We start from the raw sequence: 115343 nt of genomic DNA, 5'->3' as shown, positions 1-115343 counted from the left end.
GCATCGTCGACCTCGCCACCATGCGTGACGCCGTCAAGGAGCTTGGCGGAGATCCGGAGGTCATCAACCCGCAGGTCCAGTCCGACATGGTCATCGACCATTCCGTGCAGATCGACAAGTACGGCGTGGCCGACGCGGTCGAACAGAACATGGACATCGAATACCAGCGCAACGGCGAACGCTACCAGTTCCTGCGTTGGGGCCAGCAGGCCTTCCGCAACTTCCGCGTGGTGCCGCCGGGAACCGGCATCATCCACCAAGTCAACATCGAATACCTCGCCAAAGTCGTCATGACCAAGGCAGGGGAGCGCGGTCGCGACCTCGCCTACCTCGACTCCTGCGTGGGCACCGACTCGCACACCACCACCGTCAACGGTCTGGGCGTGCTCGGCTGGGGCGTCGGCGGCATCGAAGCCGAAGCCGCCATGCTCGGCCAGCCGATCTCCATGCTCGTGCCGCGCGTCGTCGGCTTCAAGCTCACCGGTTCCATTCCGGAAGGCGTCACCGCCACCGACGTGGTCCTCACCATCACCGACATGCTCCGCCAGCACGGTGTGGTCGGCAAATTCGTGGAATTCTACGGCGAAGGCATCGCTTCCGTGCCGCTGGCTAACCGCGCCACCATCGGCAACATGGGACCGGAATTCGGCTCCACCTGCGGCATCTTCCCGATCGACAACGTCACCCTCGACTATCTGCGTCTGACCGGTCGTTCCGAAGAACAGATCGCTCTCGTCGAAGCCTACGCGAAAGCCAACAAGCTCTGGGGCGACGCCACCGATCCGGACTACGTAGAACCGCAGTACTCCGAATACCTGGAACTCGACCTCGGCACCGTCGTGCCTTCCATCGCGGGACCGAAGCGTCCGCAGGACCGCATCAGGCTGTCCGAATCGAAAGAGAAGTTCGAAGCCACGCTGCCGGCGTACGAAACCGACAAGACCGTGCAGGATCCGATCGCGGTATCCACTGACTTCCGTGGCGACTTCGATATCAAGAACGGCGACGTGGCGATCGCGTCCATCACGTCGTGCACCAACACCTCCAACCCGTCCGTCATGATCGCCGCCGGCCTGATCGCCCGCAACGCGCATGCCAAGGGACTGAAGCCCAAGCCGTGGGTCAAGACGTCTCTCGCCCCGGGCTCCCAGGTCGTCGCCGACTATCTGAAGGCCGCCGGCCTGCAGGATGATCTCGACGCGCTCGGCTACCAGCTGGTCGGCTTCGGCTGCGCCACCTGCATCGGCAACTCCGGCCCGCTGCTGCCGGAAATCTCCGAGGCCATCAACGCCAACGATTTGACCGTCACCTCCGTGCTGTCCGGCAACCGTAACTTCGAAGGCCGCATCAGCCCGGACGTCAAGATGAACTACCTCGCGTCCCCGCCGCTCGTCATCGCCTACGCGCTCGCCGGCACCATGGATTTCGATTTCGAAACCCAGCCGCTCGGCAAGGACCAGGACGGCAACGACGTGTACCTGAAGGACATCTGGCCTACCAATGAGGAAGTCGCCGCAGTGGTGGATGGCACCGTCAGCCGCGAGATGTTCCTCAAGGATTACGCCTCCGTGTTCGAAGGCGACCGCCGTTGGAAGGGCCTTGACGTGCCGGAAGGCGAACTGTTCGCATGGGATGAGAACTCCACCTACGTGCGCAAGCAGACCTTCTTCGACGGCATGAAGGCCACCCCGGATCCGGTCAAGGACATCCACGGCGCCCGCGTGCTCGCGCTGCTCGGCGACTCCGTGACCACCGACCACATCTCCCCGGCAGGCGCGTTCAAGGCCTCCAGCCCGGCAGGCAAATACCTGACCGACCGTGGCGTCGAACCGAAGAACTTCAACTCCTACGGTTCCCGTCGAGGCAACCATGAGGTCATGGTCCGCGGCACGTTTGGCAACATCCGCCTGCGCAACCAGTTGCTCGCCTCCGTCGGCGAGGAAATCACCCCTGGTGGCTACACCTACGACTTCCTCGACAAGAAGCCGACCACGATCTTCGAAGCGTCTCGCGACTATATCGATCATGATGTGCCGCTCGTCGTGCTCGCAGGCAAGGAATACGGTACCGGCTCCTCCCGTGACTGGGCCGCCAAGGGCACCGTCATGCTGGGCGTCAAAGCCGTCATCACCGAAAGCTTCGAACGCATCCACCGTTCCAACCTCATCGGCATGGGCGTGCTGCCATTGCAGTTCCCCGAAGGCGAATCGTATGAGAGCCTCGGCCTGAACGGCACCGAAACCTACGACATCTCCGGTGTCGAGGAGCTCAACAAGGGCGTCACCCCGAAGACGGTCCACGTCACCGCCACCCACGCGGACGGTTCCACGACCGAATTCGATGCCGTCGTTCGCATCGATACGCCAGGCGAAGCGGACTACTACCGCAACGGAGGTATTCTCCAGTACGTCCTGCGCAACCTGATGCGCTAGGCGTCGGACGGGGCTGATACGCGGGCATGGCGAAAGTGACATTGCGGGACGTGGCCGAAGCGGCTGGTGTCTCCATCGCAACCGCCTCATGGGCGGTGAACGACAACCGGGACGTGCAGATCACGGAATCCACACGCCGCAAGGTGCGCAGGGCCGCTGACGAACTCGGCTACCATCACAACGCGCTCGCCCGCGGATTGGCCCGAGGCTGCTCCGACATCATCGGCTTCATCAGCGACGGAGTGGCCACATCGCCCTTCGCCGGCCAGGTGATCCAAGGCGCGCAGGACGAAGCCTGGCGCAATGGGAAAATTCTGCTGGTGGTGGATACCGACGGCAGAAAAGACGTGGAACGCAGAACCTTCTCGTTCATGTTCGAACACCAGGTCGAGGGCATCATCTACTCGAAATGGGTACACGGTTCAATCACTCCGCCGGACGAGCTTGGCAGAATGCCGTCCGTGCTGGTCAACTGCTATGACGAGCGCGGACGGTTCCCCGCGGTGGTGCCGGACGAAGTGCAGGGTGGCGCCACCGCCACACGGCTGTTGTTGGAAGCCGGACACCGGCGTATCGCATTCGTCAACGATGCCGCGCCGTCATCCGCTTCGGTTGGCCGTCTTGCGGGATACAAGGCCGCGCTTGCGCGGTTCGACGTCGATTTCGACCCTTCGCTGGTGCTGTCCGTGACCGCCGATCAGGAAGGCGGTTACGGAACGGCAGCACAGGTGTTGGCGACGGGTGCGACCGGAGTGTTCTGTCATAACGACCGCACCGCGCTCGGCCTGTACGACGCGTTGCGGGAATCGGGGAAACGCATGCCGGACGATATTTCCGTGGTCGGTTTCGACAACCAGGAAGTGATTTCGGCCCACATGCATCCCGCTTTGACCACTGTTGGCCTTCCTCAGTACGATCTCGGCGTGATGGGCGTGCGTACCCTGTTGCGTCGTTGCGGAGCCGACAATGACGAATCGGAGATAGTCTCCGAACGGTTCGAGCCGGTTCATGTCCAATGCCCGGCAGTGCCTCGGGATTCAGTGCGGACGTTGTAGACACGTCAATCGTTTGACATTCCGTTTTTCAATGCTATATCTCGTTTAAGCGTTTAAATCATTTAAGCGCTTAAACGAAGCAATACGAAGCGAAATAGCGTCATTGCGATGACGGTCATGGGTGACTGCCTTCCAAAGGCGCCACACAAGGAAAGGCAAGGCCAATGAAGCTTTACTACCAGTTCCCCGGCACGTGGTTCGGTGATTGCATGCCGTTCGGCAAGGGCGACGAGTTCTTCCTGTTCCACCAGAGGGGCAACCGCAACCCTGAACCGTTCGGCGAGCCGTTCGGCTGGGACCTCGCCACCACCAAGGGCTTCGTCGACTACCGTGACTGCGGCGTGGCGGTCCCGCGCGGCGGCGACGACGAGCAGGACCAGTTCACGTCATGAACATCGGCCTGGAACGGCCCATCGGCCTCGAGGCGGGGCATACGTACCACATCCGTCTCGTCGTCGACGACACCATCGGCACGTTGCACGTGGATGGGGTGGCGTTGAATGTGCGCATGTACGAGCGTCCGGGCGAGTCGTTGGGCGTCTTCGCCACCGACGGCACGGTCGAGGTGCGCAACGCCTCCATCGCCCGCGGACTGAAGAGGAAGTGAACGTGTCCTTTCCGGCTTGATGTGACGCAATCGGCTGCGTGTCCTTATGCGTGACGGCGTGGGGCATGCAGCCGATTGTTTTTATTCCTCGGATTTCCGCTTGGTATGCGTGGTTCGGTACGTGATGGGGGTGACGCCCATGAACCGGTGGAAGGTGCGGGAGAAGAAACTGGCGGATGAGAAACCGGTCTGTTTGGCGACCGTGGCGATAGGCAGCGAGCTCGTTACCAGCAGGTTGGCTGCGGCGCGCACGCGCACGTCGTTGACGAATTCGATTGGCGACTGGTTGAGCGATTCGCGGAATATCGATGCGCAAGTGGTGCGTCCCACCGATCCGGCCGATGCGATTTGCTTCAAGGTGATCGGACGCACGTAATATCTCTGCACGTAATCGATCATCTTGCGTAGCGTCACGATGCGGGGGTGCGGCGCTGTGGAAGTCGCGCAATGACTGCCGGCGATCGCCAGTATGTCGCGGACGACCGCATAGAAACAGCTGAGCACCGTCAACGCCTCGGTATCGTCGGTTAGCGTCATATCGTCGGCGGGCAACGGTTCGGCTGACCGCTCTGACCGCTCCAGCGGACCGAATTTCGCCGCATGAAGCTGTCGGATGGTGGCGAGCAGCCGCCGACCGGGGGCCGTGTCGTCGGTGATGACGGCATATGGCATCGTGTTCTCCGCCATCAACGGCGCGATGAAACGGTCGTACACTTCGAATGAGGCGCACATTTTAGCCGGATTGAGCAACGTGCAGGAGAATTCGCAATCGGAACCGTCCTTGGTGAAACCGTAATGCAGCTGACGTGAGTTGACGAAAATCGCCTGCCCCTCATCGAGCCGGACTGTTTCTCCGTTGACGAAATACCACATATGCCCATGGATGATGTAGGTGAGTTCAAGGTCGACATGCCAATGGCATTCCGCACGCATATGGGGGTACTGGTGGAGCAGCGAATGCTCGGTGAAGGAGAAGAACATCGGCGCGTCATACTGCACTATCTCCGAACCATCGGGTCGGCGACCCCAATTGGTGATGGGCATCACCTCACGGGAGGCCCATTCGTCCCGTTCCATCTGTGCGTCTTCATCGGCAGTGTTCATGACTACTCTAATAAACGGTAGATAATGCAAAGAACAAGGATGATTCTACAACATTGCGAGTGCTGCCGTCGATGTTGGTGGTGTTGAATGGTGTCAAAGGACGTCAAACGATTGACAAACAGATTCACAAGGAGCTTTCAATGGCGGAGAATGAAGGTGCGGCCGTTGCCGTGGATAATGCGGCGGTGCCTACGAACGAGTGGGAACGCATGCTTTCCGGCGAATTGTATATTTGCGGTGATATGCAGCGTGAAGCGAACATGCGTAAACGCCGCTTGGTGCACGCCATCAACACGTCCGCATACGACGCGTTCGAGGAACGTAACAGGCTGTTCCGCGAACTGTTCGGTTCACTCGGCAAAGGCGCGTTCCTTGAACCGCCATTCAACTGCGATTACGGCTGCAACACGTATATCGGCGACAACTTCTATGCCAATATGGACTGCATCTTCCTCGACGTGGCGAGAATCACCATCGGCGACCGTGTCTTCTTCGGCCCGCGCGTCGGCCTGTACACGCCATACCATCCAATCGATGCGGCCGTACGCGCTTCCGGTCCGGAAGGGGCCCGTCCGATCACCATCGGCAATGACGTGTGGTTCGGCGGCAGCGTGGTGGTCTGTCCGGGCGTTACCATCGGCGATGATGTGGTGATCGGTGCAGGCTCCGTGGTGACCAAGGATATCCCATCCCATTCGGTGGCCGTGGGCAACCCGTGCCATGTGATTCGCAAGATCACTGATGCGGACCGTGAATACTGGGAGGGCAAGGCCGCCGAATACCGCGCATGGAAGGATTCGCTGTAAAACCTCGCCCAATATTCGGCCCAACGTCGGGATAAGGCTGGTCGGCCTGCATATCCCGGCGTTTTCGTTTGTCCGTCGTCTGAAACGGGCTTGTATTCCAATGGAGACTATCGTGCGCACCATCATGCCGGACCGGGAATTCCTCGGCCATGTATTCAAATTGGCTTTGCCTATCGCTTTCCAACAGCTCATGCTGTCGTTGTCGTCCTGCGCCGACACGCTGATGTTGTCGGGGGTAGGGCAAAACGAGTTGGCCGCCGTCTCGCTCGCCACGCAGTTCCAGTTCCTGTTCAGCCTGTTCACTGCGGCCCTGACCCTGGGTATGAGCATTCTCGTGGCGCAGTATTGGGGTGCCGGCAACCGTGACGCGGTGGAACGCGTGCTGGGATTCGTCATGCTGTATGCCGGAATGCTGTCGACGGCGTTCTTCCTGGCGGCACTGCTCGTGCCGGAACAGTTGATGTCCATCATGACCAATGACGGCACGCTGATCATGCTTGGCGCGCGATATCTGCGGATTTCGTCATTGTCGTACTTGTTCATCGGCCTGTCCCAGATGTACCTGTGTCTGATGAAGAACACCGGTTCCGCGGTGATGGGCATGACGGTCAGCACGGTTGGCGTGATCGTGCACGTCGTGTTGAACGCGGCGCTGATTTACGGTATCGGCAGTCTCGGCATTCCCGCGCTTGGCATTTTCGGCGCGGCTATATCCACGGTGATTTCGCGTGCGATTGAGCTGGCATGGTCGGTCGTGGCGACCCGTCGTGGCCCCCACCTGCGACTTGGCCATGTGCTGCATCCCGATGGGCCGTTGCAGAAGGATTTCTGGAAATACAGCCTGCCGGTGCTTGGCAATGAATTGGTGTGGGGATGTGGTTTCACCATGTACACCGTGATCATGGGACATTTGGGTGCGGACGCCGTCGCCGCCAATTCCATCGCCAATATCGTCAAGGATCTGCTGGTGTGCCTGTCCCTTGGTCTGGGCAATGCCGGCGGCATTTTGGTCGGCAATCTGCTGGGACGTGGAGATTTCCGACAGGCGAAGGCGATGGGCGACAGGATGTGCGTGCTGGTGGCCGTGGTCGGTACCGCGACGGGACTGTTGATTGTCGCGGCGCGTCCGCTGGCTTTGCAATGGGCGAACCTTACGCCCGAAGCCACACGGTACCTGTCGGTCATGCTGTTCGTCTGCGCATATTACGCGGCATGCGGATGCATGACGAATCTGACGATCGCCGGCATTTTTCCAGCCGGCGGCGATGCGAAGTTCGGTCTCATGTGCGATGCCATCGTCATGTGGCTGATTGTGGTGCCGGTCGGGCTGTTGGCCGCGTTCGTGTTCAAACTGCCCGTGTTGGTGGTGTATGCGCTGCTCAACACCGACGAATGCATCAAAATGGTTCCCGCGTTGTTGCACTACCGCAAGTACCGTTGGCTGCGCAATGTCACCCGATGACTTTTTGCGATTCGGCGGCCGATTTCATGATTGGCTTGTGTGCGACCAGTCTGTGACAGCTTCGATGTTATTGCCGTCGGGGTCGAGCACGAAGGCCGCGTAATACCCGGAATGGTAGGCACGTGGTCCGGGTCTGCCGTTATCCATTCCGCCTGCCGTGATCGCGGCTTCATAAAAGTCGCGTACCGCTTGTTCGTTCGTTGCATGGAAGGCGATATGCGTGGGAATCGGCTGTTGCGTCGGATCGTCCATCGGGGAGATGTAGAAATCCGAACGGGGCGTGCCGTCATCCACGCCGAAACCGATGGTCGGTTCGTGATGGGCTTTTGGAATGTATCCGAGCGGAGACAGAGCTTTCGTATAGAATGCGATGCTGCGTTCCGCGTTCGAAACATGAAGTGTAATGTGGTCGATCATGCTTTCAGCCTAGTCCGATTTCGTCCGGTTCCATCCGATTTGATTGAGAGCCTACGGCAAAGGCGGATGTTCCGTTCCATCGGGACTCGGCCGATGGAACGGAACACTTGGTGATTTACTTGGCCAACTGCGTGGTGGTGGGGGAGGCCAAGGACGGGCGTGTGCGACGGATACGCCCCAATGCCAGACCAAGGCAGATGAACGCCACTGCAAACAATGCCACCAAGCCGACCGACGATGCCCAAGAACCATAATCCACACCGGTTGCGGCCGCCGTGCCAAGCCCGAACACGTTGTCGATGGACACGCACAGCCACCATCCCGGCAGCAGCTTGCCGATCATGATCATCGGTTCGGGCATCATATCGATGGGGAATGCCATACCCGACGTGAACATGCACAGCAGACCGAATACGTTGGCGAACGCATTGACCGCCATTTCCGAGAAACCAACCGACCCCAGAAGGAAACCGCAGGCGATTGCCATCAACGTGTACGCCAGCAGCGACACGAACGTCAAAGCCACATTCGTGGATGTAATCCCGTCGAACGGCACTCCTGCGGCCACCATCAAGACCAATGTCGCCGCCGTGTAACCCACGCACACCACCAAGCCGAAGGTGGCGCAGGTGAGCATCTCCTGCATCTGCAACGACACCAGACGCGTCGGCGACGAATACAGGCGGCGACGAATCTCACTGTCATTGAAGGTGCCAATCACCAGGAACGTGCAGATCGGCATGACCAGCAGCAACGGATAGAGTCCCGTTTTGATGGTGCCGGCGAATGCGGATGCCGCCGGCTTGGTATTATCAGTATCTGCGGATGGCGATTGCACCACCGCTATTTTCGACGTCTTGGCATCTGCTTTCGCGGTATCCAACGCCGTCCGCATGGCCGTTTCCATCGACTGTTGCTTCCCGGCTTGACCCAAGTACGCGGTGCGTGTCAATGACAGGAATTCGTTGACTTCCAGCTGCGAAAGGGAGCCTGCTCCGGAAGTGTAGCTGACAACGGTTTCGACAGTCGGTTGGTCATTTGACGAACCATCCAGATATTTCTGATAATCCGAAGCGAAGCCGTGCGGCACAATTGCGATCAAATCGACATAGTTCGAAGCGACGGCCTGCTGCAACGCCTCGGAATCGTCGGCAAGGTCCACCATCTCGCCATCCAACGCAAGATAGGAACGCAGCGCGGATGAAATACCATCGGCATCGCCATCACGGTCGATCACCGCCACACGTGCCGTATCGGGATGGAACACCTCATCGCCACCCGTCATCGAGCCACGCATGATCTGCCAGCTGATGGCGAACATCATGATGCCGATGAACCCCAAATAGATGACCAGGTACATCTTGCGCGATTTGAGAATTCTCAGCGCCGTCTTACAGGTATTCATAGCGTTGCCTCCTCAACAGAACGGTCGCCGCAGCAAGGCAGACCAGGCTCATCGCGGCAAGGATGCCGGCGGTGGTGAAGAACGGTTTGAAATTGTCGTAATAGAGGATGTCGTAGAACAGGTTCGTGATCTGCTGCGCCGGATTGAGCAGACTCAGCACCGGTGTGCGCTGGGCGATCAAGTCGCTCAACTGCATGGCGAACGAACCGTACAGTCCGGAGAACAATGACAACGTGCAGGCGATCGCCGTGCACAGCCCCTGCTTGGCGCCGGTTGGAATCTTCGGCAGCGCGCCAAGCAACGTGCCGAATGCGCTCGCCGCGAACGAAGCCATGAGACATGCTCCCACACCAGCCCATTCACGTCCGCCCAACGAAATATGACAGACGAACCGGATATACAGCATGGCCACGGTCAGACTCAGGAACGAACACAGCCAACTGGACAGGAATCCAGCCAGCAGTTGCTGCGATTTCGGAAGCGGCGAAACGGAACGGCGGACACCCAAAGCCGAAAGATTCGCCTGCGTCATCGTCACTACGTTGATGGCGAAGCTCATGGCCATCAACGCGGCCAATCCCAGCAGTGCATAGTAATATCGTGCCGTACCGCTCGGTTTAAAATTCGTCAGCTGGATTTCCTTTGTATAGCCATTCGCCGAACCGATGCTGCCGGTCACCTTGCCATTCATCAGAGCTTCGGGGTTGTGCTTCGCAATGTCCACCACCACATCGGTGTTGCGGTTGTACAGGTCCACGATGTTGCCCAGCACCGTCAGCGAAATATCCAAGCCGCTGCTCGACGCCATCACATCGGACGCGGACGATTGCGTCGACTGTGAGACGGAGAATCGCAATCTGCCGTCATCGATTCGCAGCATGCCTTGCGCGGTGCCGTCGGCCAGCAGCTGTTCCGCCTGCGCAATCGATTCCACCTTGGTCGTGTTGATGAGTCCCGTTCCATTCTTGCCATCGGCACTCACTTTCACGTGATTGTCCGATAATGCAGACGATTCGGATGAAATGCCTTCGATCAGCGTCTGCGCCCCATAGGACGTCTTCCACGCGTTATCCTCGACCACGGCCACGTCAAGCGTGTGCAGCTCGAAACTTTCCGCGATGTTGCCGAACATGCCGTTGAACATGGTGGCCAGGATGATGGGGAAGGCGAACAGCCAGAACAGTTGCGTTTTCTCCCGCAAATGCAGTTTGAGATTGATCAGTAACGTCTGCCACATGATGTCACATGCCTTTCGATTTGCCACAAGCCTTGCAAGCCAAGTCAGTCGCGTAACGCGGTGCCGGTCAGTTCCAGGAACACATCATTGAGCGTCGGCTGGCGACTGGAGAGATGCCCGATATTCGTGCCCTCGTGCTCCAACAGCTGCAGTACGTCGATGAGATTGTGATCGCCCTGGCGGCAGTTCACCGTCAGCTCATGGCCGTCATAGTCGGCGTTGGTCACGAACGGCAATGCGCGCAATCGCGCAAGCGTCGTATCGGCCGAATCTGAGCGCCCTCCCAGATCATCGGTTTCGATGCTGATGCGTTCGCCGGTGCTGATCATCGCCTTAAGTTCCTCCGCGGTGCCAAGAGCCAGATGCCGGCCATGATCCATGATGAGGATGCGGTCGCAGATCTGCTCGACCTCCTCCATGTAATGGCTGGTGTAGATCACCGTCGCGCCTTCGCGGTTAAGTCGTTGGATACCTTCGAGAATCGCATTGCGGCTTTGTGGATCGACGGCCACGGTCGGCTCGTCGAAAAAGATCAGATCCGGCTTGTGGGCGATGCCGCAGGCGATATTAAGACGACGCAGCAGACCGCCGGACAGTTTCGCCGGACGATAGGTACGGTAATCGCGCAATCCTACGAAATCCAACGCCTCGTCCACGAGCATGCGACGTTTTGCCTTGTCGGAAACATACAGCGAGCAGAAATAATCGATGTTCTCCTCAACGGTCAATTCGTTGAACACGGCCACGTTCTGCGGCACAATGCCGATACGCCGCTTCAACGCATAGCTGGTAGGGCTGATCGGCTCGCCGAACACGCGCACAGTGCCCTCATCGAACGTGAGCAACGCAAGTATGCAGTTGATCGCCGTGGTCTTGCCTGAGCCGTTAGGCCCCAGCAGGCCGAAGATTTCCCCCTGATGCACGTCGAGATCGAAATAGTCGAGCGCCAGCATGTCTCCGTAACGTTTCACCAGTTTCGAGACCTTGACCGCGCTGACCGCATCGGCAGCGTCATTCATGCGTCCACCCATGACGAGCTCCTTTCTCGTGCTCCATGCCTTTGATTCCATTGTCGTGCCGCCGGATGCCCCCGACATGGTGCGCGTAGTCACAATTGCCGGAATGATGTCACTTTCGAACATGACAAATGTCACCTTCGTTGATGCCGCCGGCTGTGCCATGCGCCATGTGCATTACTCTGGAAGCAAGCGAACCAATCAGACACGAATCGGCGGACGGGAGGCGGCATGAAACGGTTGTTGTTCCAAGCCGTGTTCCTGGCCATGGGCATGATCATGGGCGTATACGCATCCGGAGATGTCGGCCTTGACCTGATGTGCGGCGCGCTTGTGGCGGTGTGTTGTGCCGCGGTGGGGAATACGCGTCGGGTTCGTGGCTTGCGATGGCGTTGATTGTCATGCTTGACTGCGGCGCATGCCTGGTGCCGGCGTGGTATCTGATGCTTCCCATCGCAGCATTCAACGCGGCATCATCGTCCGCTGGTGTCGATGGCAGCCGCTTCTTGCAAGCGTTGGTGCCGCGATGGCTGTGGCTTCTTCCCATGACGATAGTGATTTTCCGTTCGATTGACTCGCACGTTCCCTCCGACTTGTCCATCGTCATATTGATGGTGCTCCAAACGGTTCTGGGATTCGCTGCCGGCCTGCTTTGCGCGCGCTGCGCGAACCTCGCCCGCGAAGTGCGGCGATTGCAGGATTCCCGCCGCGACCAGATTCGCCGCCTGCGCTCGCAGATCGCCGAAAACGACGAGGATCGTGCGTTGGCCGTACGCACGGCGACGCTTGCCGAACGCACACGCATCGCACGTGAGATCCATGACAATGTCGGCCACATGCTGACCCGAGCCATCATGCAGACCGAGGCGGCGCACGTGGTGGCCCAGGTTGCCGGACAGGAACAATCGGCCCAACGTTTCTGTGAAATTCATGACACGGTGAGCGAGGCTATGACTTTGGTGCGCAAAGCCGTGCATGATTTGAAAGACGAAGGTACGGATTTCGCTTCGCAGATTGAGACGGCCGCGCACGGCATGGACGGCGCCGGCCCCTTGCGGGTGAGGCTGGTCAACGGCATCGATTCAGCGCCGGCGGCCGTGTCCCGCTGCTTCGCCACTGCGATTCGCGAGGCGTTGAACAATACGGTCAAACACAGTCAGGCAAGGAACGTTTCAATCACCCTGCGCGATTTCCCCGCATTGTGGCAGCTGTGCGTGCAGGATGATGGAACCGTGAGAAGATCGTCTGCTGAAGCCGTCGCCATGCAGTTCATTCGACCGAACGATTCCACAGGCATCGGCATTTCGGACATTGAGGAACGGGCTCGTGCGTTGGGAGGCTCCGCGATTTGCGGGCCGTATCACGAGGGTTGGCGCGTGTTCGTATCCATCCCCAAGCCGGCGAGTGGCTCGGAAACGACGCAACCGGAGAAAGGAGCGCATTAATGCATGTCGCGATCGCAGACGATGATCCAATCGTCTGCTCGTCATTATCCACGATTCTCGAAGCCACCGGCACCGCCGATGTGGCATGGACCGCCAACACCGGCACGGATGCGGTGACCCAATATGAGATGGATGCCCCCGATGTGTTGCTGGTCGACGTGCAGATGCCGGGAATGGACGGATTGCAAGCGTCGGAGGCGATTCTTGACGCGCATCCGAACGCGCGAATCCTTATCCTCACCACATTCGCCGACGAGTCATACATCGCCAAAGCGTTGGAAATAGGCACGAAAGGCTACTTGATCAAACAGGACGTTTCGTCCGTCATACCCGCGGTGCAAGCCGTCATGGCCGGACAAGTGGTCATGGGCGCCGAAGTGTTGAGCAAGCTGCGGGTCAGTCCGCAATCCACGACATCAGACGAATCCTCATCAGTCGATCGCGTTGTGTCGCATGATGATGCGCAGGCAGTTCAAGGATCTCGGAACCCCGATTCCAGCGGACCATCCGAACGTTTCGCCGGCCTTACCGAACGCGAATTGGACGTGCTGGAACTTGTGGCCGAGGGATTGGACAATCGTGAGATCGCGTCACGGCTGTTTCTCAGCGAAGGCACGGTCCGCAACCGCATCAGCGACATACTTGCCAAAACCAACATCTCCAATCGCACCAAACTCGCCGTCGAATGGCTGGCCTGGCATTGACCGGCTGAATCCGGTTGATTGAATCCGGCTGGTTGAGACTGACCATCTGGTCGTTCGGCGTCCTCAGTGCTTGCGCAGACGATACGCCTTCCAAACGTCACTCAGTTTCTGGCCATTCGACGTGCGTTTCCACACGGTAAGACCCGCTGATGAGCCGCCAACGGCACGCGCCGCGGCAGTAGGCGTGGCATACTCCCTGCCGTCATCCATGCGCAGCTTGCCTTCGGAAGTGACGGTCGCTACCCAACGTTCGCCCTTGCGGGGACGCTCCCATACCAAGGTCTCTCCGGCGATAAGCAGCCCGGCTTCCAGCACTTGGGCAATGCTGACGCGTTTGGACGTGGGAGAGGAGGCCGTAGCTTTCACATTGAGCGTCTCCTCGTTCAACGTCGACAAATCCGTATCGTCGGCATCGTAACGAATATTCCAATGGTCGGCGATGAGCCGAACCATCTCATCCTGCCGGTATTGCAGCGTCTGCGGCGTGCATTCGGCGATATTGGCGAGTTCGGCTGTCAGCGGAAAACGTCTGGAGCTTGCCGACAACAGCATGCGGTCGCGCCGCTGCGCATACGTGGCGAGTGGCGCGACTTGGGTTTCGTTGGCCTGACTAAGCACCAAATTGCCGATGCGGTTTGCCCAATGGTCACGCACCGACTCCGGCCAGGCGGCGAAATCGGATTTCGCGCTGACCTGTTCGGGCATGATCGGCAACGCTTTGAGACTGCGCGGTCGGGTGATGCGGTAGCCGGCCTTCTGCTCGTTGGCGCGGATGAGCAGAAGTTTCTTCATGGCGGGACTGGTCTGCAACTCGCCACGTAGATGCGCGAGTGCGGAACGTCGGTCCTCGTCGGTGATGAGGAATCCGCGGATCTGTTGGAGGGTATGGCCTTTGTTGAGGTCTCGGATGGCGCTTGCGGCGCGTGTGCGTCGGGCGAGTGGGCTTTGCCGGTTGAGGCTGTCGACGCCGGTGACGCGTTCGAGTGCGGCGAGAACGTCGTGGAGTCTGTCGATGTCGTGTAATTGGAGGCGTTCGTCGTGCGCGTTCGTGGTTCCGTTCCCGATATTTCCGGGTGTGGAGAACACTTGTGCGTTGGCGCTGCCGAGGTTGCGGATGGAGTTGACGAGCGCCCACATGGCCACGGGTTTCCAGTCGGTGGTCTGGTAGTCGGCGAGTGAGACGAGCATGGCCACGATGTCGTCTGGCAGGTTGGCGTCGGTCGGACGGTTGAGGATGAGCCACGCGTTGGCATAAGGGGCGAGCAGATCGTCGATGAAGGAGATGACGTTCTGTTTCTTCACGTATGGTTTGAGCACGTCTTTGCGGAATTCCTCAAGCAGCTGTGTGCAGACGGCCTTGTGCGAGACGATCAGGTGCAGGTCGGAGAAGAACTCTTCGAGCGTGTGCGAGTCATCGCCGAGCGGGTCCATGATGTCGTCCCATCGTGTGGCGTAGGCGTTACGCGCGGCGGGGGATATTTCCGCGATGGTTTTCGCTTTGAACACGTCGGATGCGGTCAGTGGCACGCCGCGCATGTTCATCACGTCGAAGATGCGGTGCGCGCCGGCGAGGTCGTCGGTGGTGACGATGACGAGGGTGACGCCGTTGACCAGGTATGAGGCGAATCGGCGGCGGTCTTTGGCGTCCATGGCGGCGAGCAGGTCGAATGTGCGGCGGGTGTTGACGGCGATATTGCGTTGCGCGTGCGAGGCGATGTCGTTGTCCCTCAGATCGAACAGGCCTTCCAAATCGCCTTCCTGCACGTACATGCGGAAGAAGTCGGTGTCGCGTTCTCGCAGGGTGAGTCGTGGCTCGGCTTTGATGCCGCGGAGTTTGTCGCCTGGTTCCAAAATGAGGTCGTTGAGGCTGTCGATGAGGTCGGGGTCGTCTTCCAGTTCGCGCAGCACGGAGACGATGATTGACAGGGAGATGAGGCGCTGTTGGCCGTCGATGACCTGGTATTGGGTGGGGCCGTCCTTGACGAGGATGAGCGAGCCGAGGAAGTAAGGCGTGTCCGGGTCGGCGCAGGCGTCCTGAAGGTCGTTGACGAGCTGTTCGATGTTCTCCGCCTGCCACGTGTACGCGCGTTGGAACGAAGGGATGGTGAGTTGGTAATCGGAAGTGAACACTTTGCCCAGGGGTTTTTCCGTCGCGCTGATCGCCATATCGACCGCCATCCCTCATTGATAACGTTTGCACCGCAGGTGCGGCATACTGTTTTCTAGTTTATGGGAGGGGGTGCACCGGCGTTTCATGGACGTAACGGAGTCTCCACTGCCGTAGAATCCTTCGCCTCATAATTGGTCCGGCAGATCCGCACGTTCAACCAAACGCGCCATCTGTACCCGGCCCATGCATAATCTGTCTCCCGCGGATGAGATGTGCGCCTTGACGGTGCGTTCCGAAATGAACATACGTTTCGCGATTTCGGCATTGGTGTACCCGTCGGCGGCAAGAACCACCGCCTCGCGCTCCCGTTTGGGCAGAGCGTCAAGCATGGCGCGCGCCTCATCGCGGCGCGATTGCGGCTGCTGAGTATTGAGATCGTTGATGAGCTGTCGCTGGCTGGCCGGATTGAACTGGGGCAGGCCCACGCACACGTCGGTGATGCGGCGGATGATTTCCTCTGGCGCGTCGGTTTTGGAGACGAACCCTTCTGCGCCCGCCTCAATGGCCCGTTCCACGGTTCCGCTCGGACTCAACGACGTCAGTATCAGCACATGCGGTGGACGGGGGAGTGCGCGCAGCCTCCTGGTCGTCTCAATGCCGTCCATGCCGGGCATGGCGATATCCATCAACGCCACGTCCGGATGATGTCCGGTGGTTTCGTCAATCGCCTGGCTTCCGTCGGTGCAGGTGAAAACAACATTGAGCCTGCCTGCGGAATAGTCTTCGAGGATCAGCCGCATGGCCTGGCAGATCATCGGATCGTCATCGATCACGCCAACTGTTATCGGTCTGTCGTTGCTGTTCTCGTTGCTGCTCACTCAACCCATGGTAGCTGCACGTCCATGTGGAACGTGTGTTGCGGGTCAAAACCGAATCGGCATGTTCCGCCGGACTGGCGGACGCGTTCCGCCAGTCCGGGCAATCCGGCGCCAGTCCGAGACATGTCTTTTGCATTCGTGTCGAGATGCGTACCGTTGGCTGGAATGGTCGGATTGGACACATGCGCGTGCACGCCTGCGGTGGGATTGGCGGTGAGTTCCAACGATACCGGGGATCCCGGCGCATGGCGGCTCGCGTTGGTCAGTCCCTCCTGAAGGGACCGATAGGCGATTTTGCCGGTTTCCCTGTTGAGCTGGCCCAATTGCTGGATGTCGATCCACGTGTTGAGCCGCATGCCGGCGGCACGTGCGTCTCCGATAAGCGCATCCAGCGATTCACGGGTCAGGGACGTTTCGTCGGATGGCGCCAGTTGCTCACGCGCCTGCTCCGGATGGCGCAGCATGTCGATGACGCTGTGCGCCTCGTCCAAAGCGCCCGCCGCCTGTTTTCTGATTTCCTCGGTTTTCTCCGCGATCCGGCCGGTCTGTTCGGCCAGCTGATGGGCGTCCATGCTTTCCGCTTCGGCCACGAGCCGTTTTGACTCGGCTTGCAGCGCGCTCGCATTCAACGCCAGCAGGGATAGCGAATGGGCGAGCGTGTCATGCGCTTCGGCCGCGATTGCGTCGGCCAGCTGCTGACTGTCGATCGCGGTTTTGAGTTGAGCCACCTGCGCATCCGCCGCGTCCGCCTTGGCCGTTGCCAGCGATGCCAAGGCGCGGGATCGGATATGCAATCCCGCCAAAGTCGCGATGGCCAGTTCCAGTAATGCCGCCACTACGGCGGTGACGACGATGGTGCGTTCATCGGCGAGCATGACCAGGTCGGTGCCGTATTGGCTGCCGGTATCCGGTTTGGCGAACACCATATGCCAGATGGACGCCTCCGGCGGGCGCAACGTATCACGCACCTGCGCCACAAGTGTGACGAAGCCGCCCGCCGCGATCGCACGAACCGTCGTCCTCGTGTCATTGCGACGAGCCAACAGCGCGGTCAACGCCATCAACGCGATGGTGGAATCGTACGGGAAAACCAGCACGGCCACGCATGCGGCGACGAATGTGGCATGTGGATAACGGGAACGGGCGAGCGGCAGCAGACCGACCACGAACGACAGCAGCACGCAGAACACCATCCAAACGTATGCGGCGGAATCCTGGTCGAAACGTTGCGAGGCGAACGCGGTCTGCGCCATGCACATGAAATCCGCGCAAACCACCATCACCACACTTTGCCAGATCCTGGTGCGTACTGGCACTTCGATGGGGGCTGGGGAATTCGTCGTCTCGCTCATAGCTACCATTATTGGGCCCGTTCCCGAAAGACGCCATTGTTCTTCCGTGCGTTTCGCGCGCCTCAAAGGGCAGACAGGAATGGCCTTTCGTCCAATACCGTCCACGCGCTCGGCTCCGTACTCTCGAAAGTGTCTCAACCGATTCGAGAAGAAGGAACGATCATGAGTGGTTACATCGCCCCGCAGCAGCCCATCCAACCCCAACCCCCGCTGCAGCCGGTCTATCAGGAAGAGAAGGGACTGACTGTGTGCGGCATTGTCGGCGTGGTGTTCGGCGCGCTTGGCTTCGTGCTGAGCTTCATTCCGATTATCAACAACATTGCTGCGATTTTCGGTTTCATTGGCGTGATTCTTGCGATTGTGGCATTGGTCGGCACGTTCCGCGGTAAAAAGCGCGGCAAGGCATTGGCGATTGTCGCTGCGGTGCTGTCGGTGTTGGCCATCGTCATTACTCTGGCCATGCAGTCCGCAGCAAGCAAGGCCATAGACGAGGCCACCGGCGTGTCAAGCTCACAATCATCCGCAAAAGGCTCCGCAAAAAATCAGCCGAAGGGCGATCAGGATATGGAAGGCGATTTGAAGACCATGCATGTGAAAATCGTCTCCGCGGTACGTAGCAACAACGACTATAACAATCAGCCCACGGTGTTGGTCACATTCGAATGGACCAACAACACGGATAAAAACAATTCGTTTGCGGTCCTCGCCAGCCCGCAAGTGTTCCAAGATGGACAAGCTCTCGACACCGCCATTTACAGCGAGAACCCTGCCGGATACGATTCCAATTCTGATTTCGCCGAAGTCCAGCCCGGAGCCACCGGAACCGTGACGATTGGATATACCTTGAAAGACGATTCCGAAGTGACGGTCGACGTCACTGATTTGTTCGACCTGAACGATAGCGCGAAAGTGGTGCACAAGTTCACGGTCTGATTGCGCATTGGATATACGGTGCCGGTAGTTTCAGCTCGGCACCGTAAGACGTGGGCTCTCATGAAATAGTCAGAAAAGTACCGTACTGTGATGCGTAATCGAGTTAAGGAGCGATTATGACATTCGGTCAGCAGCCCCAAGGCAACAACGCCAATGGATTCAACGGCCAGCCGTATGGGCAGAACCAATACAATCCGAACCAGAATTCGTACGGGCAGTACAGCCAGAATCCGTACGGTCAGAACCAATACCAGTACGCGCCGCAGAACATGTATGCGCAGGGCGCTCCGGCGGCCACCATTCCGGCTCAGGCGACATACTCCTATGAGCGTGCCGAACATGCTTCCGTCACCCGTGCCTACGGTGAGATGACCATCGGCCTGCTCGTCACCGCGGCTGTGGCCATCCTCACCCAAGCCACCGGTGCCTACATCGCGCTCATCCAGTCGCTTGGCGTCATTGGCGCTTGGGCGCCGTTCGTCGTCGAAATCGTGATCGCCATCTATCTTGGCGCCCGCATTGAAAAGATCAAGCCGAGCACCGCACGCGTCATGTTCTACGTGTATGCCGCGATCATGGGCTTCTCGCTAAGCACCATTTTCATGGCGTATGATCTTGGCACCATCGGCATCTCCCTGGCGTTGTGCGCCGGCTTCTTCTTCGCGCTCACCATGCTGGGCATGACCACCAAGGTCAACATGCTCAAAGCCGGTCCGATTCTGCTGGTCGGCCTCATCGTGCTGATCGTCGCCGAAGTGCTGCTTATGATCTTCGCTCCCGGACAGACCATGCTGATGGTTATCTCCGCCATCGGCCTCGTGCTGTTCGCCGGCATGACCGTCTACGACGCCCAAGCTACTCGCGCGCTGTTCGCCCAGTACGCAGGCCATGGTGAGGACATGGTCAAGAAGGTCTCCATCATCTGCGCGCTGAACCTGTATCTGGACTTCATCAACATGTTCCTGTATATTCTCCAGCTCTTCGGCGATCGCGACTGAAAAATCCCGCGACGTCCTCTGCACTGAACCCTCAAACAAAAGCCTGACCAGAATATGGTCAGGCTTTTCTGTCGGCGAAAAACGTGCCATAGGGTAGTGGCTCATGCAGAGGAAAGAGATTGGCGGCATGGCCTGCCTTGTTCTGACGGCCATGATCTGGGGCTTCGCATTCGTATCCCAAGTGCAGGGCATGGCCTCCATGAGCCCCCTGTTCTTCGGGGCCACACGATTCACATTGGGCGCGCTGTCATTAATACCGTTGCTGTGGTTCCGCCGTCGAGGCATCGCCGAACAGGAACGCCGACGCCGTGAATCGAATGAGTGTCCAACCGTCACGCTTGGCAACGGTATAACCGTGGCCATGCCGAAATGCCTGGGCAATCCCGTGGTCGTCAGCGTCATCTGCGGCATCGTATTGTTCACCGCCAGCACCGTCCAACAATACGGCATCCTCTATTCCGGTTCCGCAGGCCGTTCCGGCTTCATCACGGCGCTCTACATCGTCATGACGCCGCTGCTCGCCTTCCTTATTCTGCGCCGCCGCGTGACCATGAACGTCATCGTCAGCGTTGCCATCGCCGTGGTCGGCTTCTATCTGCTGTGCATCACCGACGGATTCGGCTCGATCACCCTTGCCGACGTGGTGCTGTTGTCCACTGCGGTTCTATTCGCAGGCCATATTCTCGTCATCGACACGTTCGGACAGAAGATGGATCCGATTCTGCTGTCCTTCGGACAAATTTCCACCACCGCGCTGCTGAGCTGGATCGGCTCCCTATGCGAAGGCTCCATCGACTGGGCCGGCGCCATGCAAAGCTGGTTTCCCATCGTGTACGCCGGCATCGGCTCGGCCGGCGTGGCATACACGTTGCAGGTGGTCGGACAGCAGCTGGTGCCGCCGTCGCGCGCGGCCGTGATCATGTCGCTCGAATCGTTCTTCTCCGCGGTGGGCGGCGCGTTGCTGCTCGGCGAAGTCATGACCACACGAGCCTACATCGGCTGCGCGCTGATTTTCATCGGCACCGTGCTCGCACAGGTTCCGGTGAAAATACCACGATTGCTGCGTAAGCGCGAATAACGTTCGATATCGTCGAAAAATGGCGATTGACAGGCAATGATTTGTCCGTCAATCGCCATTTTCCGAAAACATCAGTCCGCCTGCGGCGCCTCACCCACACGCGGGGCGCTGTTGATGTCGCGATGGATGTTCTGCATCTGCGTCTCGATGTTCTGCAGGCTGCGCGCGCAATCCAACAGCGTCTGCGAATGCTCGGCAAGCTTCGCGTCCGGCAGATCCGTCTTATACCGCAGCGCATGCTCCAGGCTCGCCCAATAATCCATGGCGATGGTGCGTAGCTGAACCTCTACCGGCGTGTAGTGCGGTCCGGATGACAGGAACACCGGCACCGCGTAGATGACATGCAGCGAACGGTAACCGTTCTGCTTCGGGTTCTTGATGTAATCCTTGACACGCAGCACTTGGATGTCGCTTTGCGCGGACAGATAATTCGCCACGGAATACACGTCGTCGCGGTAGTTGCAGATCACGCGTACGCCCGCCACGTCGAACAGGTTGTCCTTGATGGCGTCGACGGTCAACGGCAGGTTGCGGCGCTGCAGCTTGCCGAGGATCGAGTTAAGCGATTTGAGACGGCGTTCCATATGGTGAATTGGATTATGGGAGAAGCGCACCTGGAATTCCGAGTCAAGAATCTCCAATTTGGTGCTGATCTCGTACATCGCACCCTCATACACCTGCATCTGGTCGATGAACTCGGTGATCTGTTCGGGGGAAAGGGATCCCTCGCCGACGTCGACGTTCTTCAGACGCATCTGCAATTCGGTGGTGTTAATTCGATTTTGCCTGTCAAGTATCACGGAAGAACAGTGTACCGCCTCGCTTTCCGCAAAACTGAACGTATGCTGTGTATCGAAGAGGGTCAATGCCCTGCGATTGCGCCGAGAACGGGGCGTTCCCGCGTTCCGAAACGCCTGTGCCGCCCTGCCGATAGCATGGTGCGTTATGAACGAAGACATGATGACCGAGGCGGAGCGCGCCTCGAAACTGGCCGAACCGGCGGCGAACGATACCCCCACGCGCGGCAAGGGCGTGTTCTACGTGCATACGCTCGGATGCCAGATGAATGTGCATGATTCCGAACGCATCGCCGGCGTGCTTGAGGCCGACGGCTACGTGCCCGCCACCGAGGAACAGTATCTCAACCATGACATCGACCTGATCGTCATGAACACCTGCGCGGTGCGCGAAAACGCCGCCGAACGCATGTACGGCACCATCGGACTGTGGGCCGAATTGAAGAGGGAACGCCCGAACCTGCAGATCGCGGTCGGCGGCTGCATGGCGCAGCTCGACCGTGAGAAGATCGCGAAAAAAGCCCCGTGGGTCGACGCCGTGTTCGGTACCAAGAACATCGGATCCCTGCCTCAGCTGCTCGACCAGGCCCGCATCGAAGGCCACGCGCAGGTGAAGGTGCAGGAGGAACTCAACTACTTCCCAAGCCAACTGCCAACCGACCGTGCGTCGAAGGTGTCGAGCTGGGTGGCCATCTCCGTAGGCTGCAACAACACCTGCACCTTCTGCATCGTGCCGACCACGCGCGGCAAGGAACATGACCGCCGTCCCGGAGACATCCTCGCCGAAATCCGCCAATGCGTGGACGAAGGCGCCAAGGAAGTCACGTTGCTGGGCCAGAATGTGAACTCCTTCGGCTACGGCATCGGCGACCGGTTTGCCTTCTCCAAGCTGCTGCGCGCGTGCGGCGAGATTGACGGTTTGGAACGCGTACGATTCACCTCGCCGCATCCCGCGGCCTTCACCGACGACGTGATCGCAGCAATGGCCGAGACGCCGAACGTCATGCACCAGCTGCATTTCCCGTTGCAGTCGGGTTCCGACAGGATTCTTCGTGCGATGCGCCGCTCCTACCGTTCCGCCAAGTTCCTCGACATTCTGCGCAAGATTCGCGAGGCCATGCCGGACGCGCAGATCTCCACCGACATCATCGTCGGCTTCCCCGGCGAAACGGAGGAGGACTTCCAGGAAACCCTGCGCGTGGTGGAGGAGGCGCGATTCGCTTCCGCGTTCACGTTCATCTACTCGCCGCGTCCCGGCACGCCGGCGGCTGAGATGGAGCAGGTTCCGCATGACGTGGTGCAGGACAGGTTCGAACGTCTTGTGGCGCTGCAGGAACGCATCACCGAAGAGAATCTCAAGACTTTCGAAGGCCGTGACGTCGAGGTGATGGTCACCGGCGCATCCGGCAAGAAGGATGCCGCCACCCATCGTGTTACCGGACGTGAGAAAACCGGCGTGCTCGTGCATGTCGGCGTGCCGGAAGGCGAGCCGATGCCGCAGATGGGTGATTTCGTGACCGCCACCGTCACCCATGCGGGACGCCACAATCTCATCGCCGATCCGAATCCGGAAGCGGGGCAAACCTATGCCGTCCGCCACTGAAAGCAAGCCCGAAACCCGTAAGGTCGTGTCCATCGTCGGTCCCACTGCGTCCGGCAAGACGGGGCTTGGCATCGCCATTGCCAAGGCGTTGGAGGCCAAGGGCGAGCAGGCGGAAATCGTCAACGCCGATGCCTACCAGATGTACAAGGGCATGGATATCGGCACCGCCAAGGCGAGTCCTGAGGAACAGGCCGAGGTCAGGCACCACCTGATTGACATCATCGAACCGGACGACGCCATGTCCGTGGCACGTTTCCAGGAGATCGCCCGCGCCAAAATCGCCGAACTGCAGGCCAGGGGAGTGCGCCCTATCCTCGTGGGCGGTTCCGGTCTGTACGCCCGTGCCGCCATCGACGACATTTCCTTTCCTGGCACTGACCCAGAGGTGCGCAAACGCCTCGAGGAACGTGAAAAGGTCGAAGGCGCCGGTGCGCTGTTCGACGAGCTCAAGACAAAGGATCCTGAAGCCGCGGCCCGCATGGATCCGCACAATCCTCGACGCACCATCCGCGCGCTTGAGGTCATCGAAGTGACGGGCCGGCCGTATTCGGCGAGCCTGCCGCATTACCGGTATGTGATTCCCACCGTGCAGATCGGCCTTGATTTGCCGCGCGAGGAACTTGACCGCCGCATCGACATCCGTACCAAGCAGATGCTGGAGAACGGTTTCGTCGAGGAAGTGGAGCGTATCCGTCCCCGGCTTGGCATCACCGCAGGCAAGGCTCTTGGATACCAGCAGGTTGTCGACTATTTGGATGGCCTGTGCGATTTAAATGACACGTTCATGAGCATCGCGCAGAAGACGAAGCGTCTGGCACGCAAACAGATGGGATGGTTTGGCCGCGATCCGCGTATCCACTGGCTGCAGGCTCTCAACCCCGCGCTGCTGGGCAATGCCATGGCCATCATCGAGCATGCCGACGCCGGCGATTACGACGCGATCGACGCGCAGGCGGATGCGTACACGCAGCATCATCTTGGCGATATCGTCTAGCCGAAGCGCCTGACGGCGTGAACGGCAAAAACTTTCGATAAGTATCGGATGTCGTCGTGCCATGGCGGTGCCCATGGGTAAAATCGAGTTCTGTTATGGCACGAACAGCATCTTCCAACCCGAAATCAGGCGGCAAGGGTTCCGCAGGCAAATCGCGTTCCGGCGATACCAAAGTCATGGACGAGGTCGATTCCTCTCCGATCGCCGGCATACTGCGTAAATATCGCCGCGACATCGCATGTTTCATCATGGCCATTCTCGCGGTGCTGTTCTGCGCATCCGAATGGTTCCGTGTCCAGGGCGCTTTCGGACAGGTCCTACATGCCATGGCCTCCGGACTGTTCGGATTGACCAGCGTGATTCTGCCGGTATTCCTGGCGCTTGTGGTGTTCAGTCTGATGCGCAAGACGCAAAACAAGGATGAGAACCTCCATATGGCCCTCGGATGGTTCATGATCCTCTGGTCCGTCTGCTCTATTCTTGACGCGGCGATTGCCTCCGACTCCCAGAAGTTCGATATGTCTTTGCTGCAGCGGGCAGGCGGCCTGCTTGGCTATGTGCTTGGCTGTCCGTTGGCGTGGGGGCTTTCCAAAGGCTTTTCCATTGCGATTTTCGTAGTCGTCATCCTGTTTTCGTTGCTGTTGATCACCCATACCCGGGTCACGCAGATACCGGACAAGGCGAAGGCTCTGGCGGCCAAGTTTGTTGGAACGCCTAAAAACCGTGATGACATTGACGATGAGGCCGAACAGTTTCCGAACGAAGTACGCGTTGGGGACACGACACTCGCCTTCGCCGAAGGCGTTCCCGCCCACGACGGCACCGATGCGGATAGAGAAAACGACGATAGGCCGGGCTTCCTTACGCGTATGAAGCAACGCTTCGCATCCCATAAGAGCAAGAACGTCGATGATGGCGACCTTGACCATTACGCCGGCGACGAAGCGTTTCTTAATGCCGCCGAACGGCACGGACAGACCGCGGAAACCATCGTCGACGAGCCGTACCAACAGGTCGATTCGCCACGCAGCATTTCTTCGGACGATTATCGTGCCGATGATTATGATTCAGATGATTATTCCGCCGCTGCACCGTCCGGCACCATGGCCATGCCGCAGAACGGTCGCGGACGCTCCTTCTCGTCCGCGCCGATCGGCACCGCGAGCGGCACCATGCCCAGCGTCGCCGAGCCGGTGCCGTCCAGCGAAATCAAGCCGGTTGGCGTCGCTCCAAGCGACCCATGGGCCGTCATCGACGAGGACGGCACCTCCAACGGCAAGGAAGTCATGGTGGATGCCGCGACCGGCGAGGTCCTTGACGATATGCCGGCTGCTGCCGTTGACGGGGAAGCGGCGGATGACATTCCCGAGGGACCGTATCATCTGCCTGACCTCAACATTCTGAAGAAGGGCGCGCCGCACGCCGCGCACACTCCGGAGAACGATCGTGTGATCCGCGCGCTGACCGGTACCTTCCAACAGTTCAACGTCGATGCGAAGGTCATCGGCTTCCTGCGCGGACCATCCGTCACCATGTATGAGGTGGAGCTTGGCCCTGGCGTCAAGGTCGAGAAGGTCACCAACCTGCAGAAGAACATCGCCTACGCGGTGGCCAGCTCCGACGTGCGCATCCTGTCGGTGATCGAAGGCAAATCCGCCATCGGCATCGAAATTCCGAACTCCGATCGCGAAACCGTGGTGCTGGGCGACGTGCTGCGCTCCGACAAGGCCCGGAACGATCCGAATCCGATGCTCACCGGCGTCGGCAAGGATGTGGAAGGCCATTTCGTGACCGCCGACCTGACCAAGATGCCCCACCTGTTGGTGGCTGGCGCCACCGGCTCCGGCAAGTCGAGCTTCATCAACTCCATGCTCACCTCCGTGATCATGCGCGCCACGCCTGACCAGGTCCGCATGATCATGGTCGATCCTAAACGAGTCGAACTGTCCGCCTATGCGGGCATTCCACATTTGCTCACCCCGATCATCACCGATCCGAAGAAGGCCGCGCAGGCTTTGGAATGGGTGGTCAAGGAGATGGACGCACGATACAGCGACCTCGAATTCTTCGGATTCCGCCACATCAAGGACTTCAACGCTGCCGTGCGCGCTGGCAAGGTGCATGCGCCCGCAGGCTCCAAACGCAAGGTCGCACCATACCCGTATATCCTCGTGGTCGTCGATGAAATGGCCGACCTTATGATGGTGGCCAAGAACGACGTGGAGAGCTCCATCCAGCGCATCACGCAGCTCGCGCGAGCCGCCGGCGTGCATCTGGTGCTCGCCACGCAGCGCCCGTCCGTTGACGTGGTCACGGGCTTGATCAAGGCCAACATCCCGTCCCGACTTGCTTTTGCCACCTCATCCGCCACCGATTCGCGAGTCATCCTCGACGCCACCGGTGCGGAAACGCTGATCGGCCAAGGTGACGCGTTGTTCCTGCCGATGGGTCAGGCCAAGCCGATCCGCGTGCAGGGCGCATGGGTCGACGAGTCCGAAATCCGTCGCGCGGTGGAGTTCGTGCGAACCCAGCGCAAGCCGCATTATCGCGAGGATATCGAGGAGATGGCCAAGGAGGCCGAAAAGAAGGCCATCGAGCCGGATGAGGACATCGGCAACGACATGGACGTGCTGTTGCAGGCGGCGGAACTGGTGGTCAGCACGCAGTTCGGCTCAACCTCCATGCTGCAGCGCAAACTGCGTGTCGGATTCGCCAAAGCCGGCCGACTCATGGATCTGCTTGAATCGCGTGGTGTGGTCGGTCCGTCCGAAGGCTCCAAAGCTCGCGAAGTGCTCGTCCAACCGCAGGATCTGCCGCAGGTGCTCGCCTTCATCAAGGGCGAAACCTCATCGCTTACCGCAGGTTCTACCCAGCCGGCCGACGCTGCGGACACGCGATGATGGAACGCGACAATCGCACGCATTGCGCCAAGTAGTGGTATCGGGGTAACGTGAACGGTATGGAAAAGCAAGAAGAACGCAAATCGTCCCTGCTTGACGGGTGGAACGCCCCGCCGAACATCGTCACTTTCTCTCGTATCGTCCTGGTCGTCATCTTCCTGGCGTTGTACGTCATGGCAGGCGCATGGGGTACCAAAAACACGACTATGCGCTGGGTGGCGGCGATTATCTTCATCATCGCCGCCTGCACCGATAAGCTCGACGGTTGGATGGCCCGCAAATATAACCAGGTCACCGAACTGGGCAAGCTCATGGACCCAATCGCAGATAAGCTGCTCACCTGCGGCACGCTGATCGTCGCCGCCATCTTCAACGAATTCGGCAACGCAGTGCTCGGCTGGGTCGTGACCGCGCTGTTCCTCATCCGTGAGATCGGCATCACCATCATGCGTTTCTTCGTCATCGACACCGGCGGCAAGGTCATCGCCGCATCCCAAGCCGGCAAGTACAAGACCCTGTGCCAGTGCATCGGCCTTGCCATGCTCATGCTGCCGATGTGGAGCCTCGCTGATGGCATGAACGCCACTCCGCTGTGGATGACCGTTTATTACACGATCACGTACGCCCTGATTTACCTGGCGTTGATTCTATGCCTGTATTCGGGCGGCGAATACCTCGTCAACACGTTCGGCGGACGTAAGAAGACCGCAAAATCCGAAAAGGAAACCAAGTAAATCCCGATGAGCGAATCCGAAAATTCGTCGACCGCGGCCAGCCAATCGCAATGCGATGAGCTGGCCGCAGCCGTTTTACGCTATTGCGAAGCCAACCATTTCAAAATCGCCGCCGCCGAATCACTGACGGGAGGTCTACTCGCCGACGCCTTCGTACGCATACCAGGCGCATCGAAAGTGTTCCTCGGCTCGGCGGTGACCTACGACATTCGCGCCAAAGCGAAGATTCTCGGCGTGAATGCCGACCTGCTGGCCCGAGAAGGGGCGGTCCACCCCGAAGTGGCGCGGCAGATGGCTGCGGGAACCGCGCAACTATACCGACAGACCGAGGATGGAGACTGTGTCATCGGCTTGGCCACTACCGGTGTTGCAGGGCCAGGACCGGATGGTGACAAACCTGCCGGCCTGGTGTACATCGGCTGCTCCCTGCCCTGTGGCTTCAATGGCATTCGTGCGCGTCAAACAGCTGCTTATGAGCTGCGTCTGAAGGGTGATCGGGAAGCTGTGCGGCACGAAACCGTGCAATGTATTCTGGAAAAACTGAGGACTCTTTCAGCACTTTCACAGGAATAATCCACGAATATGGGTGTTGACCATAGTGGACGTACGTATGAAAAGCGAAAGGGGCTGGCGGCATGGACACGATGACACTCACCAAGGAACAGATGGAACTCAAGGCGATGGTTCCCACGGTGCAAAGCGGCAACGCCCGCGTCAGGGAACTCACCCCAGCCCAGCGCCGCGCGGTGATGTTCGCCCAGCAGCAGGTGCTGCGTGCCCGCGCGGCCAAAAAGGCCAAAGACGAGCGCCAGGCCGCATTGACCCGCATATGGCGGGAGGAAGACGCGGAACGCGTTTCCGCACGATCCATGTCGGCAGCCACGGAAACCACCGACGGACCCAGAGAGGTATCGCTTCGCGAGGCCATCGGCCATGTACTGCGCGATCTGCGCACCCATGACCACAAAACGTTGCGTGAGGTGAGCGAAAAGGCCGGAGTGTCGTTGGGCTACCTCTCCGAAGTGGAGCGTGGCCAAAAAGAGGCCAGCTCCGAGCTGCTGAGCTCGATTGCGCAATCGTTGGGCGTCTCCACGGCGCAGATGCTGCGCATGGTCGCCGATTATCTCGATTCCGTCGCAATCTGATTCCTGTTGGACGTCTAACGCCCGGCGGCTTGTTCCGTCGGGCGTTTTCTTTTGGTTGCGCTTGCTGTGTACACTTGAGCGCGTGCAGGAACGTGAATTTTGGCAGTTGCTTGAAGAGGTACTCGGCCGTAGCTATGGCCGCGCGCTCGCACGCGACCAAGTGCTTGATCGATTGAACGGTCTGACAGCCGTCGAAGCGCTTGAAATGGGGGAGGAGCCCCGCGTGGTATGGAACGTTCTGTGCGACCAGATGAACATTCCTGACTCCAAACGTTGGGGAAAGGACCATAACGCGCCACCAATGCCGGTGCGTTAGGCGGAGTTCGGCTATCGCAAAACACCGATTTCGAACAGATGTTCGGATAATGGGGTATAGTTATCCACAGAAGCACGGATTGGGCAGGTCGTCAACGGCTCGCCGCGAAGTTTCAGAATGCTGGAATTTCAAGGGAAAGCGGTCTTCGGCGTGTCGAAATGCATGTTCTTCGACCACAATGGCCGATTGAACTTGCGCAGATGGATGATGCGGTTTTACGGTGAATCCATTCATTCGTCTCGGTCAACAACAAGGAGTAGTCATGGCACAGACGAGCGTGGCAAAGAACGCCGCACAGAACAAGTCCGCGAATGGAATCGATCCGCGCCGTCAGGCCGCGCTCGACACAGCGCTCGCGCAGGTCGAGAAAAGCTTCGGCAAGGGATCGGCCATGAGACTTGGCGACCGCCCGGAACAGGATGTCGAGGTCATTCCGACCGGATCCTTGGCTTTGGATATGGCATTAGGCATCGGCGGCCTGCCTAAAGGCCGTATTGTGGAGATTTACGGACCGGAATCCTCTGGTAAGACCACATTGGCGCTGCATGTGGTGGCCAATGCCCAGAAGGCCGGCGGTGTGGCCGCATTCATCGATGCCGAGCATGCGCTCGATCCGGTCTATGCCCGTAAGCTGGGCGTCGACACCGATTCGTTGATCGTCTCTCAGCCGGACAATGGCGAGCAGGCATTGGAAATCGCCGACATGCTGATTCGTTCCGGCGCGCTTGACGTGATTGTCATCGATTCCGTCGCGGCCTTGGTGCCGAAAGCGGAAATCGAAGGCGAGATGGGAGACAGCCATGTCGGCCTGCAGGCGCGCCTGATGAGTCAGGCGTTGCGTAAGATGACCGGTGCGCTGGCGCAAGCCGGTACCACCGCCATCTTCATCAACCAGTTGCGTGAGAAAATTGGCGTGTTCTTCGGTAATCCGGAGACCACCACCGGCGGCAAGGCATTGAAGTTCTACGCGTCCGTACGTATGGACATCCGCCGTATCCAGACCATTAAGAACGGTGATGAGGCTGTCGGCAACCGTACCAAGGTCAAGGTTGTTAAGAACAAGATGGCTCCGCCGTTCAAGACCGCCGAATTCGATGTGCTGTACGGCGAGGGCATCTCCAAGGAAGGTTCCGTGCTTGATATGGCGTTGCAGGCCAACGTCGTCAAAAAGTCTGGCTCGTGGTTCACCTATGAGGGCGACCAGCTGGGGCAAGGACGCGAAAACGTGCGTCAGTTCCTCAAGGACAATCCGGAACTCACAGAGGAAATCGAGAACAAGGTCAAGGCGGCATTCGGTCTGATCAAACCTACCGACCAGTTCGCCGAGGACGATGGGGCGGAGGACGCCGCGGGCGCGCCGGATGATGGTAAGACGTCCAAAACTTCAAAAGCCGCCAAAGCCTGACATATGATCAGCGCCGAACGTTTCCTTAAGGAACAGGGCCTTCAGCCGGCGTCGGCCGATACTGGGGGCCTTGCCCTTTCTTCAGAGGATCCAGAACGCACGAACGTTCAGAGGTGGAACCGTCGAACGAAACCTGACCGTTCCAGTTTGTTCGCTGGAAGCGCAAATGCGACGAAAACGCCACGACACGCGCGACACGCTGGGCGTGTCGGGAACGGCGATTCTACTGCCGCAAAGGATCCAAATGATCTTGACGCATGCAGGGAAGCCGCATTGCGATTGCTGGACGCTGCGCCTCGACCTTCCGGCGCACTGCGTGAGCGCCTGATTGGTAAGGGCTATACCTCTGAAGTGGTTGACGACGTCATCGAAAGACTGACAAGGGTTCAACTGATTGACGATGAAGCCTACGCGCAATCCGCGGTGCGCTACTGTGCGACCCGTCTTATGGGATGTAGGGGCGCGGTCGCTGAGCTTACACGGAAAGGCGTCGACCGTAGGCTGGCCCAACAGGTTTGTGATGAGGCGGAATCCTACGGCGTGTTTACTGAAGCCGCATGGGAATTAGGCCGTAGAACCGCGAGAAAAACCGCCGGTCTGGAACGCGATGCACGTAGGCGCCGCTTCTGGAGCGCGGGCGGCAGAAAAGGCCATAATCCTGAGATTCTGCGCCAAATCGCACAGGAACTGTTTGATTGACGGCGACCGTTGACCAAGGGCGTGACGTCAGTTTCATAAAGAGGCTGGTGTAAAGAAATCCTCAAAACATAAAGAGTGGAGAGTGAGACCTCTTATACCCCGGGTTCTGTCGTGCCAACGGCACGGATGGCCATCCATCTCGACCTGGCGTTGCCGTCAGGCTCTAGCAGCCTACCCGAAGGCTTCGGACGAGCAGTCCTCGAACGCCTTCTGCTTGGCCTTGCTCCCGATGAGGCTTGCCATGCGGCCAACTGTCACCAGCGGCCCGGTGGTCTCTTACACCGCCGTTTCACCCTTACCCACCGGCCGAAACCGGTAAGGCGGTCTATTCTCTGCTGCGCTATCTCTCAGGTCGCCCTGGGCGGACGTTATCCGCCATCGTGCTCTATGGAGCCCGGAAGTTCCTCAACCGACGGATCGGTCGCGGCCATCAAGAGGTCTCAAATGCACTATGATAGCAAGAAAACGGACGAAAGGAAAATCAAAAAAACTTTATTTTTCTTGCGTCAACTTTTCAGTGAAATCACAATGTTGCGGCTACAATGTTGACTACCGAACAGCGAAGCAGCTGTTTGGTCCGTATATAGCGGGTAACACCGCTTGAGTCTAGGGAGGTCCACATGGAAATCGTCGTTACCGGACGTCATACGCAGATCAAGCAAAGGTTCCGTGACGTTGTCGAAAGCAAGATGAATCGTGTGACCGCTATCGCCCCGGATGCGCAGCGTGTCCAGATTGTGCTGTCCCACGAGGGCAATCCGCGTCAGGCCGACACCGCCAAGCGCGTTGAGATCACCGTCATCGCAGGTCGTACCGTGGTGCGTGCCGAAGCCTCCAGCGCCGACGAGTTCAGCGCGCTCGATTTGGCTCTCGACAAGCTGACGCTTCGTCTGCGCCGTACCCGCGACCGCCGCAAGGACCATCGTCGTGGCTACACCGATCCGGTCCCGGTCGATCTGGGCCCGGTCGAGCCGGTCGTCGTCGAGGAGCCGGAGCCGGAAGCGCCGAACAATAGCCCGGCCGACGCCGTTTCCGCTGATCTCGGCCCTGGCGAATCCGTCGAGGTCCAGGTCGGCGACACCCCAATCGTCATCCGCCGCAAGCTGCACATCGCCGAGCCGATGACCATTGACGAGGCCCTGTACGAGATGGAGCTGATCGGTCACGACTTCTTCCTGTTCGTCAACAAGGAAACCGGTCGTCCGTCCGTCGTCTACCACCGTCACGGTTGGAGCTACGGCGTCTTCGAAATCGACACTCCGGAGAATGTGGCCAAGAAGTAATGGCTGATGGCTGAAAACTGAACGATAAGAGGCTCGCATGTCATACATGCGGGCCTCTTTTCTTATGCGAAAAACAAGATACGTCAAAACTTACGTAAAATGGACGGAGCTTTTCGGAAATCGCGAGAAAGCGACTATCCTCAATCGAGGAAAGTCACCATACACAAAGGGAGTGATTGTGGTAGATATCGTTGACAAAGCCCTACGCATGGGTGAAGGCCGACAGATCAAGAAGCTTGAGAACGTGGCCAAAGCGACGAACGCCTTGGAGGACGAGATCGCGGCGCTTGACGACGAGGAGCTCAAGGGCCAGACCGCCAAGTTCAAGCAGCGTATCGAAAACGGCGAGTCCCTTGACAAGCTCATGCCGGAAGCTTTTGCCACCGTGCGTGAGGCGTCCAAGCGAACCTTGGGCCTGCGCCACTTCGACGTGCAGCTCATGGGCGGCGCCGCATTGCACTGGGGCAACATCGCCGAAATGAAGACCGGTGAAGGCAAGACCCTCGTGGCCACGCTACCCGCATACTTGAACGCACTTGACGGCAAGGGCGTCCATGTCGTCACCGTCAACGACTATCTGGCCAGCTACCAGGCCGAGCTGATGGGCCGTGTCTACCGCTTCCTCGGCATGAGCACCGGCTGCATCATCACCAACCAGAAGCCGCCGGAGCGTCGCAAGCAGTACAATGCAGACATCACCTACGGCACCAACAACGAATTCGGTTTTGATTACCTGCGCGACAACATGGCGTGGGAGAAGTCCGATCTCGTACAGCGTGGCCACCACTACGCCATCGTCGATGAGGTCGACTCCATTCTTATCGATGAGGCTCGTACCCCGTTGATCATCTCCGGTCCGGCCGAGGGCGACGTGACCCGCTGGTACCGCCAGTTCGCGCGCCTGGTTCTGAAGCTCAACCGTGACGAGGACTATGAGGTCGACGAGAAGAAGAAGGTCGTCGGCATCCTTGATCCGGGCATCACCAAGGTCGAGGACTATCTCGGCATCGACAACCTGTACGAACCGAACAACACCGCATTGATCGGCTATCTGAACAACGCCATCAAGGCCAAGGAGCTGTTCCTGCGTGACCGCGACTACGTCGTGACCGGCGGCGAAGTGCTCATCGTCGACGAGCACACCGGACGTATCCTGCCGGGCCGCCGTTACAACGAGGGTCTGCACCAAGCCATCGAAGCCAAGGAAGGCGTGGAGGTCAAGGCCGAAAACCAGACCTTCGCCACCATCACCCTGCAGAACTACTTCCGCATGTACGACAAGCTGGCAGGCATGACCGGTACCGCAGAGACCGAAGCCGCCGAATTCATGGGCACCTACAAGCTGGGCGTGCTGCCGATTCCGACCAACAAGCCGATGATCCGCGAGGATAAGGACGATCTGATCTTCCGTACCAAGAAGGAAAAGCTCGCCGCCATCGTCCGTGATGTGGCCAAGCGCCACAAGAAGGGCCAGCCGGTCCTGCTGGGTACCGCATCCGTGGAATCCTCCGAAGTCGTGTCCTCTCTGCTTGACGTGGCCAAGATTCCTCACCAGGTGCTGAACGCGAAGCAGCATGACAAGGAAGCCGCCGTTGTGGCCGTCGCAGGCCGTAAGGGCGCCGTCACCGTGGCCACCAACATGGCAGGCCGTGGTACCGATATCATGCTCGGCGGCAACGTCGAGTTCCTCGCCGATGCGAAGCTCAAGTCCGAAGGCTATTCTCCGGATGACACTCCGGACGAGTACGAGAAGCGTTGGCCGGGCACTTTGGCCGAAATCAAGGACCAGGTCAAGGACGAGCATGAGGAAGTCGTCAAGCTCGGCGGTCTGTACGTGCTCGGCACCGAGCGCCACGAATCCCGCCGTATCGACAACCAGCTGCGCGGCCGTTCCGGCCGTCAGGGAGATCCGGGTGAATCCCGTTTCTACCTGTCCCTCGAGGACGATCTGATGCGTCTGTTCAACACCCAGCTGGTGGCGCGTGTCATGGCCAAGGGCATGCCGGAAGGCGAGCCGATCGAAGCCAAGAGCGTTTCCAAGGGCGTGCGCACCGCACAGAAGGCCGTCGAATCGCGTAACTTCGAAATCCGTAAGAACGTGCTGAAGTACGATGACGTGATGAACAAGCAGCGCACCGTCATCTATGCGGAGCGTCAGGCTGTGCTGAAGGGCGCGGATATCCACGAGGACATCCTCAAGTTCATCGACGACACCGTGCTGAGCTACATCAAGGGCGCCAACAACGGTTCCGACAAGCCGGCCGATTGGGATTGGGACGGTCTGTTCAAGGCCATCTCCTCCGTGTACCCGATCGCCGTGGAGCAGGAAGCGGCCAAGGACGCCGTCGACAAGCTCAAGGGCGACAAGGCCGTTGAGGCCCTGAAGGAGCTCATCGTCTCCGACGCCAAGGACCAGTACTCCGATTTCGAAGACAAGCTCGGCAGCGAAGGCCTGCGCCAGCTCGAGCGCCGCGTGGTGCTCGCCGTGCTCGACCGCAAGTGGCGTGAACACCTCTACGAGATGGACTACCTCAAGGACGGCATCGGCCTGCGCGGTATGGGCCAGCGCGACCCGCTGGTCGAATACCAGCGTGAAGGCTACCAGATGTACAACTCCATGATCGAAGCCATCAAGGAGGAAACCATCCAGCTGCTGTTCCACGTGGACATCGAACGCGTGGCCATGACCGAGGACGAGGAGACCGAATCCGATGAGGATGAGGCCGTGAACGCCGCCGAGGCCGTAATGGGTCTGGACGGCGAAGCCGCCGCGACCGGCGAATCCGCTCCTGCAGAGCCGGAGACCGATGACGAGGCCGAAAAGACCACCATCGATGAACTGGCTGACGAGCAGAAGAACGAGAAGGGCATCGTCGGCATGCAGCCGATCAGCCATGCCGAAGGCAAGGTCCCGGCCAACAAGCGTCCGAAGAGCGAGGAACTCCACTCTCCGTGGGCGGATGGCCGCACTTTCCCGGGAACCGGCAAGAACGCCCAGTGCCCATGCGGTTCTGGCCGTAAGTACAAGATGTGCCACGGCCAGAACGAGCAGTGATTCGCTGAGTCGCTGACTTGCTCATGACATAACCTCCCCCGACCGTAATCGGGGGAGGTTTTCTTTTTTGAAGAATCTTCGATGGGCCGTTTCGTGATATGGACGTGCGGACGTGGGGAAACGTCCAATCGTTACAATTGGCGGCATCAGAACAACAATAAAGGCGTGCGACAGCGCCAAGGAGGGCATCATGGCCGAAATCACATGGAAGTCGATCCTCACCAAGCTGGTCGGAGGGGACCACTTGAGCGCCGAGGAATCCGAGTGGTTCGTCGATGACCTCATGAACGGCAATGCCGATCCGGCGGCCGTTGGCGCGGTACTCGCCACCCAGCAGCAGTTGGGGCTGACCCCCGACGAAGTGCGTGGCGCGGCGAAGGCCATGGTGGCCCATGCCATTCCGCTGTACATCGACGGTGAAACCACCGACATCGTCGGCACCGGTGGCGACGGAGCCTCCACCGTGAACCTGTCATCCATGGGGGCCGTCGTAGCCGCGGCCGCAGGCATAAAAGTCGTCAAGCACGGCAATCGTGCGGCCTCATCCAAGTGCGGCACTGCTGACTGCTTCGAAGCGCTCGGCCTGCCCATGGATTTGACTCCGGAACAAGTGAGCGAAGTCGGCAACGAATGCGGCATCGCATTCGCTTTCGCACGCACCTTCCACCCCGCCATGCGTTTTGTCGGTCCGATTCGCGCCGCGCTCGGCGTGCCATGCGTGTTCAACGTGCTTGGTCCGCTGACCAACCCGGCAAGCCCGAAGCATATGGCCGTCGGCTGCGCTAATCGCAAGATGAGCCCGATCATGGCCGCCGTATATGCGGCGAACGGCCAGATCGGCATGGTCTACACTTCCCATGAGGGCCTTGACGAGATGGCACCGACCGGTCCGGTCTCCATTTGGGAATTCAAGGACGGCAAGGTTACCGAAAACAAATTCGATCCGACCGTCGAACTCGGCCTCGCCAAAGTCACCATCGCAGATCTGAAGGGTGGCGAACCGACGCTCAACGCGCAGCTGGCACGAGACTTCTTCGCAGGCAAGGATGTGTCGTTCCGTACCACCGCGCTGCTGAACGCCGCTTCCGCAATCGTCGCCGACGGTCATTTGGTGCCGGGCGACGCAAGCTTGGCTGACCGGTTCAAAGCCGCCTACGCCATCGCGGAGCAGACCGTCGACTCCGGCAAGGCCACGGCGCTGCTTGACAAGTGGATCGCCATCGCCCAAGCTGCGAAGAAAGCCTGAAAACGCTGACAACGTATGTGTATGTGAAGGCCCCGGCGTAAATATGAACCGCACCCCGATTGTTGGACTGAAGAAATTCAGATTCGATGATCGGAGGTGCGGTTCTTTCGTATGCGTGAGGATCGAAGGAGACGTTACGACGACGGGTTCCGGCGCGAGGCGCTGGAGCTCATCAAGTCCGGAGCCGGCAAGGACACGCTCGCCAGAAGGCTTGCCATACCGGTGTATACCGCGAGAAACTGGATCAGGCTGTACAGGTCCAACGGCGAGGAGGCGGTCATGGGAGGCGGCGGCAGCAGACGCTACGACTGGGAGACGAAGGTCGCCGCGGCGCGCGACCACGTCGAGAACGGTCTGACCAAGACGGAGGCCATGGCCAGGCACGGGATCGCGAGCATCGCGTACCTGAAGGCGAAGGTCGCGTACCTGGAAAAACTCCGGGCCCTGCGGGCGTCCAAGTCACGCGGCGCGAGCGAAGCGCCGTCGTCCGACTGCTCGCAGGGCGGGGACACCGGCTCGACCACCTCCTGAGGATAGCCGGGGTGCCGAAATCCACGTACTACCACCACCTGTCGCGCCCGGCGCACGTGTCCAGGCCGGACGTGGAGCCGATGGTACGGGAGATATGGGAGCGCACCCCGAACGGGTGCGGCCACCGGCAGGCGCGCATGTGCCTGGTCCACGAGTTCGGCACGCGCATATCCGCCAAGACCGTGCTCAGGGTCATGCGCCGTATGGGCTGAGATGCGCCATCCGCTCCAGGAACCCGTGGAGACGCTACAGCTCGTACAGGGGCGAGACGGGCGACCGCGTGCATAACCTGCCCGAACGCGACTTCGACGCGGCCCGTCCGTTCTCCAGGCTCGGCACCGACGTCACCGAGTTCAAGGTCGCCGGCTCCAAGGCGTACCTCGCTCCCGTGTACGACATGGCCAGCAAGGAGATCGTGGCTTGGGACGTGAGCCGCAGTCCGGACCTCGGGCAGCAGAGGCGCCTGCCCGCCATGCTCGCGGAGCGCCTGCCCGCCGGCACGGAGCCGATCCTGCACTCGGACATGGGATGGCAGTACCAGCACCAATGGTGGAGGAAGGAGCTCGAACGCCCCGGCATCCGCCGGTCCATGAGCCGCAAGGGCAACTGCCTGGACAACGCGGCGGCCGAGCAGGTCTTCGGCCACTTGAAGGACGAGTTCTACCGCGGCCGTGTGTTCGACTCGTACGAACAGTTCAAACGCGAGCTGGACGCCTACATCATCCATTGGAACACCAGACGACGCCAGATACGACTCGAGGGACGCACCCCGGAGGAGTTCCTGAGCATGTCCCTCGCGGTCTGACCCTGTATCCCAATTAACAACGTCCAACAAACGGGGCACAGTTCAATAACCGCCGGGGCCTTCACATAGATGGATGTATTCAGTTTGTCGCCAAAGAATCGTCAGACGCGTGCTCCATCATCGAATTCGTCGGTACGCGTTTCACGATGCCCTTTATGCTGCACGATGAGGCCAGCGGCGCCGACCAGCGCACACAAACCGAAAATCGAACCAAGAATCGAAGCCAACGCCGGAACGAACACGGAAGCGATAATGCCGATGACGCCGGCCACCAGCAATATCCAGAACACCAGTTTTGACAGTTTCACATGGCCGATTTCAGGATTCGGCGGCACGAAGTCGTCACCGTAACGGTCCATGACCCGATCCGTGTCAAGCCAGCTCGAACCAGTGAAATCGCGCGGCCCACGACCATTCGCCGGCGCATCATTGGTGAACGTGCCCTGATCCAAGTCATCGATGGACAGCAAAGCCTCTTTTTCCCGACGTTGCGCATGCTTCTCGAAACGTTTCGCACTACGCGAACGTTCCACGGCCTTCAAATCGTCAGCATGCGAATCCGCAAACTCGGCCCAAGCCGCATCCAAGTCGTCCATTGGAGAGCCGCCACCATGCGACGCGTCATTTGGGCGTTCTTCATCGTCATTGCTATTGTTGAGGTCAGTCATACTTATACTCTAATCGGGCGGAGGCCAATCCGCCGGGAGGATCGTGAAGAATGCTCTATTGGTTTTTCGTAAAAGGCTTGGGACCAATCGCCATCCACCGTTTGGGACCGACCGCGCAAGGACTTGAGAACATTCCGCACGAAGGTGGCGCCATCATCGCAGCCAACCATCTTGCCGTCATCGACGATGCGTTGCTGCCGTTGACCTGCCCGCGCATGATTCATTTCATGGGCAAGGCCGAATATTTCGAAGGCAAAGGCATCAAAGGCAAATTCAAGAAATGGTGGTTCACGTCAGTCGGCGTGTTCCCCGTGGACCGTTCCGGCGGTTCCAAATCACTTGGCGCACTGAACCACGCCCGTGAGATCATCGAGGACGGACATCTGTTCGGCATTCACATCGAAGGTACTCGCAGCCCTGATGGACGTCTTTACAAAGGACACACCGGCGCGGCGCGTCTGGCATTCGAAACCGGTTGCCCCATTATTCCGGCCGCCATCATCGGTTCGCGTGAACTGCAGAAGCCAGGACAGGTCATTCCGAACAAAGGCAAGTCCAAGGTGATTTACGGCAAGCCGATTGAAGTCGAGAAGAAATCCGCCGACCAGATTACCCACGATGATTTGCGTTCGCTTACCGACCGCGTGACCCGTGAGATCCAGAAGATGAGCGGACAGGAATACGTCGACGAATACGCGCAGAAGGTCAAGGCCGAGCTCAAAGCCCAGCAGGAGGCCGAAGCGCAGGCACAAGCCGAATCCGCTGCCAAGAAGGCATAAGTTTTCAGCGAGGTTCATTCCAAACCAATCAGGGGTGTCTGTTCCGAAGAATGTTTTCGGAACAGACACCCCTGATTTCTATTTTGTAATCAGGATAATCAGTCGAACAGCGACGAATACATTTTCAAGGTGACGGTATTCGGCGTGCCATCCTCCTGACGCAGTCGCACCTCGGTGCCTCCTACCGGATCCTGCGAAGCGACCTTCTTGTCTTGACTGGAGTCAAGTGTCAGTTGCGAGCTGATCTTCACACTGAATCCCAGCTTCTCCAATGCGGCTTTGGCAGCGGCGGCTTTCTGTCCGACATAATTCGGCAGCGTTACGGTTTCCGGTCCCTTCGACACCACCGCATTGACGCTATCGCCCCAGTGCAACTCGTCTCCGGTCTTCGCGGAAGCGGAAATCACCTGTCCTTGCGGAATCTTGTCATCGAATTGCTCGGTCCAGTTGACGGTGAGCTTGAGCGCATCAAGCGTCTGCTGCGCCTCATCCTTCGATTTGCCCACGACGCCCGGCATGGTAACCGGTTTCGGTCCTTGGGACAGCGTGACGGTAATCTTCGCGTTATGGGGCAGAGTCGCGCCGGGATCCACGCTTAAATCAAGCAACGCGCCCTGAGGTACGTCCATGGAATACGCGTCATCATTGGCCGGAGTCTGTTCGATGTTGTCGAAGCCGGCACGCTTCAACGCGTTGATCGGATCCTTGCCGTTCGCACTGGTGGCATCGAGAATGTCTGTGGGAACAGTGCCCTGCTTAATACCCTTGGACACTACCACCTTGACCTTCTGATGATGACGTTTGCTCACATGCGAACCGACATTCTCCGGGTCGGTGGAGATGACATTGCCAGCCTTGACGGAATCACTGAACGCCTCGGTTTCTTCGTACTCGATGTTGGAGAATTTCAGCAGTTCCTCATAGGCGTTCCATTTGATGTTGGAAATACGGCAGGGCTCCGAATCGGAACATGTGAGATCTGCCGGCTGAGGCATGGTCCAGTAGCTGCCCGGTCCTCGGAAATACCACCAGGCATAGCCTCCACCGCCTGCGCAGGCAAGCACGATGGCTGCTACGACGGCGATGATGACAGGTGCACGCTTGCCACTGCGTTTCGGCTGTCCACCACTGACCGGACCGTTCGAGGGGGAAGCTGGAACGTTGTTGGCGGGGACGTCGTTCTTTTCCAAAGCCAAGCGGGTGGTTGCCTCCGGATCTGCCTGCTGCGCCGGCATGACGGTGGTTTTGTTCGGGTTTTCCGGATTGAACTGTCGTGTACGATCGTCGTTCTGACGCACAGGCGGTGCTGGGGGAGCGGGCGGTAGCGGCATCTGCCGGGTGCCATCGCCGGGCATGGTGTCGGCGGCATCGTTTGCGGCCGGGGAAACGGCTGACAGACGGTATTGCCAGTCGTCGATGGTGAGGTTCGATTGCAACTGCTGCAATTCGTCGAATGCCACGGACGCATCCTGGGGACGGTCCTCGACCGCGCGCGCCGTAAGACGGGCGAGGAATGCGGCCACGCCTGCATTGATGCCCGGACAAGCGGTCGTGATATCCGGCACATCCTCATGCACGTGCTTGAACACCAGCGTCACCGGATTGTCCGCGGTGAACGGCACCTTGCCGGCCAGCATCTCCCAAGCCATGATGCCTACGGAATACAGGTCTCCCTGCGGCGTTGCCTGATTGTGCTGAATCATTTCTGGCGCCAGATAGGCGGCCGTGCCCAGCAGCATGCCGGTGGAGGACAGCGTGGCCTGCGACACCGCCTTGGCCAGGCCGAAATCGGTGATCTGCACATGTCCTCGGTCATTGAGCAGAATATTCTCCGGTTTGATATCGCGGTGCACCACGCCTGCGCGATGCGCCGAAGCCAAGCCGTCCAACGTCTCACCGACTATGCGTAGCGTCTCACGAACGCTGAACGTGACTTGCTGGTTCATTTCGTACCGCAGGTTCACGCCATGCACGTACTCCATGACAAGAAAATCCAGTCCATCGAACTCACCGGTGTCATACACCTGCACGATATGGGGATTGGCTATTGCTGCTGCGGAACGGGCCTCGCGATGGAAACGTTCCACGAACTGGTCGCGTTGTGGGCCCTGTGCCAGCTGCGTGTGCATGATCTTAATGGCGACGGTGCGTCCCAGACGCTCGTCAACAGCTTGATACACCGTGGCCATGCCGCCATCGGCGATTCTGCTGACGACTCGGTACCGGCCTTCGATGACCTGGCCTTCGGGGGCATGCTGGGCTTCACTCATGGCTAATCGGTACGATTCCTTCTTCAAAAAACGTTTCGCGACAAAGATGTGTTCACTTGTAGTCTACAAGGAATGGTTTGCGGAAGATGCGATGAACACGGGTCTTTCACAGTGCGGCGGCATCAGCCCTGTTCCCGCACAATCGGTACGAAACGTGCGCATGCTTCGGTAAGCATGTCTTTGCGATCCTGCGATAGTTCAAGCGTCTCGATGGCGGCCTTCGACTCGAGCCACAGACCGGCGATCCGTTCCTTGGAACGTGCGATGGCACCAGTGGACTCGAACAATGCGATGGCACGCCTAACATGTGCCTCGTCACGTGATTCGGCTTCCCACATGTCGATGAGTTCACGTCGTTCGACATCGCCGGCAGCCTCAATCGCATCGGCCAGCAACACCGTGCGTTTGCCTTCACGGATATCACCGCCCACCGGTTTGCCGGTATTGCGGCTCGACCCGATGACGTCCAGAAGATCATCCGCGAGCTGGAACGCCAAACCAAGAGGCAATCCAATCGCCAGTGCGAGCCTGCGCGCGTCCGCAGGGGCGAGGCCGGCGGCAAGCATACCGAATTCCAAAGGTGCGATAGTGGTATAACTGGCGGTCTTCCAACGGAAGACATTCAAAGAGGCCGACGCCAGCTCTTCAGGATCGTCTAACGTATTGAGTTCCACGGCCAAATCGAGTACTTGGCCGATTTCCACTTCACGGTGCATATTCAGGAAGGCCGACACCACGGAAGACCCGGAGCCAAGCCGGCAAGCCGCTTTATTGGCGATATCCACGCTCGCGGTGGCCAGCATATCACCCAACATGATGCCCAAACCATGGCCGATGGCATCACTATGGGTATCCGTGGCAAGCGCACGATGAGCGGACGGCTTGCCACGGCGCAGATCGGAATCGTCGATGATGTCGTCATGCACCAACGCGCCGGTCTGAAACACTTCGATCGCGCATGCCAGATCCAACACCGCATCCATATCACGTTCCGCCACATCCTGCGGCGCGAACGCACGGAACGCATCCAACGTCAGCAACGCCCGCAGACGTTTGCCGCCCTCACTTGACGTGACCGCCTGCTGCGCCACCGCATCAGCGACGGCTTTGCAGGAATTCGCCACCGGATCGTCCGCATGCAGGAACGAAAAATCCCTTACCAGCGAGAGCGTGCGCGTTTCAATCTGTTCCAAATCGGAAGAGCTAGTCATGGGTCAAGGTTATCCACACACATTCGACAAGAGGAAAACATAATGATTGCAGCGGGTGAGACGGTGCCGGACGTTTCGTGACACGCCGAGCTTCACGTTCTCCGACCACAGGGGTCCCGAAACGCCTCATTGCATTGCCGGATGATGCATAGTTCCAACAAAGCGGCCTGCATCAAGCGACCGCTCCGATACGCCAAGGAGGACGAGACATGAAGACGATCGACGAGCCCATGCCGATATGCGAAGCCGAGATGGAACGGCTTGAAGACCAATTGGTGGAGGATTGCAAATCGCTGGGCATGGCGGAGAGCATACGCGATTTCCTGCAGGAGCCATTCTCGGAATGGATGGATGAGCTGGCCGATGAATCGTCGGGAGATGACGATTCATCGCCAGAATGCAGACTGTCCAGAAACGGTGCGGGAGCACTTGCCATCGCCATGCAGCAGACCATGGCGGTGCGTGACGCGCTGCTGGTCTCCATCATCGTGGATGAACGACGTTCGTCACGTGACTTTCTCATGGGATTCATGGCCAATCCGACACTTCCCGGCAACACGCGTCATCTGGAGGAATCCCTCAACGGATCGTTCCGTGACGCATCAAGAAAACCCGACACGAAACGTTGCGACAACGGCGTCAACATGATGTTCGACATCATCGGGATGGTCCCCGAACGGTATCATGTGCAGCCATTGGCCATCATCAGTTATGTGCTGTGGTGGATGGGCGATGAGCGCGCCATGCTGTGCGCGATGCGTGCGCTCGCGTTGGATGAGAATTGTTCGCTCGCGGCGATCATCTGCTCCGCGGCGCATCGTCATATCGGACCGGCATGGGCCGAAGAGACATAGAGCAACACGCCGAAAGGAAGCGGTACTTGCGCATGGTGAGCTCAACACGCGGGAATAATCGTCCTCGCAAGATGGTTAACTCACATAGTTGACGATTTGCCCTTGCCAGAAGTGGGTCCATATGGTATACGCTTCCGGCGGGATCAATAGGAGGATAAGTTTGGCCACCAAGGAAACGACGGTAAATACGGAACAGACTGATCTGACCGAAAAGACCACCTCCGGAAAAAAGGCCTCCACGCGCAAGCCTGCTGCCAAGAAGAGCGAGTCCTCAAAGACCGCTACGAAGACGTCGCGCAAGACGGCCGCGAAGAAGACCTCCGCCGCCAAGAAAAGCAAGAAAGCGGAAGAAGAAGAGAACCTGATCGAGCAGGACGCTCCTGAAGACGATCCCGTCGAGGATGCCGATCTTGATGATTTCGACGATGACCTTGATGACGTGGACGACGAAGGGGAGGATGACGACCTCGACGAGGACAATATCGACGAGGATGACGATTCCGAACTGGAAGACGATGACGAAGACAAGCGCAAAAAGCCGGAAGAGCCCAAGGAAAAAGGCGCTTTCGTGGTGCGTGACGATGATGACGACGACAATCTGACGCCGTCCGGCAATCCGAAGCGTCGTGTGATCGCAGCCGGCGCCACCGCAGATCCGGTCAAGGATTACCTGAAGCAGATCGGCCGAGTGAACCTGCTGAACGCCGAACAGGAAGTCGACCTGTCCGAACGCATCGAGGCCGGTCTGTACGCCCAACATCTGCTGGACACGGAATCCGACAAGATGGATTTCAAGCGCCGGCGTGAACTGAAGTGGGCCGCGAACGACGGCAAGCGCGCCAAGGACCATCTGCTGGAAGCCAACCTTCGACTCGTGGTCTCTCTTGCCAAGCGCTATACGGGCCGTGGCATGCTGTTCCTCGATTTGATTCAGGAAGGCAATCTTGGTCTGATTCGTGCCGTAGAGAAGTTCGACTGGAAGAAGGGCTTCAAGTTCTCCACGTACGCCACATGGTGGATCCGCCAGGCCATCACCCGTGCCATGGCTGATCAGGCCCGCACCATTCGTGTGCCTGTGCATATGGTGGAAGTCATCAACAAGCTGTCCCGCGTGCAGCGCCAGATGCTTCAGGACCTCGGCCGCGAACCTACGCCGGACGAACTGGCCCGCGAGCTCGACATGCCGGTCGAGAAGGTGCAGGAAGTGCAGAAGTACGGGCGTGAGCCGATTTCCCTGCACACGCCGCTGGGCGAGGATGGCGATTCCGAGTTCGGTGATCTGATCGAAGACACCGACGCCATCGCACCGTCCGATGCCGTCGCCTTCTCGCTGTTGCAGGAGCAGTTCAAGCAGGTGCTTGAAACGCTGTCTCCGCGTGAGGCTGGCGTCATCAAGATGCGCTACGGTTTGGAGGACGGCCAGCCGAAGACGCTGGATGATATCGGACGTGTGTATGGCGTGACGCGCGAACGTATCCGCCAAATCGAATCGAAGACCATGTCCAAGCTGCGCCATCCGTCCCGTTCGCAGACGCTGCGCGACTTCCTGGACCAGTGATAGTAATCAGACGCGAGTAAATGAAGTCGAGAAACCGGCATGAACGCAGGGTTTCTCGACTTCATGTCTTGTAAGGCGACAATTGAAAGGGAACATGGCTAAGGATAATTACGGTGCTGAGAGTCTTACCGTGCTCGAAGGCTTGGATGCGGTGCGCAAACGTCCGGGCATGTACATCGGCACGACCGACAGCCAGGGCCTGATGCACTGCCTGTGGGAGATCATCGACAATGCCGTCGATGAGGCTCTTGCGGGAGCCTGCAACCACATCATCGTGACCTTGCATGACGATGGTTCCGTTGAAGTGGCGGACAATGGCCGAGGCATTCCGGTGGACGTGGAGCCGAAAACCAAGCTCACCGGCGTGGAAGTGGTGCTGACCAAGCTGCATGCCGGCGCCAAATTCGGCAATTCCTCGTATGGCGCTTCCGGCGGTCTGCATGGTGTCGGCTCATCCGTGGTGAACGCATTGAGCTCCCGTCTCGACGTGGAAGTGGATCGTGACGGCAAAACCCACCACATGGCTTTCCATCAGGGCCACCCCGGAGTGTATTCCGACGTTGATCCGGAACACCCGTCTCCCGATTCGCCATTCAAGAAGACGCGCAAGAATCGTCCCACCGAACTTGAGATCATCGGCAAAGTCAGTCCGAAGACCACGGGTACCCGCATCCGCTATTGGGCGGATCCGGAGATTTTCAACGACACCGCTGAATTCAGCTATGACCAGCTCATCGACCGTGTACGGCAGACCAGTTTCCTGGTGCCAGGACTGAAAATCACCGTCATCGACGAGAACATTCCCGAAACCGGCGACGAGTCCATTGACGAAATGCTGGAAGTCGATGACAATGTCATCGAACAGGTGACGGAAGAGAACACGTCCGCTGAAACGGATGATATCGGAACCTCTGCCGACATACTGCAGGAGGATTCAGCCGAAGCTGATGAATCAGCCGAATCGCAAGAAAACGATGCTGCCACGCAATCGCAGGAAACCGTTTCCCAACCCGTGCAGCCGAAATATCCGCATGCGCGCGTCGAAGAATTCTGCCATACCGGAGGCGTGAAGGATTTCGTCGACTTCCTGTCCAAAGGCGAAGCGGTCTCCGATATTTGGCGCATCGCCGGCGAGGACACGTATGTTGAAGAAACGCAGGCGGTCGGAGACGATGGTGAACTGCATGCGCAGAAGGTGACGCGTGATTGCGCAGTCGATATCGCCATGCGATGGACCAACGGCTACGACACCACCATGCGCAGCTTCGTCAACGTGGTGGAGACGCCCGGCGGCGGCATGCACGTGGACGGCTTCCTCCAAGGCATCACCAAGCAGGTGCGCAAGGCCATCGAGGACAACGCGCGCAAACTCAAGGTGAATCTCAAGGATTCCCATATGAAGGTGGAACGTGACGACATTCTCGCCGGTCTGGTGGCCGTCGTCACCGTCCGCATCGCCGAACCGCAGTTCCAAGGCCAGACCAAGGACGTGCTCGGCACCGCGCAAGTCAAGCCGATCGTCTCCAGAATGACCGATAAGCAGTTCGGTGAGATGATTACCGGCTCCAAACGCGGTTACAAGGAACAGTCCGGCCGCGTGCTGGAGAAAATCGTCGGCGAAATGCATGCCCGCGTGCAGGCGCGCAAGACCAAGGAAGTCACACGCCGTAAGAACGCGCTTGAATCCGCGTCCATGCCGCCGAAACTGTCCGACTGCCAGCCCGGCAATGACGATGTGGCCGAACTGTTCATCGTCGAGGGTGATTCCGCATTGGGCACAGCCAAGGCCGCCCGTAATTCCGGTTTCCAAGCGTTGCTGCCGATTCGAGGCAAAATCCTCAACGTGCAGAAGGCATCGCTCGCGCAGATGCTGTCCAACAAGGAATGCGCAGCCATCATCCAGGTGGTCGGCGCAGGCTCCGGCGCAAGCTTCGACATCGAACAGGCCCGATACAACAAGATCATCATGATGACCGATGCCGATGTCGACGGCGCGCACATCCGCATCCTGCTGCTGACGCTGTTCTACCGGTACATGCGGCCGCTTATCGAATACGGTCATGTGTATGCCGCCGTGCCGCCGCTGCATCGTATCGCGTTGACGGGTACGCATAAGGGCGAGTACATCTACACGTATTCCGATGATGAGTTGGCAGGCAAACTCGCCGAGCTTGATAAAAAGCACATCGGCTACAACGAGGACATCCAGCGTTACAAGGGTTTGGGTGAGATGGACGCCGACCAGCTGGCCGATACCACCATGGATCCGCGCACCCGTATGCTGCGCCGTATCCGCATGGAGGACGCCGAACAGGCCAGCCACATCTTCAGCCTGCTCATGGGTGATGACGTGCCGCCGCGCAAGGCGTTCATCGTGGAGAACGCCGACGATTTCGACCGTTCCAAGATCGACACCTGATCTTGATTGCATGGGAGGTAGGTTCCGTTCCGTCGAAACCCGCCTTCCGCATTTTTTGCCGGAACCAACGCCTGCTCGCTTCTTGGAACAGGACCGAAAACAAGACCGAATCATGCTTCGACCGGAATCAGACGTTGAATCGGTACCGCAAATCGCTAGTTACCGTTTGGTAGGTAACTGCGGGTAAACTGTATGACGAATTCGGACCATCGCGTCCATGGAACCATCAAAGGAGCTGATTCATGGCTAATCTGCTGCTTGCCGTGATTTATGTGGCTTTCATCAGTCTGGGCTTGCCGGATGCCGTGCTCGGGGCCGCCTGGCCGACGATGGGCACCGATTTGAATGCGCCTGTTTCCTGGGAGGGTGGCATTTCCATGACCATTTCGGCGGGCACCATTGTGTCCGCGTTGCTGTCCGATCGAATGACTTTGCGATTCGGCGCGGGCAAGGTCACTGTGGTATCCGTGGCATTGACGGCGTTCGCTTTGTTCGGTTTCTCGATCGCGCCGAATTACTGGATGCTGCTGTTGTTCGCGATTCCTTATGGATTGGGAGCAGGCGGCGTCGACGCCGCGTTGAACAACTATGTCGCGATCCACTATGAAAGCCGTCACATGAGCTGGCTGCACGCCATGTGGGGATTGGGCACGCTGCTTGGCCCGTACATCATGGCGTATGCATTGGGCGCGGGTCAAGGCTGGTCGTGGGGATACCGGTACATCTCCATCCTGCAGATAGCGCTTACCGCGGTACTGGTTTTCAGCCTGCCACTGTGGAAGACACGCACCGCACAAGACACCGAAGAGACAACTGAGGGTGACGGACCGCGTAAGCCGCTCGGTATCCGTGGCGTGCTCGCGATTCGTGGCGCACGCGAGATCCTCGTCATGTTCTTCTGCTATTGCGCGCTTGAATCCACCGCCATGCTGTGGGCCAGCAGCTATATGGTGCTCGGCAAGGGCATCGATAAGACCACGGCCGCCATGTGGGGAAGCCTGTTCTGTATCGGCATCACCGTCGGGCGTCTCGCAAGCGGATTCCTCACCATGAGATTGAGCGATCCGTCTATGATCCGCCTCGGTCAGGCCCTGGTATTGACGGGTGTCATCATCATGCTGCTGCCGCTGCCGCATCACATCGGCACCATCGCGGGACTGATGGTCATCGGCCTGGGATGCGCGCCGATCTATCCATGCGTCATCCACTCCACGCCGACCTATTTCGGCAAGGACAAGTCCCAGGCCATCGTCGGCATGCAGATGGCCTGCGCCTATGTGGGATCGATGTGCATGCCGCCGCTGTTCGGGCTGATCGCGCAACATGTTTCGGTCAACCTGTTCCCGTTCTATCTGGTGGTGTTCCTGGCGCTGATGGTCGCCATGCATGAGACCTTGCGCCGCAAGTGCGGCGACCGTGCGGCCGCCTGACGACGCCATATGTGAGACGCTCGAATGCGTCAGCCGGGCGGTGTGCTCGAATGGGTCGACGACGAATGACGGGGTTTCTGCCGGTTGTGGATGATGTCTGAAGACGATGCCATAATCGAACGTATGTACGAATGCATGGACTTGTTCTCGGAGGCTACCAATGCCTGGTTCAAGCATGCGTTCAATGCTCCGACGGAGGCGCAACGTCTGGCATGGCCGGCCATCCGCTCCGGCGAGAACGTGTTGGTGGTGGCGCCCACCGGCTCCGGCAAGACATTGTGCGCCTTCCTTTCCGCAATCGACCGTCTGATGACGGGGAAGGACGATGGCTTATTGCGGACGTCCGGCGGTGGGGACGGCACGGCTGAATCCGATTGCAATGCCAAGAAACGCAAACCCGTCCGCGGCGTCAGGATCCTGTATATTTCGCCATTGAAGGCTCTGGGCGTGGATGTGGCCAAGAACCTCCAAGCGCCATTGGCCGGCATCGCCGGACAGTGCGAGGCGATGGGATTGCCATCGCCGAAAGTCAGCGTGGGCATACGAAGCGGCGACACCACGCCGCAGGAACGGCGCAGAATCGTCAGCCATCCGCCGGATATCCTCGTAACCACGCCCGAATCGCTGTTCCTGCTGCTCACCTCCAAGGCGCGACGGATACTTTCCGCCGTTGATACCGTTATCGTGGATGAAGTGCACGCCATCGCGGGCTCCAAACGTGGCGCGCACCTGGCGCTGAGCTTGGAACGATTGGAAAGCCTTGCCGGCCGGTCTGTCCAACGCATCGGGCTTTCCGCCACTGTGGAACCGCCGGCCGAAGCCGCACGTTTCCTTGGCGGCACGCGGCCGGTACGCGTCATCAGACCCGAATCGCACCCCGACATGGATCTGAAAGTGGTGGAACCGCTTTCGGCCATGCGCGATCCCGTCTCCGACGACGCAGGGCGGAGGGCAGGCGCCGTGAAACTTCCGAACCGCCATACCACGCATATTTCCGGGGTGAGTCCTGCCATGGAAGCATTGGCGGAACGTAAAGGACTGACTTCGGTCGGGGGAGACGAACATACCTCACGGGTTTCAACCGGAGGTTCGGTATGGCCGGCCATCGAACGCAGCGTGCTTGACGAAGTGCTGAAACACCACACCACCCTCGTGTTCGTCAACTCCCGTGGCCTTGCGGAAAAACTCACCGCACGGCTCAACGACCTGTATGCGCAATTGCGCACATCCCGGAAAACTGGGTCTGAAACCGCCGTCAAAGCGGACGCAGGGTGGGATGCGCTGTCCGACCGTAGGCTTGGCCGAACGGCCTTGAGTGTGTCGGACAACGCATCCCAGCCGGAGTCCACAGCCAGTGATTCCACCCAGCCGTATCCGGATCTGGGCTCCCCGGAAGGCCGTGAAGGCTTCGCCAAACACTACGATTCCGTGGTCGGCTCCACCACCATGCTGGTCTCCTCGCATGCGGACGCCGACGCGATCGCCATGGCGCATCATGGTTCCGTTTCCAAAGACCGGCGCAAACAGATCGAAGAGCAGCTCAAACGCGGCCAATTGCGTTGCGTGGTCGCCACATCAAGCCTTGAACTCGGCATCGACATGGGGTCGGTGGATCTGGTCATCCAGATCGCACCGCCATTGTCCGTGTCCTCGGGATTGCAGCGGGTGGGGCGCGCCGACCACAAGGTCGGGGGAGTCTCGCATGCACTGTTCTACCCGATTACACGAGAGCAAATCATCGGCACGGCCGCAAGCATCGAATGCATGCGCTCCGGAGACATCGAAACACTGACCATTCCATGCAACCCCTTGGACGTGCTTGCCCAGCAAACCGTCGCCGCCGCGGCGATGGATGATCTGAAACCAGACGACTGGTACGTGACCGTGCGCAAGGCCGCGCCATTCGAAGATCTCGACAGAACCATGTTCGATGCTGTGATGGGCATGATGACCGGCGCCTACAACGGCGAGGATTTCTCCGCCTTCCGGCCACCACTGCAATACAACGAAGAGGCGGGTCTCATCTCCGCGCGCCCTGGCGCTCAACGACTGGCCGTGACCAGCGGAGGCACCATACCCGACCGAGGAACCTACACCGTGGTGCTTCCCGAAGAAGGCTCCGGACCGGGCCCACGCAAAGTGGGGGAGCTGGACGAGGAAATGGTGTACGAATCCCGGGTCGGAGACGTCATCACCCTCGGCACATCGACCTGGCAGATCCAGGAAATCACCCGGGACCGTGTGGTGGTGGTTCCTGCTCCAGGACGTACCGCCCGACTGCCGTTCTGGCATGGCGAAGGCGACGGGCGGGACGCGGCATTCGGACGGTCCCAAGGCCGATTCATACGCGATATGGCGCAAGGACTACGCGCGGAAGTCTCGGACGGCATCGCAGGAGACAAGACCAGCCGATTCGACACGACAACAATCGCACGTCTACGTCGTGACGGATTGGACGACAACGCCATCGGCAATCTTGCCGACCTGCTTGCCGAACAGCGCGCCGCCACGGGAACGATTCCCAACGACCGTGAGCTGGTCGTCGAACGCTGCCAGGATGAAGAAGGCGATTGGCGTGTGATCGTCCACTCGCCATACGGCAGACGCGTGCACGAACCATGGGCCATGGCCATCACCACACGTATCAAACAACGATACGGGTTCGATGGGCAGGTATACGCGGCCGACGACGGCATCATCATCCGCCTCCCGGACGGCGACGGCAACCTGCCGATCCGCGAGCTGCTGCTGTTCGACACGGAAGAGCTGCAACGCATCATCGAAACACAAGTCGGCGAAAGCGTGCTGTATGCCGCACGATTCCGAGAATGCGCGGCGCGATCGCTGTTCCTGCCACGCGCCAACCCCGGCAGACGCGTCCCCTTATGGCAGCAGCGGCTGCGCGCGGCGCAACTGCTCAACGCCGCCCGAACTCGGAAGAACTTCCCGTTGCTGTTGGAAACCGCACGCGAATGCCTACAGGACGTGTACGATCTGCCCGCGCTGAAACATGTGATGTCCGGATTACGCTCCGGCGTCATCTCTTTGAGCGAGACCGTCACGGAAACGCCGTCGCCGTTCGCGGAAAACATGCTGTTCGGATACGTGGGCGCGGTCATGTACCAATACGACGTGCCGCAAGCCGAACGCAGCACGCAACTGCTGTCCATGGACCCGGAAGTGCTGGAACGTCTTCTGGGCGCCACTGACATGGCTTCGCTGTTGGATGCCGACGTCATCGCGCAGGTTGGGAAGGAGCTTGCCGGACGGACGTTCTGGAACGATTTGGACGAGACCGACATTGCCGGCCGTGTGGCGCGATATGCCAAAACGCATGGCCCATTCACCGCGGATCAGATGATCGCCGAACTGGGATTGGACGCTGTCCAAGGCGTACGCATGTTGGATGAATTACATGCCAAAGGCGAACTGCTGAAAGGCCATTTCGTCGATGATGCGGCCGGAGCGGACGCCAATGGTTCCGATGATTCAGCATCGGAACGGTCACCTCGGCAAACGCCCCAGCAATGGCTCCACAAAGACGTGTTTCGGCGTATCCGCGCGCTTTCGCTTGCCAAGGCACGCAAAGCCATCAAGCCGGTGGAACCGGCCGTCTATCAGGCGTTCCTGTTGGACAGACAAGGCGTCGGACCTGTGGGTGGCGCCCGATATGAAGGCGTCGACGGGCTGATGCGTGTGATCGAACAGCTTGAAGGCATATACCTCAACGACTCCGTTTGGGAATCCTCGGTCTTCCCCGCACGCGTTCGCGACTACCAACCGAGTATGTTGGACGAATTGCTCGCATCCGGAGACGTGGTATGGGTCGGCTCCAAAATCAATGGTTCCAACGCCAAGGAAGCCGGCGGCATCGCATTCCATCCAGCTGATTCACGGCTGCTGGTGAAACCCGGCGAACAATCGCAGAACAATGCCTATAGTGCCGGAACCATGACCGTGCCGGAGACGATACTTGCCGCATTATCGAATGGGGGAGCCTTCCATGCGCGGCAGCTTTCCACGGCCGCCAAAGCCATCTGGCAGGAACATGCGGAAGTCAACGTGAATCCTGAAACAGGGGAAATCATCCTTCCCGCATGGGGCGAAAGCCAGTTCGAGGAAGCCTTGTGGTCCTTGGTATGGCAAGGCAAAGTGACGAACAGTTCATTCGCTCCCGTTCGGGCCTTGGCTCAAGGCACGGTTTCAGTGCGCGCGCCACGCACTGCCGCACGCAGACGCGTGCGGATCCACGTCTCGACACCGGCGACGCTCGGTGGATTATGGTCCGCGGTCGACTCGTCCCGGACCAGTCCAATGGCGATACCGGACCAAACGGACGATACCGCCGGCAAACCAACAGCCGGCATCGAGGAATACGACATCGCATTGATCGAATCGCTGCTCGACCGATATGGCGTGATCGCAGCTCCGCTAATCGACAAGGAGCAGGTCGCAGGCGGATTCTCCGGACTATACCCGGTACTCAAACGCATGGAGGAACACGGCAATCTGGTCAGAGGCATGTTCGTCAAAGGATTCGGAGCGGCCCAATTCGCCGGACGTGACACAGTGGACGCCTTGCGCGGCGACGACGAGGCGCGCAGCCAATCCTGCGTGGCGCTCGACGTGACCGACCCGGCCAACCTGACAGGCTCCGCGATCACATGGCCCGAACAACACCATATGAAACCGGCGCGCAGAGCGGAATCGGTCATCGTGCTCGACCACGGCATGCCGGTGCTGTTTGCCGTGCCGAAAAGCCACAGAATCGTCAGCTTCACCGATGACGAGCGAATATTGCAGCCGGCATGTACGGAACTTGCCTATGCATTGCAGCATCAGTCCAAGGGCAGCGTCAGCTTCGCCGAAATGAACGGTGAATCATTGAAGGAACGCAACGAATACAGACGTTTGCTGCATGCTGCCGGGTTCGTGGACAGCCCACAAGGCATGAAGCTATATGGCTGAACCAAGCCGGAGGCACTTTCACCCAGCCTGCTCATTCAACCTGGCGGCCCAAGTGCGCAAAACGGGAAGGCCCTGAACCGGAAGAAGAACCAGTCCAGAGCCCCGCCAATCGATTTCGTCGAATCAGCCGACCACCGCAATCGGCGCCGACAGATCCGTACCGGAACCATCGCGTCGCATATCAGGCTTCGGCAATTCCACAGGAGCGCCACTTTGCGTGGAAGCATGCAACGGATACGCGCCCACGAACGCGAGAATCAACGTATCCTGCCCCTTGAGGAATCGCTGCGAACGCACGCCACCCGTACCACGGCCCTTCGTCGGATACATCTCCAACGGCGTGACCTTCGCGGCACCGTTTTCAGTGCCAGGCAACGCTTCGGAATCGCCGGCAACCGTCAACACCACGGCTCCGGAAGCAGAGAACAGTCCATTCTCGCCTTCTTCGTAATTCCATGTCACCTTGCCATCAGGCACCACCGCGAACGCGGCCACCGAACACCCCTCAGCCAGACGAATGCCCGCCATGCCGCCAGCGGTACGGCCCTGCGGACGCACATTCTTCGCTTCGAACGTCAACAACGAGGAATCGGTGGACACAAACACCAGACGATCCTCATCACGGGCTTCGGCAGCGGCAAGCACTTCGTCATCATCCTTCAAATCGATGACGCTCCACGAATCCATTGTGGTCGGAGATTCACGGTTCCAACGCTTGACCACGCCGTTGCGGGTGCCCAACGCCAAAGGAACAAGCTGACCGCCGTCATCCGTGGAAGGCATATCAATCGCAGCAATCACCCGTTCGCCGCGGATCGGATCGGTGTTCTCCGTCATGCCCAGCAGTTCCTCGGCCTTCACACCACCCGTGACACTGAGCGGCCCATCCGCGGAAACCTTCGGCAATTCGACCACATGGGCCAGCACCAGACGACCCGCTGAAGTAACCAAGCCGTATGAGGAACGTGTGGACGTGCGGAACATCGAAACGATCTGATCATCCTTGGCGCGTCCGTCGGAAGCCGAACGATTCTCCCAACGTTCCACCGCATCCTCGGAAGTGCGTGCGATCAGGCCCGTGGCGGACAGCATCACCGCGCACGGCTCGTCATCAATCTGCAGAGCCGATGCGGTGGCATTCTCATCGCCGGCCTTCTTTGCGGCCTTTGCGGCTGCGGCGACATCGGCTGCTGCGGAGGATACGGTCGCGGCGGCGCGCGCGGCAGCCATCGCGTTTGCAGAGACGCCATCATCGCCATGCGCCACAACAGGCGTCAAATTGCCTTCCTCATCCTCATCCAGCAGCACCGTGCGCCGGGGAGTGCCGTATTTGGCCACGGCGTCATCCATTTCGTCAATGACCACGCCGTCAAGCGCCTCATCGGAAGCAAGAATGCGTTCAAGCTCTTCGATACGCCGCTTCAGATCGTCGCGTTCCGCCTCAAGCTCGATACGACTCATCTTGGTCAGACGGCGCAGCCGCAAGTCAAGAATGTACTGTGCCTGAATCTCGTCCAGATCGAATACGGCGATAAGCTTTGTTTTCGCGGCCTCGGCATCATCAGAAGAGCGAATCACCTGAATGACTTCATCGATGTCCACCATGGCGAGCAGCAAGCCCTCCACCAAGTGCAGCCGCTCAAGCGCCTTCTTCCTGCGGAATTCACTGCGTCGGCGGATCACCACACGACGATGGTCCACCCACACCTGAAGCATTTCCTTCAATCCCATGGTGTGCGGACGGCCATTGACCAACGCCACATTGTTGATGGTGAAATTGTCCTGCAACGGCGTGTGCTTGAACAGCTGCGCCAACACCGCGTTCGGATCGAACCCGGTTTTGATTTCGATGACGAGGCGCGTGCCGTTATGCCGGTCAGTCAAATCGATGGCACCGGAAATGCCGTCCAGCTTACGGTTCTTCACACCTTCGGAAATACGTTCCAACACACGTTCCGGACCCACCATGAACGGCAGTTCCGTCACGACGATGGCCTTTTTGCGAGCCGTCACGTTTTCGATATGCGTCACGGAACGCGTGGTCAACGCGCCACGACCCGTCTCGTACGCCTCGCGGATGCCCTTGCGGCCCACAATCACGCCGCCGCCCGGCCAATCCGGACCCGGCACGTAGCGCATCAACTCCTCTAACGTCGCGTCGGGATGGCGCATAAGATGCTTGGCCGCAGCCACCACCTCGCCAAGATTGTGCGTGGCCATATTCGTGGCCATGCCGACGGCAATGCCGGAACCACCATTGACCAGCAGGTTCGGAATCGCGGCAGGCAGCACAGTCGGCTCCTGAAGCTTGTTATCGTAATTCGGCGTGAAATCGACGGTATTTTCGGCGATATCGGCATTCATGCCCAACGCGGCCGGCGCCATACGAGCCTCGGTATAACGAGAAGCAGCAGGACCGTCATCGAGAGAACCGAAATTGCCGTGACCGTCCACCAATGGCAGCCGCATCGCGAACGGCTGCGCCAAACGTACCATCGCCTCGTAAATCGCGGAATCGCCATGCGGATGGAGCTTGCCCATCACTTCGCCAACCACACGCGCCGACTTCATATACGGCCGGTCCGGATTGAGGCTCATCTGACCCATCTGATAGATGATGCGTCGTTGCACCGGCTTGAGACCGTCCCTGGCATCAGGCAGCGCTCGGGCGTAAATCACCGAATACGCGTATTCGAGGAACGACTTGCTCATTTCCTCGTTCAACGGCGTTTCGACGATGTTCTCCTTGACCGTACGCGGGTCAAAGGCTGGTTTTGCCGGTTTGCGGTGCGACACCATGCGGTGGTTCTCCTCACGGAAAGGTTATGGTAATCAACCTAGCAATATTACCAGCTGGTACTGCCGCGGTGCTTGAATGGGAACCATGAGTGTTGAAGTGCCCGAAATCGACCAGCTGCTAGCCATGACCAGTCCGGCACGATATGGCGACGAACTGCCGGATGAGGGCGGCCGCGGCGGTGCTCTCCACCTATCCTCGGTACTTCCCGCCATTTCCAGCGCCATCGGGCATCCGATTCCAACGGCCATCCATGCCGATCCGAAACGACTCCAAGAGGCACTTGGCCTGCCGGACGCGCGTTCGGCAGTCGTGGTCCTGGTGGACGGTCTCGGATATTGGAACATCAATATGAGATTGGGGCATTCACCCTATCTACGGTCGCTGATGGCGGATGGCGTTAACCAGCGGCCAATCGCCACATGCATGCCCAGCACCACCGTGGCCGCAATGTCCACGTTCGGCACCGGCACATGCCCCGGATTAACCGGCATGACGGGATATACGCAGCTCAATCCCGACAATGGCGAAATCTGCCAGCTCATCTCTTTCAAAAACGCGCCCGCACCGCTGAAACTGCAACAGCAGCCGACCATATTCGAACGATTGGCGGAACAGGACGTTCGCGTCACCAGTTCGGGACTGCCGAAATTCGCGTTCTCCGCGTTGACTCAGGCGGCGTTACGTGGCAGCGACTACATCTCCAATGACGATCCACGCCGACGTATCATGACCGCGGCGAAAGCGGCGAACACGCCCGGACTGACATACGTGTACCTGCGCGACGCGGACAAGATCGGACACAATTACGGCTGGGACTCCGACAAGTGGATCGGCACATATGAGCGTATCGACGCCCAGTTGTCTTTGCTGCGTCGAAGTGTGCCGAAGAACACGCTGATCGTCATCGTGGCGGATCATGGCATGATAACCGCCGACCCGGAAGCCTGCATCGACATAGCGTCCGAACCCCAGCTGATGTGGGGCGTCGCGAATGTCGGCGGCGAACCACGCTGTGTCATGCTTTATGGCGAGGATGGCGAGAATCCGGAGGACATCGCCGCTCGTTGGCGTGACGTGCTGGGGGAGCGCGCCCAGGTGCGCACCCGCCGGCAGGCAATCGAGGAAGGCGTCTACGGACCAGTCGATGAACGCGTCAAGTCGATGATCGGCGATGTGGTCGTCTCCGCTGCGGGCTCTACCACCATTGTCGATTCCCGCACACAGGCGGAGAAGGCGATGCATCTGCCCAGCGTGCACGGGTCGCTGACCTACATGGAATCTGATATTCCATGCCTGATTGACGTGGCTTGATCGAATGATCCGAACGTCTGAACGGATGTTGCCGTGGGATGTTAGGGAACGTTAATCAGTCACCGAACAGAATTTCATCCCAACTCGGCACTGCGGAGCGTCCTGCACGGCGCTTCGATTTGGTGGTGCTCTGACTATGAGGATCGGATGATGCCATCTTGGACTTATCGGACTGCTGCTCGCCGGCGGATTGCGTGTTTTGCGAGTTTTGGGCAGGTTCCGTCGTTGAAGGGGCGGGGTGCTGCGTCGTCGCGATTTCCGGACGGTTCGGCAGCGGAACGGTCGCCGATGGCTGAGTCTCAACGGTGGTCTTGATATTCGTGGCTTGCGGTGCAACCGGTTCCGGAGCATTCCAAGCGGACACCGTCTGTTCGATACGTGCGGAGCGTGCGGAATCGCCCGGCAAATTCAATGATGCGAGAAAATTCTGGTCGACCTGCTTCTCGGCGTGTCCTTCCGTCGGCGTGTCTTGTTCGCCGATGAGCTTGCGTGCCGTTGCGTTCAGACAGTTGACCGCGTTGTCATGCATGTTCCAAGACCATTCCGCACGGGCGGCATGACCTGCGGAATCGAACTCCGCGGTAATCTTCCACGGTTCCAAACCGCGTCTGGTGGCCTTCCACCGCACATCCTCCAACCGTACGTGGGCTGCGGCGAACGTGCGTTCGATCAGTTCGGAAAGCGTGCGCACACGGCTTTCCTTCGGCGCGGGAACCGCCAGGAACTGTTCGATCGCATATTGCTTTTCGGTTTCCACCGCCGCCGAGAAACGCCGAACAAGCGCTTCGCTCAACGAATATCGCTCCGCCACGCGGGTCGGATTGGCTCCGGCTCGAATCAAGGATTGGATTTGGGAGATCGGCAGCGTGGAAGGCGCTTGCTGCTGACGCTCCTCTTGGGTTTCGGTGCGAATCTGCTTTGCCTCCAAAATGGCTCTTTCAAGCGCTTCATCGACCTTGACGGCGAATTTGCCGGCACCTGAAACAAAGACGAGCTCACCGGTTTCACTCACATGATCGAACCGTGCATCTTCGAGCGCATTCTCAGGCACAACACACCACTTTCCCTTAGATTTTCCTATTAATTCTATTGTGCCCCACGTGTCGGATTTTACGAGTATTTCAATTCGTGTATCCTAGCGGGGGAAAAGTCATGTATTCTATGGCGCATAAGCACCATAGATGACGAAAGGAATCTCGATGGCACAGGATTATGATTCCCCGCGCAACAAAGACGAGGACGAGGAGTCGCTCCAGGCTTTGAGCAAGGGTTCTCAGAACAATTCCAACGATATGGACGATGACGAGAACGCCATTGCCGAAGACTACGAGCTGCCGGGCGCCGATTTGAGCAATGAGGACGCTTCGGTGACCGTCATTCCGATGCAGGGCGACGAGTTCATCTGCTCCGAATGCTTCCTGGTGAAGCATCGCAGCCAGCTTGCCTACACTACCGACGACGGACAGCCGGTATGCAAGGAGTGTGCGGCCTGATGGCGTTCGACGAGGCATACAACGAGCCGGAAAACGTCGAGGTTCTGGTAAAGTCGCTGGATCCCGGGCAGCCGGCTCAGCTGCATTACGCCCATGCCGGAGACGCCGGTGCCGATTTGCGCACCACCGAAGAAGTGACGTTGAAGCCGTTCCAGCGGGCGCTGGTGCCCACGGGAGTGGCAATCGCATTGCCTGCCGGCTATGTGGCGCTGGTGCATCCACGTTCGGGACTCGCCGTCAAGCAGGGCGTCACGGTGCTTAACGCGCCGGGAACCATCGACGCTGGATACCGTGGCGAAATCAAGGTGCCGTTGATCAACCTCGATCCGGAACGCGCCGTGACGTTCCATCCGGGCGACCGCATCGCACAGCTGGTCATCCAACGCTACGTCGAGGCAAAATTCATCGAGGCGCAGACCCTGCCCGGATCCGACCGCGCGGAACGTGGCTTCGGATCAACCGGCGTTGCGTCCTGACGGGACTGCAATACACAAAGACCGAGGATGTATCCGGCCGTGCAACACGCGGCCGGATACATCCGTCATATGGTGATGCGCGGGTACTATAGGGTACATTCCAAGCGAGGAGGAGCGAAATGAGCGACATGGATCATGAGGTTCGTTCGGCCAGAATGTTGGGCTGCGAGATCAGCACGAATCCGCTTGACCCGCTTGAACCAATCCTCAAGATGTGCGAATACCACCATCCCGACGAGGACATGAGCATTCTCGCGAGAGCCTACCGGCGCGCCGTCACCCAGCATTCGTCGCAACGGCGTAAATCCGGCGAGCCGTACATCATCCATCCGCTTGCAGTGGCGCAGATCCTCGCCGATCTTGGCATGGGGCCGCTGGTTGTGGCAGCGGGCCTTCTGCACGACACGGTGGAGGACACCGACTACACGCTCGACGAATGCCGCGCCGAATTCGGCGACACGGTGACCGGCCTGGTGGACGGCGTCACGAAGCTTTCCAAAATGGAATACGGCGATTCCGCCCAGGCCGAGACCATCCGCAAAATGGTGGTGGCGATGAGCCGCGACGTGCGCGTATTGGTGGTCAAGCTCGCCGACCGTGTGCACAACGCCCGCACATGGCGTTACGTCAAGCAGTCGAACGCGCAGAAAAAGGCACGTGAAACGCTGGATGTGTATGCGCCGCTCGCCAACCGTCTTGGCATGAACGCCATCAAAACCGAGTTGGAAGAACTCAGCTTCAAGGTTCTGTATCCGAAGATCTACAACGAGATTGTGGTATTAGTGGCCCGTCGCGCCGGACAACGCGACGTGTACCTGAAGCAGATTCTCGCCGAAATCAATGAGGATCTCGACGAACAGCACATCAAAGCCTATGTGACGGGCCGCCCGAAGGACTACTTCTCCATTTACCAGAAGATGATCGTGCGCGGGCACGATTTCGCCAACATTTATGATTTGGTGGGCGTGCGTATCATCGTCGACACGATTCAGGACTGCTATGCGGCGTTGGGTGCCGTGCATGCGCGGTGGAACCCTGTTCCCGGCCGTTTCAAAGACTATATCGCCATGCCGAAGCTCAACATGTACCAGAGCCTGCACACCACGGTGGTCGGCCCCGGCGGCAAGCCGGTGGAGATTCAGATCCGCACGTGGGACATGCACCGCCGCGCGGAATTCGGCATCGCTGCGCATTGGAAGTACAAGGAGAACGGCCAAGCCGGACGCGCGTTGAGCTCGCCTGACAAGTCCGACCGCAAGCGTGGCGAAAACCAGGAGCTGAGCGAGGCCGACAACCTCAAATGGATTCAGCAACTTGCCGACTGGACGAGCGAAACGCCGGATTCCGACGAATTCCTTGGCTCCCTCAAAGAGGATTTGGGCGCGGCAGAGGTCTACGTGTTCACGCCGAAAGGCAAGATCGTCTCGCTTCCCGCCGAAGCCACTCCGATTGATTTCGCTTATGCGGTGCACACCGAAGTCGGTCACCGTACCATGGGTGCGCGCGTGAACGGACGATTGGTGCCGCTTGATACCAAGCTCGAGAATGGCGATACCGTTGAAATATTGACATCCAAGTCCGAATCCGCAGGTCCGTCGCGTGATTGGCTGAGCTTCGCCAAGAGCCCGAAGGCACGCAACAAGATTCGTCAATGGTTCAGCAAGGAACGCCGTACCGAAGCCGTCGAGGAAGGCCGTGACGAGCTGACGCGCGCCATGCGCAAGCGCAACCTGCCAATCACCACGCTGCTGACTCCGGAAGCATTGGTGGGTGTCGCCGACGAGTTGAACCTTGCCAACGCGGAAGCCGTGTTCGTGGCGATTGGTGATGGCCAGATCTCCACGCAGAACGTCATCTCGCATCTGGTCCGTGACGCGGGCAGCGACGAGGTGGATGAGGAAGTCGAGCAGGAGGCGTTGCCGCTCAAGCAGGTGGAGCGTACCAAGAAGACCACCAGCTCGTTGGGTATCTCCGTCAAGGGCGTGGGGGACATCTGGGTCAAGCTGGCCCGATGCTGCATGCCGGTTCCTGGAGACAAGATCATCGGCTTCATCACCCGCAACCAAGGCGTGTCCGTGCATCGCGTGGACTGCCAGAACATGCTCGAACTGGAGAAACGCCAGCCCGAACGTGTGGTGGATGTGCAGTGGACCAGCACCAAGGGCGTGTTCATGGTCAAGATCCAGGTCGAGGCACTTGACCGTCCGCATCTGCTGAGCGATGTGACACGCGTGCTGTCCGACCACGGCGTGAACATTATCTCCGGCTCGATTTCCACCGGCACCGACCGCGTGGCCACCAGCCAATTCAGCTTCGAAATGGCCGATCCGCAGCATCTGAACACTCTGCTCGCCGCCGTGCGTAAAATCGAAGGCGTGTTCGACGTGTACCGTATCACCGGCGCGAAGGATTCCGCGGAGCCGCGACTGCGCAAAATGTGATGTTGACGAATCACATAAGCCGGTGATTGCAAGCAAACGCCTCTATAAATAAAATGAAGAAAGCCCCTCAATCGGGGGGCTTTCCTATATTGTACGGCTGTGCGGGAAACGCTTACTTGAGCACTTCCACGGACACGATGCCGACCGGCTCGGTCGGACGGTCCATGCGATCGGTGTTCACGGCTTCGAGCTTGTCGACCACTGCCTTGGAATCGTCATCCGCAACCTCGCCGAAGATGGTGTGGTGGCCGTTGAGCCACGGGGTCGGCACGGTGGTGATGAAGAACTGGGAACCGTTGGTGCCGTGGATCTTGCCGTCCATGCCACGACGCAGGCCGGCGTTCGCCATGGCCAGCAGGTACGGGTGGTCGAACTTCAGATCAGGAACGATCTCATCGTCGAAGTCGTAGCCCGGGCCGCCGGTGCCGTTGCCCAGCGGGCAGCCACCCTGAATCATGAAATCCTTGATGATGCGGTGGAAGGTTAGACCGTTGTAGAACGGCTCATGGGAAGGCTGGCCGGTCATCGGATCGATCCATTCCTTCTCGCCGGTGGCAAGGCCGAGGAAATTGGCCACGGTTTCCGGGGTTTCGTCATCGAACAGGTTGATTTTGATGTCACCTTCGGAGGTGCGCATGATAACTGTAGTCATGGCTCCAAGTGTCTCATGGGCTTGAGACCGGACGGTGGGTGCATGAGCTATGCTCCTTGTGGGACCTGCCCGGTTGTGAGGACTACTCTCGGGAGAGACATGATGTTCGGAGCGGTTATTTCCAGTTGAATGTGTAGCTTTGGTCCGGCTGTTCCTCGCCATGGGTGGTGACGGTCGGGATGTTGCCGTGCCAGGTGACGGTGAAGTTGCCCGAGCCTAATGATTTGCCGTCGTTGTGCAGATCCGTTTTGATTTCCGTGACGTTCTCGGAACCGATAACACCAGGATCGGTGTCCCAAGAGACTTTGACCGTGATGCTGCTTGGGCCGAAGAATATGGGCGAGCCGAGTTCGCTGATGGTCACTTCGCAGGTGCCGTCAGCGGATTTCGCGTTCACGATGCGATGCGACATATCCGTTTGCATCCATATGAGAGTGCAGCCTCCAGCCCAGATCAGCGCGATTGCGAGAATGATATGCTCAACGATGTGTGCCGCTTTATGCGAGTATCCTTCGGTCATAAATGTCCCCACGCTCGTGTCATCATGCCATAGCCTTCAACCGGAGCCTTTTCATCGGTCGTCGAAAAGATGGTTGGCGATATCGCCCCGACCGCCGAAGCCGGACGGCACGTCACCCAAAGAGTTCTTAGCGAAGTCGAACAATCCCATGGTCATGCCTCTTTACCTTTGGGAAACCAATATGCCTACCGTATCAGTTGTCGGCGTCATCGCCGAGGCTTGCGATTTGCGGAAGTGGCCCATATCCATGCATCGCGTCATGAAACGGTACGTCGTCTCGCGCGTAATTCGTGCCTGTAGAATCTTTAAAGACCAAGTTTGGAGGGAGCGGAATCATGCCACGCAAGCTGATCATGTGCGGGGACCATCCGGTCCTTGCGTTCGAATACGATCCCGAGTCCGGTCGCGCGTGCTCCTCTGGCGAGGTCCTTGACCATGATCGTCTGCCCCTGGAGTCCACCACGCACGGCAAGAGCGCGCTGTATGCCAAGAGGATCGACGAATGGTGGAGGTCCCGCGCCATCCCCTCCACCCGCGACGGCATCCGCCGCGTGCTCGAATCGCTTGGCGCGGCATCGACCGGGGAGCTGCTCGACCGGACCTACGGTTTGAGCCTGTCGGACCAGTACTGGGTCAGACGCGAGGACGACCCGGCTGAATAGAAGGACGTCAACTTCTTCGACAATCCCTTCGACGAGGCGCTGGGCGAGATCCTGCTCACCTCGTACTCGTCGTCCCATGACATCAGCCTCAACGCCCCCGACGTGTCCACTGGCGGCGATCTTCCCAAACGCTGGACAATCGACAGGGCCACCGGCAGGAGACTGCTCGTCAAGTCGGGCCGTACTGGCCAGGAGCCCATGAACGAGGTCATCGCCTCGAGGCTCTGCATGCGATTGGGCGTTCCGGCCGTCCGGTATTCCTTGGCGCGCAACGGCAACCGTCTGATGTCCACATGCGCGGACATGCTCTCCAATCATGAGGAGCTGGTCTCCGCCTGGCAGGTGCTCCAATCCGTCAAGGCCGTCAACGGCCTCAACTCGCATGACCAGTGGATCCGCGCCGCCGTCGGCTTCGGCGCAGACGAACGGGCGGTTCGTGACGCCACGGACGATTGGCTCGTGGTCGACTACCTCATGCGCAATACAGATAGGCATTACAACAACTTCGGTCTGATCCGGAACATCGAGACCCTTGCGGTCCGTCCGGCTCCGATCTACGACACCGGCGCGAGCCTGTGGAGCGGCGAGCTCGATGTGGACGGCCGAGACTGGTTCGCCAAGCCGTTCTATTCGGCGACCGGCCGCCCCTCGGCCTTGCGGCAGCTCAAACTGGTGGAGGATTGGGGCCGGTTCAATCTGGATGCTCTGTCGGACTGGCCCGACGAGGTGGCGCATGAGTTGTCGCGCATGCGCATGTTCGCGCCCGAACGCCTCGATGCCATCCGGGTACAGTTGGTAAAGCGTATCGGGATGCTCCGCAGGATCAGGGAAGGTGAGGTCCTTCGTGTTTCTTGCCCGATCCGCAATAAAACGGATTTGATGGACAGGTTCGGCGAGACGTTGCGGAAGAACCTTGGACAACGGGACGGGGATGCCAGAAGCGTCGGAACCGGACCGGATGCGTTGAGCCGTCATCTGAACCGCTAGCGCAACGAATCACTACTGGAATAATGGACTTTGCAACCGGAACACGAAAAGAGGAGCATGATGGCCAATCCCGAGCTGTCGCGGCACATCCAGGCCCTTCCCGACGAGCTGAACGCCCTTGAAGGGGGACGGGAGATTTCCGAACGCCTGCGGAGGGTCGACGCGCTGAAGGACCGGGCCCGCTCGCTGGAGCCGTTGGACGGTGTCGAGGACATGGCGTTGGCGGATTACAACCGCGACTGGCTGGTGCGTTACACCTACAATTCGAACGCTATCGAGGGATCCACGCTGACCCTGGAGGACACGTCGCTGGTGTTGGAGGGCGAGTTCGTCCCATCGGACTCGCCGGCCAGATACGTGTTTGCAGCGCGAGGGGTCGCTGACGGCATGGCCTACGTGCGCGAATATGCCAAGGAGGGGCGGAAGCTGAACGAGGAGCTGATCCGTCGTCTACACGAGGTGACCGCATTGGATCTCCAGCCGTTCGCCCGCGGTACGTTCCGTCCCTATGGCTATTTGGCGCGGATCGCCGCCACCCGAGTCAAGACCGCGGACCCGCTGGAGATTCGTGACGACCTGCAAGTCCTGGTCGACGTGCTGAACGGGAGCGGCGCGCATCCGCTGCTCAAGGCGGCCGGATTCCATGCGATGTTCGAGAACATCCATTCGTTCATGGACGGCAACGGGCGGACCGGCCGCCAGTTGCTCAACTTCATGCTGCTGCGGAACGGATACCGTCCCGTGGCCATCGAATACGATGCGGGTCGGGCATACGCGCGCGGCCTGGAGGCATGGCAAGTGGATGGCAAGCCGGATTCGTTCTGCTCCATTTTCCTAGACTGCGTGGAACAGGAGGAACAGACGCTCGTCGATCTGGTCGAGCGGCTTCGCCATCTGAGATAGGTCGCAGGAACACTCGCATGCTTCTTTCGTGTGCGTCGGTAAGCCGCTGATATGCACAGAAGAATGAGATTATTCTTGGGTGCCTGTAGGTGCCTCGTGGAAAACGAGCGTAACCGGCAGGTTTCCCAAGGACAGAAAACCTTGGAATAAAGCCAAAAACAGTTGGCCACGGTTATCATCAGAGGTGCGCATGATGATGGTAGTCATAGCTCCAAGTGTCTCATGGGCTTGAGACCGGGCGGAAACGCTGACGCCATTATCACTCGTCGTTGCATTCTCCAAGTTAAGGAATTGACAATGTGGCAGTGTCTGAAAAGTTTTTATGCACTTTGGACTATATGGCCGTCTGTGGTGTGTAATGCATCAGCGTAAGTATGCTAATTGACGGGATATGACATGTTGCTGTTGACTGTCGTAGTTAGCAACTTCTAGGTCAATAGCATGTCTGAATTCGTCAACGGCACGTACAAGATTGAACTTGTTTGACAACGTAATGCTCCGGAATCCGGCCTACCTGGAGTCACGACGATGCTCCGCGGTGGGCCTCGTGATAGGACTCAAAGCGACTGCGTCTGCCGTTGGGTTGCCGGATGCCGGAGTAGACCGAAATTATGTATTACATAAATATCGTGTGGGCTGAGTGCTGCATTCCCCCTAATTTGATGGGAGATCATGGAACCATGGCAAGGGGCACGCACGCCGGAGTCCAAGACGAGGGCCGTCAGGCTGCCAGCGGGATTGCGTTCCTCGTATTGTCGGAGATGAACGCGATGGCCGCGTTGATGAAGGACCCGGGGGCGGCGCAGGAGGCGCTGCGGCGCTGGCGCAACCGGTCGGACGCGGCGGTTGTGGAGGAGTCAAAACAGTCGGCCAGAGACACGATGGCCGAACTCAAACAGCTGCGGGCGGAGAACGCGGAACTGCGCCGGGTGAACGAGATTCCGGCGACGGCTTCGGCTTTTTCGCGGTACGGATACATCAGGATGCACCCAGCTGATTGCGCAGGGCTGGGATTCCCAGAAGGCCGACCGCGACCAGGTGATGCGAATCATGCGCGGACTCGGCATACGAGACATCAAGAGTGGCAGGATGCCCGTCACCACCAAGTCAGCCCAGGGAACCGGCGGTAGGCCGATTTTGGTGGGGTGCAGGTTCGAGGCCGTGGCTCCAATCTGCTTCCCGTGGCCGACACTACCTACGTGTGTATAGTCAGCGGCTCGTTCGGCTACGCGGCGTTTGCCGCCACATCGTCGTCTGGGCGTGCGCCACCACCATGAACACGGAGGAACTGCCGTTGCAGGCGCTGGATCAGCGATATCGTGGGCCGCGTCGCATGATGGACGGACGGTCTCGTGCACCACAGCGACCACGGGACGCAATACACCGGCACGGTATACATCACCAGGGTTGGGGAACATGGCATGCTTCCCTCGACCGGCATGGTCGGCGACTCGTACGACAACGCCACGGCCGAAAGCGTCAACGGCGCGTACAAGACCGAGCTGGTGTGGCGGCTCAGGCCGTTTGCGGATCTGAAGGAGCTGGAACTGGCGACGTTCCGGTGGGTCTCGTGGTGGAACTCGAAGCGCCTCTACCAATCACTGGGCTACAAGATGCCGGAAGCGGTGGAAACCGAGTATTATGCAAATCAAGAGATGCAAGTCGTCTCACTATGAAAGCGGAAAAAATCAGGTCACATCACTTTGGCTTAATGCGAAGGAATAGACATGAACGAGATACTGTCCCTGAATGATTTGCTCCATCTTAACGATGAGGAGCTGAAGCACACCAAGATTAGATTCTGCATCCCTCCTAGAGGGAGCGATGATAATCCGATTGAAGTGTTCAAGAGGAATCCGGAAGAAATTCTTAACTGGTTGTTTAATCGGCGTAAAAATGGTTTTTTTAGTGTTGGTGATAATGCAATCTGTCTCGTGAGGTTAAAGAACGACCCTGATCTTTGGTTGTTTGCAGCTATGCAGAAAGTCGTTAAAGATTTAGATGTGTGGGACGGTCGTGCCTATGAGGGCAAGGATTTTGATCGGTACAAGCCGCTGTGCGGTCGTGTCATCATCAGATTCCACAAGGGGCAGTATTCGCTCCTGAAAGCTGATACAGTCATGGATGATGGTCATATAGCCATGGATGAGTTTGAAGTGGTTCAGGTCTTGTCTGACGTGTTTGACGACAATCCATTTCCCGGTTATGACCAGATCAGCCTTCCATGGCGTGAAATTGAGCGCATTATTGTTAGGAATCTTATGGACTGGCGTAATGCTCTGGAGCACCAAAAGGGCGTGTATGTGATTACCGATCGTGCGACTGGAAAACTGTATGTCGGGTCAGCTACGAGCGATAAGGGTATGTTGTTGAAGCGTTGGTCAGACTACGTGCGCGACGGCCATGGTGGCGATGTCGAGCTCAGGAAAGTAGTGGAGGAAAAGGGTTTCGACTACGTGAAGAACAATTTCACCTACACGCTTCTTGAAAATTGGAATGAACGTACTGACGACCAGCGTATCCTTGAGCGCGAATCATGGTGGAAGAACGCGTTGGATAGCCGTCAGCATGGATATAACGATAACTAAATTTTCGAGATTCAGCATTTCGGCCATCTCTGCGGTAGGGGATGGCCATTTATGTATTTAGAATGAAAATGTTTGTTGCCGTGGGTGTGATGCCTGGAACGTGGGGATGCGGGAAGACCTGTGGAGATGTGAGTCTTCAGCGGGGACGGGAGAGCACTCCCGGATTATTTTTTGGGTGCCTGCAGGTGCCTCGTGGAAAACGAGGGTAATCGGCAGGCCTCCCCAAAATTGAAAACCTTGGAATAAAGCCAAAAACGACCGTATGCGATCATCATGCGAGGTGCGCATGATGATGGTAGTCATGGTCCCCAGTGTCTCATGGGCTTGAGACCGGGTGGGAATGCTGTGGCTCTTGCTTATCGTGCGTATGAGCCGCAAGCGCTATGCCAACACTTGCGGCTCACATTATAGATAAAACTAGTCCGGCTTTACCAGACAGATTTGGTTATCTAATTATTGTTATTACTCTTTATGGGAGGATAGCCGTAATATACGGAATCGTGATGCGGTGAAGAAGTATTGTACATTAACAATGTATATGATTCTGCCTCACCAACTTTTGTAATACTTTTTGCTAGACTGGCTGGTGTATTGATGGATCCAGCGTCAACTTTACTGCTGCCACTAGCAATTGAATTCCAAATTTTTGAAGCGAAAGTAGAACAGTTGGTAAGATAACCCCATTTATCGTTATTCTTAATATTAGTATTCACTGTATCTAAATCAATTTGTCTTAGGGGTAATTGAATGGAAACATTCTGAAGATTAATACCGTTGGAATTAAGCTTCGAATCAAGATTGAGTCATAGACCCTTATGTTCTCTACTGACATCTACGGATTCATCCCAAGTGCTTGCTGTTATAGATTTACCATCAGCAACGTTAATCCCAGCAATGTTTACCGTAGAACCAGACAGGTGTGATCATAAGCCAAGAATGGCCGAGATTCGTGAAACTAGATGATGAGCCGGATCCTGTAGTGGAATAAATCCGTAATAAAGCTACAGCCTCTGCAGCACGCGTTTTGTAATTAGCGCCCCGAGAAGGAGATGAGATAATTCTCAGATCTTCGTTATCTGAGGTTTTCTCAAAATCTTTCAGAGAAGCATTAGACGGAAAGCTAGATAGGGTAGGACTCCTATAGGGAGTTTCCATAGATTCTGCTGCCGACGCATTTACTGTTACAGTTCCAGCCAATATTACAGATACTAGAGCAGTGACAATTTGTTTGAGTTTCTTTATTTATTTCTCCTTTTTATCAGGAATAAAATAGTTTCGACAGCACCAGCAGCGATAAGGAAGGGGACTGCTCGTAAAAAATAAAGGTATGAAGGAAAGCTAGACACGTATTCCGGATGCAGGTAGTCAAAAATAAAGCCGCTTACTGTGCGTAAGAGTCCGGTACCCACTAGGAGACCTGCAAGAATGTGGCAAATTCGGCGCATATTGACTCGATTCTCGAACTGCGGAGGAATGAGTCCTATTGTAGTAGGGCTTGTTGGAGAGGCCAAGCTCAGTTCAAGGAACAGAAAAAGTGATATGAACTGATTTTTGTTCCGCATTCCCCTAACTCGATGGGAGATGATGGGATCATGGCAAAGGGCACTTGATGCGCGGGCGAGTTTAAGGTGAAGGCCGTTCGGTTGCGCGGGCCACGTATCGTTCTGTCTGCTGTCCGCCATGGAGGCGTGCTGCCGGGAATGCTTTTGGGCATCGCACATGTGGAACATCATGAAACCACAGGGGGATTGTCTTTTTCCACGCCGGTCGGCGAAGACGTTGAGCGCCGGCAGGGCGGTGGAATGTTCCCGGATTATTCTTGGGTGCCTGTAGGTGCCTTACGGAAAACGAGGCTGATTGGCAGGTTTCCCAAGATCGGAAAACCTTGGAATAGAGCCAAAAATGACCACATGTGATTATCATCAGAGGTGCGCATGATAACTGTAGTCATGGCTCCAAGTGTCTCATGGGCTTGAGACCGGCGTGGATGCCGACGGCACGGATACAGGACGGCGGATTGGTAGACGCGTAGTATTAAGACGGTGTTCGAACGGTCAAGAAAAGAGGAACGAACATGTCGATGAAGGACACGCTGAAGAAAGCCAAGATCGCGGCGATGAAAGCCAAGGACAAGGCCAAGCTCAACCCGATCAACCTGACGTTGGCGGACATCCAGAACCTGGAGATCGCCAACGGTCACGAAGCGACCGACGAGGAAGTGCTCAAGGTCATCCAGAAGGGCGTCAAGACCCGTCGTGAGACCGCCAAACTGTACGAAGACAAGGGACTGGCGGACAAGGCCGCTCCCGAAACCGCCGAGGCCGATTTCCTGGAAACCTTCCTGCCGGCGGCCGCCAGCGACGAGGACTACGCCAAAGCCGTCGCCGACGCCGTGGCAGAAGTGAACCCGGCCGGCCCCAAGGACATGGGTCGCGTCGTCAAAGCCGCTCGTGCCGCGCTTGCCGGCAAAACCATCGATGGCGGCAAGCTGGCCGGTCTGGTCAAGGCCGAGCTCAACAAGTAATCGTCTACGAGCAGCGTCTCTTTCCGCGTACGAAAAGCGGGTCCAAACAACAAACGTTTGGACCCGCTTTTCGTAAGGAACGCGAATGTGCTGGCTCAACGCTCGTGATGGTCGATATGGTCGGACACCACGTCGCCGATGGTCTGCACGATCTGCACGAGAATGACGCACAGGATCACGGCAACGGTCATCACGTCGTACTGGTAACGCTGGTAGCCGTAACGGATGGCGATATCGCCCAGGCCGCCCGCGCCGACGGTACCGGCCATGGCGGAGAAGCCGAACAGGGTGATGAACGTCAGTGCCGCACCGCGCACCAGCGATGGCAGGCTTTCGAACAGCAGCACCTTGAACACGATCTGCAGGTTGCTGGCACCGAAGCTTTGCGCGGCCTCCACCAGACTGCCGTCCACTTCGGCGAGCGACTGTTCCACCACGCGCGCCACGAACGGAGCCGCGGTGATGACCAGCGGCACGATGGCGCCCGGCACGCCGAGCGAGGTGCCGACAATCAGTCGGGTCAGCGGGATGATGGCCACCAGCAGAATGATGAACGGCACGGAACGCACGATGTTCACGATCCAGCCGAGCACGGTGTTGAGCGGTGCGTTCGGACGGATGCCCTTTTTCGCGGACGTGATGAGCAGCACGCCGACCGGCAGGCCGATCACATATGCCAGCAGCGTCGCCACAGCAGTCATGATGATCGTGTCACGCACGCCTTCGACCAGCAGTTCGCCATAATCGGCGATGAATTGCGAAACCACCTGTCCCATCTCACTTCACCTCTTTCTGGGCGGAATCATCGGCCGCCCCATTCTTCGCGCCATCCGCCGTTTCGTGCGTATGCCGATGGTTCGTCACCTTCGCGTCGGCGATCAAAGTCTTCAGAATGTCACTGTGCGGATCGGCGAACAACGCTTCCGTATCGCCCATTTCCACAATGCGGCCTCCGTCTATCATGGCCACACGGTCGCAGATGTTGCGTGCCACGGACAGCGAATGCGTGATGACGACCAGCGTCACATTAAGTTCACGGTTGATGCGACGCAGCAGGTCGAGGATCTGCGCCGTCGTGGTGGAGTCGAGCGCGCTGGTGGCCTCATCGCACAGCATGATGGACGGATTGTTGGCCAACGCCCTTGCGATGGCCACGCGCTGCTGCTGGCCGCCGGACAGCTGGCTGGGGTAGCGGTCGGCCAGATCAGCCAGACCGACCAGATCGAGCAGATACCGCGCACGTTCCTCACGCTTGGCTTTCGGCGTGTGGTTGAGTTCCAGCGGGAAGGTCACGTTGCGCAGCACGGTGCGCTGTTGAAACAGGCTGAAGTTCTGGAAGATCATGCCGATTCCGGCGCGCACGTCCGCCAGCTCCTTGCCTTTCACGCCGGTGATGTCTCGTCCGTCGATGAGCACCTTGCCGGAAGTGGGGCGTTCCAACAGGTTGATGCAACGCACCAATGTCGATTTGCCCGCGCCGGACGAGCCGAGAATGCCGAAGACCTCACCCGAATCGATGGTCAGGTTAATGTCGTGCAGCACCTCATGCGCTTCGGCGCCACTGCCGTAGCTTTTGTGCAGATGGTCGATCTGAATCGTCATAATGTCCTGTTCCTAATCGTGTTCCATAACAAGAATGCCGCAGGGTAGTATACCTGCGGCATTGAACTCCTACTGCCGAAACGGGTCTTAGAAGACCGGAACGACAGCGCCCTTGTAGTTCTTGTTGATGTAGTCACGCACCTCGTCGGACTTCAAAGCCTTCTTGAGCTCCTTGGTCTTGGCGGTGTTCTCATTGCCTTCCTTCACCACGAGGATGTTCTGGTAGGTCTTCGCGGCCAGACCGCCGGCCTTCTCGGTGGCTAGCGTGTCCTTGGTCGGGTCGAAGCCGGCCTGGATGGCGTAGTTGCCGTTCAGGGCCGCGATGTCGACATCCTTGATGACGGTCGGCACGACGGCGGCCTCAAGCTCCTTGAACTTCAGGTTCTTCGGATTGGAGGTGATGTCCTTCGGCGTGGCGTTGATGTCCTTCGGATCCTTCAGCTTGATCAGGCCGGCATCCTGCAGCAGCAGAAGCGCGCGGGCCTCGTTGGTGGCATCATTCGGTACGGCCACGGTGGCGCCGTCCTGAAGATCCTTCAGCTCCTTGGTCTTGCCCGGGTACAGGCCGAACGGCTCGAAATGGATGCCCTCCACGGACACCAGATGCGTGCCCTTCTCCTTGTTGAAGTTGTCGAGGTACGGCTTGTGCTGGAAGTAGTTGGCGTCAACCTCGCCATCCTCGGTGGCGGTGTTCGGCTGCACGTAGTCGGTGAACTCCTTGACGACCAGCTTGTAGCCGTCCTTCTCGACGAGCGGTTTGACCGCCTTGTTCAGAATCTCCGCGTGCGGGGTCGGGGAGGCGGCCACGGTGATGGTCTTGTCGTCCTCCTTGGAGGCGGCACCGTTGGAACCGGAATTGCCGCAGCCTGCCAGGCCGAAGGTCGCGAGCGTGGTGACGGCGAGCAGTGCGCCGAGAATCTTCTTGTTACGCATGGTTGAGTTCCTCTCTCTCAATTTCGCTACACGGCCCGGATGCTTACTGCGGTTGCGGGCCAACGATTGACCAATATAGAGGAACCTGTGACGGCAACACGTCGCGCGCTTATCGGAATTATTTATAAAGGGCGCGAAAACCGCAGGAATATGCGAAAAACAGACTTGTGAATCGTAAATAATCTTGCGGAAACACCGTCATATAATGTCGAAATGCTTAAGCGCGTTGGCTATGCCGGCGTCGTCGACGCTGTCGGTGACGTAATCGGCCGCCGCTTTCGGCTCGTCGGTGGCGTTGCCCATTGCCACGCCGATTCCCGCGAATCGTAGCATGTCCACATCGTTGCCGCCGTCGCCGAATGCGATCGCATTGTCTTTCGTCCAACCGAAATGCTCCAGCATCACCTGCATACCAACCGCCTTGCCTCCATCGGCGGGAATCAGATCGGTGAAAGCGGGATGCCATCTGACGCCGCGCACGTTGCTGCACATGCTGGCGATTTCGGCTTCCATCGTCTCGTCCACATACGGGCTGATTTGGAACGTGGAATGGTTTGCGATGCGTTCGCGCGGATCATGCATGTCGATTTTCGGCGCGGTCTTGCCGAGACTGTTCCACGTGCGTTCCAATGCGGCGTTCGTGCGATTGAAATACCCGTAGTCGCTTTCCGCATAGTTGGCGACCACGTCGGCATGCGTTTCAAGCCAGTCGGTGATCAGCTTCACGTCGGCCTGGTCGATCGGATGCCGGTAGTCGAGACCGTCGCGCGTGGTGCAATACTGGCCGTTAAGTCCCACGATGCCGTCGAACGTGACGGGAATGGTATCAAGCACCACGCCCATGTAGGAGGGTGCGCGGCCCGAACAGATGAACACCTTCACGCCATTGCGCTGCAATGCATGCAACGCGTCGACGGTGGACTGCGGCACCACATGCGTGACGAAACTCGTCAACGTGCCGTCGATGTCGAAAAACGCCGTCTTGATGTCCTGAGCCATGCTGCCTCCATGAAAAACCATGTCAAACCCGGTATCCAGCTTACGAGGATATGTGCGAAAACGTCGTGCACGGCACGGAACACGACCACGAAAATAGGAAAAACGGCCGGATGTGCCTACAATCGTCAACCATGAGCGAACATATCGAAATCACGCCGGAGATCATCGAAATCAGGCACTATCTGCATGCGCACCCCGAACGCAGCTTCAAGGAATACGAGACCAGCGCCTACATTGAGAAGCTGCTGCGCGCACACGACATCGAAGTGCTCAACAATCCGCTCGAAACCGGCGTGGTCGGACTGATCCGCGGCGACCAGCCGGGACCACGCATCGCATTGCGCGCCGACATCGATGGTCTGCCCATCCAGGAAGACACCGGTCTGCCGTTCTCATCCGTCAACGACGGCGTGATGCACGGCTGCGGCCACGACCTGCACATGTCGTACATGCTCGGTGCCGCGTTCTGGCTCGCCAAGCGCCGCAAACACATCAAGGGCTCCATCAAACTGCTGTTCCAGCCCGCCGAGGAACTTGGCCTCGGCGCGAAGGCCATGGTCGACGCGGGACTGCTCGCCGACGTATCAGCCGCCATCGGCGCGCACAACAACCCGAACTACGCGCCCGGACAGATCGCCGTCGGCCCCGAACCGATGATGGCCGGCTGCGTGAAATTCCATGTAACCCTGCACGCCACCGGCACACACGCCGGCTATCCGCACAAGGGCACCGGCCCGATCGAGGCGCTCGCCACGATGGTCCTCGCATTGCAGACCATCGTGAGCCGTAACGTATCGCCGTTCCATCCGCTCGTGCTGTCCATCACCGAAATGCACGGCGGCCACGTGTGGAACGTCGTACCCGACAAGGCGAGCTTCCAAGGCACCGTACGATACTTCCACAAGTCCGACGGTGAACTGGTGGAGAAACGCTTCAAGCAACAGGTCCAGTCCATTGCGGCCGGTTACGGCATCACCGCCGACATCGATTGGGACGACTTCCAGAATCCGCTCGTCTCCGATACGGAACTTTCCAAGATAGTCGCCGACAACGTGCGCGATTACGCCCAGCTCGAACCCATCCACCCGTCGATGGCGGGGGAGGACTTCTGCGATTTCATGCCCGTCACCATGCCTGTGTTCGCCTTCATCGGATCCAACGGCGAGGAAGGCTGCCCGGATTGGCACAGCCCGCACTTCGTCGGTCTTGACGAATCGCTGCAAGCCGGCGTGGAATTCTACGCCAACGCGGCGCTGACGGTGCTCAACGAACTGTCGTGACGCCACGTGCGGAACGCCGTAATCGCAATTTTCATAATCGTAAAAACACAACATATCCAACAAATCAACGGTAGGTTAGGCAGCTATGACAGACATTCGCTTCGCACTCGCCCAAATCGACACCTGCGTCGGAGACCTTGATTCCAACGCCGACAAGGTCATGCGATACGCGCATCTCGCCGCTCAGCAGGGCGCGCAAGTCGTCGTGTTCCCGGAAATGACATTGACCGGATACCCCATCGAAGACCTCGCACTGCGTGCCACCTTCCGCAAAGCCGCATGGGACAAAGCCAACTGGCTTGCCACCGAACTGGCATCCGACAGTCTCGGCGAACTATATGTGGTGGTCGGCACTGTAGGCACCGACCGTGAAACCTCCAAACCGCGCAACCGACTCGTCGTCCTGCACGACGGCGTGGTCTGGGCCGGCTACGACAAGCATTTCCTGCCCAATTACGGCGTGTTCGACGAATTCCGCATCTTCAGCCCCGGCAACAAATCCATGGTGCTCGACGTGAACGGCGCGCGCATCGGCGTGGCCATCTGCGAGGACATCTGGCAGGACGGCGGCCCTGTGGCCGAACTCGCCAAGGAGAACATCGACCTGCTGCTGACCATGAACGGTTCGCCATACGAGGAAGGCAAAACCGACACCCGTCTCGACCTCGCGGTGCGCCGCGCGGCCGAAGTGAACGCCCCGATGATCTACCTGAACCAAGTGGGCGGCCAGGACGACCTCGTCTTCGACGGCGGCAGCTTCGTCGTGGACACCGACGGCACCCTGCTTGAGTGCTCGCCGATGTTCATGGAGGATCTGAGCTTCTTCGACTTGGACACGTCCGCGGAGCATCAGAAGGTCGGTACGATCGCAGCCAAACCCGATCCGGACGAGGAAGTGTACACCGCCTGCGTGCTGGGTCTGAAGGATTACATGGCCAAGAACCATTTCAAGGGCGTGTGCCTGGGACTGTCCGGCGGCATCGATTCCGCGCTCGTGGCTGCCATGGCGGCCGACGCGGTGGGCGGCGAGAACGTGTACGGCATCTCCATGCCGAGCATGTATTCGTCCGACGGATCCAAGGACGATGCAGCTGATCTGGCGCGCAATATCGGCGCGCATTATGACATTCAGCCCATCGAGCCGCTGTTCGTCTCCTTCCAAAACCAGCTGGAACTGGAAGGCGTCGCCGCCGAGAACCTGCAGGCGCGCATCCGCGGCGTCATCGTCATGGCCTACTCGAACTCCAAAGGACTGCTGGCCGTGGCCACTGGCAACAAGTCCGAACTGGCATGCGGCTATTCCACAATCTACGGCGATGCGGTCGGCGGCTATGCGCCGATCAAGGACCTGCTCAAGACCCGCGTGTGGGAGATCTCCCGCTGGCGCAACAAGGCTGCCGCCGCCGGCATGGGCATCGGCGGTCTGCATGTCGTCGGCAACGAGCAGGGGAGCGCGGGCACTCCGCTGCCGGATGGTGTGATGATCCCCGTCAACTCGATCGAGAAGGCGCCGTCCGCCGAATTGCGCCCAGGGCAGAAGGATTCCGATTCGCTGCCGGAATACGCGCTGCTCGATCAAGTATTGGCGATGTACATCGAGCATGCTCATGGCCGCGCCGACCTGCTGGCCGACGGCTTCGACGAGGCGACCGTCGACACGGTCATGCGATTGGTCGACCGCGCCGAATGGAAGCGTCGCCAGTATCCGCTGGGACCGAAGGTGACGGCGCTGGCGTTTGGACGTGATCGCCGTCTGCCGGTCACCAACGCATTCCGCGAATAATCGGCGATCGCAAGCAGAACATCGAGAGCCGAAGGAAGCCGATATGGAAAAGCAGTGGTATTTCAACACCGTCACCGAGCAGCCGGAATTGGGCATGATTTCCCCGGCAAGCCACCGCATGGGGCCGTACAGAACCCGTGAGGACGCGCTCGACGCGTGGAAGATCGTGCAGGAACGCAATCTCAAATGGGAGGAACAGGACCGCGAATGGAAACGCTGGTCAGCGGACGGCTCGGCATCTTCCGAAAAGTGAATTCCATATGAAAACCACGCCCGATTGTGATTTATGTCACTAATTTCGGGCGTGGTTTTCAGGCTTTTCGCAGATGATTGCCGTTACAATCGTGAAGTAGCGACGGCGTAACGATGCGTCGCCAACCGACACCCAGTAAGGAGTGGAAATGGCAGCAGTTGATGCAACGGCGGTCTCCCAGGAGGAACTTGAGGCTAAGGCTTGGGAAGGCTTCACCGAGGGCAACTGGCAGAAGGACATTGATGTCCGCGACTTCATCCAGAAGAACTACACGCCATATGAGGGCGACGAGTCCTTCCTGGCTGACGCCACCGACAAGACCAAGCACCTGTGGAAGTATCTGGACGACAACTATCTGTCCGTGGAGCGCAAGCAGCGCGTCTACGACGTGGACACCCACACCCCGGCGGGCATCGACGCCTTCCCGGCCGGCTACATCGATTCCCCGGAAGTCGACAATGTGATTGTCGGTCTGCAGACCGATGTGCCGTGCAAGCGCGCCATGATGCCGAACGGCGGCTGGCGTATGGTCGAGCAGGCCATCAAGGAAGCCGGCAAGGAGCCCGATCCGGAGATCAAGAAGATCTTCACCAAGTACCGCAAGACCCACAACGACGGCGTCTTCGGCGTCTACACCAAGCAGATCAAGGTAGCTCGCCACAACAAGATCCTCACCGGCCTGCCGGATGCCTACGGCCGCGGCCGCATCATCGGCGATTACCGTCGTGTGGCCCTGTACGGCGTGAACACGCTGATCAAGTTCAAGCAGCGCGACAAGGACTCCATCCCGTACCGCAACGACTTCACCGAGCCGGAGATCGAGCACTGGATCCGCTTCCGTGAGGAGCATGACGAGCAGATCAAGGCCCTGAAGCAGCTGATCAACCTCGGCAACGAGTACGGCCTCGACCTGTCCCGCCCGGCACAGACCGCACAGGAAGCCGTGCAGTGGACCTACATGGGCTACCTCGCCTCCGTCAAGAGCCAGGACGGCGCCGCCATGTCCTTCGGCCGTGTCTCCACCTTCTTCGACGTCTACTTCGAGCGCGACCTGAAGGCCGGCAAGATTACCGAGACCGACGCACAGGAGATCATCGATAACCTGGTCATGAAGCTGCGCATCGTGCGCTTCCTGCGTACCAAGGATTACGACGCGATCTTCTCCGGCGATCCGTACTGGGCGACTTGGTCCGACGCCGGCTTCGGCGACGACGGCCGTACCATGGTCACCAAGACCTCGTTCCGTCTGCTCAACACCCTGACCCTCGAGCACCTCGGACCTGGCCCGGAGCCGAACATCACCATCTTCTGGGATCCGAAGCTGCCGGAAGCCTACAAGCGCTTCTGCGCCAGAATCTCCATCGACACCTCGGCCATCCAGTACGAGTCCGATAAGGAAATCCGCTCCCACTGGGGCGACGACGCCGCCATCGCATGCTGCGTCTCCCCGATGCGCGTGGGCAAGCAGATGCAGTTCTTCGCCGCTCGTGTGAACTCCGCCAAGGCCCTGCTGTACGCCATCAACGGCGGACGCGACGAGATGACCGGCATGCAGGTCATCGACAAGGGCGTCATCGACCCGATCAAGCCGGAAGCCGATGGCACGCTGGATTACGAGAAGGTCAAGGCCAACTACGAGAAGGCCCTCGAATGGCTGTCCGAGACCTATGTGATGGCTCTGAACATCATCCATTACATGCACGATAAGTACGCTTACGAGTCCATCGAGATGGCTCTGCACGACAAGGAAGTGTACCGCACCCTCGGCTGCGGCATGTCCGGCCTGTCGATCGCGGCCGACTCCCTGTCCGCCTGCAAGTACGCCAAGGTCTACCCGATCTACAACAAGGACGCCAAGACCACGCCGGGCCACGAGAACGAGTACGTCGAAGGTGCCGATGACGATCTGATCGTCGGCTACCGCACCGAAGGCGACTTCCCGCTGTACGGCAACGATGATGACCGTGCCGACGACATCGCCAAGTGGGTCGTCTCCACCGTCATGGGCCAGGTCAAGCGTCTGCCGGTGTACCGCGACGCCGTCCCGACCCAGTCCATCCTGACCATCACCTCCAATGTGGAATACGGCAAGGCCACCGGTGCCTTCCCGTCCGGCCACAAGAAGGGCACCCCGTACGCTCCGGGCGCCAACCCGGAGAACGGTATGGACTCCCACGGCATGCTGCCGTCCATGTTCTCCGTCGGCAAGATCGACTACAACGACGCTCTTGACGGCATCTCGCTGACCAACACCATCACCCCTGATGGTCTGGGCCGCGACGAGGAAGAGCGTATCGGCAACCTCGTTGGCATCCTGGACGCCGGCAACGGCCACGGCCTGTACCACGCCAACATCAACGTGCTGCGCAAGGAGCAGCTCGAGGATGCCGTCGAGCATCCGGAGAAGTACCCGCACCTGACCGTGCGCGTCTCCGGCTACGCGGTGAACTTCGTCAAGCTCACCAAGGAACAGCAGCTCGACGTGATTTCCCGTACGTTCCACCAGGGCGCTGTCGTCGACTGAACGGCACAATCAGCCAAATGAAAGCCGCCGCATGAAACGACGGTAATGCGAAGGGACGGAGCTCGTGGCTTCGTCCCTTTCGCTTTTCCCATATCGTTTTCCCATATGATTGGGATGGCAGATGAAAGGGGACATTGATGTCTGAACATATTTTCCGTTCCACGACCAGACACATGCTGAGGGATTCCAAGGACTACGTCAACCAGACGCTGATGGGAGGCCTGTCCGGATTCGAATCGCCAATCGGCTTGGACCGTCTCGACCGCATCAAGGCGTTGAAAAGCGGCGATATCGGTTTCGTGCACTCGTGGGACATCAACACTTCCGTGGATGGTCCTGGCACCAGAATGACCGTGTTCATGAGCGGATGCCCTCTGCGCTGCCAGTACTGCCAGAATCCGGATACTTGGAAGATGCGCGACGGCAAGCCCGTCTACTACGAAGCCATGGTCAAGAAAATCGAGCGGTATGCCGATTTATTCAAGGCCACCGGCGGCGGCATCACTTTCTCCGGCGGCGAATCCATGATGCAGCCGGCTTTCGTGTCCCGCGTGTTCCATGCCGCCAAGCAGATGGGAGTGCATACCTGCCTCGACACGTCCGGATTCCTCGGGGCGAGCTACACCGATGACATGGTGGATGACATCGACCTGTGCCTGCTTGACGTCAAATCCGGCGATGAGGAGACCTACCATAAGGTGACCGGCGGCATCCTGCAGCCGACCATCGACTTCGGACAGCGTCTGGCCAAGGCAGGCAAGAAGATCTGGGTGCGTTTCGTGCTCGTGCCGGGCCTCACATCCTCCGAAGAAAACGTCGAGAACGTGGCGAAGATCTGCGAGACCTTCGGCGACGCGTTGGAACATATCGACGTATTGCCCTTCCACCAGCTTGGCCGTCCGAAGTGGCACATGCTGAACATCCCATACCCGTTGGAGGACCAGAAAGGCCCGTCCGCGGCAATGAAACAACGTGTGGTCGAGCAGTTCCAGTCGCACGGCTTCACCGTGTACTAAACGCCCGTCCTCTCAATGGCTTCCCCATATTCGCTGGATATGCGGAACGTCTCATATTGGTCCATGCCACCGACTGAATCGATGGCATGGACCAATTTATTCATACGCTGAAAAATCTTCACATTCGACGCGTGGCAAAGTGGTTCGAAATACTACGAAATGACCTTCTCTGTCGTAGCCTTGAACTATGGCAGACATCTTTGATTTTCCACGAGATGCGCGCAACGTGGCGCGCGCCGATGGCAAGGGAGCGGATACGGGCGGCGAAGCCCCACAGACCATGCTTATGCGACCGCAGGGCGTTCCCGACCAAGTCTGGAACGCGGTGCTTTCCGTGGACCGTATGCGGCGTTTGAAAGGCATGACATACCGTGAGATTCCGGTGCCCAATTCCATGGCGAACTTCGGCATCGGCGTCGCGTTGGAATGCGATGAAACATACGCATCCGGCTGGATCATGATCCTGTATTCGCTCAAATTCCGAGAGGACTGGCATTCCCACTGGCGTTGCGTGGCTTTCGCATCCCTGCCACTGCCCGACAAGGAGGACGACTGCCTGACTCCGGGCATGTACTGGGACATGATGATGGAACGTCTCAATCCAAACGATTCCGAACATGTATCCGGCACCGTCACAGTCACCCAAAACACAGCATTCGGCCATGACCCCGACGTGCCCAGGGTGGGCTGCGAGATCCGGGTGTCTTGGACTCCACTAGACTATGCCGATGGAGGCCTTGACGCCGGCTCCCAAGTCGGACAGTGGGCGTCGTTCCTCCGGTCCATGACGCAATCCGAGGAGGAAAACCCCGTTGACTGACGAGCCGAAGCTGCTGGCGGAACCGCGCGAAGGCGTGCCCAACGTGATCGACACGTTGCCGGCATTCCGTGACTATTGCAGTGAGCTGGCTTCCTCACATGGCTCCCTTGCCGCGGACGCGGAACGCGCATCCGGCTTCCGGTATGGGCATGAGGACTGGCTGGTGCAGTTCAAACGCGACGGAGCCGGCATCGGCCTGCTCGATCCGCAGGCGCTCGCCGCGGCCGGGGCGGATTGGAACGATTTCAACCGTGCCGTCGGAGATGCGGTATGGATTCTGCATGATTCCCTGCAGGATCTTCCGGGATTCGCCGAACTCGGCATGGAACCGCAACGGCTGTTCGACACGGAAATCGCCGCGCGTCTGCTGGGATTGAAACGATTCGGACTCGCCGCTGTCACCGAGCATTTTCTTGGACTGACCCTTGCCAAAGAACATTCTGCGGCTGACTGGTCGTATCGTCCGTTGCCCCGCGACTGGCGAAATTACGCGGCGTTGGACGTCGAACTGCTCATCGAGCTTGAAACGAAGATGCGCGCCGAACTCAAACGCCAAGGCAAGATGGAATGGGCTCAGGAAGAGTTCGATTACGCGCTCAAAGAAGGTCTGGGACCACGCAAGGAGCATCTGATTCCCTGGATGCATGTCTCGCACATCACTGAAGTCATGCGTGACCGGCAGGCGCTGGCCATCGTCCGCGCGCTATGGACCCGACGCGACGAACTCGCGCGCGAATACGACATCGCGCCGACCCTGCTATTGTCCGACAGCTCCATCATCGAAGTGGCGAAACGCAAACCACACAACGCTGCGCAATTCCGTTCGATTCGCTCCATCAACGAACGTGTGCGCATCCATACCGATTCCGAACAGGACAAGATGTTCGAACGGTACGCGCCGATTCAACGCAAAATCAAACCGAGCATGTGGAAGAACATCATCCAGGACGCGCTCGCCCTGCCGCCAAGCGAATGGCCGGACGTGGACGGCGGCGCCGCGCGGCGTCATGAATCGCAGTCAGCCTCGGCTCCCAAATCGATTCGCGTGTGGAAGGAACGGTATCCGGAACGTCTGCAAGTGCTCAACAGGGTGCGCAAGGCGGTCTCCCAGATAGCGGAGGACACGCGCACGCCTGTGGAAATCGTCATCAAACCGCAGTATTTGCGTAACCTGTGCTGGACGGACGAACCTCGTAAGCGTGACGTCGCGCGATTCCTCAGCGAACAGGGCGCACGCGACTGGCAGGTCTCCCTAGTTGCAGAGTCCGTAAGTCGCGCTATTATATAGAGGTTGCCTAACGGCAGAAATATGAAGAACCGTATTTTTCAGGAGCGCAAGCGTGAAAATCAGCGTCAGGAATCTTGAGCCGACCAAGGTGAAGCTCACCGTCACCGTCGACCCGGAGGAGTTCAACCCGTATCTCGACGAGGCTCGCAAGGAAATCGCAAAGCAGGTCAACGTGCCTGGCTTCCGTAAGGGCCACGTGCCCGGCAAGATCATCGACCAGCGTATCGGCTTCGGTGCCGTCGCCGGCGAAGCTGTGAACAACGGCGTGCCGGAGCTGTATTCCAAGGCTCTTGAAACCAAGAAGATCCACCCGATGGCCCAGCCGGAGATCGACGTTCAGGACGTGCCGGAATCCGCCAAGGATGAGACCAAGCTGAAGTTCGTCGCCACCGTTGAGCGTCGCCCGGACATCGAACTGCCGGCTCTTGACGGCATGGAGATCGAGGTCGCCAAGGCCGAGGTCACCGATGAGGACATCAACAACCGTCTGGAAGCCCTGCGCCAGCGTTTCGGCACCCTCGTGAGCGTCGACCGTCCGGCCGCCAAGGGTGACTACGCCAACATCGACCTCAACGCCGAAATCGACGGCGAAACCGTCGACTCCCAGGAGGGCGTGAGTTACGAGCTCGGCTCCGCCACCATGCTCGACGGCCTGGATGAGGCCCTCGAAGGCCTGTCCGCCGGTGAGGAAACCAGCTTCGAAGGCACCCTCGAGGCCGGCAAGCACGAAGGCGAGAAGGCCCTGATCAAGGTCAAGGTCAACTCCGTCAAGGCCGAGGAACTGCCGGAACTCGATGACGACTTCGCTTCCGAAGCCTCCGAGTTCGACACCCTCGACGAGCTGAAGGAAGACCTGAAGAAGGTCGCCGCTCAGGACGCCGAAGGCCGTCAGGCCACCGCCGCTCGTGACGCGTTCATCGCCAAGCTCGAGGATGGCCTCGAGATTCCGGTGCCGAAGGGCGTCAAGGCCGAAATGGTCGAGCAGCAGCTCAAGAACGTGACCGCGGATCCGTCCAAGGCCACCAAGGAGCAGAAGGCCGAAGCCGAAGAAACCGTGGAGAAGGAACTGCGCGACCAGATGGTGCTCGACGTGCTCGCCGAGACCATGGACGTCAAGGTCTCCCAGGGTGAGGTCTTCAACTTCCTCGCCTCCATCGCCCAGCAGTACGGCATGGACCCGAACGCCTTCATCCAGGCCATCATCCGCAACGGCCAGATCGGTTCCGCCGTGCAGGAAGTCGGCCGCTCCAAGGGCCTGCTCTCCGGCATGCGCGCCGTGACCTTCAAGTCCGAGGGCGAGACCCTGGACCTGAGCGCCTTCCTCGGCGAAGCCGCTGAAGACGAAGAGTCCGAGAGCGTTGAAGCCGCTTCCGCAGCCGCCGCTGTGGCCGACGAGCTCGCCGCCGACAAGGATGCCGAGTGAATCGCTGCCGCCGATAGGCTAAAGCGCTGACAAACGCGTAAAGAAGGCTGGAATCCTTTGATGATTCCAGCCTTCTTCGTTTTTCTCTCAAATACTGGAGGTTCGACTCTCCTCAATGATGCAACCAATATTATGAATCAGGCGTCGGCGACATGTTCCGCCGACGATAGAGGGGAGAATCAAATGAAGGACGCTACGCGGGAGAACCCTGCGAAGACCACGCATACCGATTTGAAACGCAAGATGGAGGTACGCCACCTCCGCATGATTCCACTGGGAGGCGTGATAGGTACGGGACTGTTCCTCAGCTCCGGCTACACCATCACAACCAGGCGGGCCCATTGGGCACGGTCATCGCCTACGCTATCGGCGCGGTGATTGTGTATCTGGTCATGCTCAGCCTCGGCGAGCTTTCCGTCGCCATGCCGGAAACCGGCTCATTCCATGTGTATGCGACCAAATTCATCGGTCCTGGAACAGGCTTCACCGTCGCAATCCTGTATTGGCTGACCTGGACGGTCGCATTGGGGTCCGAATTCACCGCTGCCGGACTTATCTGCGCAAATGGTTCCCCGGCACGCCGGTATGGATTTGGAGTGCCCTGTTCATCGTGGTGATCTTCACCTCGAACGCGCTTTCCGTGCGCTTCTTCGCGGAAACCGAATTCTGGTTCTCTTTCATCAAAGTGGCGGCCATCGTGCTGTTCATCCTCATAGGCGGTTGCGCGGTGTTCGGCGTGCTGCCGATTCAAGGGTATGACCATGCGCCGCTATTCGAGAACTTCGTGAAGGACGGATTGTTCCCCAACGGGTGGATGCCGGTGTTCACCACCATGCTGACGGTGAACTTCGCCTTCTCCGGCACCGAGCTGATCGGCGTAACGGCCGGCGAGACCAAAGATCCTGACAAAGCCATCCCGAAGGCGAGCCACACCACCCTGTTCCGTCTCGTCATCTTCTTCATCGGTTCCATCGTGGTCATGGCTTCGCTGATTCCTTGGCAGGACGCCGGTGTGGACGAAAGCCCCTTCGTGCTGGTGTTCAACTCCATTGGTCTGCCTTTCGCCGGCGACGTGATGAACTTCGTTGTGCTCACCGCGATTCTTTCGGCTGCGAACTCCGGGTTGTACGCCTCCACACGCATGCTGTGGTCCTTGGCGAACGAAGACATGATCCCACACAACATCGCCAAAACCAATAGCAGGGGAGTGCCGATGACCGCGCTTTGCCTGAGCATGATCGGCGGTCTGCTGGCATTGCTGTCCAGCGTCGTGGCCGCTTCCACGGTTTATCTGGTATTGGTGTCCGTGTCCGGTTTGGCCGTCGTGATCGTGTGCTTCCAGCAATTCGGGCCATCCGACAGGTTACGGACAAGCCGATCATCGTGTATCCGAACAACGGTGACATCTACGATCCGAAAACCAAAACCTGGTCGCCTAATCCCACCGGTTCCGAACCGGCCTTCGCCCATCTGGTACCGCAATGGATCGACGCGGGAGCCCGACTCATTGGAGGATGCTGCCGAACGACTCCAGACGATATCCGAACCATAGCGCATGCCGCTTCGGCGAACGTCTGACGAGCAGCAGAGATAGCTAACCGGACCTTAACCGGACCTATATACTGGCAGGTGTGATGAATTCTCAAGGATATGCGGTAGTCGACTTCGAAACCACGGGTTTAAGTCCCGCAAAAGGCGACCGGGCCATCGAAATCGGCCTGGTGCATGTGGCTCCGGACGGTACGCTCGAAGACGAGCATGAGACGCTGATTCATGTCGATCGCAGTGTCGGCGCCTCATGGGTGCATCACATTACCGCACGCGAACTGCTGCATGCTCCCGATTTCGAAGGTATCGCGCATGAGCTGCGCGACCTGCTCGCCGGACGCGTGTTCGTGGCACACAACGTGTCGTTCGATTCACGGTTCCTACTTGCGGAATACTCGCGTATGGGAGCTTCCATTCCGGTCGATCAAAGCACCATGCTGTGCACGATGAAACTGTCGCGTTCCCTGATCGGACGGGGCAAGCTCGCCGACTGCTGCGAGTATTTCGGCATTGCCAACGAGGATGCGCATAGCGCGTTAAGCGACGCTCACGCCACCGCCATACTGCTCGGACGACTGTTGGAAGCCGACCCGAAATGGCCCGGCTTCCAACGTCGGCTGGACGCGGCCGGTGCCGCTGCGGAACAATGGCCCACATTCGCAACCCTGCCGAAGAAGGAATGGCTGCCGCGCGGCACGCATCTTGCGTAGTGACGACGGGCACTGAAACGCTGATTGGCGGCTATGAGAACAGGAATTTGATTTCGGCGAAGAACTCACGGACCATATTGTTGACCAGCATGTCCTTCGGGGAACTTGCCGCGATGCCCTGCGCCTGCTTCAGACCATTGGCATGTGCGATCTGCAAGGCACGGAACATGTGGAAATCATTGGTGACGATACCGACCGAAGCGTTCTCCTGCCGCATGAGCTTCTTGCTGTTGACGATGTTCTCCATAGTGGATTCCGACTTGGACTCCTGGATGATGCGGTTTTCCGCAATCCCATGCTTCTGCAGATAATCGGCCATGCCCTGCGCTTCGGAGAACGGCTCGTTATGGCCCTGACCGCCGGAAACGATGCAGATGGTATCCGGATTCTCCTCCAGATAATCGATGGTTCTGTCCAGCCGATAGCGCAACGCTTTGCTGGGGCCTGACTCGCGCACCTGCGCGCCCAGCACAATCACATAATCAAGATCCGGTTCGCCCTGAGCGTTCATATTGCCGATGATGCAACCCTCTATTGTGCAAAACGCGACAATGCCGATGGCCGCCACAGCGATGATGGCGCCCCTGATGATCCGGGGAAGCGCCGCCCACCAGTGACATGCGATGCCAATCGCCAGCAATGCGAAAACAACGGCGAGAACCAGCCAGACCTTCCAAAATCCCGTGCCCGAATGCGTCCTCAACACGGCGAACGCGTAGGCCGCCGACAGCAACGCCAGCGTAACACACACCACAATCGCCAGCCGTCGCAGCATCATCTTCATCGCAAGCCTCGTGTCGTCATCGTCCTACATCACTTCATACCGTGTATCAGCGTAATGAAATCGTTCCCGCAGAGTGCCGTACCGTGCCCGAATGCGAACGATTCTTTCGCATTTGCCCTGAGCGCATCTTCGATAGGGGCGAGGTATAGGATGGTTGCATGACTTGTGAAACACCTACCATCCGTCCGTTGCGTCGCACCGATTTTCCCGCTTTGGAAGAGCTGATACGGCTCGCATGGTACGACGATGGTAACGATTCACACAACACGCATGACGAGGTCGGACAGACGTCAGGCCCAGACAAGCATCGCGCCGAACTACGCAAGGCGACCCGTCTGCGCAACATGCATCGACTTGCCGCAATCGACATGCAGGATTGCCTGGCCCGCACCACCAAAGCATACGTGGCCGAACTTAATGGGCAGGTGCTCGGCGTGATTCTCGGATCGCTGCGTTCGGATATCACCGGTCGGCAGCGGACACGCCATATGCTGCGCCGACATTGCCTCACGTTGCCGTTGCTGGCAAGCCACGAGGGACGTCACGGTCTGCTTGCGCAGCTGGCCATTCTGCAGGCCGACGAGGCGTTGAAACATGACGCGGGCAAGGAATACGAGGCCGAAGTGGTGCTGTTCGTCGTTTCCCCGGCCGCACGAGGCATGGGAGTGGGGCGCAGACTGTTCAACCATATGCTTGGCGTATTCCATGACGCCGGCCTGCGCGAATACTTCCTGTTCACCGACAGCACATGCGATGTCGGCTTCTACGACCATCGCGGACTAATCCGCAAAGCCGAACGTGATGACCGGAACGATGGTTCCTCGCGGCCGAATCCGACAGACAGCTCGTCCAGCGGGTTGACGGTCGGCACGACAAGCCTTTTGGCGGATGACGAGCCCATGTCTTACTTCCTGTACGAAGGACGTTGCTGAAGTCATTCCCCACTGAAACAGTGCTTGCTCAAGCAAGAAGCCACGCATTTTGGATTGGATGCTCGGCTTCTTGGCTTTCCCACATGGCATCATGCATGCCAGCGAGCGGCGAATTTCCTATGCGTTGAGGAGCGAAAACGGCCGGAACTCGGAGCATGGAACATTTTCGGCAACAATAGGCCGTATAATGGCGCGCGTCGTTCCTGCCCGGGCCGCGCAGGTCGAGGAACGGCCCACGGCGACCGCCGCGATCTCCAACTCACGGTGCGCGGCGTCAACCAAGGCAAGGATTCATCATGGCAGAGCCATCCTCTGAAACGATTACCCAAAAACCACGCATCCCGATGCTGAAGCATGCTCCGCAAACAACGGAGGAAACACGCAGATCCCTGAAATGGCGTGTCGTCGACATCGCCGTCGGAGCGGCCGTCGGCGTAATGTCCGGCGTGATGTTCTGGGTGTTCGATGGCATGTCCTATGGCTTGTTTCCTTTACTGACTCTGATACTTCCAGGCTCCGCGGCACTGCTGCACGCATTGTTCTATTTCCCCGCCACACTGGGCTTGCTGATCGTACGCAAACTGGGCGCGTCGGCCTACGTGCTGTTAGTCGCCTCGTTCGTGGAAGTGGTGCTCGGCACGAAATACAGTGTGAGTCTGGTAGTGATCGCGTTCGTGCAGGCGCTCGCCGCCGAAACGGTGTTCGCGGTGTTCCGCTACCGCCGTTGGACGCTTGGCGTCACATTGCTGTCATCCGTGGCGATCGGCATCGTATACAACTTCTACCTGTTGTTCTTCTACTACCAGGCGTTTTCGTTCTTCAGCCCGCGCGGCCTTATCGGCACGGCATGCGAGCTGCTGAGCGCGGCCGTATTCGCCGGGTTCGGCTCGTGGATCCTCTACCGAGCCTTGGCCAAGTCGGGAGTCCTCACCCGCTTTGTCTCCGGACGATGACGCATGCTCGGGGGAATTTACTTTGATTGGTCGGCGTGCCGGAATGTGAACCAGGCGAGGATCTGTTGCTCGCTGACTGGCTTGAAATCCCATGCGTCGAGCCCCACGTTCACGCTGAGCGGATCGGTGCCGTCTGGAATGCCTTGATGCGTGTGACCATAGAGCAGCCAACCTTCGGTGGTCGGTGCCACATCGGCGAACTTGTTCCAGTTTTCCGGCCAGTTGCCGTGTTCTTCGGTCAATGCCGAGAGTCTGGGAAAGTGGCTCATGCCTATGGTCTGCCGTGTGGTTGCGGCCGTCGGCTTGCCGGTTCCGTCGAGAACGGGAAGCTCCATGTCGATCTCACGGTAGTCGTCGATGGTCTCGAACACGTTCTCGTATAGCGCGTCATTGGAGCGGAGACGGAAGTTGCGGTCGTGGTTGCCGATGATCAGGTGCAGATGGCGGCAGTTGATGCGGCGTAGACAGTCGAGCGTGTGCTCGACGGTGCAACGGTAGGAGAGATCGCCGAGAATCCATAGCTCGTCATCACGCCCGACGGTCTCGTTGATGTTGCCGATGATGGTGTTCTCATGGCGTGTGATGTCGCAGATTGCTTTGAACGACGTCTGATTGTCGCGCACATATTGTTTGATCCATGCGTGCGCGGCGGCGCGACCCTGCGCCTGCCAGACATCACGGTATTCGGCGCGGAGCCTGCCATTGTTCAGGAATCCGCGCAGTGCGGTGACCAGAGGGTGGCCGAAATGCGTGTCCGAAGTGAAATAGCGCATGTGATTCCTTACGGTATGCGGTTGCTGGATGTTTTTATCAATGATAGAGCGCAACATCACGCGAATGACCCTCCCCAAAAAACGCTTGTTGGCTTGTTTGTGGCACTGTTTGGCGATTATGGCGAGTATGAGCGTTGGAATTCCAACGCTCATACTTCGGGTTTTGGCGTTCGGCTGCCACGAATAAAGCAACTAGCGAAAATAGGCCGGCTTGATTTGTCCGGTAGATAGTAGTGAATAATTACAGGACGCTGCAGGATTAGGGCTTACCAGGAGGCGTAATGGTTCGGGCGGTGATCTACACGGATTTTGACGGTGTGCTGAACGCGTTCCCCGATGACAAGGCGCTTCGGCGGGGAGGGGTCGGCCATACGCAATGGCTGAAGGAAGGCGACCCACGTAAGGAACTGTACGATTCCGCGCGTGCGTTTCCGCTGACCGGTAACGAGCAGGTGCGTACAGGGCGCGGGCGGTTCCGCGTGCACTGGTCACGCGAGCTTGCCGGCATGATGCATGAACTGGCCCTTTCCGGCAGTGCCGAATTGAACTGGCTGACCACATGGCAGCCGTATTGCTCAAGGGTGCTTGACCCCATGCTTGGCTGGGATCCCGGGGTTGAACGGACTGTTATCTGGTATGATCCGGTCACCAATGAGAGAAGGTTGACGGGCAAGCTTGCGGAGATTATGTCGCGCGTTCGGTTCGAACGACGGCAGGAGGAGCCGTTGCCGATTGTCTGGATTGATGACGAGGAGTGTTATTCCACGTCGAAAACGCAGATCGAGTCGCTGGAGCCTGCGGCACCGGTGCTCATGGTGAGGCCGGACGAGCGTATTGGCATAAGCCGGCGCCAGTGGCGGCTGATCTGTGACTTTCTTGATGATTCGAGTGGTTTCCCGTCTGTCAGTCTGGATGAGGAGGGCACGGTTCGCGATCATGCGGCACACGTGGGGCTGTGAGGGGATGGCGAACGCCTCCCGTGGCGAATCTTGGGATTGAGTCTCCTCGGCTTTGGCTGTACCACTTTCTGTACATATGTTGTCGGATTGAAGAGGAGATTGCCATGGTCACGGCGGTTGCGTACACCAATTTCCGTAAGGCTCCGGAATCATATCTGTGCCGCGTTGAACCGAGAACTCATGGGGATGTTATCTGTATTGGCAGACCTGGGACAGGAGGATACCCGGACACATCAGCGCGTTGATGCTCGATACGATATGTTTCCCGTTCGCGGGTATGGTCAAGTCTGAGCCGCTCAAATGGGAATCGCAGAGCGTGTGGAGCCGGTGCATTGATTCCGTGAACCGGCTGGTGTATATGGTCGAGGATGGATCCCACTCAAGAAACTGCGCCGCGAGGAGTGTCTGAGTATTTGAAAGACATCAGAGTGGGTTGTGGCCGTCTTACTTGGACTGGAAACGAATAACAGCCGTGTAGCGTATTCCGTGTTTATCGGTTTCATGGTCAACGATGATGGAAGAAGAAGGCCTATGATGACGAACATGGAAGATAGAACGCAGGGAGAAACGATGCAGCCACCTCAGAAGAAGACGTTGCTACAGAGATGGAAGGACTCGATAGGTGGATGGCCGTTGCTCTGCAAAATCGTCGCATGGGTCGTTCTCGCTATCCTTGCGTTCGCAGCCGTCATGTGCTGTCTGTGGCATCTGACATCGGAGCCAGGGAAATGCGTGGCGAGCATCGCTGCAACTTCCCTGACGATCGTCGGCGGCGTGGGCGCGGTGGCCTATTTGGTGATCAAGTACCAGGAACGGCAACAAGCCGGACGGGATGAGGAGCGCGCGAAACGAGAGGAGGACCGAGAGAAGGGCCGCCTCGTCAACACGAAGATGCAGGACGCTGTCGATCAATTGGGTTCTGACAGGGCCTCCACGCGCATCGCAGGTGTCTACGCGCTGACGGACGTCGCGGACACCTATGGTGGCGGATACCGTCAGCGCGTGGTGGACATCCTGTGCGGCTACCTGCGTTCCGACCGCGAGACGTATCCCCTCGGAGCGGACGGCAAGCCGGCGACGGACCAGCCCAGGTCCGGAGACTCGGACAAGGCCGTGGAATCCACCATCATTGCCGTCATGCGAAACCATCTTCTCAAAGAACGAAAAGCCGACAATGGAGAGATTCGCGTGCGGCAAATCGTGCGTGATGACCAGCTGTGGTGCGACTGCGCGTTCGACCTCCATGGGGTCACATTCCACGAGTACGTGGACCTCATGGACATCACTTTCGTACGTGGTTTAAACTTCAATAGATCCAAATTCGAGGACCACATTAATTTCAAAAGAGCGACATTCGAAGGCTATGTGGTCTTCATCGGCACAATCTTCAAAGGCGATGCAAACTTCAGTAGAGCAACCTTTAAGGGTGAAGTACACTTCAATGAAGCGATTTTCAAAGGTGAAGCGCGCTTCAACGAAGCGATATTTAAAAGAGACGCATACTTCAGTAAATCGACATTTAAAGGTCTCACAGACTTCAGCGGGACAACCTTCGAATACGCTACGGACTTCAGAAGGATGGTCTTCGAAGGTCTAGCGAGCTTCAGCGGTGCGATATTCAAAGGTAACGCAGATTTCTGCAGGACGACATTCAAAGGGAACACAGAACTTATTGACGCGACATTCAAAGGTTGCGTAGGCTTCATCGAAGCGACTTTCAAAGGTAGCACGTACTTCAGTGGGGTAGCCTTTAAGCGTGATGTGAACTTCAACAGAGCTGGATTCTGCAGCAAGACGACATTCTCAGAAATCCAAGGTCGGCCTACGTTTGGGAAATGCAAGTTCAATAGGCAATTACGCGATTTCATACTTGAGAACGGCACCGAAGCCTACGACTTCGGGCTGATTCCGATTCCGGAAGACAACGACGGGCTGCCAGAGGGCGCAGTGTGGGTGGATTTTCCGGAGAAAGACGACAAGGATGACGGCGCGACGCCAATAGATCGATAGGTCGTGGCGCCCCTTCCATTTTCTTTACGGAGCGTCGCAAGCGTCTTGCCCTTACGGGCCTTTCGTCCGTCCTTATTCCGAATGGTGCCGGTTGAAAGATTGTGCTTCTTTTCGTACGTGCCGACAGTGCAGTCGCTCTTGCCTTACGAACTTTGCTGAAACTTGATATGTCTCCTTTGGCTTCAATTCATTCCGTTATTCTGATTATTGAGTTTGCGCATCATCTATATTGCCTGTTACCTGAGCAGCGGAGATTGCATATCATAAGAGGTTCCGCGAGATGTACCGAAACGGTTCCGCACTAGGGTTGATACGCCGATACTTCCAGACCTAGGAATATTCTGAAATATTCTTGTGTCTTAGCAAAGGGAGGAATATGCATGGCGGGCTCGTACGGTGCGGAAGCGACGCAGGGGGAGCGGTACCGGCTTTCCTTCACTGTCGGCGGACTTCTTGCCTCGCAGGGCCGGGCGCTTGCGGAAATGTATCTGAATCATCTGAATCATGCAGGCGGCGGCGACGCTGAGTGTTCTTCCCAAACCGAGGTGGGCAAGTCCATTGCCGCGATTCGCCAACAGGCCGTCGAGGAAAACGTTCTTGCGATTCGCACGGATTCCGCAAACAGGCGCGTTGTGGCGGAGACTACTAGGCGGCTCAGTGCGCTCACGGTTGGGGAGCTTGCATATTTGGCAGGTCCTGATTCCTCCATATCCGACCGCGAGGCACTTATGTGGATCGCGATGTGCCGTTATTATGCAATCGTCGGGGAATTCGCTGGTGAAGTGCTCAAAAAACATTATCTTGTAGGGAACCTGCATCTTGATTTCGAGGATTATGCTCGCTTCATTGCGAACAAGGCTACATGGCATCCTGAGCTGGAAACCATAAGCGAGGGAACGGCGAAGAAACTCCGGTCCAATCTGTTCAAGGCCATGGTTGAGGCCCATCTGTTCGATAAAAATTCCGACACGGTGGTTTCCTTCCTACCCAGTCCCTCTTTGGCGGATATCCTTATGAAGAGACCAGATTCGTTCGGGTTTTTCCCGATGCGTGAATCATCCTTGTGAGTACGAATGGGGGATAGCATGACCGATTTCATCGCAGGCGTTGAAGCTGCCGATGAGCGCCGTGACATTGATGCTGATTTCGCTCATTTGCGCGAGATCATGGAGTCCCGTTCGTTCAGAACCAATAGTGGATTGGCCGGTGAGCAGCCTTATTACATTTATGACTATCCGCCTAGGCAGGAGCTTGAGGTCGCCGAACATATCAGGCAATTGGTGAGTCAGCTGCAGACGATGACGCCGAAATATGATGGCGATTATGCTCCGCAGGTGCTCACGCTGGATTTATTCGATGTTGTTCTGGAGATTCTTGGTAATCGTGGCATTCTGGATCGTGTGCTTAATAGGGAGGCAAAACGCCACAGAAAAGTCTCGTCGGATGCGCATACGGATAAGTTTTTAGGACTGCTCGATAACGTGTTGGGCGCGGATACGGCTCAGTTGCCTGATACCATTCGTGATCATTACAAGCAGGCCAAGAGCGAGGGCGGAGCCAATATCGTATTCATTACGGGAATCGGCAAGGTCTACCCGTATATTCGTGCGCATACACTGCTTAACGCGTTGCAAGGGCGCATCGATGATCGCCCATTGGTGCTGTTCTATCCGGGTACGTTTACGAGAAGCGCTTCCGCGGGGTCGGTCATGTCGCTATTCGGCTGTTTGCCTGGGGATAATTATTATCGTGCGCAAAATCTGCGTGAGATGAGTGTGCGACTGGAGGAATGACAGGAATGACGGCCTAAGGGTTGTTTTGCCGATTCAGGTGGAATGCGAGTAACGCTTGCGAAGTATTCGTTCAAAGAAGAAGGGAACGCAGATGAACGGGGAAAGCGCTATCAGCTTCAAGGAGTTGTTCAGCAAGGACATTGACCGCAATATCAATGGTGTGATCAAGGCCAATGATGAGAAGAACCTTGACGATGAGGTCAACGAGTATGTGCTTACGGAGGAGATTTGCCGCAATCTGGCCAAATTCCTTGACGCATACAACGACCCGTCGAACCACGAACAGAATGGCGCATGGATTTCCGGTTTCTTTGGTTCTGGTAAATCGCACTTGTTGAAGATGCTGTCACACGTTTTGGGCGAGGTTCCGGCCGAACTCGTCGACAAGGGCAATAAACCGACCATGAATCGTGAGCAGATTGTTCGTACCTTTATGGGCAAAGCCGAATCGCAGGATGACCAGATGCTTGCAGGGCAGCTTGAGAAGACCTTGACGATTCCTGCCACGTCGATTCTGTTTAACATCGATCAGAAGGCAGATAAATCCAATGCCTCTGATGCGCTGTTGTACGCCTTTGTCCGCGTATTCGATGAGGCGCGTGGCTTCTATGGCAAGAATCCGTTTGTCGCGAAATTCGAATGTGATCTGGCGAACAACGGCTACCTTGACGATTTCAAACATGAATTCGAACAAGCGGCTGGCAAACCGTGGAGCGAGGGGCGCGACGAGGCCGTGCTATGGGATGATGAGATCTGCGAAGCCTATGCCGCGGTGACGGGCAAGCCGGAGCAGGACAGCATCATCCAGCGCTATGAGGATACGTATACGATGACGGTCGGCGATTTCGCAGACGACGTGAACGCATGGCTGTCCCATCAGGAACCGAACCGCCGTATCTTGTTCCTCGTGGACGAGGTTGGCCAGTTCATCGGTGAGAACAGGGAGCTCATGCTGTCCCTGCAATCCATTGCCGAGGATCTTGCCGTCAAGACCAACGGGCGTGCATGGGTAGTGGTCACCTCTCAGGAAGACATGGATACCATCGTCGGTGATCGGACCAAGCAGCAAAGCTATGACTTTTCGAAGATCCAGGGCAGGTTCTCCATCAAGCTGAAGCTCAACAGCGCCGACGTGGTGGAAGTCATTCAGAAGCGCTTGCTGACCAAGAAACCGGAATATGAGTCGGTGATGAACGAGCTGTGGGATGAGCAGAACGCGAACCTGCGCACCATGTTCGAATTCACTCGTGAGACTTCGAAATTCAGTAATAACAAGGCATACGGCAAGGACGATTTCATCGCGTCGTATCCGTTCGTGAACTATGAATTCGAATTGTTCCAGAACGTGCTGCGGGAGATGAGCCGCTACAACATGTTCTCCGGGCGCCACGCATCTGTGGGTGAACGGTCCATGCTTTCCACCATCAGCAGCACGCTGCGGTCCAGCCAGAATGAGATGGTCGGGGCCCTGATGCCGTTCGACAAACTATATGACGGTATTGCCGACGCCATCCAATCAACCTCGAACTTCCGCATCAACCAAGCTGAAAAGAGACTTGGCTCCGATATAAAGGAACTGGGCGTACGCCTGCTGAAGGTGCTGCTGCTGGTCAAGCATGTCGACGGATTCCCTACTACACCGCATAACCTGCGCATTCTGCTGACCGACCAGTTCGACATGGACGTGATGGAACTGGAAAGGAACATCAAGTATGTTCTGGGAGAGTTGGAAAAAGACACGTATGTGCAGCGTGTGGGAGATACCTACAATTACCTGACCAACGAAGAGCAGGATATTGAGCAGGAGATCAAAAACACGGACATCGACTCCAGCAAGGAAATCGACGAGCTGAAGAAGATCCTGGTCAGTGATGTGCTCGGCAAGATGACAGTGGCATACGGTGAGCAGCGTGCGCAGTTCCGCTATGGTTTGCGCATCGATGGGGTGCAACAGTCCGCGCAACAGCCCATCTGGTTGAACGTGGTCACTTCGACCAATGCGCAGGACCGTGCCGATGCCATTCGCATGGGCATGGGTATGCGCGACACCATCACTTTGCTGTTGGATATGTCCGACAGAACACTGTTCGATGATCTGCGCATGTACGTGAAAACCTACACGTACCTTATGCGCACCGACAAGAACAGCCAGTCAGAAGTGCGCCAGCAGATCATCTCCCGCAAGAGCGTCGCCAATGAAAGGCTTTACACGGAGCTGCGTACCCGCATCGTCAAAGCCGCGGCCAATGGCGAGTTCGACTATAACGGCGGAACTGTGGAAGTGAAATCCACCGAGGTGCAGGCCCGTATGGCGGAAGGTCTTGGAACGCTTATCGGCCGGTATTACACAAACTTCTCCCTGCTCGGCGGGCAACGATATGAGGAAACGGATCTCGCCCGGATTATCATGAACGCCACACAGCATCAGCCTGGCACGTTCGACGGCTTGAACGCAGTGCAAGACAAACTCGACGTTCCCGCCGATGATGTGTTCGCCGCGGTCAGTCGTGACAAAGGCAAAGGCATGGTCGCCACCGTCAAGAGCCTTCTTGATGCCTACGGCAGCGTTCCCTATGGTTGGCCGTACGCCGCCACGCTCGCATGCATCGGCCACCTGTATGGTTCCGACAGAATCACGCTGACGCTGGACGGCAAGCCGGTGCAGCGCAGCGAGGCCGCCCGCGTGCTTAGGGAAACGAAAAAGCAGGACTCCATCCGAGTGGATCTACCGCGCGTATTCGACACGAGAAAAGTTTCACAGCTGCGTGACTTCGCCAGGGATTTCCTTGGGCTCACCGCCGCGGACCTGCCATCGAATGCGATTGATCTGGCGGAGGCTGTTACCACGCGACTTAAGTGGGAGGCGGAGAGTTTGACCCAGCTGCGCGTGCGCAATGCCCGATTCGGCTTTGTGCAGCAGCTCGACAAGGCCATTGAGAAAATCAACTATGCCTCCGGAATGGGTGAGGACTGGCTGCTTGGCGATTTCACCGCACAAGAAACCGAAAACGGTTCCGAAGAACTGCTCGAGTTTAAAGAAGACGTAATCGACCCGATTGTCGCTTTCCTCAACGGTTCCCAATCCAGGATTCTTGCAGACGGATTGGAATGGCTGAAAAACAACAAGCCAAACATCGACTATGTATCTGGCACTACGGCAGCAAGCCTGTACCAATCCGCGGAACAGCTGGCAAACGACCCGAACATCTTCCGCAAAACCAATAAATTCAAGACTGCCATTGACGATCTGCGTGAGGCAACAGACGCAACCATCCAAACCGAACGCGCCAACGCGCTTAACGACGTGGAAGATATTCGCGCCAGAATCCACGATTCCACCGAATATCAGCATGCAACACAAGCCGCGCAAGCCAAGGTCGAGACAGAACTGGACCAAGTGGCGGAACGCATGCAGCGCATACCGTTCATCTACAAAATGCGCGAAAGCGTACACGAACTGAGCGAACGCACTTACCCGCAACTCATCAACACGCTAGCAGCCTCCGCGCCGAGACCGAAGACCGCGCTCGCAGGAGAGGCGCAGGCTGCTACAGCTACTACGCCGATGGATGCAAACATTCCTGAATCGCAACAAAAGGAAACCCCGCGCGTGGCCGTGTCGTTCGCTACCATCAGCAGGCCTCACACCAAGGACGCTTTGGAAACCAAGGATGATGTGGATGACTTCCTTGATGCTTACCGCCGTGAGCTTATCGCCGCCATTGAGAATGGAAAGAAGATCCTGCTATGAACACGTCGAAACTGCAAGCCTTCGCAACGGATGCGCGCCGCCAGCTCATGAATGCGGTGAGGGCCCGGCTTGACGCCGCATTGGTGCCGAATTCTGACGCCCAGGTTGACGACCCGCGTGCGTTCGCTTTTCTGCAGCGTGAGATCGAGCGTGCCGGTGGCGGCGTAGAGGGCCGCAAGCATGTGGTGGAGCGTTATGCGTACCGGTGGTTCAACCGCATCATCGCGTTCCGTTACATGGATGTGCACGGGTTCACTGGCACGCCGGTGGTCTCTCCAGCTGGCCTGACCAGCACGAATGGTCTGCCGGAAGTGCTTGCAGCGGCGAAACGAGGCGAGTATGACAGCAGGGTGTTCTCGTTGCGGGTGAATGATAAGGCCAAAGAGCGCATTGAAGGATTGCTGAGTGGTTCCATTTTGGCGGATGATCCGCAGGGCCTGGCTTATGGTCTGTTGCTGCAATCCGAATGCCGGTTCTGGAATCGTAACCTGCCGTTCATGTTTGAAAACGTCGGCAAGGAGGCCGGCAGAGTGGATGAACTGCTCATGCCAGCTGATCTGCTCGCCGAGGGTTCCGTGTTGAGGAATGCGGTGGAGGTCATGACTCCGGAGGATTGCGGTGTTGACGATCCGTCCGGCAATGTGGAGATCATCGGCTGGCTGTACCAGTACTACATTTCGGAACGCAAGAACGAGGTGATGGACGGGTTCAAGAAGAACCACAAAGCCGGAGCCAATGAGATTCCCGCAGCCACCCAGCTGTTCACGCCGGATTGGATCGTGCGCTACCTGGTGCAGAACACGGTTGGCAGGCTTTGGATGCAGTCGCATCCGGATAGCCAGCTGTACAAGAACTGGGATTATTACATCTGGCCTTCAGAGAATGATGCCGCCGGGGATGAGGACATTCTCAAAATCCAGACCCCGGAGGACTTGACCGTCTGCGATCCCGCATGCGGTTCCGGCCACATGCTCACCTACGCGTTCGACCTGCTGTATGAGATCTACGAGGAGGAGGGGTATGCGCCGAGCGATATTCCCGGCCTGATTCTCAAGTACAACCTGTACGGCATGGAAATCGATGAACGAGCCGCAAGCCTTGCCGCCTTCGCTCTGACCATGAAGGCTCGTTCCCGTTCCCGTAGATTCTTCAAGAAGCAGGTGGAGCCGAATATTCAGCGCATTGTGCCGATTGCGTTCAAGGAAGACGAAGTCGCCGAGCTGAATGACCTATACCAGGTGAATCTGGACTCCACGGTATGGAACACCTATGCGAAGGCGGACGTGTACGGTTCGCTGATTCAGCCGCCACAGGAGCTTGTTGAATTGGCGGCGTCATCACCGGAAAGCGAGGATGGCGTCGATACGTTGTTCGACCCACTTCTGCGTGAACATACAGAGGACGTATTTACTCAAACAAGGTACCTCGCACGTAAATACGCGGCAGTGGTGGCGAACCCGCCATATATGGGCGCAAAGAATATGAGCGGCGAGCTCAAACATTTCGTGCAGGATCATTATGAGGATGGCAGGGCTGATCTCTTTGCGGCATTCATTTATAGACTGTTTGAGTTGGTGCCTAAGCATGGGCAGCTTGGCTTCATGACTCCTTACGTGTGGATGTTCATATCTTCCTATGAGCAGATGCGTCAACGGATTATCCGACAGGAACACATCAGTTCATTGATTCAACTGGAATATTCCGGATTCGAAGGTGCCACCGTGCCTATTTGTACTTTCACTCTAGGAAAGGGTCGCAGCGATAGGAAGGGTGCATTTGTCAGGCTTAGTGATTTTATAGGAGCGAAGCAGCAAGGTCCTCGTGCATTGGAAATTATCGAAGCGCACAATAATGAGCAATCTGCCCATTCGGGTATGCGCAAGTATTTTTTCGAGGTGAACCAGCACGAGTTCGCGCAAATCCCTGGCTCGCCAATTGTTTATTGGCTGTCTGAGGCTATTTTTAAGGTGTTCGATAGAAAAATCGCTAAGGGCGCCGGTGGTGACGCCCTGAGCGACATCAGCGATGTCGCTCAGGGCGTCACCACCGGCGACAATGCACGGTTTTTGCGATTTTGGTGGGAATGCTATAAGAAGTTAATTCAATTTGATCGAGTTGCTTTAGCAGAAACTTCTCCACAAAAATGGGTTCCATGTGATAAGGGAGGTGATTTCCGACGCTGGGCTGGGAATAATGAGTATGTTGTCGATTGGACAGGAAACGGAAAGAAGCTTTTTGATTTCCCCGGTTCTACTCCACGGAACCGTGAAATAACGTTCAAAAATGCGCTGGCGTGTTCAAAAATCACTTCTGGACAGCCTTCTTTCCGGAGACGCCGCCATGGATTCGCGTATAGCGATGCTGCTGTTGCCTTATCAGACTCGACCTTATTGTCTGAGCTAAACTGCTTTCTTAATTCGACGACAGCCTTGACTATCATGCAAGCGTTATCGCCAACACTTAATTTTGAAGTAGGGCAAATTCGAGCACTTCCATGCAAATTTGGTATTTCAAATAATTGGCGTGATCGTGAGAAAGAACTTGTATCTACAAGCGAAAGGGATTGGGATTCGTTTGAGACATCGTGGGATTTCCAGCTATTCACGTTGCTCGATCCTAATCAGGGTGCAGAAGCGGGAGATTTGCTCGAAGATGCAGTATCGCATCTTCGCGAGTACTGGAATCGTGTGTCCGAGGAACAGCGTCAGCGTGAGATTTGTAATAACGAGCTAGTTGCAGATGCGTATGGCGTGCGTGATGACGTGCCGTGCGATGTACTGTTGGAACGCGTGTCGCTGAAGCGCAACGTCGCGTTCGCATATCCGAAGGATACTCCGGAAGTGCGTAACGAGAAATTCGCTCAAGATGTCGTCAAGGAGCTCATTTCGTATGCGGTGGGCTGCATGTTCGGCAGGTATTCGCTCGATAAGCCTGGTTTGATTCTCGCTTCGCAGGGTGAAACACTTGATGACTACCTTGCACAGATTCCGAATCCGTCATTCGGACCGGACGCGGACAATGTCATTCCTGTCACGGAGACGGACTGCTTCGAAGATGATATCGTGACACGGTTCCGCAGGTTCCTCACCGTGGCGTTCGGCAAGGAGAATCTGGCCGCGAACATCGCCTACATCGAACAGGTGCTGGGCAAGAGCATCCGCAAGTATTTCGTGAACGATTTCTACAACGACCACGTGAAGATGTACTCGAATCGTCCGATCTACTGGCAGTATTCCAGCCAAACCAACAACAAAGGCTCATTCAAGGCGCTCGTGTATCTGCATCGGTATACGCCAAAAACCACGAACGTGGTGCTCAACTATCTGCGTGACTACACTAGCAAAATCGCCGACATCGCCGATGGTTTGGAGCGTTCCGACCGTACCGCGGACCAGAAGCAGGCCGCCAAACTGCACAAGGCCGTTCTTGAATGCAAGGACTATGAGGATCAGACCCTGTACCCGCTGGCTACCCGTAATCTGGAAATCGATTTGGACGACGGTGTGCTGGTGAACTACCTGCGCATGGGCAAGGCCCTGCGTTCCATCCCCGCTATCGAGAAGAAGCGCAAAGAAGTCTCCACCTGGACCTGGCCCGTTCATCCGTTGGGCAAGGAGTAGTTGTCAGCTTATGTGGATCACGGCAGATGTAAATATTCCTCAACAGTTACTCGACGCCGCCGCGAAGGATGAAGTGGTTTTCTTTGTCGGCGCGGGAGTTTCATTTAATCCTCCCTCCAATCTGCCTTCTTATGAGCAGTTAGCCACAAAGCTTGCTGAAGAGGCAGATGAGCCTCTCCCTCATAATGGTGAGCAGTTGGATCGTTTTATTGGGATGCTGCCTGATAATTTTAATGCTCACAAGCGAACTAAAGATCTCATGCGTGGTGATAATATTCATTGCAATTCCACGCACGAAGCTATCGTCAGACTCGTTAGTAGCGTAAAAACTCCGCGCATTGTGACAACAAATTATGATCTTCTCCTTGAGGAAGCTGCGCAAAAGCAGAATTGTGATTTAGGCAGAAGCTATTATGGACCGGCTGTCCCCATCGGCAGCGATTTCTCAGGATTGTTGTACTTGCATGGTTCAGTGGATAGCCCTGATCGCGAAATAGTCCTTGACGATAGGGATTTTGCTCGGGCTTACCTTTCAGAGGGCTGGGCGACACGTTTTCTACTTAAGCTATTTGAGACATACACGGTTGTATTCATTGGCTACAGCTTTGGCGATGTCATTATGCGATATCTTGCATTGGGCATTTCGTCCCACGCCAGACCTCGGTACATTTTCCTCTCTGAAGAGGATATGAACGGAAGAGATAATGAATGGCAACACAATGGAATTACTCCGATTGCCTATCCTTCAGCTAATAAGCATTGTGCGTTAGTCAGGGCAATTAATGCTTGGGCTGATCACATGTCCTTGGATTACAATGCTTACGAAAAACGTTTACCAGGCATTATCGAAAATGGTGTTCCGAAAGATGCTGTTGATCTTGACTATGCCAGCGCTGCTTTATCTACAGCCGAGGGCGCGCAATGTTTTGTCGACATTATTGAAAGAAAAGAAGGTCAAGAAGAGACGGTCAAATCGAAGATAAAGAGGGAATGGCTATCTTGGCTGATGAGTTCGGACGCGCTCCGGGAAGTTTTCACAGAAAGAGGCCCAAAGACTCAGAATGAGAAGATTCTGCTGGATTGGTTCCTTGTCGATTTTGTGCAAAAGCCGGAAGAACGGGATTTTGTGCTGTATGTGCTTTGCAAGTTGCAATCATCAATGTCTGATTGGTTATTTGAGCAATTGCATGAATGTGTCAGTTATTGCATCAGCCATCGGGATAGACGGGATTTAATTCCGGTCTTTACGGTTTTAATGACTTCCATGCAGGGCCACTCCGCTCCAAGTGTTCTTGATGAATTTATTGAGCCATCATTACTTTACAATTCAGATATATCGCCTCAAATATTATCTCTCATTATTCGCCCATATTTAAAACTGACCGCGCCTTTCCGGGGGAACGGCATAAGGCCTAGAGCTGAGATTGCATGGCCATATGACAGGATAGAAGAGATTGATAATCATTTGAGCTTCGACATGAAGAAGATGGCATTGCTTGCTGAATCCAGCTTACAAAGAGCTAGTGCTCTATTACAAGCTTATCAAGGTGAAAATGAATACTCTTGTTTAAGTAGGCCATCGATAGAGCCTAGCGATCAGAATTTATATGTGTCTGATTTGCAATCTATGTTTGTCGACATTCTTCGTGATTATGCGCATGGTCATAAAGATCAACAGGATAGTCTGATATATCGGTGGTGGAATAGTGAGTCTGCGCTTCTTAAACGTTTAGCGATTAATACTATTGCTTTTTCGGATTGGGATGCGAACCGTAAAATCACTTGGATTCTCGAACATGATTATTTATTTGACTTGGATGCCCATCATGAAGTCTATATGGTTCTTAAAGAAGCTGCTCCGAGCATGGGAGAGAATTCGAAGAAAAACATACTAGAATATCTGAGGAATAAACTTGATTCCCTCAAGGAAACATATTCTGATGAACGAACGGCGCTTTATGAGCAGTTTGATGTTCTTCAATGGCTTCTTAAGCATATGAATGGTGGAATGGGGAATTGGCCTGAGGCTCAGAAGTGGAAGAATGAGCTTGCTCGGAAATATAATTTTTTGCCGCGAGAGCATGCAGATTTCCATATTTATTCTGAAGGAGTTTGCAGTGTAACTACTGGAATTACTGATGAGCAATTTATTGATATTTTGGAGAATCGTCCGTCTGTTCTCGAAGAAAAAATGTTTGGTAACCAAGATAAAACGGTTAAATTTGATTCTTTGAGTATTAATAATCAAATCTCTGAAGTTGTTTCGCATAATCCTCGGGTGGGATTTACTCTTTGGGAACTTGTCAATCGGCATAAAGAAAGTGACGCAGTTCAATATAGTTGCTCAATCATTCGTGGGTGGGGTGAGGCATCCCTGGATGATGAACAAATATTGGTTCTTGATTTATTGAAGAAGCTATTGCCGAAGATGGGGCAAGATGAAGTAAGCGCAGTGTCGTTTTTCCTGAATAGACAGATTGATGGGGAAAAGACTACGATTACCGCGAAAACTTTACAGATAATGAGTGATATCGCGTTGCAAATTTGGGAACGATATAGCTCGACATTCAGCGCAAGTAAAGATCAGCAATGGCAGAACGATCCAGTTACATATTCCTTGAATTGTTGGCCTGGTAAACTCGCTTATTTCTGGATGGGCAGAATCCGTTGGAGATATAGGCAAGAAGCTGATTCTTGGAATGGTCTTGATAATCTCGAAAAGAAGATGGTTCGTCGTTTTGTAGATGATGAAGGTGACTTCTCCCCGCTTGTTTGGACAGCATTGCTTACAAATATCAATATGCTTCATTCGCTTGATCGGGAAAATACAGAGAGCTGGTTGCCTGATTTAATGAAAAAAGCGGGCACGAAGTTTATTTGGAATGTGATGCTCCCGAATCCGATTCTTAATATTCGACTTATTGACATAGCTTTTTATGAGAGCTGTCTTGATGAGTTTAAATATCTGTCTCATTTGGATGATTATAAGAAACAAAGCTTTCTCTTACAGGTATTTTGGATAGTTACTTATGCTGGATTGGAAGATAAACGGAGAGCGAAACTTTTGTCTAAAGTCGTGACAGCTGGGAATGGCATTTATGCTCCTTTGTTCATGGACCGGATTGTGTGGGCTTTCAAATTCCGGCTTGATTCCAAAAGCAAGAATATGGTGTGGGATTTATGGCTCCATCGATTTATTGAAGATCGTCATGCCGGCAAAGGACGGAACTGGAGTGAAAAAGAGCGAATTGCTTTTGCTGAACTAATTCCTCTGTTGGATGAGCATCTTAAAGAAGGAATGAAGTATCTTTCTGATAATTTCCCAAGAATTATGGGGCGGGATTTTATCAACCTTATTATGCTTAAAAATATTGATGATATTCCGCAGGAATGTGCGGAGGCATTTATTGAGTTTTATACGTGTTTATTTAAGCAACCTGATATTCCTTATGTATGGCGAGTAGAAGAATTATTGCAGAATCTAATCGATAAGTTTGGAATTGGTAAAGTTAGTCCATTGGTGTCTTTAGCAAGGCAGAAGCGTATCATCTCAGATACTTGGAGTCCTTCTTTCAAAGGAGGAGCTGCGTAATGGTGACGAAGAAGGTGAGATATGGGTATTAAAACACTGTTGTGCGGCGAATCCAAGAATGTGGAGTACAAGCTCACGCCTCCCTCTAGGAGCATCAACTACACCAAAACCGCGGTGGCGTTTGCCAATGGACAAGGCGGATGTTTGGTGTTCGGCGTCGAAGATCAAACGCTCCGTGTGGTTGGTATTGCCGAAGACAAGGTGTTCACGGTAATGGACTCCATTTCGGACGCCATCGTCAATAGCTGCGAGCCACTGATTATTCCCGACATCACCATGCATGATGTGAACGGCAAAACGGTTATCGTGGCTGAGATCGCTCCCGGCTTGCAGCGTCCGTACCATATCAAGTCGTTCGGCCAGGAACAAGGAACGTTCGTCCGCGTAGCTGGCACCACGCGTCAAGCCGATCAGCCCACTATCCGGGAGCTGACCATCGAAGGCAGCAACCGGAGCTTTGATCAGGTACAGTGCCTTGGACTGTCCGTAACGGAAGAAGACGTTGAAGCATTGTGCGCAAGTCTGACGAAAACCGCGAAAGATAATGCCGAAGACCCCTCGAAAGTCAAAACGGTTACGGAGAAACAGTTGCTGCAATGGGGCGTGCTGGCGGAACAAGACGGGCAATTGGTGCCCACCAACGCCTATGCGATTCTGACTGGTAATGAGGCCGTCCGGTCTGTGGTGCAATGCGGCGTGTTCAAGGGAACCACCAAAGCTGTGTTTGTGGATCGACGTGAGTTCGTCGGCACTCCGCAGGAGCTTATCGAAGAGTCCTACCAGTATGTGTTGCGCAACATCCATATGGGTGCCAGATTCAAGGGCGTGTACCGGCAGGATGTGTACGAGATTCCACCGGACGCCGTTCGAGAGCTGATTGTCAACGCGATAGTGCATCGCAGCTATATCGACCATTCAAGCATTCAGATCGCGATCTACGATAATCGATTGGAGATCACTTCGCCCGGGCGCTTGCCAATGGGGCAGACCATTGAACGCATGAAGCAGGGCTATTCGAAAATCCGCAACGAGGCATTGGCCTCTGCCTTTGAGTACATGGGTTACATTGAGCATTGGGGGAGCGGCATCCTGCGTGTGATGCAGGAGGTGCGCGATGCCGGATTGCCGGAACCGGAATTCTTTGGCGGCGATATGGATCTGCGCATCAACATTTATCGCAATGGCTCAGAGACAGGTTCTGATGACGGGATTGTGACGGGATTACGACGGGATTCGCTTTCTGATGACGGGATTGTGACGGGATTACGACGGGATTCGCTTTCTGATGACGGGATTGTGGAAGGAGCAACTTCAAAAACGAGTGCTGCTCCGAATGCCGCCATTGCAGTGGTTCCATCCCAGAAAGAGCGTATTCTTGATGCGCTGCGTAAGAATGCGAGCATTTCTATCTCTGACGCCATACGGATACTGGGCGTGCAGGAAAGGCAGGCTCAACGAATATTGAAGAGTCTGGTAGAGGAAGGCAGTGCAGTGAAAATTGGTGCTGCCCGCGCCACTCGATACGCTGAAGCGAAGAAAAGGACGGAACTGCATGAGTGAGAATAGCCAAGTAACAAGACTGCTCGCCAGACGTTTCAGCCAGCCAGGCGAGCGTGGGCGCATCGTGTTCTGGCGTGATGACAAGAAACAGTACGCGGATGTTGTGGAAACGTTGGTGGGGGAGCGCACCACTGATGAGATACTGCGTGAGGTTGAACTCATCACCCCGGAAATCGGTGATGAGAACGACAGGCGGTACATTCCGTTCACCGTGCGCTATCGCATGTTCCACGAGCAGCCGAATCAAAAATTCCTCGTATATCTGACGGAGCCGGACCTGGCGGTTCAAGACAACTGGCTGTTGGATTTGGAACTGGCATACGGCCCCACGTTCACCATGGACAAACTCGCCGTGACGCTTACGGAAACACTGCCGGAAGCTTCCGCCGACACCCGAAACGAGTGGTTGGAAGTGATGAAGCGTGTACCGAAGTTCTTCGACAGCGAAGAACGCGCCAAGCGCTTCGCAAAACGTCTTAACGTGCACGACGACGTCACCGATTTTCAGGCGAAGATGATCGCCACGTTGCTGCAACTGAAAGACGATCGGCACAGCATGCAAGACATCTGGGCTGAGCTGCTTACACAATATTCGCAGGGTGACGATTCCGGTATCACCGCGATCGAACGCATGGGATTAAGCATGTTCCATTGGACTGGAACACGGCGCATTTATCGTTTTGATGTGGATACTGATGCCGGCAACGAGCCAACGGTGAAAGACTTCGTGCTATGGCTGTTCCAGCTGGCATGGAATGGATTCTCCGATGGCAGGAACGCCGTTTCCGCTTATGCGAACATTATTCGCGACTGGGACGATTGGTATAAGAACATCGACATGCGCACGGTGCTGCAGAATCTTTCCGAGAATGCCGTGGAGGAACTGCACCTGTCCACTCGAATCGCCGACATGAGCGTAGAAGAGCTTGCCGACCGCGACCTGTTCCGCGACGTGGATGAGATGATCGTCAACAAGCTGTTCGAACGATTGGGATCGCAATCCATTACGGACGACCAGGTGCAACGAATCATCAACGGGCGCAAGCAAAAACTCTGGTATGCAGAATATGCCGACCAATATGAGTGCATTGCCGCAGCAAGCAGGCTCCGTGCCGTTCTGGCTGAATGCGGTGAACTCGTCAGCACCGTCAGCTCGCCGGAGCAGGGGATGAAGCTGTATGCTGAAAAGCTATACAAGGCCGACGGCGCATACAGAAGATATGTGCTCGCATGGCATCGCGCCAACCCGGATGCGGTGAGCGTGGACGATGATTTGCAAAGCGCCTACGAGGCATATCAGCAGGATTTGGGCCAGGCATGGCAAAAACAAGTCGATACGCTTAGCCAATGGAAGTTCATAGACATGGACGCGCAAACCAATTTCTATGAACGTGAAATCGCGCCGACCTTGAAGGCCGGCAGAAAAATCGCCGTGATCATTTCCGATGCGCTACGTTACGAGGTTGCGCAGGAACTGTCCGAACGCATCGACAGAGAAAGCCGTTTCAGTACGAAACTGAACATGCAATACAGCGTTCTGCCATCCTATACACAACTTGGCATGGCGGCGTTGCTGCCGCACGGCTCGCTCGAATTCGACAGCAAAGACCGTTTGTATGTTCTCGCGGATGGACGCAGCACCAAAGGAATCGAAGCGCGTGATGCCATTCTTTCGGCCGTAGGCGGCAAAGCGATTAGATATGACGATTTGACAAAGCTGAAAGTCAGCGAAATCAAAGAACTATATAAATCCTGCAACGTGTTGTATGTGTATCACAACCATATCGACGCCACCGGTGATGCGGAGAAAACCGAATTGGAAACGGTAGACGCATGCGAGAAGACGTTCAAGGAACTGGGCGAAGTAGTCAAAAAACTTGCCAGCGGCAACGTCCATAACATGATCATCACTGCGGACCACGGATTCCTCTATCAGGACCGAGATTTGGACGGTACGGAATGGCTGAGCGAACAGCCCAAGGGCGATGCGGTATGGGTGAGAAAGAGGCGATTCTCCATCGGATCCAATCTTGCTCCGGGTCGTGCGTTCGTGACATTCAATGCCGCGCAGATAGGAATGGACGATGCTCGGAATGAAGGCATAAGCATTCAAGTACCGAACTCCATCATGCGCTTGCGCATGCAGGGCGCCGGTGTGAAGTATGTGCATGGAGGAGCAGCATTGCAGGAAATCGTCGTTCCTGTGCTGCATGTCAGTAAGGGGCGTTCCGCGGCCGACGATGTGAGGCCTGTGGAATTCACTATTCTGCAACGAACCGACAGGCTTTCCAGCAGACAGTTGACTGTGGAATTCTTCCAGAACGAGCCCGTTGGAGGAAAAATCCGCGCACGTACCGTATTGGCCGGATTGTGGGGGCGCGATACGGCAGGCAATGATGTGCTCATCTCCAATGAGACACCGGTCGCCTTCGATCTGCTCGGGCAGGAGAAAAGCGAACGCCATGTGACGGCTACGCTCATGCTGACCAGTGACGCGGAACGATTCAATGGAACGAATATCGAACTGCGCCTGCGTGAGAAGACAGATGGGTCAAATGTGCTGGTCATGCTTGACCAGAAGGCACGATACTTCTTCAAACAGGGCGTGGTGGCCGACGATGCCGGATTCTTCGACTGAATTGGATGAGCACAGAGGAAAGCGACCGTAAGGGGTAACACAATGAATGAGCAGGGTATGAGCCAGAACGGTTGGATTGAAAGTCCTGAACACAACGCGGATGGGAATTCCCTGACCGCGTTGGACGCTAAGATCACTGATATGTTCCCCGGGGTCACCGTCCGCAAGGATCTGGTGAACAAGGTCAAGGGCAATGCACTGGTGCCCTCGTATGTGCTCGAGTTCCTGCTCAGCGCATATGCCACGAACACCGACCAAGCCAGTATCGAGTCGGGTGTGGATCGAGTGCGTGCCATTCTTGCAAACAACTATGTGCATCGCGAGGAAGCCAATCTTATCCAGTCGAAAATCCGCGAGAAAGGGAGCCATAGGATTATCGACCGTGTGCAGGTGGTGCTTAATGACAAAACCGACCTGTATGAGGCAACGTTCTCCAATCTCGGCATCAGCCAGGTCATTGTCGATCCAAGCCTTGTAAAGGCCTATCCGAAACTGCTGGTGACAGGCATCTGGTGCATGTGCCAGATCGGTTACGCATATTCCGGCGACCCGCGCGAAGTACCATGGCAGTTGCTGCAGCTCAAGCCTGTGCAGATGTCGCGTGATGATCGCGAAAACTACATGCAGCAACGTTCGCAATTCACCGATAGCGAATGGATCGATCTGCTGATGCAATCCATTGGGTTCAATCCCGATCTATTCTCCGACCGGGCGAAACTGCTGCATCTGGTACGCATGGTGCCGTTTGTGGAACGAAACTACAATCTGGTCGAACTCGGGCCGAAAGGCACCGGCAAATCGCACATCTACTCGGAATTCTCACCGCACGGCATGCTCATATCCGGCGGGGAAGTGACAGTGGCCAAACTGTTCGTGAACAATTCCAACGGACACTTGGGGCTTGTGGGCTATTGGGACACGGTGGCGTTCGACGAGTTCGCAGGCAAGGCCAAGAAGGCCGGCCGGGACTTGGTGGACATCATGAAGAACTACATGGCCAACAAGTCGTTCTCCCGTGGCGTCGAGACGTTCCAAGGCGAGGCGAGCATGGCGTTCGTAGGCAACACCTCGCATAACGTGCCGTACATGCTGAAAAACTCCGACCTGTTCGAGGAACTGCCGAAACAGTATCACGATCCGGCATTCCTGGATCGTATTCACTTCTATCTGCCGGGTTGGGAGTTCGAACAGATCCGTTCCGAGATGTTCACCAGCGGATTCGGTTTCGTTGTCGACTATCTGGCGGAGATTCTGCACAACCTGCGCGATGCCGATTACAGCGACCGGTTCGAAAAGTATTTCGAACTGTCTTCCACACTGTCCACGCGAGATAAGGACGGCATCAAAAAGACGTTCTCCGGATTGATGAAGCTTATTTACCCGGACGGCAATGCTTCTCCTGAACAGATGGAACCGTTGCTGCGTTGCGCCATCGAGGGCCGTAAGCGCGTCAAGGACCAGCTGTGCCGCATCGACTCCACCATGGAGGAGGTCGAGTTTACCTACAAGCGTGTGAGCGACGGTGAAGTAGTCGCCGTGCAGACGTTGGAAGAGCTCGACTACCCGCAGCTGTATTGGCGTGGGCGTGTAGCTGAGAATTCGGAAGATAAGGGCGAGGCGGAAGCGCCTGTTGCCGATGATGCCGTGGCAATTGCGGGTAGCGAGGGAGGAGCTGGTGCCTCTGAGAATGCCGATGCCTTGCCCGTAGCGCGGCATCAAGAAGCGGTGATGTTGACGCCGGTCGAGCGTCTTGCAGCAAAGGCCGATGGAAAGCAGCGGGAACTGGTCGAGAATCAACGTGGAATCACGTATTTCGGATTATTCGGCCCCTACTTGGCCGGGGCAAAGAAAATCGTTGTAGAGGATGCGTATGTGCGTAAGCCGTACCAGCTGCGTAATCTGGCTGAGTTCTTGGAGATGCTGCTGAGATGCAAAAATCCCGATGAGGATGTAGCCGTTCATCTGGTGACCGGGCATAATGAGCCTGGATTCATGGAAGCGCAGCTAGATGGTTTGAACGAACTGGCATCGACGTTCTCACAGCTGGGCGTGAACCTTACATACGAATTCAGAGACACTTTGCACGACCGTTCCATTACTGCGGATACCGGCTGGGAAATTCTTCCCGGTCGTGGTCTTGACATCTTCCAGAAATTCGTTGACGGCGATTGGCTTAACCCGCTGTTGCGCCATCAGCAGCTCCGCCGCGTTAAGGAATGCAAGGTCACGTATCAGCGGGTCCGCGAGAAGTGAGGCAAAAATGAATGTCCAATGTCCAGCTTGCGGAACGTATGTGGCAGAGACCGCGACCATGTGTCCGTATTGCGGTTTTCGCGGTGATGATCCGAGCCGGCCAATATACAAGCAGGGGGAGTATCGTCCTGTGCCAATTGTGCCTTGCGAAATCGTGATGGATGATGGCCGGCGTGGCGAGATTTGGTTGTCTGACGAAGACAGCAAGAATCTGTTTCGGCATTTGACTGATTGGAAATGGCTTTCAACCATGCTTCCGGCTCTGGCGGAAACATTAGAAAGTATGTTTGGCGGAACTGTGCATTTGGAAGCCAAGCTTCCGGAACATATCATGCGCATGATTGAAGAGGGCAAACTCCATTTCGCCACGGATAAAAACGGTGAGATTCTCGCTGAAGTGTTCGATGAACGCAATAAAATCTTCAAACAAGTGCGTTTGGAGAAAGTCGTCAGAAATGATACGTTATTGCCGGCTATGCAGCATCTTGAAACACAGGCTGCCCTTTGCTTGGTAATGGAAAAATCGATGAAGTCGGCCGAGCTGTGCAACAGCTCGGTGAGGAAATGCAGCAGGATCGTTTGGCCCGTGTCGATGCTGCGTTTGATATGTTCCAGCAAGCGTGTCGTATCGAGAGCAGTCGGGAACGTAATGAGTATGTACGTGAAGCGTTGAACGAGGCCACGCGCGCGAAGGCTTTGCTGGTGCGTAATTTTGCGCAGCAGCAGCGGCTGGTGAAGCAGGGTAGCAAGAAATCGGATGCTGCATTAAGGGCAATGCAGGATTATGTGGCGATTGTGAATGCAGTGAACGTGCAGATGCAAACGCATATGGCGTTGGGGCAACAGGACGTGGCCGCGTATTGCCTTCAGGATCTTAATAAGTTCATTAAGAACTATGATCTCGATAAGCGCGATACGATGCTCAACCTTGTAGGCAGCGTGAAGAGCAAGAACAGGGGCAGTAATCAGGAAAAGTTTATTGACGGTTCTTTGCAGGTTGCAGCGAACATTGAAAGCGTGGTGAAGGCTCTCGACGCGGGCGAAGTAATTTCTCCGAAGCTCATTACCGAGAATGATGGGAACGGGAATGATTCTAACGATGAGGAGAAGCAGCATGATGAAGAAAACTGAGGATGCTGAAAAAGTTGCTGATGAAATTGCAGGTGTTGACGAAGAGAATCCTGCGTCGAAAAAACGCTCTTGCATCAAGTGCAAGATAGAACTGGCTTCCGACAACAAGCTGCCGTTCTGTCCTGCTTGCTGGGAAGAAATTACCGGCTACCTGAAAAAGACCGGAATCGCCATGGGAACTTTGATGGTCGCTTTGATAAGAAAGTATGGTCCCAAAGTCGGCAAGGCGGTCTTCATGGCGATCAAGGCAACATTAAAGAAGTAATCATCTACGCTTTAATTGAGATGCCATAGGATAACGTCCGAATTCCTGCGCACTTTCGGTTTTGTTCTTCGTTGAGATGTTGAA

At 57.3% G+C, this 115343-nt stretch carries 85 protein-coding genes, 1 other RNA gene and 6 pseudogenes (1 of these 92 running past the window's edge); 68 read left to right on the top strand and 24 right to left on the bottom strand.

Annotated elements, in window-relative coordinates:
- From acnA to Q5H33_RS02200, 4 genes are all read left to right on the top strand, one after another.
- Positions 1–2432 carry the 3' portion of an aconitate hydratase AcnA gene (gene acnA / locus Q5H33_RS02215; RefSeq protein WP_003810651.1) on the top strand. It extends 268 nt beyond the left edge of the window, so 2432 of the gene's 2700 nt are visible here — the last part of the coding sequence; the start codon falls outside the window, past its left edge; it ends in the stop codon at positions 2430–2432.
- Positions 2433–2458: 26 nt separating this feature from the next.
- Positions 2459–3487 (top strand): LacI family DNA-binding transcriptional regulator, encoded by a 1029-nt coding sequence (locus Q5H33_RS02210; RefSeq protein ID WP_302422770.1) that lies wholly within the window; start codon positions 2459–2461, stop codon positions 3485–3487.
- 164 nt (positions 3488–3651) lie between these two features.
- Positions 3652–3879 (top strand): hypothetical protein, encoded by a 228-nt coding sequence (locus Q5H33_RS02205; protein WP_229081050.1) that lies wholly within the window; start codon positions 3652–3654, stop codon positions 3877–3879.
- Positions 3876–4094 carry a hypothetical protein gene (locus Q5H33_RS02200; RefSeq protein ID WP_033499703.1) on the top strand — a complete coding sequence of 73 codons (219 nt, stop codon included), beginning with the start codon at positions 3876–3878 and terminating at the stop codon, positions 4092–4094. Before Q5H33_RS02205 ends, Q5H33_RS02200 begins: the two co-directional genes overlap by 4 nt.
- 81 nt (positions 4095–4175) lie before the next feature.
- On the opposite strand, the gene Q5H33_RS02195 is transcribed toward Q5H33_RS02200, so the two are convergent.
- A complete protein-coding gene (locus Q5H33_RS02195) occupies positions 4176–5198 on the bottom strand; it encodes an AraC family transcriptional regulator (RefSeq protein WP_171024929.1) in 1023 nt (340 codons plus the stop codon).
- 140 nt (positions 5199–5338) lie between these two features.
- On the opposite strand from Q5H33_RS02195, the gene Q5H33_RS02190 reads away from it, so the two are divergent.
- The gene (locus tag Q5H33_RS02190) at positions 5339–6004 is read left to right on the top strand and encodes a sugar O-acetyltransferase (protein WP_302422764.1); all 666 of its coding nucleotides are present in this window, start codon (positions 5339–5341) and stop codon (positions 6002–6004) included.
- A 100-nt stretch (positions 6005–6104) separates the two neighbouring features.
- The gene (locus tag Q5H33_RS02185; protein ID WP_055680027.1) at positions 6105–7466 is read left to right on the top strand and encodes an MATE family efflux transporter; all 1362 of its coding nucleotides are present in this window, start codon (positions 6105–6107) and stop codon (positions 7464–7466) included.
- Positions 7467–7490: 24 nt separating this feature from the next.
- On the opposite strand, the gene Q5H33_RS02180 is transcribed toward Q5H33_RS02185, so the two are convergent.
- The 4 genes from Q5H33_RS02180 to Q5H33_RS02165 all read right to left on the bottom strand — a co-directional run bounded on the left by Q5H33_RS02180 (position 7491) and on the right by Q5H33_RS02165 (position 11556).
- Positions 7491–7883: a VOC family protein gene (locus tag Q5H33_RS02180; RefSeq protein WP_271719492.1), complete on the bottom strand. Its 393-nt coding sequence runs from the start codon at positions 7881–7883 to the stop codon at positions 7491–7493.
- 115 nt (positions 7884–7998) lie between these two features.
- The gene (locus tag Q5H33_RS02175) at positions 7999–9288 is read right to left on the bottom strand and encodes an ABC transporter permease (protein ID WP_033499700.1); all 1290 of its coding nucleotides are present in this window, start codon (positions 9286–9288) and stop codon (positions 7999–8001) included.
- Positions 9275–10525, bottom strand: coding sequence for an ABC transporter permease (locus tag Q5H33_RS02170; RefSeq protein ID WP_038444645.1), 1251 nt, complete (start codon positions 10523–10525; stop codon positions 9275–9277). The genes Q5H33_RS02175 and Q5H33_RS02170 overlap by 14 nt, the downstream gene beginning before the upstream one ends.
- Positions 10526–10569: 44 nt before the next feature.
- Complete coding sequence (locus tag Q5H33_RS02165) at positions 10570–11556, bottom strand: ABC transporter ATP-binding protein (protein WP_113736316.1); 987 nt, start codon at positions 11554–11556, stop codon at positions 10570–10572.
- 371 nt (positions 11557–11927) lie between these two features.
- Here Q5H33_RS02165 and Q5H33_RS02160 point away from each other — a divergent pair, with 371 nt between their 5' ends.
- Both Q5H33_RS02160 and Q5H33_RS02155 read left to right on the top strand, forming a co-directional pair.
- Positions 11928–12986: a sensor histidine kinase gene (locus tag Q5H33_RS02160; protein ID WP_302422756.1), complete on the top strand. Its 1059-nt coding sequence runs from the start codon at positions 11928–11930 to the stop codon at positions 12984–12986.
- On the top strand, positions 12986–13690 hold the full coding sequence (locus Q5H33_RS02155; protein WP_021913833.1) for a response regulator transcription factor: 705 nt from the start codon (positions 12986–12988) through the stop codon (positions 13688–13690). Before Q5H33_RS02160 ends, Q5H33_RS02155 begins: the two co-directional genes overlap by 1 nt.
- Before the next feature lie 63 nt (positions 13691–13753).
- On the opposite strand, the gene Q5H33_RS02150 is transcribed toward Q5H33_RS02155, so the two are convergent.
- The 3 genes from Q5H33_RS02150 to Q5H33_RS02140 all read right to left on the bottom strand — a co-directional run bounded on the left by Q5H33_RS02150 (position 13754) and on the right by Q5H33_RS02140 (position 17958).
- Positions 13754–15856, bottom strand: a complete 2103-nt coding sequence (locus Q5H33_RS02150; protein WP_302422753.1) for a DUF262 domain-containing protein — start codon at positions 15854–15856, stop codon at positions 13754–13756.
- Between the two features lie 129 nt (positions 15857–15985).
- The gene (locus Q5H33_RS02145; protein ID WP_302422751.1) at positions 15986–16678 is read right to left on the bottom strand and encodes a response regulator transcription factor; all 693 of its coding nucleotides are present in this window, start codon (positions 16676–16678) and stop codon (positions 15986–15988) included.
- Positions 16675–17958: a sensor histidine kinase gene (locus Q5H33_RS02140; RefSeq protein ID WP_368043735.1), complete on the bottom strand. Its 1284-nt coding sequence runs from the start codon at positions 17956–17958 to the stop codon at positions 16675–16677. Before Q5H33_RS02140 ends, Q5H33_RS02145 begins: the two co-directional genes overlap by 4 nt.
- 234 nt (positions 17959–18192) lie before the next feature.
- On the opposite strand from Q5H33_RS02140, the gene Q5H33_RS02135 reads away from it, so the two are divergent.
- From Q5H33_RS02135 to Q5H33_RS02125, 3 genes are all read left to right on the top strand, one after another.
- Positions 18193–18963 carry a DUF5067 domain-containing protein gene (locus Q5H33_RS02135; RefSeq protein ID WP_124917261.1) on the top strand — a complete coding sequence of 257 codons (771 nt, stop codon included), beginning with the start codon at positions 18193–18195 and terminating at the stop codon, positions 18961–18963.
- Positions 18964–19079: 116 nt separating this feature from the next.
- On the top strand, positions 19080–19961 hold the full coding sequence (locus tag Q5H33_RS02130) for a Bax inhibitor-1/YccA family protein (RefSeq protein ID WP_039775379.1): 882 nt from the start codon (positions 19080–19082) through the stop codon (positions 19959–19961).
- A gap of 103 nt (positions 19962–20064) precedes the next feature.
- Positions 20065–21039 (top strand): DMT family transporter, encoded by a 975-nt coding sequence (locus Q5H33_RS02125; protein WP_038444633.1) that lies wholly within the window; start codon positions 20065–20067, stop codon positions 21037–21039.
- A gap of 71 nt (positions 21040–21110) precedes the next feature.
- On the opposite strand, the gene Q5H33_RS02120 is transcribed toward Q5H33_RS02125, so the two are convergent.
- On the bottom strand, positions 21111–21794 hold the full coding sequence (locus Q5H33_RS02120) for a GTP pyrophosphokinase family protein (protein WP_021913827.1): 684 nt from the start codon (positions 21792–21794) through the stop codon (positions 21111–21113).
- 190 nt (positions 21795–21984) lie between these two features.
- On the opposite strand from Q5H33_RS02120, the gene miaB reads away from it, so the two are divergent.
- From miaB to Q5H33_RS02075, 9 genes are all read left to right on the top strand, one after another.
- Positions 21985–23439: a tRNA (N6-isopentenyl adenosine(37)-C2)-methylthiotransferase MiaB gene (gene miaB / locus Q5H33_RS02115; protein WP_055308850.1), complete on the top strand. Its 1455-nt coding sequence runs from the start codon at positions 21985–21987 to the stop codon at positions 23437–23439.
- On the top strand, positions 23423–24433 hold the full coding sequence (gene miaA, locus Q5H33_RS02110) for a tRNA (adenosine(37)-N6)-dimethylallyltransferase MiaA (RefSeq protein WP_033499693.1): 1011 nt from the start codon (positions 23423–23425) through the stop codon (positions 24431–24433). Before miaB ends, miaA begins: the two co-directional genes overlap by 17 nt.
- A gap of 95 nt (positions 24434–24528) precedes the next feature.
- The gene (locus Q5H33_RS02105) at positions 24529–27333 is read left to right on the top strand and encodes a DNA translocase FtsK (RefSeq protein WP_117565386.1); all 2805 of its coding nucleotides are present in this window, start codon (positions 24529–24531) and stop codon (positions 27331–27333) included.
- A 59-nt stretch (positions 27334–27392) separates the two neighbouring features.
- Positions 27393–28067, top strand: coding sequence for a CDP-diacylglycerol--glycerol-3-phosphate 3-phosphatidyltransferase (gene pgsA, locus Q5H33_RS02100; RefSeq protein WP_302422740.1), 675 nt, complete (start codon positions 27393–27395; stop codon positions 28065–28067).
- A 6-nt stretch (positions 28068–28073) separates the two neighbouring features.
- Entirely contained in the window at positions 28074–28640 is a 567-nt protein-coding gene (locus tag Q5H33_RS02095; protein WP_033499691.1) for a CinA family protein, read from the top strand.
- A gap of 62 nt (positions 28641–28702) precedes the next feature.
- On the top strand, positions 28703–29212 hold the full coding sequence (locus tag Q5H33_RS02090; RefSeq protein WP_117643139.1) for a helix-turn-helix domain-containing protein: 510 nt from the start codon (positions 28703–28705) through the stop codon (positions 29210–29212).
- A gap of 82 nt (positions 29213–29294) precedes the next feature.
- Positions 29295–29528, top strand: a complete 234-nt coding sequence (locus Q5H33_RS02085; protein WP_033499690.1) for a DUF3046 domain-containing protein — start codon at positions 29295–29297, stop codon at positions 29526–29528.
- Between the two features lie 262 nt (positions 29529–29790).
- A complete protein-coding gene (gene recA, locus Q5H33_RS02080; RefSeq protein WP_302422736.1) occupies positions 29791–30933 on the top strand; it encodes a recombinase RecA in 1143 nt (380 codons plus the stop codon).
- A gap of 3 nt (positions 30934–30936) precedes the next feature.
- Positions 30937–31632 carry a regulatory protein RecX gene (locus Q5H33_RS02075; protein WP_003810591.1) on the top strand — a complete coding sequence of 232 codons (696 nt, stop codon included), beginning with the start codon at positions 30937–30939 and terminating at the stop codon, positions 31630–31632.
- A gap of 79 nt (positions 31633–31711) precedes the next feature.
- Here Q5H33_RS02075 and rnpB read toward each other — a convergent pair.
- An RNA gene (rnpB, locus tag Q5H33_RS02070) (RNase P RNA component class A) lies at positions 31712–32075 on the bottom strand.
- Between the two features lie 177 nt (positions 32076–32252).
- On the opposite strand from rnpB, the gene raiA reads away from it, so the two are divergent.
- From raiA to Q5H33_RS02050, 5 genes and pseudogenes are all read left to right on the top strand, one after another.
- The gene (gene raiA, locus Q5H33_RS02065; RefSeq protein WP_003810589.1) at positions 32253–32915 is read left to right on the top strand and encodes a ribosome hibernation-promoting factor, HPF/YfiA family; all 663 of its coding nucleotides are present in this window, start codon (positions 32253–32255) and stop codon (positions 32913–32915) included.
- Between the two features lie 178 nt (positions 32916–33093).
- Complete coding sequence (secA, locus tag Q5H33_RS02060; protein ID WP_227561837.1) at positions 33094–35970, top strand: preprotein translocase subunit SecA; 2877 nt, start codon at positions 33094–33096, stop codon at positions 35968–35970.
- Positions 35971–36160: 190 nt separating this feature from the next.
- Positions 36161–37216 carry an anthranilate phosphoribosyltransferase gene (gene trpD / locus Q5H33_RS02055; RefSeq protein ID WP_302422731.1) on the top strand — a complete coding sequence of 352 codons (1056 nt, stop codon included), beginning with the start codon at positions 36161–36163 and terminating at the stop codon, positions 37214–37216.
- 111 nt (positions 37217–37327) lie between these two features.
- Positions 37328–37747: a transposase gene (locus Q5H33_RS08415; RefSeq protein WP_003810582.1), complete on the top strand. Its 420-nt coding sequence runs from the start codon at positions 37328–37330 to the stop codon at positions 37745–37747.
- Positions 37708–38552, top strand: a pseudogene (locus Q5H33_RS02050) (IS3 family transposase). Before Q5H33_RS08415 ends, Q5H33_RS02050 begins: the two are co-directional and overlap by 40 nt.
- Before the next feature lie 101 nt (positions 38553–38653).
- On the opposite strand, the gene Q5H33_RS02045 reads toward Q5H33_RS02050, so the two are convergent.
- Positions 38654–39220, bottom strand: a complete 567-nt coding sequence (locus tag Q5H33_RS02045; protein ID WP_011743375.1) for a hypothetical protein — start codon at positions 39218–39220, stop codon at positions 38654–38656.
- A 50-nt stretch (positions 39221–39270) separates the two neighbouring features.
- Between Q5H33_RS02045 and Q5H33_RS02040 the strand changes: the two genes are divergently transcribed.
- Positions 39271–39999 carry a 1-acyl-sn-glycerol-3-phosphate acyltransferase gene (locus Q5H33_RS02040; protein ID WP_003810573.1) on the top strand — a complete coding sequence of 243 codons (729 nt, stop codon included), beginning with the start codon at positions 39271–39273 and terminating at the stop codon, positions 39997–39999.
- A gap of 98 nt (positions 40000–40097) precedes the next feature.
- On the opposite strand, the gene Q5H33_RS02035 is transcribed toward Q5H33_RS02040, so the two are convergent.
- Both Q5H33_RS02035 and Q5H33_RS02030 read right to left on the bottom strand, forming a co-directional pair.
- A complete protein-coding gene (locus tag Q5H33_RS02035) occupies positions 40098–42269 on the bottom strand; it encodes a Stk1 family PASTA domain-containing Ser/Thr kinase (RefSeq protein ID WP_033499685.1) in 2172 nt (723 codons plus the stop codon).
- A 122-nt stretch (positions 42270–42391) separates the two neighbouring features.
- On the bottom strand, positions 42392–43480 hold the full coding sequence (locus Q5H33_RS02030) for a polyprenyl synthetase family protein (RefSeq protein ID WP_003810570.1): 1089 nt from the start codon (positions 43478–43480) through the stop codon (positions 42392–42394).
- Positions 43481–43689: 209 nt separating this feature from the next.
- Between Q5H33_RS02030 and Q5H33_RS02025 the strand changes: the two genes are divergently transcribed.
- From Q5H33_RS02025 to Q5H33_RS02005, 5 genes are all read left to right on the top strand, one after another.
- Complete coding sequence (locus Q5H33_RS02025) at positions 43690–44334, top strand: DUF4192 family protein (RefSeq protein WP_003810568.1); 645 nt, start codon at positions 43690–43692, stop codon at positions 44332–44334.
- Between the two features lie 160 nt (positions 44335–44494).
- The gene (locus Q5H33_RS02020) at positions 44495–45892 is read left to right on the top strand and encodes an RNA polymerase sigma factor (RefSeq protein ID WP_021913814.1); all 1398 of its coding nucleotides are present in this window, start codon (positions 44495–44497) and stop codon (positions 45890–45892) included.
- Between the two features lie 94 nt (positions 45893–45986).
- Positions 45987–48311: a type IIA DNA topoisomerase subunit B gene (locus tag Q5H33_RS02015; protein WP_003810563.1), complete on the top strand. Its 2325-nt coding sequence runs from the start codon at positions 45987–45989 to the stop codon at positions 48309–48311.
- A 242-nt stretch (positions 48312–48553) separates the two neighbouring features.
- A complete protein-coding gene (locus Q5H33_RS02010) occupies positions 48554–49741 on the top strand; it encodes a sugar MFS transporter (RefSeq protein WP_270317837.1) in 1188 nt (395 codons plus the stop codon).
- Between the two features lie 123 nt (positions 49742–49864).
- Positions 49865–54709, top strand: a complete 4845-nt coding sequence (locus tag Q5H33_RS02005) for a DEAD/DEAH box helicase (RefSeq protein ID WP_302422809.1) — start codon at positions 49865–49867, stop codon at positions 54707–54709.
- 123 nt (positions 54710–54832) lie between these two features.
- Here Q5H33_RS02005 and Q5H33_RS02000 read toward each other — a convergent pair whose 3' ends face one another.
- Positions 54833–57508 (bottom strand): DNA topoisomerase (ATP-hydrolyzing) subunit A, encoded by a 2676-nt coding sequence (locus tag Q5H33_RS02000; protein WP_003810555.1) that lies wholly within the window; start codon positions 57506–57508, stop codon positions 54833–54835.
- 85 nt (positions 57509–57593) lie between these two features.
- On the opposite strand from Q5H33_RS02000, the gene Q5H33_RS01995 reads away from it, so the two are divergent.
- The gene (locus tag Q5H33_RS01995) at positions 57594–58820 is read left to right on the top strand and encodes an alkaline phosphatase family protein (RefSeq protein WP_171024928.1); all 1227 of its coding nucleotides are present in this window, start codon (positions 57594–57596) and stop codon (positions 58818–58820) included.
- Positions 58821–58875: 55 nt separating this feature from the next.
- Here the strand turns inward: Q5H33_RS01995 and sepH are convergent, their stop codons facing one another.
- The gene (gene sepH, locus Q5H33_RS01990; protein WP_011743366.1) at positions 58876–59871 is read right to left on the bottom strand and encodes a septation protein SepH; all 996 of its coding nucleotides are present in this window, start codon (positions 59869–59871) and stop codon (positions 58876–58878) included.
- Positions 59872–60019: 148 nt separating this feature from the next.
- Between sepH and Q5H33_RS01985 the strand changes: the two genes are divergently transcribed.
- The 3 genes from Q5H33_RS01985 to Q5H33_RS01975 all read left to right on the top strand — a co-directional run bounded on the left by Q5H33_RS01985 (position 60020) and on the right by Q5H33_RS01975 (position 63230).
- The gene (locus Q5H33_RS01985) at positions 60020–60313 is read left to right on the top strand and encodes a DUF4193 domain-containing protein (protein ID WP_021913807.1); all 294 of its coding nucleotides are present in this window, start codon (positions 60020–60022) and stop codon (positions 60311–60313) included.
- On the top strand, positions 60313–60789 hold the full coding sequence (dut, locus tag Q5H33_RS01980; protein ID WP_021913806.1) for a dUTP diphosphatase: 477 nt from the start codon (positions 60313–60315) through the stop codon (positions 60787–60789). The genes Q5H33_RS01985 and dut overlap by 1 nt, the downstream gene beginning before the upstream one ends.
- Before the next feature lie 119 nt (positions 60790–60908).
- A complete protein-coding gene (locus Q5H33_RS01975) occupies positions 60909–63230 on the top strand; it encodes a bifunctional (p)ppGpp synthetase/guanosine-3',5'-bis(diphosphate) 3'-pyrophosphohydrolase (protein WP_033499677.1) in 2322 nt (773 codons plus the stop codon).
- A 112-nt stretch (positions 63231–63342) separates the two neighbouring features.
- Here the strand turns inward: Q5H33_RS01975 and Q5H33_RS01970 are convergent, their stop codons facing one another.
- Both Q5H33_RS01970 and Q5H33_RS01965 read right to left on the bottom strand, forming a co-directional pair.
- Complete coding sequence (locus Q5H33_RS01970) at positions 63343–63882, bottom strand: peptidylprolyl isomerase (RefSeq protein WP_151911913.1); 540 nt, start codon at positions 63880–63882, stop codon at positions 63343–63345.
- A 115-nt stretch (positions 63883–63997) separates the two neighbouring features.
- Positions 63998–64402 carry a hypothetical protein gene (locus Q5H33_RS01965; protein WP_003830733.1) on the bottom strand — a complete coding sequence of 135 codons (405 nt, stop codon included), beginning with the start codon at positions 64400–64402 and terminating at the stop codon, positions 63998–64000.
- A 335-nt stretch (positions 64403–64737) separates the two neighbouring features.
- Here Q5H33_RS01965 and Q5H33_RS01960 point away from each other — a divergent pair.
- Both Q5H33_RS01960 and Q5H33_RS01955 read left to right on the top strand, forming a co-directional pair.
- Positions 64738–66051: pseudogene (locus Q5H33_RS01960) on the top strand (HipA domain-containing protein).
- Positions 66052–66111: 60 nt separating this feature from the next.
- Positions 66112–66954, top strand: coding sequence for a Fic family protein (locus Q5H33_RS01955; protein ID WP_217730324.1), 843 nt, complete (start codon positions 66112–66114; stop codon positions 66952–66954).
- A gap of 69 nt (positions 66955–67023) precedes the next feature.
- Here the strand turns inward: Q5H33_RS01955 and Q5H33_RS01950 are convergent, their stop codons facing one another.
- Positions 67024–67161 (bottom strand): hypothetical protein, encoded by a 138-nt coding sequence (locus Q5H33_RS01950; RefSeq protein WP_179140921.1) that lies wholly within the window; start codon positions 67159–67161, stop codon positions 67024–67026.
- A 465-nt stretch (positions 67162–67626) separates the two neighbouring features.
- Between Q5H33_RS01950 and Q5H33_RS01945 the strand changes: the two are divergent.
- The 3 genes and pseudogenes from Q5H33_RS01945 to Q5H33_RS01935 all read left to right on the top strand — a co-directional run bounded on the left by Q5H33_RS01945 (position 67627) and on the right by Q5H33_RS01935 (position 72066).
- Positions 67627–68707: pseudogene (locus tag Q5H33_RS01945) on the top strand (transposase).
- Positions 68682–69542 carry a GIY-YIG nuclease family protein gene (locus Q5H33_RS01940; protein WP_195393974.1) on the top strand — a complete coding sequence of 287 codons (861 nt, stop codon included), beginning with the start codon at positions 68682–68684 and terminating at the stop codon, positions 69540–69542. The pseudogene Q5H33_RS01945 and the gene Q5H33_RS01940 overlap by 26 nt, the downstream one beginning before the upstream one ends.
- Positions 69543–71616: 2074 nt before the next feature.
- Entirely contained in the window at positions 71617–72066 is a 450-nt protein-coding gene (locus Q5H33_RS01935) for a GatB/YqeY domain-containing protein (RefSeq protein WP_003810434.1), read from the top strand.
- A gap of 95 nt (positions 72067–72161) precedes the next feature.
- Here Q5H33_RS01935 and Q5H33_RS01930 read toward each other — a convergent pair whose 3' ends face one another.
- The 4 genes from Q5H33_RS01930 to Q5H33_RS01915 form a co-directional block, all read right to left on the bottom strand.
- Complete coding sequence (locus tag Q5H33_RS01930) at positions 72162–72842, bottom strand: methionine ABC transporter permease (protein ID WP_003810432.1); 681 nt, start codon at positions 72840–72842, stop codon at positions 72162–72164.
- Between the two features lies 1 nt (position 72843).
- On the bottom strand, positions 72844–73668 hold the full coding sequence (locus Q5H33_RS01925) for a methionine ABC transporter ATP-binding protein (protein WP_003810431.1): 825 nt from the start codon (positions 73666–73668) through the stop codon (positions 72844–72846).
- 87 nt (positions 73669–73755) lie between these two features.
- Positions 73756–74601 (bottom strand): MetQ/NlpA family ABC transporter substrate-binding protein, encoded by an 846-nt coding sequence (locus tag Q5H33_RS01920; RefSeq protein WP_033499675.1) that lies wholly within the window; start codon positions 74599–74601, stop codon positions 73756–73758.
- 198 nt (positions 74602–74799) lie between these two features.
- Positions 74800–75600, bottom strand: coding sequence for a Cof-type HAD-IIB family hydrolase (locus Q5H33_RS01915; protein WP_276349938.1), 801 nt, complete (start codon positions 75598–75600; stop codon positions 74800–74802).
- Positions 75601–75731: 131 nt separating this feature from the next.
- On the opposite strand from Q5H33_RS01915, the gene Q5H33_RS01910 reads away from it, so the two are divergent.
- The 11 genes and pseudogenes from Q5H33_RS01910 to Q5H33_RS01865 all read left to right on the top strand — a co-directional run bounded on the left by Q5H33_RS01910 (position 75732) and on the right by Q5H33_RS01865 (position 88245).
- Complete coding sequence (locus Q5H33_RS01910; RefSeq protein WP_035010785.1) at positions 75732–76880, top strand: M20 family metallopeptidase; 1149 nt, start codon at positions 75732–75734, stop codon at positions 76878–76880.
- 85 nt (positions 76881–76965) lie between these two features.
- Positions 76966–78663, top strand: a complete 1698-nt coding sequence (locus Q5H33_RS01905) for an NAD+ synthase (protein ID WP_038444599.1) — start codon at positions 76966–76968, stop codon at positions 78661–78663.
- A 43-nt stretch (positions 78664–78706) separates the two neighbouring features.
- Positions 78707–78916 (top strand): hypothetical protein, encoded by a 210-nt coding sequence (locus tag Q5H33_RS01900; protein ID WP_003810421.1) that lies wholly within the window; start codon positions 78707–78709, stop codon positions 78914–78916.
- A 148-nt stretch (positions 78917–79064) separates the two neighbouring features.
- Entirely contained in the window at positions 79065–81440 is a 2376-nt protein-coding gene (gene pflB, locus Q5H33_RS01895; RefSeq protein ID WP_033499672.1) for a formate C-acetyltransferase, read from the top strand.
- A 137-nt stretch (positions 81441–81577) separates the two neighbouring features.
- Positions 81578–82456: a pyruvate formate-lyase-activating protein gene (pflA, locus tag Q5H33_RS01890; protein WP_011743355.1), complete on the top strand. Its 879-nt coding sequence runs from the start codon at positions 81578–81580 to the stop codon at positions 82454–82456.
- 187 nt (positions 82457–82643) lie between these two features.
- Positions 82644–83276, top strand: coding sequence for a DUF3000 family protein (locus tag Q5H33_RS01885; protein WP_368043733.1), 633 nt, complete (start codon positions 82644–82646; stop codon positions 83274–83276).
- On the top strand, positions 83269–84564 hold the full coding sequence (locus Q5H33_RS01880; protein ID WP_038444597.1) for an HRDC domain-containing protein: 1296 nt from the start codon (positions 83269–83271) through the stop codon (positions 84562–84564). The genes Q5H33_RS01885 and Q5H33_RS01880 overlap by 8 nt, the downstream gene beginning before the upstream one ends.
- A 52-nt stretch (positions 84565–84616) precedes the next feature.
- Entirely contained in the window at positions 84617–85987 is a 1371-nt protein-coding gene (gene tig, locus Q5H33_RS01875; RefSeq protein ID WP_038444595.1) for a trigger factor, read from the top strand.
- 222 nt (positions 85988–86209) lie between these two features.
- A pseudogene (locus Q5H33_RS01870) lies at positions 86210–87320 on the top strand (amino acid permease); the annotation flags it as partial.
- Positions 87320–87565, top strand: a complete 246-nt coding sequence (locus Q5H33_RS08410; RefSeq protein ID WP_011743350.1) for a homocysteine S-methyltransferase family protein — start codon at positions 87320–87322, stop codon at positions 87563–87565. The pseudogene Q5H33_RS01870 and the gene Q5H33_RS08410, both read left to right, overlap by 1 nt.
- A gap of 56 nt (positions 87566–87621) precedes the next feature.
- On the top strand, positions 87622–88245 hold the full coding sequence (locus tag Q5H33_RS01865) for a 3'-5' exonuclease (RefSeq protein ID WP_011743349.1): 624 nt from the start codon (positions 87622–87624) through the stop codon (positions 88243–88245).
- A gap of 31 nt (positions 88246–88276) precedes the next feature.
- Here the strand turns inward: Q5H33_RS01865 and Q5H33_RS01860 are convergent, their stop codons facing one another.
- The gene (locus Q5H33_RS01860) at positions 88277–89029 is read right to left on the bottom strand and encodes a YdcF family protein (RefSeq protein ID WP_021912927.1); all 753 of its coding nucleotides are present in this window, start codon (positions 89027–89029) and stop codon (positions 88277–88279) included.
- 158 nt (positions 89030–89187) lie between these two features.
- On the opposite strand from Q5H33_RS01860, the gene Q5H33_RS01855 reads away from it, so the two are divergent.
- Positions 89188–89961, top strand: coding sequence for a GNAT family N-acetyltransferase (locus Q5H33_RS01855; RefSeq protein WP_011743347.1), 774 nt, complete (start codon positions 89188–89190; stop codon positions 89959–89961).
- Positions 89962–90257: 296 nt separating this feature from the next.
- A complete protein-coding gene (locus tag Q5H33_RS01850; protein WP_302422699.1) occupies positions 90258–90914 on the top strand; it encodes an ECF transporter S component in 657 nt (218 codons plus the stop codon).
- A 17-nt stretch (positions 90915–90931) separates the two neighbouring features.
- Here Q5H33_RS01850 and Q5H33_RS01845 read toward each other — a convergent pair whose 3' ends face one another.
- A complete protein-coding gene (locus Q5H33_RS01845; protein WP_302422698.1) occupies positions 90932–91687 on the bottom strand; it encodes a metallophosphoesterase in 756 nt (251 codons plus the stop codon).
- 281 nt (positions 91688–91968) lie between these two features.
- Here Q5H33_RS01845 and Q5H33_RS01840 point away from each other — a divergent pair, with 281 nt between their 5' ends.
- From Q5H33_RS01840 to Q5H33_RS01780, 15 genes and pseudogenes are all read left to right on the top strand, one after another.
- Positions 91969–92646 carry a hypothetical protein gene (locus tag Q5H33_RS01840; protein WP_085380388.1) on the top strand — a complete coding sequence of 226 codons (678 nt, stop codon included), beginning with the start codon at positions 91969–91971 and terminating at the stop codon, positions 92644–92646.
- Positions 92647–92827: 181 nt separating this feature from the next.
- Positions 92828–93055: pseudogene (locus tag Q5H33_RS08405) on the top strand (type II toxin-antitoxin system YoeB family toxin); the annotation flags it as partial.
- Between the two features lie 323 nt (positions 93056–93378).
- The gene (locus tag Q5H33_RS01835; protein WP_287054253.1) at positions 93379–94656 is read left to right on the top strand and encodes a pentapeptide repeat-containing protein; all 1278 of its coding nucleotides are present in this window, start codon (positions 93379–93381) and stop codon (positions 94654–94656) included.
- 380 nt (positions 94657–95036) lie between these two features.
- The gene (locus Q5H33_RS01830) at positions 95037–95723 is read left to right on the top strand and encodes a DUF1819 family protein (RefSeq protein WP_046999388.1); all 687 of its coding nucleotides are present in this window, start codon (positions 95037–95039) and stop codon (positions 95721–95723) included.
- A gap of 18 nt (positions 95724–95741) precedes the next feature.
- Positions 95742–96449, top strand: coding sequence for a DUF1788 domain-containing protein (locus tag Q5H33_RS01825; RefSeq protein ID WP_046999387.1), 708 nt, complete (start codon positions 95742–95744; stop codon positions 96447–96449).
- A 91-nt stretch (positions 96450–96540) separates the two neighbouring features.
- Entirely contained in the window at positions 96541–100200 is a 3660-nt protein-coding gene (gene brxC, locus Q5H33_RS01820; protein ID WP_085380386.1) for a BREX system P-loop protein BrxC, read from the top strand.
- Complete coding sequence (pglX, locus tag Q5H33_RS01815) at positions 100197–103820, top strand: BREX-1 system adenine-specific DNA-methyltransferase PglX (protein WP_151906736.1); 3624 nt, start codon at positions 100197–100199, stop codon at positions 103818–103820. Before brxC ends, pglX begins: the two co-directional genes overlap by 4 nt.
- Before the next feature lie 10 nt (positions 103821–103830).
- Entirely contained in the window at positions 103831–107412 is a 3582-nt protein-coding gene (locus Q5H33_RS01810; protein ID WP_287054260.1) for an SIR2 family protein, read from the top strand.
- Between the two features lie 21 nt (positions 107413–107433).
- A complete protein-coding gene (locus Q5H33_RS01805; RefSeq protein WP_302422697.1) occupies positions 107434–108972 on the top strand; it encodes an ATP-binding protein in 1539 nt (512 codons plus the stop codon).
- Positions 108965–111610: a BREX-1 system phosphatase PglZ type A gene (gene pglZ, locus Q5H33_RS01800; RefSeq protein ID WP_287054264.1), complete on the top strand. Its 2646-nt coding sequence runs from the start codon at positions 108965–108967 to the stop codon at positions 111608–111610. Before Q5H33_RS01805 ends, pglZ begins: the two co-directional genes overlap by 8 nt.
- Positions 111611–111667: 57 nt before the next feature.
- Positions 111668–113863, top strand: a complete 2196-nt coding sequence (brxL, locus tag Q5H33_RS01795; protein ID WP_302422695.1) for a BREX system Lon protease-like protein BrxL — start codon at positions 111668–111670, stop codon at positions 113861–113863.
- Positions 113864–113870: 7 nt separating this feature from the next.
- Positions 113871–113936 (top strand): annotated as a pseudogene (locus Q5H33_RS08400) (zinc ribbon domain-containing protein); the annotation flags it as partial.
- 57 nt (positions 113937–113993) lie between these two features.
- Complete coding sequence (locus tag Q5H33_RS01790) at positions 113994–114536, top strand: hypothetical protein (RefSeq protein WP_302422693.1); 543 nt, start codon at positions 113994–113996, stop codon at positions 114534–114536.
- Entirely contained in the window at positions 114533–114994 is a 462-nt protein-coding gene (locus tag Q5H33_RS01785; protein ID WP_302422691.1) for a hypothetical protein, read from the top strand. The genes Q5H33_RS01790 and Q5H33_RS01785 overlap by 4 nt, the downstream gene beginning before the upstream one ends.
- Entirely contained in the window at positions 114978–115259 is a 282-nt protein-coding gene (locus Q5H33_RS01780) for a hypothetical protein (RefSeq protein WP_032745980.1), read from the top strand. Before Q5H33_RS01785 ends, Q5H33_RS01780 begins: the two co-directional genes overlap by 17 nt.
- Positions 115260–115343 lie beyond the last annotated feature (84 nt).

The organism is uncultured Bifidobacterium sp., assembly GCF_959020145.1.
Lineage (GTDB): Bacteria > Actinomycetota > Actinomycetes > Actinomycetales > Bifidobacteriaceae > Bifidobacterium.
The sequence above is the reverse complement of the archived record's forward strand: the minus strand, read 5'-3'. Positions and strand labels throughout refer to the sequence as shown.

Bases quoted from the DNA above. Each gene is read 5' to 3' on its own strand.
- Q5H33_RS02210 (WP_302422770.1), top strand. From the start codon at position 2,459: ATGGCGAAAGTGACATTGCGGGACGTGGCCGAAGCGGCTGGTGTCTCC.
- Q5H33_RS01930 (WP_003810432.1), bottom strand. From the start codon at position 72,842: ATGGGACAGGTGGTTTCGCAATTCATCGCCGATTATGGCGAACTGCTG.
- Q5H33_RS01805 (WP_302422697.1), top strand. From the start codon at position 107,434: ATGGGTATTAAAACACTGTTGTGCGGCGAATCCAAGAATGTGGAGTAC.
- Q5H33_RS01905 (WP_038444599.1), top strand. From the start codon at position 76,966: ATGACAGACATTCGCTTCGCACTCGCCCAAATCGACACCTGCGTCGGA.
- Q5H33_RS02010 (WP_270317837.1), top strand. From the start codon at position 48,554: ATGGCTAATCTGCTGCTTGCCGTGATTTATGTGGCTTTCATCAGTCTG.
- Q5H33_RS02120 (WP_021913827.1), bottom strand. From the start codon at position 21,794: ATGCGTCTGAAGAACGTCGACGTCGGCGAGGGATCCCTTTCCCCCGAA.
- Q5H33_RS01850 (WP_302422699.1), top strand. From the start codon at position 90,258: ATGGCAGAGCCATCCTCTGAAACGATTACCCAAAAACCACGCATCCCG.
- brxL (WP_302422695.1), top strand. From the start codon at position 111,668: ATGAGCCAGAACGGTTGGATTGAAAGTCCTGAACACAACGCGGATGGG.
- pglX (WP_151906736.1), top strand. From the start codon at position 100,197: ATGAACACGTCGAAACTGCAAGCCTTCGCAACGGATGCGCGCCGCCAG.
- Q5H33_RS02045 (WP_011743375.1), bottom strand. From the start codon at position 39,220: ATGACTGACCTCAACAATAGCAATGACGATGAAGAACGCCCAAATGAC.
- brxC (WP_085380386.1), top strand. From the start codon at position 96,541: ATGAACGGGGAAAGCGCTATCAGCTTCAAGGAGTTGTTCAGCAAGGAC.
- Q5H33_RS01965 (WP_003830733.1), bottom strand. From the start codon at position 64,402: ATGACCGAAGGATACTCGCATAAAGCGGCACACATCGTTGAGCATATC.
- Q5H33_RS02015 (WP_003810563.1), top strand. From the start codon at position 45,987: ATGGCTAAGGATAATTACGGTGCTGAGAGTCTTACCGTGCTCGAAGGC.
- pgsA (WP_302422740.1), top strand. From the start codon at position 27,393: ATGGAAAAGCAAGAAGAACGCAAATCGTCCCTGCTTGACGGGTGGAAC.
- Q5H33_RS02105 (WP_117565386.1), top strand. From the start codon at position 24,529: ATGGCACGAACAGCATCTTCCAACCCGAAATCAGGCGGCAAGGGTTCC.
- Q5H33_RS02095 (WP_033499691.1), top strand. From the start codon at position 28,074: ATGAGCGAATCCGAAAATTCGTCGACCGCGGCCAGCCAATCGCAATGC.
- pflB (WP_033499672.1), top strand. From the start codon at position 79,065: ATGGCAGCAGTTGATGCAACGGCGGTCTCCCAGGAGGAACTTGAGGCT.
- Q5H33_RS01865 (WP_011743349.1), top strand. From the start codon at position 87,622: ATGAATTCTCAAGGATATGCGGTAGTCGACTTCGAAACCACGGGTTTA.
- Q5H33_RS01915 (WP_276349938.1), bottom strand. From the start codon at position 75,600: ATGGCTCAGGACATCAAGACGGCGTTTTTCGACATCGACGGCACGTTG.
- Q5H33_RS02160 (WP_302422756.1), top strand. From the start codon at position 11,928: ATGGCGTTGATTGTCATGCTTGACTGCGGCGCATGCCTGGTGCCGGCG.
- Q5H33_RS02195 (WP_171024929.1), bottom strand. From the start codon at position 5,198: ATGAACACTGCCGATGAAGACGCACAGATGGAACGGGACGAATGGGCC.
- Q5H33_RS02130 (WP_039775379.1), top strand. From the start codon at position 19,080: ATGACATTCGGTCAGCAGCCCCAAGGCAACAACGCCAATGGATTCAAC.
- Q5H33_RS02030 (WP_003810570.1), bottom strand. From the start codon at position 43,480: ATGACTAGCTCTTCCGATTTGGAACAGATTGAAACGCGCACGCTCTCG.
- Q5H33_RS02185 (WP_055680027.1), top strand. From the start codon at position 6,105: ATGGAGACTATCGTGCGCACCATCATGCCGGACCGGGAATTCCTCGGC.
- pglZ (WP_287054264.1), top strand. From the start codon at position 108,965: ATGAGTGAGAATAGCCAAGTAACAAGACTGCTCGCCAGACGTTTCAGC.
- pflA (WP_011743355.1), top strand. From the start codon at position 81,578: ATGTCTGAACATATTTTCCGTTCCACGACCAGACACATGCTGAGGGAT.
- recA (WP_302422736.1), top strand. From the start codon at position 29,791: ATGGCACAGACGAGCGTGGCAAAGAACGCCGCACAGAACAAGTCCGCG.
- Q5H33_RS02170 (WP_038444645.1), bottom strand. From the start codon at position 10,525: ATGTGGCAGACGTTACTGATCAATCTCAAACTGCATTTGCGGGAGAAA.
- Q5H33_RS01855 (WP_011743347.1), top strand. From the start codon at position 89,188: ATGACTTGTGAAACACCTACCATCCGTCCGTTGCGTCGCACCGATTTT.
- Q5H33_RS02075 (WP_003810591.1), top strand. From the start codon at position 30,937: ATGATCAGCGCCGAACGTTTCCTTAAGGAACAGGGCCTTCAGCCGGCG.
- Q5H33_RS01900 (WP_003810421.1), top strand. From the start codon at position 78,707: ATGGAAAAGCAGTGGTATTTCAACACCGTCACCGAGCAGCCGGAATTG.
- raiA (WP_003810589.1), top strand. From the start codon at position 32,253: ATGGAAATCGTCGTTACCGGACGTCATACGCAGATCAAGCAAAGGTTC.
- miaB (WP_055308850.1), top strand. From the start codon at position 21,985: ATGAACGAAGACATGATGACCGAGGCGGAGCGCGCCTCGAAACTGGCC.
- Q5H33_RS01920 (WP_033499675.1), bottom strand. From the start codon at position 74,601: ATGCGTAACAAGAAGATTCTCGGCGCACTGCTCGCCGTCACCACGCTC.
- Q5H33_RS01860 (WP_021912927.1), bottom strand. From the start codon at position 89,029: ATGAAGATGATGCTGCGACGGCTGGCGATTGTGGTGTGTGTTACGCTG.
- dut (WP_021913806.1), top strand. From the start codon at position 60,313: ATGGCGTTCGACGAGGCATACAACGAGCCGGAAAACGTCGAGGTTCTG.
- Q5H33_RS01810 (WP_287054260.1), top strand. From the start codon at position 103,831: ATGTGGATCACGGCAGATGTAAATATTCCTCAACAGTTACTCGACGCC.
- Q5H33_RS01910 (WP_035010785.1), top strand. From the start codon at position 75,732: ATGAGCGAACATATCGAAATCACGCCGGAGATCATCGAAATCAGGCAC.
- Q5H33_RS02025 (WP_003810568.1), top strand. From the start codon at position 43,690: ATGAAGACGATCGACGAGCCCATGCCGATATGCGAAGCCGAGATGGAA.
- Q5H33_RS02180 (WP_271719492.1), bottom strand. From the start codon at position 7,883: ATGATCGACCACATTACACTTCATGTTTCGAACGCGGAACGCAGCATC.
- Q5H33_RS02135 (WP_124917261.1), top strand. From the start codon at position 18,193: ATGAGTGGTTACATCGCCCCGCAGCAGCCCATCCAACCCCAACCCCCG.
- Q5H33_RS02155 (WP_021913833.1), top strand. From the start codon at position 12,986: ATGCATGTCGCGATCGCAGACGATGATCCAATCGTCTGCTCGTCATTA.
- trpD (WP_302422731.1), top strand. From the start codon at position 36,161: ATGGCCGAAATCACATGGAAGTCGATCCTCACCAAGCTGGTCGGAGGG.
- Q5H33_RS02150 (WP_302422753.1), bottom strand. From the start codon at position 15,856: ATGGCGATCAGCGCGACGGAAAAACCCCTGGGCAAAGTGTTCACTTCC.
- Q5H33_RS02000 (WP_003810555.1), bottom strand. From the start codon at position 57,508: ATGGTGTCGCACCGCAAACCGGCAAAACCAGCCTTTGACCCGCGTACG.
- Q5H33_RS01925 (WP_003810431.1), bottom strand. From the start codon at position 73,668: ATGACGATTCAGATCGACCATCTGCACAAAAGCTACGGCAGTGGCGCC.
- Q5H33_RS02125 (WP_038444633.1), top strand. From the start codon at position 20,065: ATGCAGAGGAAAGAGATTGGCGGCATGGCCTGCCTTGTTCTGACGGCC.
- Q5H33_RS02190 (WP_302422764.1), top strand. From the start codon at position 5,339: ATGGCGGAGAATGAAGGTGCGGCCGTTGCCGTGGATAATGCGGCGGTG.
- Q5H33_RS02005 (WP_302422809.1), top strand. From the start codon at position 49,865: ATGTACGAATGCATGGACTTGTTCTCGGAGGCTACCAATGCCTGGTTC.
- Q5H33_RS02200 (WP_033499703.1), top strand. From the start codon at position 3,876: ATGAACATCGGCCTGGAACGGCCCATCGGCCTCGAGGCGGGGCATACG.
- Q5H33_RS02090 (WP_117643139.1), top strand. From the start codon at position 28,703: ATGGACACGATGACACTCACCAAGGAACAGATGGAACTCAAGGCGATG.
- miaA (WP_033499693.1), top strand. From the start codon at position 23,423: ATGCCGTCCGCCACTGAAAGCAAGCCCGAAACCCGTAAGGTCGTGTCC.
- Q5H33_RS02040 (WP_003810573.1), top strand. From the start codon at position 39,271: ATGCTCTATTGGTTTTTCGTAAAAGGCTTGGGACCAATCGCCATCCAC.
- Q5H33_RS02035 (WP_033499685.1), bottom strand. From the start codon at position 42,269: ATGAGTGAAGCCCAGCATGCCCCCGAAGGCCAGGTCATCGAAGGCCGG.
- Q5H33_RS01845 (WP_302422698.1), bottom strand. From the start codon at position 91,687: ATGCGCTATTTCACTTCGGACACGCATTTCGGCCACCCTCTGGTCACC.
- Q5H33_RS01780 (WP_032745980.1), top strand. From the start codon at position 114,978: ATGATGAAGAAAACTGAGGATGCTGAAAAAGTTGCTGATGAAATTGCA.
- Q5H33_RS02205 (WP_229081050.1), top strand. From the start codon at position 3,652: ATGAAGCTTTACTACCAGTTCCCCGGCACGTGGTTCGGTGATTGCATG.
- Q5H33_RS01995 (WP_171024928.1), top strand. From the start codon at position 57,594: ATGAGTGTTGAAGTGCCCGAAATCGACCAGCTGCTAGCCATGACCAGT.
- Q5H33_RS01975 (WP_033499677.1), top strand. From the start codon at position 60,909: ATGAGCGACATGGATCATGAGGTTCGTTCGGCCAGAATGTTGGGCTGC.
- Q5H33_RS02140 (WP_368043735.1), bottom strand. From the start codon at position 17,958: ATGGTGGTTTGCGCGGATTTCATGTGCATGGCGCAGACCGCGTTCGCC.
- Q5H33_RS02175 (WP_033499700.1), bottom strand. From the start codon at position 9,288: ATGAATACCTGTAAGACGGCGCTGAGAATTCTCAAATCGCGCAAGATG.
- Q5H33_RS01970 (WP_151911913.1), bottom strand. From the start codon at position 63,882: ATGACTACAGTTATCATGCGCACCTCCGAAGGTGACATCAAAATCAAC.
- Q5H33_RS01830 (WP_046999388.1), top strand. From the start codon at position 95,037: ATGGCGGGCTCGTACGGTGCGGAAGCGACGCAGGGGGAGCGGTACCGG.
- Q5H33_RS01950 (WP_179140921.1), bottom strand. From the start codon at position 67,161: ATGACTACCATCATCATGCGCACCTCTGATGATAACCGTGGCCAACTG.
- Q5H33_RS01885 (WP_368043733.1), top strand. From the start codon at position 82,644: ATGGCAGACATCTTTGATTTTCCACGAGATGCGCGCAACGTGGCGCGC.
- Q5H33_RS08415 (WP_003810582.1), top strand. From the start codon at position 37,328: ATGCGTGAGGATCGAAGGAGACGTTACGACGACGGGTTCCGGCGCGAG.
- Q5H33_RS01955 (WP_217730324.1), top strand. From the start codon at position 66,112: ATGGCCAATCCCGAGCTGTCGCGGCACATCCAGGCCCTTCCCGACGAG.
- Q5H33_RS01985 (WP_021913807.1), top strand. From the start codon at position 60,020: ATGGCACAGGATTATGATTCCCCGCGCAACAAAGACGAGGACGAGGAG.
- Q5H33_RS01825 (WP_046999387.1), top strand. From the start codon at position 95,742: ATGACCGATTTCATCGCAGGCGTTGAAGCTGCCGATGAGCGCCGTGAC.
- Q5H33_RS02165 (WP_113736316.1), bottom strand. From the start codon at position 11,556: ATGGGTGGACGCATGAATGACGCTGCCGATGCGGTCAGCGCGGTCAAG.
- Q5H33_RS01935 (WP_003810434.1), top strand. From the start codon at position 71,617: ATGTCGATGAAGGACACGCTGAAGAAAGCCAAGATCGCGGCGATGAAA.
- Q5H33_RS01840 (WP_085380388.1), top strand. From the start codon at position 91,969: ATGGTTCGGGCGGTGATCTACACGGATTTTGACGGTGTGCTGAACGCG.
- Q5H33_RS01940 (WP_195393974.1), top strand. From the start codon at position 68,682: ATGAACGAGATACTGTCCCTGAATGATTTGCTCCATCTTAACGATGAG.